This is a genomic window from Rhizobium sp. P38BS-XIX (genome assembly GCF_012641435.1).
Classification (GTDB): domain Bacteria; phylum Pseudomonadota; class Alphaproteobacteria; order Rhizobiales; family Rhizobiaceae; genus Rhizobium.
This window is the reverse complement of sequence record NZ_JABAIJ010000002.1, coordinates 344,423-459,273: the sequence shown is the minus strand read 5'-3', so window position 1 is coordinate 459,273 and position 114,851 is coordinate 344,423. Positions and strand designations below refer to the sequence as shown.

Sequence of the window (114,851 nt, the reverse complement as noted above, 5' to 3'; positions counted from 1 at the left end):
GATAGACCCCATGCACCGAATTAAGGTGACGGGCCCTGGCGGCGTTTTCCGTAATCCGAGGGGTGTCCGCATTCATGCACGTCAGCAAGAGGTCCGCGGGTGAAACGAGCGGCACTCGGTACCAGGTCTTGCGAACGCGGCATTTATAAGCGGTGTCGACACCCGTCCTGTGGCCGTCGGCAATATAGGCCGCAGCAGCTTTCGATGGCGGGTCTTTTGGATAGAACAGGTGGATCGCGTTCCCATCGTCACCGAGTTTTTTCAGCTGGGCCTTCGAAAGCGAAAGCCCCCTCAAGTGAGAACTTCCAGGTGGCGAAAGGCTGAGCAACTCATCCGGACGTAGTCCGAGCTCGGCGACGCGCTGGGGGGAAAGCGTGAAGTATTTATTGTTTCCGGTCACCATTCCGAGCGTCGTATCGCCCCAGGTTTCGAGGTTCGTATAGAGGCCAGCAGCCGAAACGGAGTGCAAGAGATGCACCGCGTCGACATCGACGAGACTGCCGGTCCACTTGCCCGCCGGATCGGCCGGCGTCCAGCTCAATCCTGGGCCTAGAGTGTCGAGTGTGGCAGCATTCTTCGTCTGGCGGATCGTTGCGAACTCCGCTGGCCCCTCAAGGTAGCCTTCAGCGAGGAGAAGCACGACATCCGCCTCCGCTTCCGGAAAGACTTGCTCATCGAACAGAACGAGCTGCACGTCGCGGAATTGACTGAATAGGAACTTGCGGACAGGAGCGGCATAGTTCACCGAGAGCAGTTCTGCTGGCAAGACAAAGGCCAGGCGGCCACCCTTCTTCAAAAACAATGCCGAGTGCACGGTAAATGCAGCCCAACTCGACGCAAGGCCTGTCAGCGAAATGCCGCCCCTGATGGCCGCCTCCCGGGCGCGGGCACGCGCTTCTCCGGAAAAGTCCTGGTACCGGATAAAAGGAGGATTTCCGATGACAGCTTCGAACGTTGGATCCGGCGTGACAGTAAAGAAGTCGGAAAGTTCGATATTTGCTTCGCCGCCAGCATCAGCGACCCGCTTTCGGGCAACCTCAGCACTGTGGGGGTGGATCTCGACGCCATGGACCTTCGGCCGCGATTTCCCGGGCGGAGCGAGTTCACGGAGGCGGCCGACCGCGGAAATCAGAAATGCAGCGTCTCCAGCGGCAGGCTCGAGCACGCGATCATCAGGCGCGCGAATGGCCCATTTGGAAATAAACCGGGTGATCGCCGCAGGTGTAAAAAACGCCCCTCTTTCCTTGCGAAGAATGGGAGTGTCGATAGGTTCGCGATGGGTAACGGATGTCACGGCTATCTCCCGAATCGTGCACGCATGGGTTCGCTGTCTTGCTGCTTACCTATCCTATAGAGATGAATTTCTGTCTACTCTTTGTTCTTATTTCCAGTTTGCTAAGCCAACGGAAAGTTTGAAGGAAGCTGCAGCTTTTCAAGCCCCTATGTCGTCCAATATGACGGAGCGACTTTCGGTCATTCGAAACGCAAGCCGTTGGAATCAGGCAGTGGCGCCTTTGTCGCTCGTCGGTTCACATCGGTTCAAGAGCCGCACCAGGCGCTGATGACGCCTCTCCATTCATTGGTGCCTCCAGCGGTCACGTTTAGCCTTCGATCGCGCGACGGTCCAGCCGCCACGTCAGCTCCCGAGCGATTCCCGCGGACGCGTCGTCGGGAATGGCGAAGACGCAACTGACGTTGATTTCGCAAAGCACGTAGGTATCGTTGCCGGCGGCGTCTCGCGGTCCGTAAAGGAAGTCGGCGTCCCAGACCACCGGCAGCGACTGCCGATCGATCCCGAGCACCGACATCATCTGTGGCGTCCACTCCTTCTCCATCTTATCTCTCAAGCGCTGGAACGGCGCCGCCGACGCAGGATGCATGATCCGAGGGCCGGGTTGCGGTGCTTCCGATCCTGCGTCAGGCATCGGCGTCACCAGTGCCTTGATCAACTGCTGTCCAAAACCCACCACCGAGTCGCCGCACATGTAGCAGCGGATCATGCCTTCCGGCAGCCGCTCCTGGAACGGCTGGTCGACGATGCTTTCGCCGTCAGCAAAATACGCCTCGCAGCGCGACATGAACGCTTCAAGGTCCACCGGAACACTGCCGGCCTTCGCCTCCAGCACGCGGATAAAGGACGCGTCGCTAAGCGTCTTGGCGTTGAGTTCCACCTTCCAGACGCCCTGGCCGCCATTGCCGCGACTGCGTTTCAGCACCCGCGGGCCGTCGGTCGCAAGTCTCGCCGGAAATGCCTGGCGGAATTCGGTAGCCGAGCGATAGATGAGCGTATCTACGCCCCAACCTAGGTGCCGTGTCTCGTATAGCACCTCCTTGACGCCCATCTTCAGGATGACGCCGGGATGGGTGCTGACGAAGACACCGGACTCCGCCATTGTCCTCAGCAGAGGATCGAGGATTTTTCTAGTCTTCCCGTCGTCCAGTGGGTTCACCCAGACGAGGACGGCGTCGACGGCGAGGAGCTGCTGTAGGACCTCGTCCGTAAACGCCTCGTCGAAAACGGCTGGCTCCGGTGCAAACCCGGCAGCCTCAAGTTCCTCGAAGATCTTGTGGTAGCGGCTGTTGGTCTTTGTCGCCGCAATCCGGGTCTCGCGGTCGCCGCGCCAGACGATCGCGACCTTCTTCACGTTTTCGGTCATGGATGGACTCCGAACGTCAGGCCGTAGGCAAGCCCCGCGAGGGCACAGGCTGCCAGTACCCTGAGCATGCCGATCTTGAACCGGAAGACGGCGATGACCGCGGCAAGCGTCAGCGCCAGCGCGGGCAGGTTGACCGAGCTCAGCACGGGAAGGTCCACCGACATCCCGAAGCCTTCGACCTTTCGAACCTCGGAGAACAGGACATGGAGAGCGAACCAGACGGCAAGATTGAGGATGATGCCGACAACGGCGGCTGTGATGGCCGACAGCGCGGACGACAGCGCCTTGTTGCGGCGGAGCGTCTCCATGAATGGCCCGCCGAGCAGGATCCATAGGAAGCAGGGAACGAAGGTGACCCAGGTCGTGAGGAGGCCGCCGAGCGTGCCGGCGAGCAGAGGCGACATCCCGCCCGGCGAGCGATAGGCACCCAAGAAACCGACGAACTGCGTAACCATGATCAGAGGGCCGGGCGTCGTCTCGGCTAGACCCAGGCCGTCCAGCATCTCGCCCGGTCTCAGCCAGCCATAGTGGTTGACCGCTTCCTGGGCGACGTAGGACAGGACCGCATAAGCGCCGCCGAAGGTCACCATCGCCATCTTCGAGAAGAAGACGGCGATGTCCGAGAAGACGTTGTGCTGCCCGACGAAGACGAACAGCAGCAGGATCGGCCCGAACCAGGCGATCGCGCCGACGACGGCGACCTTCAGGAGCCAGCGCGCGTTCGGACGAGTATGCTCGGGAATGCCCTCGCCGAGCAGGCTGTCGGCGTCGGCAAGGTACGTGCCGCCGGCATTCCCGTGACCGCCTCCAGGAGCGAAAGCCTTCCAACCGGCCTTGCCGCCGACGAAGCCGATCAGTCCCGCGGTAATCACGACCAGCGGGAAGGGGGCCTGGAAGAAGGCCAGCGCCACGAAGGCGGCTGCCGCCAGCCCGATCAGGACGTTGTTCTTCAGCGATCTGCTCCCGATGCGCAGGACCGCGCCGAGCACGATGGCGAGGACCGCAGCCTTCAGGCCAAAAAACAGCGCCTGCACCGCGCCGACGTTGCCGTAGAGCGCGTAGATCCAGCTCAGGCCCATGATCGCGATCGCACCCGGCAGGACGAACAGGGTGCCGGCGACGAGCGCGCCTTTCGTCTTGTGAAGCAGCCAGCCGATATAGACTGCGAGCTGCTGCGCTTCGGGTCCTGGAAGAAGCGTGCAGTAATTCAAGGCGTGGAGGAAACGATCGTCACCGATCCAACGCTTCTCCTCAACGATGATCCGGTGCATGACCGCGATCTGCCCTGCCGGGCCGCCGAAGCTCAGGGCGGCGACCCGTACCCAAACCTTGACGGCCTCGGAGAACGGCAGGCCGTGTTCGACTGCTTCGGGTGTCTTTGTTTCCTCGTTCATCACGGTCGCCATGTTATTGCCCCGCCCTGGCGTTCGGCCAGTTATGCGTTTCGGCGGTCGCATCCCGGCACCATCGGTAGAAGGCGTCGTAAAGGGTCATTCCCGCTTCCAGTTGTTCAAGATCGTCGTTGTACATGCGCGACAGGCCGAGAGAGGCCGCCAGCAGGCCCGGCACCTCCGGCGCAAGGTCCGGCTGGTCGGTGTCGGCGCCTCTTACGATCTTTGCGAGATGGAGGAGAGGGTCGGATTGCAGGCCGAATTCCTCGACCATGACGTCGAAGGTGCAGAGTTCGCCTCGGTGGGACCAGAACACGTCCTCGACGTCGAAGGGCGTCGCAGCGAAGCGGTCGCCGACCAGCGACACCTCGGAAGCCGGCACGAAGAGGAAGACGGCGGAAGGATCGACGAAACGGCGGATCAGCCACGGGCAGGCGATGCGGTCGATCTTTGGGCGCGAGCGCGTCACCCAGACTGTGCGGTCCTGCCCATCGCGCGATGGGATCTTGTCATCGGCGACAAGCATGCCGCTGGCTCTCCTCCAGGCCTCGAAGCCGCCTTCGAGAACCTCCGCCTGGGTCCCAGCGTGTCTCAGATGGGCGGCGACGCCGTGGCTGAGCTTCTTTCCCTGCTGGCAGACGATCACCGCCGGACCTGTGATCGAGGGCGCCCAAGCGGCGACGCTCCGGTAATCCTTCCGGATCGAGCCAGGAAGTAGTCTCGGGTCTGCGGCGAAATCCTCGTCGACACGCACGTCGATCAGAATGGGTGCGCCAGGCGTTCCGAGGATCCGGCTCAGCTTATCTGGGGTGATTTCAAGAAATGACGGCATAGCAGCGCGTCCTCCGTTGAAGCGGGTTAAAGGACGCGATTCTTCGGCCTTAGCCTCGTGGGGCGATCGCTGCCCCATGCCGCGAAATTCGCAAAGCAGGTCCGCCATGTCAAGCGGTCGCCCAGTTCGAAATCTCGACCACGGCGATGGCGACGAGCACCAGACCCGCCAGCGCGCTCGTTGAGCGCGACACCGTCGCCAGAGGGTGCGGTCTCGTCTTCATCAGCCGATTTATACGGTCGCGGAACGCCACGGTGAGCAGGGCGACGATCGACAATGTGAACGCGACGCCCATCATCATCGTGAGGGCGAACAGCAGCCCGGTTACTACGACCTCATGGATCATTGCGAAGGTCATGACGCACAGGGTAAGTGGACAAGGCACGAGACCGGCCGCGAACCCCCTCAGCAGTCGTTCGTCCCGCCATCGGCGCTCGCCACAAGACCCTCGAGAAGAGTAATCGTCCAAGGCATCATAGACTGGGACGAGCACTCGGCTTGACGTTAGTCGCCGAGGGCGGGAAACCGAGGCCTAACGCGCGTTGCTTGCCGAGATGGGTTATTCGGCTGGCCAGGGCTACCTGTTCGGGCGCTCCGTCGATGCAACAACCTTTGCGACCAGCTTGGATAACTGCACATGCTGATCAGGCAAGCTCAGGGCGAGGGCTTCGTAAGAGAAGGTTTTGCCAATAGGCTTGCGGGCGGGGCGACATTTCCCTCACCCGCTACGGTCGCCGAGATGTAGGCGAGAGCGTTTTTCATGCCGTTCAACGTGTACGGTTTCTCGATGGCGCCGAGAGCGCCCGCGAAGTCCTCGGGAATCTTCTTGATGTTCCCACTCACAAATACATAGGGAATGCCTTGCGATGCCAGATCGCGACCGACGTCGATACCGGTCGGACCGTCCTGAAGATGAATATCGACAAATGCAAAATCAGGGCGATGCGCTTCCGTTAGATTGCGGGCTTGCTCGCGGTTCATGGCGGTCCCCGTCACCCGGTGGCCGGCCATCTCGATCTCGCTTTCCAGCTCCATTGCAAGCAGCGTCTCGTCCTCGACAATCATAACGTTCAAGGCTCACTCTCCTGTGCGTCGACCAACAGCGTGACATCGACGCTTGTCCGATGTCCGTCGATGCGTTTTTCGATTTTCGCCTCGACCTGTCTGGCGGCGGTTTCGAGAAGGATACGGCCGATCTCTGCCGTATCCACATCGACCTCGACCGGGATCGAAGTGTCTTCCACCCTGATGAGGAAATGTCCGTTCAAACGCTTGACGACGACATGAATGTTGCCACCGCCGTCACTCAATCCCCGGCGAACGGCGTCCCCCACAAGCTCGTTGACGATCAACGCGAGAGGCGTCGCCTTTACGGCAGGCACATAGAGGGGATGCACATCGAGCGTCAGTCGAATATCTTCGCGCCCAACAGAGTCGACAAGGTCGGTGACAAGTTCCTTAGTGAAGTCCGCGACATCGAACCGTGAAACGTCTTCCAGCGTGAATAGCTTTCTCTGGACGGTGCTCAACGCCTCGACCCGGTTCAGCACGGACCTCAGAACCCGCTTTTGGCCTTCGTCCCGGGTGATACGGGTCTGGAGCTTTACGATCGAAGCCATGGTCAAGAGGTTGTTCTTGACGCGATGGTCGACCTCGTGGACGAGCAGCGACCTCGCTCTCAGCGCGGCCTCGAGTTTTGCGGTATGGGCGGCGACTTCCTCTTCGGCACGATGGCGTGCCGCTGCTAGATCGGCCTCGCGCGACTTGACGTTGGTGAAGTCGAGCTGCGAGGCAAAGAAGTAGACGATCTTGTCGCTATCGTCCCGGACCGGAGACAGAAACAGTGCATTCCAGAACGGCCGCTCCCTCTTCCAGACGATAACGGAGCCAACAATGAACAGCCGGTCGGCAACTCGGGACAGGATAATCGGTAGCGACTACTGCGAACTCTACCACATTCGCGCGTGCTGCCGAGGACTTAGAACTTGTAGCCAACCATGAGACCGGCGCGGGTCATGCCGCCATTCGGGCCGTCGCAAAGATTGGCATGCGAGGAGTGGGCAACCTGCGCCATCAGGCTCCAGTGGCTGTCGAAATTATAGCCGGCGCCGAGATATTCGTGGAAGAGCAGGTGACAGCCGAGCTTCGGACCATCGTTCTCATCCGTCAGGTTGCCGTTGTGAACAACGCCGCCAAAGCCGGCTTCGGTAAAGAAGCCGTTGGGATTCGTCAGCGTCCAGGTCAGGCCACCGTAAAGCTGCTGCGCTGCAGTATGGGTCGTGCCGATCGACGTGCCGATATGGATCCGGGGATGAAGGAGCTGGCTCTTCCAGTCGTCGGCCGGATTGTAGCCAAACGGATTGAACAGCAGCATTACGTCGGGCATGACGCCGTCTTCGCGATCGTGACCATCCTCGATCGAGCCGCTCAAACCGAAGCGCAATTCATCAAAGATCTTTGCAGCGGTAGGAAGCGCGGCGGCGGCGGGAGGGGCCGAAGCAGGCTGAAGATCAGCACCGGACGCTGGCTGGTAGGCAACAGCGACCGAACTCAAAAGCACAAAAGCGGACAATGCATTTCTCGAAAAATGTCTAACGAGATCGACGTGCAGGCTCATGCAAAGAATCCTCAAGGCACCCGCGACTCGCGGGCAAGCTTGCCAAGTCGTAGCACCGCGAGCGGGATGATAAAGAGAGTTCGTATTTCGACGGGGGTATTTGAAATTGCTGATGTAAAACCGCAACAGCAGCTGTTGCGCTAGCGGATTCAGCCGTAGCTATCGTAGCTTGCAGATCCGCCATTGAGTTATCGCTGACGGCGGCATGACCTAGCTGAGCCAACCGAGCGCCTTTGAAATCTCGACAAGGGCAAAAGCGAGCCCGAGAACCTAAACGATAGGGAGAGCGAGCATGAGAACTATATCAAGAATGGTTTTGATCATGCCTGCAGTTTTGTTTGCGGAAATCGATCGACGAAGCGACCCAGTCGCTAGACAATAGGGATCTGCGGCGCTTGGCTCTGATTACAACCATCTTGACTCGATCGCTGACGTTTTCATCGCGGCCCTCGTGCTGCCTGAAGTGCGTCTTTGCGCGCATTGGGTTTGCAGGAAGGCCAAGCAATGACCTACCAAAAAATTTTATTCCGGTATTGAAACTTAAAACCCCAGGAAATAGATTTCCGGCGGGCGCTCTATTGGCGCCGTCCTTGTTGATCACCAACGTTTTCAGTGAGGTAGCAATGAACCCCAAGATCTTCGACCGCCCCATTTTTCTGAAGGAAGGCAAAGCCCTTATTCGGGAAATAGCATCTTTGGCTGACGCCATTGATTTTCTTGAGGAGTGGCCTGAACGCGACCGGGACCTTGTGCATGAGGTAACCCTCAAGACCTGCTATATGGCTCATGATGGGCACAAGCCGCTTCATGCGGCACGTGACGCCATTCGGGCATTCGGCAATAAGAAGGGCATCTTGATCAAGCAGCCCGCGGTTCTGCCTTGGATGATTAAGACACCAAGCGGTGGAGGCCGTATTTCTGCATAGGAGAGCGGAAACAAATGAGGCGGCGCATCCGGACACGCGAACGACATAGGCGTCGATGGGATTAGGTAGCTTTACACTCATTGCGCCGTCTCTTTGTTTTACAACAGCCCGGTGCAACTACGCATGAACCCGCCTGCGCTGTGCCGCACTAACGCCAGGCATCCGGAACGTTCTAAGGCCAAGACGTGGGCCGTTCCTTCGCTTCTACAGCCGGTCGATGGTCGTCGCGCGCACGACGATCTCGTCCTGCGATAGCTGCTTTTCCAATCTCTTTCGATAGTCGGCCCACCACGGACGATCCAGCTCCTCTGTCATGACCTCGATGACCACGATGCGGTCGCGCTCGGTGTCGCTGCCATCACGCCACAGCCCTTCTGCCGGCGCATTGGCGTAAACCGTCACTCCTCCGAATAGATCCGTCAGCTCGCTGCGGATACAGTACTCGGAGACGAATGGTGCGTTACCCGTCAGCTATGATGACAGCAGCAGCCATTCGACGATCGCGCGCCTGGGAGCGGATTTCGTGCATCCGTTAAACGATCGCGTGCGGTTGCTCGCGAAAGCGGAAGCCGATTATCAGTTCGAAAACAAAGCCGGATCGACGAACGGAACAATCATTGGCATCGGCCGATTTGCACTGCCAGGCCAGGATCTTGACCAGTTTTGGTTCCGGGGGTGGCCTCGGCGCCGAATATGATATCGGCGGAGGCACCGGGTCGCTGATGGCGAACGCTACCACCCAGGGGCCGGAGCCTGACTTCCGGGTCCGCAGTGATTGGGGCGTTAAATTTTGAGATTATTGATCCCGCGAGCCCGGGTTCGATATGTGTTGCTGACCTCATTGATGACGGCTTGCTGCCGACCTTTAGGATCTCAGTGCCGGTCGCTACATCACCGGCGGTACGCGCGATCGAGCCACGCTCCAGGTCGCGACCAATAGGCTCGTCGGACTGCCCACGGGCAAATCGTCAATGCCGATTATAGTGAGATCATTGTTCGCATCGACAAATCAGGCGAACAACCCGTCGACTTCCGTCAAAACCACATCGGGCTGGCGTCGCTTACGGCGATTGCTGCTCTCCACGGGCTGTCGCAAGGCTATCGTCCCCGCTTCTATTAATTCCCGAAGTCCAATCCGTGGAACCAACGTTCGAGATCGGATGCGCTCGCTTTCAAGTCGGCGTGCCGCGGACTGCCGCTCGCGCCCACAGATTTACGCAAGGAGGAAGGAGGATAGCCGAACTCGCTTGAGAACGAGCGTCGAAAGTTTCGCTCATCTATCAAACCCCAGCTCCTGGCAATTTCGGCCAGTGATCGTGATGTCTGCCTGTCCGATAGAATTTCGCTGCGAACAGCACGTAGCCGCATTCGCTTGATGATGCCGGCGATATTCGCGTTATCGCCCATAACCCGGTATAGCTTCGAACGCGACATCGCGAACTCGCGACAAATGACGTCAGGGCCGAGATCCGGATCGGACAGCCGCTCCGCAATGAAGCGTCGGATTGATCGAACGACATCCTCAGTGGGCTCGACCTTCGAGACGGCGGGATTTACGCCGCCGAGGCTCGCAGCCAGAAGCGCGAGGCTCGCACGTGCTGCGCAATTGGTGTCTCGCGGAGAGATTGCTTCCGTCAGCCGATCGAGCGACCGTAGGTGCCCGCCTATCAGAATTGCCTGAACTAATTGAGGTTGAAATACGCGCGCGTCGAGCCTCGGCGACCACGACATGTATTTGTCCAGTATGGTGCGCGGAATAATCAACGCCAGCCATTCGGCTCCCTCTTGAAACACCATGTCCATGGGCGAAGCCAGTCGCGAGATCACAACAGCCCCTTCGTTTGCCACAACCCTGTGGCCTGCAATTTCTCCAGAGATGCGACCACTTACAGTTAAATTGACCATGACGTGATCCCGGCTGATGTTGCGCGCCATGTGCCGGTCGCGCAAGTAGCGAAACTCGCCAGATCGCACGCGCATAGTGCGCAATTCACCAAGAGCAAGCGAAGTGAAGTAGCCGGTGAACGATTCTGGATCCGGAATGGTTACGTTGTCGGCCGCGCCCATGACGTCTTGCCACAAGGCGAGCCGCTCAGCAGGGCTCGTGTTGTTCCGCTGAAGTTCAAGAGACATGTAGCGAGGCGTCGACGACATAAGTCCTATGCTCCCATGGCAGGGCAAATCATCCTATTTGTGCACGAAATCACGGTCAAGTTGCCCGGCCGTTCTGTTCGGGATTGACGAGGTACAGGTCGAGTGAAAACGTCGGGACAACGCGCCGACACGCTTCGAAAGTCTCCATGAAGTCGACCACATTCGCCACCTCGTCGAACATGCCAACCACCAGTAACGCGACTTATCTCGTGGCATTTCTCCTTTGTGTTTTCATCGTCGCCATCAGGAACGGCATCTTTTTCTGGGCACCGACTGCGGCGCGGCTCTGATCGAAACGACGATGGTCGAGCATCCTGAAATCACAATATCCATGCTGTCAGGCTACGAGACACATGATGGCTTGTCGGTCCGGGTAGAGATTTTCCAAGTCTCGGGCACCGACGGCTGGTGGTTGGAGGTCATCGACACCAACGGGCGTCTGACGTGCTGGGATGCACCGTTCGCCTCCGAAAAAGACGCCTATATCGAATTTTGTGCGACAGTTGTCGTGGAGGGTATGAAGGAGTTTACGAAATGACGGTGAATGGGGCACCCGACGTTCACCCGCAGCGCGCGGTCGGAGAACTCGACGACAGGTCGACGGCGCCTTCCAGCAGCGATGTCTTCCAGTTCCGGGTCGAAACCCGGCGAACCTGGTTTGGTCGATGGTTTTATATAATTCATCTCACGGAGCATCGGAGTCTCCCCAGTCGAAAGTTCAGGACGCAAGAGGAGGCGCTCCGTGAAGCCCGCGAGATGCTCTCCTATATGCGATAGCGGGCGCGCCCGCCGCACTGTCGATCCTGATGCATATCGCCTTGGGTCATCGACGCCTGAGCAATCAACAAACTCTTCCTCGAGAACGGCAAGCTGATCGCAGCCCATCCCGTCCTGGTGGGTCGCAAGCAGCGCCGGATCCATCCTGACCATTGACGAGCATTTGCCCCGCAACATTGGTCCAAAACCCCGACGACGCCATCGTCGTAAAACCCGCCGGCGATACCGTCCTGCAGCGCTTGCTCACCTTCTATGACGCCGTCGGCAAAGTACTGGCCGGGACAACCGCCCATGAGCATGGCCCTCGATGCCATTCCGTCCATGATCTGACGCGAACGGTTGGATCGACGTGACGTAGGTTCACATCCCGTCAAGAGTTTCCAGTGTCGTCTTCAACGAAGCTATTCCGTTCCTTCCGTCGAATTTGAAGGCTATAAATTGCATTGTTATGCTCTGCTCACAATGTTGATGGGAGGAGCCTTAAGCCACCCGTTCCATGGTGTCTGGGCAGGGATTGACGCGCCGCAAACGCGCGCTCAAATCTTCGACATGGCGTTCGATACTCTCTTCACTGGTGGCGACCGAGTAGACATAATGATCCGGTCGAACGATCGCCGCGCTTGTCTTGCGTTCGTCGAACCATCGGCGAAGAATGCCGCTTTCCTCGACGAAAGCCATAACGTCGTCGTTGGCCGGAAGATTCTCGGGTCGCAGATACAGAATGGTCATTCCGATCTGATGCGCCTTATCCGAAATATAAGGCGAAAGCTCACCGAAGGGCTGCGCGTCAATGATCAGTCGCCATCCACCGCCGCAAACCGTGTCAAGCAGGCCTTTTCCGCCTCGAGATGTCACGCTGGGCTGCGGAAACAGCTCGCCAGTACCGGCGCCGCCGGTCGAATCGATCAGGCCGTGACGGATTGGCGGAATGATCGACTGGCGAAAAAGTGTCCTTGGCAATCCATCGCTTTCCGCCAGGATGCGCTCGTCGCGGCGGATCGCGGCTTCCGGATCGCGTTCACACAGAACCGCGCCGATCTCCTTGATCTTCATGATCAGTTCGCGAACGTGGTCGCGGCGCTCGTCGCCGTAGGTGTCGAGAAGCTCCGACGGGGCGTTGTCTCTCAGAACTGCCTGAAGCTTCCAGCAGAGGTTGGCGACATCGCGCATCCCCTGACACATGCCCTGACCGAGGATTGGCGGCTGTTGGTGCGCGGCGTCGCCGGCGAGGAAAAAGCGCCCTTCTCGCCATTGCGGGGCGACAAGCGCGTGAAACCGATAGGCGGCGGAGCGCCAGATCGTCGCATCGTCCGGCGTGATCCAACGATCGAGGAATTTCCACACCCATTCCTGCTTTTCGACATCGCGCGGGTTTTCGTCCTCGCGCAACATGATCTCCCACCGCCGGTGGTTTTCAGGGCCGACGATGTAGGCGACCGGACGCTCGGGATTGCAGAAATGCGACGAGTTGACTGGAACACGATCGAGCTTGTCCGGATTGACGAGAACGTCGACCACCACCCACGGCTCATCGAAATTGAGGTCTTCCAATGTCAATCCGAGCCGCTCCCGCGTCCCGCTTGAGGCACCGTCGCAGGCGATGATATACTGTGCTGACACGTTCCGCTCTGTCCCGTCTGACTCCCGCAACGAAACGACGGCTTTGTCTGCAACGTTCGAAACAGCAGTGACGTCGGCTCCAAGCAGGACCGAAACGCTCGGCCATTGCGCCGCATGGGCTCGCAGCGCTTTTTCCACCGGCGGCTGGGTAAACACCATGGTCGGCGTATAGCCGAGCGGATAGGGTTCGCCGACCATGCCGACACGGCGCAAAAGCTGCCCGGATGCCCCGAAATGTTCCGAAAGATCGAAGGGGGCGACATGAGCCTCGATGCTCTCCCGGAGACCGATATTGTCGAACAGCCGCATGATTTCATGGTCGAGAGCAATCGCGCGTGGCTTATCGTAGACCTCAGTGGTGCGATCGACGCAGAGCGTTGTGATGCCGGCCTTGCCAAGGAGGTTGGCAGCCATTGCTCCCGATGGGCCGAAGCCAATGATGATGACCTGATAGTCGTTCATTCTAATCTCTTTAATTTTGGCTTTGAAGATCGATGGTGTAGGCGCCTTTGGTGCCGGCAGGCACTTCTGGAACGTTGATTGTCAGCAAGAGTGTTGGGCCTGCGCCGTCGTTGGAATTGCTATGGATCAGCCCAGCAGGAAAGGCGACGATATCGCCATCGCTCATCACGCCTGCATCAAAACCTAGTCGTACAGACAGCTGCCCGTGCAGGACGTAGTAGAACTGGTCGAACGGATGGACATGCAGTCCCATCCCGCTGCCGGGATGAACGAGCGAAACGAAAGCCTTGATGCTTTCGGAGCCCATCTTGCGGTCGACAAGTGTCTGCGTATCAAAGGCCCGGCCTTCGGCAGCATGAGCGGTGTGAGCCGAGAATGCGTTTTCATCGACGCGTCCCTTTAGGGCGGATAGTGCCTTGGCTGCACCGAGTGAGGGCAAGTCGCACGTGACCGGTACGTGGATGTCGAGCAGTTGCGCCGAGCTATCTGTTCCCATCATGACGATTGCGCGTGACCTCGGTACGAACAGGAAATCATTTGCTTCGAGCCGGACGACGTTGGCACCCTCCCTAAGCGCGACCGCCCCCGCAAGCACGTAGATCAGCCTTTCCTCGGTCGGAGAATGCAGATCGACAGGTGAAGCCGCGGCGGAGAGACGAACATGATCGATGCGGCATGGTCCGATCGCATTCAGCGAGCCGAAGACGGAGGTCCGGGCCCCTGGCGCATCTTCCGCACCAATGTCCGGTTTCAGTTTTTGAACATACCGCATCGCCATAGACCCCTTGTTAGATATGTGTGGCAGCGATTCCGCTGACGTTGGCTGCCTGTCTGCGGTTGAGCGTGCCGATAGTCAGAACGGCGAGCGTCAGGATGATCGCCGGTAGGATAGGCAGCATCAGGATGTCATGGGCCGCCCATCCGCCGGACACCATCAGCCATCCGATGAAAGACGGGGAGAACGAGGACCCAAGCCGACCCACCCCGCTTGCCCAGCCAAGGCCGGTCGAACGGCTTGCTGTCGGATAGGCATCCGTCGTCAGGGCGTTGATGACGCCGAGTCCACCCATGATCGTCCAGCCGGTGACGAAGGAGCTGAACAGCATAAGCAGCTGCATATCGCGCGAAGAGGCCAAAGCGATCATTCCCGGAATGATGACCAGGAAGTTGATGGCGGAGACCCGGTAACCCCCCCACCTTGCCGCCATCGGCCCGAGAACGACGGAGCCGACCATGCCGCCGAGGTTGAACACCGTCGACGCATAGGTCGCCATCGCCGGAGAGAAACCGAATTCCCGCGCCAGGGTCGGCAGCCACTGAAACAGCAGATACATGGTCGACAGGATCAGGATGTAGCTGACCCATAGGACAATAGTCGTGACCGCCATCCCGCCTGCGAACAGCTCGCGAAAAGTCCCAGCCGCCGGCCGTTCGCTGACCATCCAGCGGGCGTTCTGCGGGATGTCGGCTGAGGGCGATACCCGCTTGAGAAGGCGATAGACATCCGGATGGCTCGGGTTGCGGGCGATCAGGAAACGGATCGATTCCGGCAGAAGGACAATCGCGATCACCAGCGCGAGGATCGTCACGCCGCCTGCGACCATGAATAGCGACCTCCAGCCGAATGCCGGCTCGATGAAAGAGGCCAGAATACCGCCGAGCATCGCGCCTGCGGCGATGCCGCCGCTGACCACGAGAACGCCGGTTTGTCTTTGCTTGTTCGGCGAATATTCCGATACCAGCGCGCAGATGTTCGGCAGCAGCCCGCCGATGCCGATGCCTGCCAGAAAGCGAAACAGGATCAGCATATTCAAACCCTGCACATAATGGTTGGCGAGGGTGAAGATGCCGAAGAAGGCCGTGCAGGCGAGGGTCGCAGGGCGTCGCCCCCACTTGTCGCCGGCCGGTCCGAGTATCATCGCCCCAACGGTCAAGCCAACAAGCGTCGCCGTGAAGACGGAAGCGAGATCGGTCTTGGGAATTTGCAATTCCGCGGACAATGCCGGGGCGACGAGGCCCAGCGTGACATTGTCGATGCCGTCGAGCATCGCAAGCAGCACCGCCAGTGCAAAGACGGCAATGCGGTATCCTCCGACAGGCATCTGGCCGAGCACCTGCTCGACATCCACTCGGGTATTCATGTCCAATCCCTCCTCCACAGATGGAAACTTGGTTCAATCAGGCATTTTTGCTGGTCAAGGCAGACAGCCGCTCCCTCGGATGCGGGTGGATGCGATAGGCGTCCTTCGCAAAAGCATAGAGATCCTGCAGACGCTTCCAGCGAGCGGTGTGCGGCGGTGTCACGCCCCAATGATCCAGTCGGCCAGGTGGCCAGGCCCAGTATTCCGGACCGTGGTATTCGTAACTGTCGTCAATCTGATCGACGTCGGACGTGTACTCCAAAGGCCACTCCTCCGGCCCAGCGAAATAGGCGAAGGTGTTGTGCGCACAGCCGTGTCGGCCGGGGCCCCACTCGATTGGGTAGCCTGCATCGATCATTCGACCGGCGCCGCGCATCACAGCATCGAGATCCTTCATTTCGAAGGAAAGGTGGTTGAGGGTGCGCCATGGCGCCCCGCACACCACGATCGAACTGTGATCGGGGCTGTCGCAATTCAGGAATATCTGCCGTCTTGCCCGATCGCTGACGCGAAAGCCGAGAGCGTCGACGAGAAAGGAAACGAGGTTTTCAGGTTGCGGATCGTTGAAGTTGATATGGGCGATCTTGATTGGATGATCGCTTGAGCCGAAACCAGACTTGTGACGGATATCGTCCGTGACTACCGCGAAGGCCCGACCTTCGGGATCCTCGAAACCGAAGCCGTATCCGCCGCCGATGCGATCCAAAAGCCCGGGGGTTTCGACCGCAACGCCTGTGGCCGCGACACGGGCGTGCAATGCATCGACCACATCGCGGTTCGCGGCATCCATTACCGTGCGACGAACGGCGCCGGGACCCTTCGCGGGATGGATTGCCAGGATATGATGTGCATCGCACGTGCCGCGGAGATAAACGCTTCCATGGTCGCGGGCGACGATCTCCAGTTTCCAGACGTCGACATAAAAGCGGGCCGCACGCTCGGGATCTGCCATCTCTATCTCGACGCTCTGGACGCTCTTTACCGAAATTCTCACGACTTGCTCTCCCTCGGCATCACTTCGAGAAATCGTCATCCTGATAGGCGACGATGTTGAGGTAGTCCTCACGGGCTGGACCGAAGATATCGACGTTGATGGCCACGCCGTCCTCGGGAGACGGCGGATCGACATAGTGGATGTAATGGGGCGGGATGCGGATCACCGTTCCGGGTTTGCAGTCGAACGTCTGATCCTCGACATGCAACGTGACCCGGCCCTGGATCACCATGAAAATCTGGTCGAACGGATGGCTGTGCGGCGAACCCTTGCAGCCGGGCTGCAGGTAGTTGTAGGTCACCATGACGCCATCGCTTCGGAAGCCGCGCTGTATGATGCCGGGTTTGAGTTCACGTTCGGGGATGTCGTCCCAGCTGTAGGCTTTGATCGGTTTCTTCATGGCAATCTCCACTGCGTCAGGGCTCACATGCCGACGCGACGTCGACATGAAGTTTTAGAAAATCGGCAATCACGGCAGGCTCACGGGCGGCAAATCCGCTACGCGCAGCGACCGCGAATTCCGGGAAGTTTTTCCGGGCAAGCGCGATACGGCGCATCGCACCATCCACTCCGTCGGACAGGTGGATGAGACCGAGGCAGAGCCGGGTCTGGAACGACAGATCAAGGTCCCTGAGGGAGGAGAAGAAGCTCTCGTCGGGCACCACAAGCGGAACCGGAATGTGCAGGAGATCGATCCGCCGGACGCACCGCCCCTGCAGGTGATTTGACAACTCCACCATATCCGCAAAATGCTTCGGCTGGATCTTGAAGCCTGCGCCGTCCCGGCAATTCATATGTAAGGCTACCGGAATGGATTCGGGGACGGCACCAATTATAGTCGTAACGTGTTCCAAAAGAGCGTCCGCAAACGCGCTGTGTCCAGTGTCGCTTTCCGCGGCTTCGGCAAGGTCGGCAAAAGGCAGCTTTATCTGGACCGCAAGATCGGCAGAAGACGAGGGAAGATCGGTTACGACCCGCTTGACCTCGTCCATCAGCCATTCGGCGTAGGCTGAGTCCGCGTCCGGTTCCAGCCGATCTTCAGCTTCGGCGAAACGCGATATTTTAAACGGAGCCAGGATGCTGAGAGAGGCGCGGATGCCGGTCGGCAGTGCGACTGCCTTCTTCAGCGCCTCGAGGGCATCGAGCGAGCCACGGGCTCGGCGCGAAAGCCGCGCTATTCCGTCGGCTCCGGCCAGCCATGCCCTGATATCGTCGCCGTCCACGATGCGGGTGTCGGGATAGTAGAGAAGCCGGGCGCCAAGCTCTGCATGGCATAGCTGGTAGATCTCACGCTCACCGAGAAGCGGAAAATCGCCGACAAGATGGATACGGGTAGCTAGGGGTAACCTGTCGAGTGCCATGGTTCCTCCCGGCCCTTCAGATTTTCCGTGATAGTGCGGGAGGATGCCTATTATGTAAAATATGAAATTATGCGATTTATATAGTTTTCAGCTATAGAAACTTTGCCGCCGGTCACTTCAGGTCTGTGCCGATAAGCCTGGCGATCTCGATAAAGCGATTTGCCAACGGACTGGGATCACGGGACTTCAGGCGATGAATCCCGAAAACGCGCGGTGTCATGTGTTCAGTCAGCGGAACAGTCACGAGAGATCCTTCGGCTAGCTCTGCTCTGACAATCTGATCGGACAGAATGGTGACGCCACCGGTCTGCTTGACGATTTCTTTCAGAACGCCAAACGGTGCGGCCTCGATGAGATTTCGCGGGACGGGAATGCCGGCGACCGTGAATCCGGAATCGATCAGCGTGCGAATAATGCTTCCGCGTGGCGGCAATACCCACAGTGCATCCTGCAAATCCCGCAGCGACAGCGTCTTCTCCAAAGCAAAAGGGTGGCCGCTTCGTACGACGGCGGAGGTTTGCGCCGAAAATAGCGGTTCGCTGGCGATGAGGCCAATCCCGTTCGTTTCGAGGACTTCGGCCCGCATGGAAGAAATCACCACGTCGATCTCGTTGTTCAGAAGACCCTTGATCAGGTCCTCGTCATACGCTTCCACGACGTCGCATCGGATCGGCATGAAATCCACCACGATCTTCGACAGGATCTCGGGAATGATGCTCGCCGTTGCCAGAGGCGTTCCACCGACGACCATCGGACCGCTAACGCCGAGCGACGATAGGCGGACCTCTTCAAGGGCATTTTCCAACGCGTTGTCCAGACCCTCGGCATGCCGAACCAAGATCTGCCCCGCCTTGGTCAAGACGGCGCCGTGCCGTCCCCGATCCATCAGCTTTTCGCCGACAACATCCTCCATCCGCGAAATGCTGACGGAAAGGGAAGGTTGTGCGATATTCAGGGCCTTTGCGGCAGCCAACAGCGATCCCCTCTCCGCAATGACCTGAAGATATTTCAAATGGCGTGGGTTAAGGCCTGTCATAGTCGGACGTCCTGAAAGAATTCGAAAATTTTTGACCAGGCCAATCAATCAGTTAGAAACTATCGTGGATTCAACCAACTGCGACAGGCCTGCCCTATCAGATTGATTGATCCGGTCAGGCTGGCAACGTTGTATCGCCGGCATCAGTCGCTTCCAGGTCGGCCCTGACGAATTCGGCAGTCTGTTCATAATGCCGCTGCAGGAGGCGCATGGCCTCTTCGCCGTCATGATCCAGGACCGCTTTCACGATGTCCGCATGTTCCTGGCTTACCCTGCGCACCCTGAATGCCTTGCGACTGGAGAGCGCACGATAGCGGCCGAGCCGGTCCGCAAGCTGCTCGCAGAAGCCGATCAGCGGACGCGACTGGCAGCCGCTGATGAGAACGGCGTGGAAAGCCTTGTGCAGGCGCTCCCATTCCGGGTTGCTTTGGAATCGCTCGGCATTGAGTGAGCGGGGCGCCCGATCAAGCCGGTGATGGGCCACGATAAGGGCTTCCTCCCAGGCCGGGTCGGCATTAGCCATCGACTCGCGCAAAGCTATGCCTTCTACCCAGCACCGAGTTTTTGTCAGTTCCCCCAATTCCTCGAGACTGATCGGTTTTACGAAGAAGCCACGCTGCTCCCTGCCGATGACCAGGTCTTCGGTGGCGAGGCGGTTGAGCGCTTCCCGTAAGGGTGTCTGCCCGGCTTCGTAATGTTCCATCAGAAAACGAAGCTGCAACTTGCGGCCAGGTTCAAGGTTCGCCAACAAGATATCGCCCTTCAAGCGCTCGTAGATGGTCGTGGCAAGCGTAGCGGGGCTATCAAGCCCCTTGTTCGGCGCATCGACGTTCATGTGGCTCCTACAGATCAAGATTGGTTTTTATATACACGAGCATATCGAAATCTCAAAATTTATAAATTATGCCTTTACGGGTTGAAGTTTGTATATTATTCGAAAGGACAACACAGGAGGAAAGCGTGGGCGAGGAAAGGGCAAAACGCTTGAGGAGCGGTTGTGACTGCGGCGGCGTCGACGTTCATTGCCATGTTGTTCCTGCCCGTTTTCCGCTGCCGCGTGGCGGCTCCACTGTACGCGGTTGGCCGTCCATGGTTGCCTCTGACGATTGTCATGCGGCTGTGGTCATCGATGGGAAGCCCTATCGCCAGGTGAGTGACGCCTGCTGGGTAGCTGAGCGGCGGCTCGAGGACATGGATCGCGCCGGCATAGAGCTTCAGGCCCTTTCGCCCATGCCCGAGCTTTTCGGGTACTGGATTGACACGGGTGCGGCCAACGATCTCGTGCGTCATGTCAACGACGCGATTGCTGCGCTTGTTGCGGAAGGTCAGGGGCGTTTCGTCGGGTTGGGCGGTCTGCCGATGCAGGATATCGATCTTGCCTTGACCGAGCTGCATCGCATCGTGGGTGAACTCGGCTTCCGCGGCATCGAGGTTGGCAGTAATATCAACGGTGTCGCGATCGGCGACCCGCGCTTCCACCCGCTCTTTGCGGAAGTAGAAAAGCTCGGTGCGGCGGTCTTCGTCCACGCCGTGCGGCCGGCCGGCATGGATCGGCTCGTCGGGCCGGCGCCGCTTCAGCAGGTACTTGGGTATCCGACGGATGTCGGTCTGGCGGCGGCTTCGGTGATCACCGGCGGGCTGCTTCAGAAATTCTCGAAGCTCCGGATCGCCTTCAGCCATGGCGGAGGAACTTTCGCTTCGCTGTTACCGCGCCTGGAACAGGGTTATGCTGCGTTTCCGGCGGTCAAGGAGATCATGCCGGAAGCGCCCTCGGGACAGGCACGGCGCTTTTACGTGGACTCGCTCGTCTTCGATGCGGACACATTGCGGCGTCTGGTGTCCGTCTTCGGCGAACAGCGGGTGCTGCTCGGCACCGACTACCCCTTCAATTTTCGCGAAGAGGAGCCTGTTGCACGCATCAACGAGGCTTTCGACGATGTCGAACTGCGCAAACGCCTGACATTCGCGAATGCGCGGGCTTTCCTCGCGCTGGATGAGGTTTAATCAGATGGCCGATTTTCCTATTTCCGCCCTGCGGAGCGTCGAGCTGGGTACGCCCGATCTTTCAGCTTCCATCGACTTCTACACCCGCGTTTGGGGGTTGGAAGTCGTTGCTGAAGCCGGGGACAAGGTTTTCCTGGCGGCGACCGGCGACGATTTTCATGTGTTGGAGCTGAAGCGAAGCGATCGCCCCGAACTGCGCAAGATCACTTTCCGCGTGCGATCAGCAGACGACCTGAATTCGCTCTTCAGCAAGACCGTCGCAGCTGGTTGTGTCGTCCTGCGAGAGCCGGGCGAGGCCGATGCGCCGTCCGGCGGCGAACGCTTTGTCATCCGGGAGCCGCAGGGTTCCGTGCTGGAATTCGTACATGGCGACCGCCGCAGGCAAGGCGCGATCGTTGCCAATCGGCCGTACCGCCTTGCGCATGTGAACATCAACACTGCTGAGATCGAGGCGCTGTGTGCCTTTTATCGCGATGTCCTCGGTTTCCGTTTGACGGATCGCTCAAAGCTTATGGCGTTTCTGTGCTGCAACGTCGATCACCATGCGGTGGTGCTGGCGGAGGCATCCGCAAACGGCCTGAACCATGTCGCCTTCTTGATGCCGAATCTGGAGTCGGTCATGCGCGGTTCCGGACAGGTCATCGATCAGGGTTTCCCGATCGGCTGGGGCGTTGGCCGCCACGGACCTGGCGACAATGTCTTCGCCTATTTCGTCGATCCGACCGGCGTGGTCATCGAATACACCGCCGAGGTCCTGCAGGTGGACGACAGCTATCGGGTACGAGGCCCGGAGGAATGGGTATGGCCCCCGGGACGAACCGACCATTGGGGCATCGCACCGCCAAAAAGTGATGCCTGCAAGAAAGCTCAGATTTCCATCGGATTTTTCGGCGACTGACACCGCCGTTTCAATATGCGGAGGCTTTTCGTGACAAACGAGAACGATATTCCGAACCGCTATGACGTGCTGGTGGTGGGTTTCGGCCCAGCCGGCGCAGTTGCCGCCGGCATGCTCGGTGCGCGCGGACATTCCACACTGGTCGTTGATCGGCTGACCGGCATCTATGACAAGCCCCGCGCCATCGCCATCGATCACGAGATTCTGCGCCACTTCGACAATATGGGCATAGCCGACGAGGTTCTGCCTTACATCGCCCCGTTCACGGCCTCCCAGCACTTCGGTGCCCAAGGGCAGCTCATCCGCCGCATCGACATGGTGCCGGAACCCTATCCGCTAGGTTACACGCCGAGCATGGTGTTTACCCAGCCGCCGGTCGAGGCTGTGATGCGGAAGCATGCCGAAAGCTTTGACAGCGTAACGGTCGAGCTTGGCATGGAAATGACCAGCCTCGATCCGCAGGCGAACGAGGTCGCCGTAACCCTGAAGGACGCATCCGGCAAGACCCGCAGGGTTGCCGCAAAATACGTGATCGGCTGCGACGGCGCCTGGAGCCAGGTGCGCGAACAGTCCGGTATGAAACTGGTGGATCTGGTCTTCGACGAACCCTGGCTGGTTGTGGACGTGCAGGTGCATGAAGATGCACTCGGCAAGCTGCCGCATACATCGGCGCAGTTCTGCAATCCGGCGCGGCCTACGAGCTACATCATGGGCCCTAAGAACCACCGCCGCTGGGAGATCATGCTTTTGCCGGGCGAAGACCCGCGCGAAATGGAAAGACAGGAAAACGTCTGGCGGCTGCTGTCACCCTGGCTGACGTCTGAAGAAGGCGATCTCTGGCGCGCCGCTGCCTATCGTTTTCATGCGCTGGTCGCCGACACATGGCGCAATGGTCGTGTGTTGATTGCCGGTGACGCCGCACACCAGCAGCCACCGTTCATCGGACAGGGCATGTGCCAGGGGCTTCGCGACGTCTCCAACCTCGTCTGGAGACTTGATCGCATACTGAAGGGGCAATCATCAGAAGCGCTGCTCGACACATATACGGTTGAACGCAAGCGGCATGTGCAGACACTGACCGGCAAGATCAAGGCGATCGGCCAAACGATCTGCGAACGCGATCCGGAAGCCGCTGCCGCACGCGATGCCAAGATCCTCGCCGATGGTGGCGGCAAGCCGCTCACCGTGACCCGCCAGGAAATCGTCCCGCCCATCGAGGATGGATTGATCGCAAAAGAGGACACCCCGGCACGGGGGCTGCTCTTCCCGCAGCCGGCGATCGTTGAAGGCGATTCTCCGCGCCTTTTGGATAAGTTCACCGGATCGGAGTGGCGGCTGGTTCTCGACGGTCGCCGGATCGGTACGGGGGAGGGCGAAGCCTTGGCCAATACGATCGATGGCATCGTGGTCAGGGCCGTTTCCCCTCAAGAAGATAACGCTGGCGATCCGAGCACGCTTCGCGAAAGGGACGGTGTGCTTTCCGCATGGTTCGACCGGCACGGCGTCATCGCCGCTCTCGTCCGTCCGGACCATTACGTTTTCGGCGCGGCGAGATCGCTCGCCGATCTCACTGAACAGCTTTCGGATCTGCATCGGCGTCTTGCATGAGGCCCGGCGCGTTCCGCAGATGACGTCCTGATACGGTTTTTGGGAGGAAAACATGACCGATCCAGCAATCCAGAAAAGCAGTCCGTGGCGTCCGTTTGCGGTGCTCATCCTGCTCTTCCTGTTTCAAACGCTGAACTTCTTCGACAAGCTCGTCTTCGGCCTGTCGGCGGTCCCGATGATGAAGGAACTGCAGATCACGCCGCAGCAGTTCGGTCTGATCGGCAGCAGCTTTTTTCTGCTGTTTTCGATTTCAGGCGTTCTTGTTGGCCTTTTCGTGATCGGTCGCGTCCCCGTCAAATGGATCCTTGTCATCCTCGCCGCAATCTGGTCACTGACCCAGATCCCGATCTATTTCACCAGTTCCGTGACGGTTCTGGTGACCTGCCGTATTCTTCTCGGTCTTGGTGAGGGGCCGGGCCTGCCGACCGCACTTCATGCCGCGCATAACTGGTTCAGCCCGGAGAAGCGAAGCGTTCCAAGCGCGGTCGTCCTGCAAGGCATCAGCGTCGGCCTGCTCGCCGGCGGTCCGATCCTCACCTACATCATCGTCCAGCATGGTTGGCGTACGGGCTTCCTGTTCTGCGGCGTCATCGGTATCTGCTGGCTTTTCACCTGGTTGTTCATCGGCGGCGAAGGCCCTTACGCGGCGAGCAACGAAAAGACCGCTGCAAGCCCGCCTTCCGAAGCACCAATCCCCGCCCGCAAGCTCTGGCTCGATCCGACGGTTCTCGGTGTCATCATCATGTCGACCATGTCTTACTGGATCGTCGGCATGTCCGCGACCTGGCTGCCGCCGTTCCTACAGCAGGGGCTGGGCTATAGCCAGGTGCAGACCGGCAGCGTGATCTCCGCGGTGTACATCTTCCAGTCGCCACTTCTGCTCGTCGGTTCCTGGATCGCACAGCGTATGCTTCAGCGCGGCGTCAGCAAGCGTACGACACTCGGCAGCGCCTCAGGATACGCCCTGCTCGTCAGCGGTCTCGCCCTGATTGGCTCCGTCCATGCCAGCGGCGCGTTGCAGCTTGTGCTGATTGCGATCGCCTTCGCAGCGCCAAGTCTGACCACGATCTATGGTCCGATCACGCTTGGTGCGGTCGCTCCGGCCGTTCAACGCGGCAAGCTCATCGTGGTCATCTATTCCGCCAATGCCATCTCGGCCCTCGCATCAAATGCGATCACCGGCATGATCGTCCAGCGGGCCGGCCCCGAGCATCTGTCCGAAGGCTATGCGAACGCGATGATGTTCACCGCAGCAATCCTCATCATCGGTGCGATTTCCGCCTTCGCGCTGATCTTCCCGGACCGCACCATTCAGCGTTTTGGCGAGCGCGGCCGTATTTCCGATCAGATGCAGCGGGCCTGATGGCCCGCCACTTCCACACACTCAAGGAGAAGACCAATATGAAATTGTCCACCGTCAGAATAGCCGGCCGCACGACCTGGGGCGTTGTCGATCAGGATAGCTTCCGTGACGTCGGCACCGTGCTTGCCGATCGTTACGCCGATCTCAAAGCAGCCATCGCGGCCGGCCTGGCGGGCGTGGCGGAGGCAGTTGCCTCTGCCACTGCGACACCGCTTGCGGATATCGAGTGGCTACCCGTGGTGCCGAACCCGGACAAGATCCTTTGCGTCGGGTTGAACTACGAAATGCACCGCCAGGAAACCGGCCGTTCCGAAGTCGAGAACCCGACCATTTTCGCGCGTTACGCCAATAGCCAGATCGGTCATCTGGCGCCGATCGTGCGCCCGAAAATATCGACGGATCTCGATTATGAAGGCGAGCTAGCGGTCATCATTGGCAAATCAGGCCGTTACATCACCCGCGACGAGGCCATGGGATACGTTGCCGGCTATGCCTGCTACAACGACGGCAGCGTGCGTGATTTCCAGCGTCATACGCATCAGTTCACGCCGGGTAAAAATTTCCCCGATACAGGCGCTTTCGGCCCCTGGATGATGACGCCGGATGAACTCGGCCCGCTACCGGATCTGCGGATACAGACCCGCCTTAACGGCCAGGTGGTCCAGGATGCGACCTTCGGCCAGATGATCTTCGATATCGCCCGGCAGATCGAATATTGCTCCAGCTTCACGCGGCTGGAACCGGGCGACGTCATCGTCAGCGGCACACCGGGCGGGGTTGGCGCCAAGCGGCAGCCGCCGCTGTGGATGAAGCCGGGAGACGTCGTGGAGGTGGAGATCGACAGGCTCGGCATTCTCAGCAACCCGATCGTTGATGAATTAGGTTAGTATATGCTTACAGTTTGCGGTTGCGAACCGATGGAGGTCGACAGGCCCACAGGGGCCGGCAAAGTACATGAGGCGGCGCGATTTGCGCCCTTCAATTTGCCGGGATCGATTGAAATTCTTTCGGAAGGGAGGCCATGAAACAGTTCATCGCCGTATATGCGGTCGCATCGCTGCTCGCTTCGACAGCCTTGTCACAGGAGCAGCCCGCGCTTTCGGCTCGCGTCGCCACGACGCTGACCATTGACGGGCTTTCCTTCAAGGATCTCAATCGCAATGGCAAACTCGATCCTTATGAGGACTGGCGCCTCCCGGCTGCCGGGCGGGCCGCCGATCTCGTCAAGCAGATGACGCTGGAGGAGAAGGCCGGCCTGATGATGCATGGCACGGCTCCCTCTGTCGGTCCCGGTTCCGGCATGGGTGTCGGGACCGAATATGATCTTGCACGTGCCAAGGAGATGATCGACGGGCGCAAGGTCGTGACCTTCATAACGCGATTGGCGGGTGATCCCGCTCGCTTGGCCGAGGAGAACAACAAGCTTCAGGAGATCGCCGAGGCCGGACGGCTCGGTATTCCGGCGACGATCAGCACCGATCCGCGCAATCATTTCCAGTTCGTACTCGGCGCGAGTGTTTCGGCTGGGGGCTTCTCGAAATGGCCGGAGACCCTCGGGTTCGCGGCGATCGGCGACGCTGCGCTCATGCGGCGGTTTGGCGATATTGCCCGTCAGGAGTATCGCGCCGTCGGCATCCAGGAGGCATTGTCTCCCCAGGTCGATCTTGCCAGCGATCCTCGCTGGCCGCGCATCAACGGCACTTTCGGGGAGGATGCGCGCCTTTCGAAATCCATGGCGGAAGCCTATGTCGCCGGGTTCCAGAACGGTGAGAATGGTGTCAACAAAGACAGCGTCGTCGCCGTTGCCAAGCATTGGGTCGGCTATGGCGCGGCAAAGGACGGGTACGACAGCCACAACGCCTATGGCCGCCATGCGACCTTTCCCGGCAACAATTTTGCCGAGCATCTTATCCCTTTCGAGGGCGCCTTCAACGCAAAGGTCGGGGGCGTGATGCCGACATATTCGATCCTGGACGGCGTGACCCTTGACGGCAAGCCGCTGGAGCCGGTGGGCGCAGGATACAGCAAGCAGCTTCTGACCGACCTGCTGCGTGGCCAGTACGGTTTCGATGGTGTCGTTCTCAGCGATTGGCTTATCACCAACGACTGCAAGGGAACTTGCCTGGATGGCGAGAAGCCGGGTGTAAAGCCGACTTTGGACGAGGAAACCTTCGGCATGCCTTGGGGTGTGGAGGATTTGAGCCGCGTCGACCGGTTCGCAAAGGCGGTCAATGCCGGCGTCGATCAGTTTGGTGGCGTCACTTCGTCCGATCTTCTGGTTCAGGCCGTGAAGGAAGGAAAGATCAAAGAACAGCGCATTGATCAATCTGCAACCCGGATATTGATCCAGAAGTTCGAACAAGGCCTGTTCGAAAATCCCTATGTCGATCCCGAAAAGGCGCGCTCAATCGTCGGCAATCCGGCATTTGCGGCAGAGGCGAACGCCGCGCAGGCCAGGGCAATGGTGCTGCTTGACAATAAAGCCAAGCTTTTGCCGGTCCAGAGCGGCAAGAAAGTGTTCCTTTACGGCGTCGATCCAAAAGCGGCGGCCGCCCGAGGCTTTACAGTCGTTGCCACAGCCCGTGAAGCCGATTTCGCGCTGGTGCGACTGAATGCACCCTATCAGCAGCCGCACATGAATTATTTCTTCGGTTCCCGTCAGCAGGAGGGCGATCTTGATTTCAAGGATGGCAATGCTGATTTCGAGGCGTTCAAGCAGACGGCGAAGCAGGTTCCGACGATTGTCTCTGTCTATCTGGCGCGTCCAGCGATCCTCTCCGGAATACGCGAGCCTGCCGCTGCGATCCTCGCTAATTTCGGCGCAAGCGACGCGGCGTTATTCGATGCGATCGAGGGCAAACAGAAAGCGGAAGGTAGGCTGCCTTTCGAACTCCCTTCATCGATGGACGATGCGCGTGCGCAGAAATTGGACGTGCCCCACGACACGGTCAACCCACTGTATCCCATAGGCTTCAGTATGCAGTACTGAACCTGCGAAACGACCAACCTGGTCTTCTAAGGGTGAGCGGAAGCTCGAGTGCCTACGCCGAAACGACGAAGCTGGAGTAAACCTGCCAGTCCGCACCCGTCCTCAAATCGGTCATTCCGTCAGATAAAGTAGATGCTCACTGCCGAGGAATTTCAATCGGATAGCGTTTGCAATATAAGGTCGTTGGTTCCAACCCGTTCAAGGCGAAATACGCGCCAAGGATCGCGCTACGTAGATTCAGCATGTCGATCATTATCTCCAGTGAAGCAGCATCATTTCGACCGCTTGCGACGCGAGGCGGTTATTAACAGCTCGCATCCATCTTCCAGGCCTGCGCCAATGCCTGCGAGTTGATATATTCCGGATGCTCGTCAATTGGCCGTCCCTATCCGTGATGGCGAAGATCCAGTTGTCCTCGAACATCTTGTTAGCCACTTTGAATTTTCCCGTGACTTAGCCGACGACCAGTATTCGGTCACCTTGTGTGACGTATTAGTGGGGTGCTGTGGACGTCCCCATCGCCCTATATGCCGCTCGAGCAATACCGCCGATCCCCTGGTGCCCGAGGTGGATGCCGACCAACAGCCAGTAATCAGCGGGAGGATCCAGCCGATGTCGTTGGCGCCGAGCGCCAACAGGCCTCTCGCTGTCACCGCGAACGATCACGGTCAAAAGGTCTAGATATTGTTGTCGGTCTTCATAGGAGGTTCTCAATTCTGCACGTGATCGGATCATGTCGATCCGATCACACGTTTCGGCGGTGGGGACGCAACTCCGGGCGGCCGAGCTCTATCTTGTAACCTCGAACTACTGGCGCGGCGGTAGTGGCGGAGTGTTGGCCGAGATTGCGCCCTTGTTACGTGCGTCAGCCGCCGCTTCCATCAAAAGCTTCTTGAATTTACGAAGCGGAACCCGATCGGCACGAAGCATAAGCCGGATGAGTGGGTCGTGCAGGACTTCGGATATTGTTAGTTCGTTGCTAGGCATGAGAACTCCCACCATCACCCAACCTTATCAATCGAACCGAACCGTTCGGTGCGATTGATAGAATTGCGTGGTTCGCGCGCATAGGGGATCCGACCGGGATATCGTTCTGGCCAAGCGTGATCCCATAAAAAAATCGAAGAGCACACACGATCTGGTTTAACGATGCCCACGATGTCCCCGTTGACACGAGGTGAACCTGGAAGGTGTGGATCTCGGCAGGACCAAACCGATCGGCCGAAATAGCGGCTGAACTTCCGTACCGCATTAATATAGGATCGTTGGGTCGCCGGGGAGAGATTGCGGATCGTCATATCCTCAATCATCTGGCGGCGAAGAGGGCTCATCTCAGCCATCGGGGCCTCCTGTCTGAAGGGTGGGTTGCAACACAACCATCCTCTCAGCCAGGACGCTCTCCTCAAAGGCCGCCGCAAATCGCCGCGATCAGCGGCTTAGTTCAATCCCTCCTGCCACCGGATTTGCTCCAGTTACCGGGAGGCCGATTGAGGTCGCGTGGGGAAAGAGAGGCTATGTGAGACGCCCCTTCGATGCGGAAGTTGGGCGATGAGCCGTGGTGGCGGCCACAGAACAAAAAACAATATTCCCGTTTCGGTAGTCCTCTGTTAGCGTCGGCCAAAATCGGGGGATTGCCATGAATGATACCGACGGCTCCGCTCCGGCCTCAGAGCCAGCGCGCAACCAAACTACGGCCAAGATGATACCTACTGACGTCAAGCGGAAGGGCCATTTGCTGATCGCCTTTGACGCGGCCCATGAGGATCAATTTGCGGCCCTGATCGATAAACTCGGTGGCAGCCCGCGCCCGTTGGTCTCACGCGACGGAAAGGCGCGAAAATTCATTCTTTCGAATATACGCTATTCGCAATTGGACGAAATTCAAGGCGATTTCTTTTATAAATGGCTTCGTCACAGACCCGAGCCCGAGACCGTTCGCAAGCCCTGTTCCGGAGATTGCTCAGCTAGCGGCAAATGCTTACGCCCGGGGTGCATCTGCCTGAACGGCCGATGCACATGAGGATTTTCCTACAGGCAGTGGCGGGAAGCCTGTTTTTTGTCGTGCTCAGTGCGTGCGGGTATTTTGCCTATTCTCTCTGGCCTAAACTGGGCGCAACGGGACCGGGGGGCAGTCCGGGCCTTGAAGCATACGCGCCCGTCATTCAGGCAGTCCTGACGCCCCTTACATCGCTGATCACCTTGCTGTTTTCATACCTCGTCATCGACAGACAATTTCGCCTCAATTCAGAGATCGAGAAGGTAAAACTAGATCTTGGCGAGCGCTTCAAGCGCGAGTCGGATGCTTATCTTCAGCTTTGGAAAGCCGTTGCTTCTGCTTACCGGACGATTGCAGCGCTGGAGACACGGAAACTAAACGCGGCCGAGAACGACCGGTTAGCGTCTCTGCTGTCGGAGGCAGAGCCATACAGTTTCGTCTTGTCTCATGACGACGAAGCGCGCTTCTACGAATATTTTCAAAAAATCGATAATCTGCGCGCGAGTGCGGTCAAAGCCCCTGGCAACAAAGAGCGTCAAGAGCTCTGGGTGACAAATGCCAAGGACATAGGCACGCACCACGGAGAGATTAGGGAACGTTATAAATCCGCCTACCTCGGGCTGAAAAAACTCCACGATGATTACCCTCACCAGCGAAGACTGGAAAAGCGTCGGACGTCGTCGCGCTGCCGGAGCTGGTTGAGCTCGTCATGGCAAAGCCGCTGTTATCGGCCGGGATGGTGTCAAGTCCCTCGAGGAGAGGCCGCAGGCGGGCGGCGCATCGTGTTGGAACTCGGCCTGCGCGAGATGAAGGGGAGGGGGAGGTTTCGGGCTCGGGGAATTCTATATCGCTTGGCACGGCGCCCCGATGCAGGCCATAACTGCGAACGGCGCCAACTTCAATTGGAGTTTGGCTTTCCTGGAAGACCTTTGCCGACTGCTCAAGCTGTAACTGGCGGACATCGCGCTGGAGGGCTTCAAGCTGTCGTTCGAGCTCCTCGCGTTCTGGTAACTTCGATTTGGTGTTGCGGCGTTTCATGGATGAAGTAGCCTCATGACCGAGCAGCTGATCTTTCCAGTTGTACAACGTCGGCCTGCATACGCCCAGTCGGTCCGCTACTCGTTGGGCTCATTCCTCTTCACTGCAAAGCTCAATGACACCGACTTGTTTCAAATTCTCAGGATAGGCCGGACGCCACGATCGACCGACTATGGATGTCTTCGTTTCTGGAAACGCTTCTCGAACCCATGCCGTCAAGGTTTGTCGACCGGGATAACCCAAGGCTCGCATCGTTGCAGAGATACAGCGATCGTGAGTGCGGTAGTGCTTCTACTCATCAGAATATTTTGGTGTTCGAACCGGATAGCGAACGCACAGATCACGACGCTGCTCGTACTCGCGGTACCACCTGTTTAGAGCATTCTTGGTGGGATAACCCAACTGGCGAATGGTCGCCTTAACCCGCTTGCCAAGCCTGATGCAAAGCTCAATGGCTCGAAGTCTGTCGCAATAGGAATACATGAACTACCTCCTGGTGGTCCAAGTTTTCGTCCGCACTCCCAAGGGGTGAATGTTCGATGCTGTTTGACAGTCGCGGCAGATCGATGTCATCCTCGTGACCGAGCTTTCTCGATGGGGGTCGCTTAACGATCGACCTCCTCAACACGCTGCGCGAACTGGAAAGCTGGAGAGTCTCCGTCACCGCCATGAACGGGATGGCATTCGATTTGTCGTCTCCACATGGCCGCATGCTGGCGACATTTCTGTCCGGCATCGCTGAATTCGAACGCGATCTCATCAGCGAACGGGTTAAATCCGGTCTGGCAGCGGCGAAGGCGCGAGGCAAAAAGCTAGGTCGTCGGACCGGCGAGCGGCCGAAATCAGACCGGTTCGCACCAAAAGTCATCGCGTTGATCGCGGAAGGCCGAAGCTACCGCTGGATCGCTCGCGATCTGGGAATCAGCAAGAATACCGTCACCAACATCGTGCAGCTACAACGGACTGAAGAATCTAGACTTTGCAGTCAAGCATCCATTGAACCCCGTACCGATCGGTGAGCTTGCCATAGTAGCTCCCCCAAGGCTGCATCGCGAGGGGCGTCGTTACCTTTCCGCCGACAGCGAGTTTTGTAAATAATCTGTCGGTGCTGTCACGATTGCCCATGATGAGAATGTGGGACGAACCTCGCATCGGCTCAGCATCGTGATTATCCGAGGCGAAGAACAGAATTCCCGGCCCCTCGAAGCGGGCATGCATTACCTTGCCCTGCATCGCTTCGCTGGCGATTGGAATGCCGTGATCTCCATGCCGCATGAGCGTTGTTACCTGACCAAGGCCGCATTCCGTGTAGAATGTAAGCGCAGCCTCGCACTGCGTAGTGAAGAAGAGATAGTTGGCTAGCTGCATTTCATAGGCTCCTGTCGATTGCCGGGCCGACTAACCCGGCAATCCTGGATATTTGTCCGATGGGGTTAGGCGGCGGAGGCGGTAATGGCTTCTACGAGATCGGCATTATCGTAGCTGCGCCCTGCGATCCCCCAGGCTCCCTCGGGCGCGTAGACGATGTTCGACCAGATGTATTCGCGCCTGAGCTGACCTCCTGCGGCTCGCTCGACCACATCTGTTGCCCTCTCGATAAACACTCTCTTCGCCTCCGATGTCGCCAGCGCGATCTCGGGGAGTTTCAGCTCAACGAAAGCCGCCTCAACTGGCTTGCCGGCAGCAAGAATGTGTTCTTTGGGAAGCACGTTGATCGAGCCGACGACATTGGCGGTCATGAACGCGTTTCCGCTGAGGCCGGCGATTTCAATGACGGCTTCAGTCAGCCCTGCGAAGGCCTCGGCCTGCGCGGCAGGCGATAGTAGACCCTCTGGTATGGTCAGCGTGATGGGCATGGTTCTCTCCTTGTTTAACGTGTGTCCAGACGTGATATATACTGGGTACTCTCTATCGATACACACTGATCGCTCTCTATGCAATGATAAAGAGTGACCTCTCTTAAAGGAATCCATATGCGCTACAGCGTCGAGCATAAGAACCAGACACGGTCGAAGGTCATCTCAGCAGCCGGACAGGTGTTCCGCAAGGAAGGCTACGGCGGCGCAGGCATTGACGCGCTAACAAAGGCAGCGGGCGTAACAAACGGCGCATTCTATGGGCACTTTAGATCCAAGAGCGAAGCATTCCGTACCGCCGTCGTTGCAGGACTGGAAGAATTGCGGCAGGGGATCGCGACGCTTAGGACCGAACAACCGCAGGGCTGGCTAGAGACGTTCGTAGGCTACTATCTGGGCTATAAGCGAACATGCGATCTCAGCGAAAGCTGTGCGCTGCCGAGCCTGTCCGCAGATGTAATGCGCACCGATAACGAAACCAGACGTGTCTACACAGAAGAACTGGAGCATCTTATCGCGGAAATCGCTGCCGGTCTGCCAGAAGGCCCTTTGTCGCGTTCGGCGGGAACCCCGCGAGAAGATCAGGCAATCCTATTGCTCACCCAGCTTACCGGCGGCCTCACGCTTGCTCGGGCCGTATCGGACCCGGTCCTATCCGAGAAGATAGCCAAGCTTGTAGCGTTGGAAGCGATACGTTCCGTCTATTGATCTAGCGTCATATTGGGGCCAACGCTGACCGAAGCTTAGGATGTCATTTCGCCCCCAGCCGGAACCGACCCCAACCAGTCAGAATCATGCTGAGATGAATATGGTCTTCTGCTTGACGGAATAATAGTCGATGTGACCGAAGGCCCAATACCCCGATCGAGACGAGAAAGACCCAGACAATAGCGCGCCCTAACATGTGGAGTTTTGATGAACACTTCAAACCAAAGGATAAGCGACGCAAGTCAGACTCTTGAAATCATCGCCTTCCGACCACACGATTAGGAATTTTGCGCGCGCACGACGTCCATCCGCGAGATCCGCGGATGGGGTCCCGCTACACCAATCCCGCATGCACCCTCCTATTGCCGAACCTTCATCAAGGTTAAGCTATGCGCCTGAGCGAATGGATTGGACATATCGATCGCTAAACTCGCTCAAGGTGCCCCCTAAGGGTTTCGACGAAGCGCTCCGCGCTCTCTTTATGGGGAACCCCGGGCTGTATTACAAAATATGGGTTCGGTGCGACCACCTCAATGTTGAGCAACTTCACTAACGTGCCGCGGCGGAGATCGTCTGCGCAAAGTATTGATGTTCCCACTGCAACGCCACATCCGTCTCTTGCGGCTTGCAGGGATGCGGCGGCGTTCGGAAAGTAGACCTGTTGTGCGAATTGCACTGTCTGTGCAGAAGCCATGCTAAGCAGGCGCATCCAGTCCGCGCCCTGATCGGCATGCAACGCGATACAACGCCCCAGATCCATCGGAGTGCTAATATCCCACTCGTACCGCAATTCCGGGCGGCATACCGGAAAATACATTTCATCCCGGAGAATAGCCACTCGCGCACCGGGTACTGGGCGCTCACCATAGGAAACTATTACATCCATGCTGTCATCGGCCATGCCGATCGGAAAAATTCGCACTGTCATAAGTGGGTATTGTTGACAGAAAGACTTTATCACCGTCGAGAGGCGTGAACCAGCTAGGGCTGGAGCGCACGCTATTCGCAGTTCGCCGTCCATTCCGGAATCCGACGACAACGATTGACAGGCTCGTTCCATCTCATGGAAGACTTGGCTCAGTCTATTATACAAAGACGACCCGGCAGATGTCAGAGTGAGCGTCCGCTTGCTACGGATAACAAGCTTTTCACCCAATTCCTGTTCTAGCTGTCTAATTTGATACCGGATTGCGCCATCGGTCACATTGAGATGGGCGGCAGCCCCTGCGACTCCGCCTCTCCGGGCCAGCTCGTGAAAGGTCTTCAGACCAGTTAAGTTCAACATTTGGCCTCCTGAATGCGAATTATTTGCACGAAAAAGAGCAATTTTATTCGCTTGCGTCAAATTACTTCGCGGCTAATCTTCTTGTTAGAACACGGTCGCCTTCACGCCCAAGCGCGGGAATGGAATACGTGCGGATTGTGGAGCAGGGCGCTTGCTCAGCCTATCAGCCGCAAAATTCCCAACCTGAGTGTGATTTTCAGCCGCGATATCCCGGTGGGACGAGCAGCAGCGCTCTGCCCGAAGATCGTCATTTTACCGCCTGCGTGGCGCGGAGGATTGATACTATGGTGAAAATGGCAATTGAGGTCGGAGGCACGTTCACAGATCTCATCTGGATCGAGGACGATATCGTTCGCAGCCATAAGGTCCCTTCCACGCCACATGACGCATCGATTGGCGTATTAGACGGTCTCAACACAGCTCTTGACGGAAGTCTGTCGGGACTGGAGCAGCTCTTTCACGGTTCGACCGTCGCAACGAATGCAGTCATCGAGAGAAAGGGCTGCAAGACAGCATTGCTGACGACCGCTGGCTTCAAGGACATTCTGCTTCTGCAGCGGCAGTTGCGTTCGAATGTCTACGCCATCGAATGTCATAAGCCCGAGCCGCTGGTTCCGCTAAATCTAAGCATTGAGGCCAACGAACGCGTAGACGCGCTCGGCCGGACCATTACGCCGCTGGACGAGAACGCCCTTATCGCGACGCTGGATCTCTTGCTCGAAAAGGAAAGGCCGGAGGCATTGGCCGTCTGCCTGCTCCACGCCTATCGCAGCCCAAAACACGAGCAGCGCATTCGTGAAATTATCGCTAAACGGATGCCGGACCTGCCTGTCGTACTTTCCTCGGATGTTTTGCCGACATTCCGCGAATACGAACGCGCTTCGACCACTGCAATGGCCGCCTATCTGGTCCCGCTTGTCGGACGTTATCTCGAACGGCTCGAGCAACACCTCGAATCGGGAGCGCCCGGCAGCAATCTCTTCGTCATGCAGTCTTCGGGCGGGGTACTCCCAAGCACCGGCTCGCATGCGCGTGGCGTGGAGATGCTCAACTCCGGTCCCGCAGCTGGCGTCATCGGCGCTGTGCGGATGGCCGAGGCGGTCGGTGACAAGGATGTCATCACGCTCGACGTCGGCGGCACAAGCGCCGACATCTGCCTCATTGCAGGCGGCGCACCCGGTATTACCTCCGAGACAGAAGTGGACGGCTTGCCCGTCGGTCTTCCGAGCATCGATATCGCCAACATCGGTGCGGGCGGCGGCAGCCTTGGCTGGATCGACGCCGGCGGCATGTTGCAGGTCGGGCCGCGTTCGGCGGGCGCCCGCCCGGGGCCGGCCTGCTACGGCCATGGCGGCGAGGTTCCCGCGCTGACTGACGCCCTGGTGGAATTGGGCTGGATTCGTCCCGAACGATTTCTCGGCGGCCGTATGACGCTTTATCCCGAGCGCGCCACAGCGGCGCTGCAGACGCTTGGCGCCGAAAGGGGCGAATCGGCTTCGGCCATGGCTCAGGCGATGATCGACATAAGCGTCGCCCATGTCAGCCAGGGCGTTCGACTGGTGTCGGTGCAACGCGGCCACGACCCGAAGGGCTATGCGATCTACGCCTACGGCGGCATGGGACCGATGATCGGGGCGCTCGCCGCCACCGAACTCAAGGTTAACCGTGTCGTAGTGCCGCCCTATCCGGGACTGTTCTCGGCGCTCGGGCTCCTCGTGGCGGACCTCAAGCGAATTTACCGCGAAACGAACCTGATGCGCGTCACCGACAGCGTCGCAGACGACGTTAGCGCTGCCTTCGCGCGCATCCGGCAGCAGGCCGAGACAGAGTTTGCAGCATTCGGTCGCAAGCCTGAAGAGATCCTCTTCGAACACGAACTCGAAATGCGGTTTGTCGGTCAGGGTTATGAATTGCTCTCGAATGTCGAGCTCGACCGGCTTCAGCGCGAAGGCAAGGCTTACGTTCTTGCGCTTTTCAAGGCGACCCACGAAACCCGCTATGGCGCCGTGGCATCCATGGGCGAAGTCGAACTTGTGACGTTCAGATTGACGGCCTCGGTGGCCACGGACAGCGACGTCATGACGTCGCTCACCCGCCCTGCCGCCGTGACCACGGATCCGCAGCCGACGGTCAGCGGGGAAATCAGTTTCGCCGGTTCGGCAGTGGCCTGCCAGTATTTTTGGCGCGCCGATCTTGTGCAGGGGACCACTATCACAGGGGCAGCAGTTATCGAGGAGCCGACTGCTACAACGCTGGTTCCGCCGGGTTGGACCGCCACGGTCGACCATACCGGTGCCCTCATCCTGACAAGCGAGGCATAAGCAATGTCCGAGAAACTCAACGCCGCAACCTTCAACATCATCAGCAACGGGCTGCACGGAATTGCTCAGGAAATGGGCGAAAAGCTCGTGCGTTCCGCCTATTCGACGATCATCCGCGAGGCACGGGACTGCTCGACGTCATTCCTTGACCGCGATGGCAGGATCATCGCCCAGGCGCAGTTTTGCCCGATCCACATGAACTCCTTCGGCAAGGTCTTCGAGGCCTTTGCCAACAAGTTCGATCTGTCGACCATCCAGCCGGATGAGGGCTTGATGACCAACGACCCCTATAGCGGTGCGCAGCATCTCAACGACATCATTCTGTTCACCCCCGTCTTCTACCGTGACAAGCTGGTCGCCTTCAGCGCGTCTTTGGGACACCATATCGATACCGGCGGTGGTGCCGCCGGCCCGAATGCGGGCGCGAGCGACGTCTATTCTGAAGGGCTTCGCATCCCGCTGACCCGTTTCAATGTTCACAGGGATCTCGGAGACGGTCTGCTAGAGCAGTTCATCCGTATCAATGTGCGCCCGCCGAATGAGGTGATGGGCGACATCTATGCGCAGTTCGCCGCCAACCGCACCGGCGAAGGGCGCTTTATCGAAATGCTCGAACGGTTCGGCGAAGAAACGGTTCTTGCCGGCGCGTCAGAGTTGCAGGACTACTCGGAGCGTCTGGCGCGAGAAGCCATAAGAGCGATCCCCGACGGCATCTACGAAGCTGAGGATTTCGTCGATGACAACGGATTCACCCAGGATCCCCTACGCGTCGCCGTCAAGATCAAGGTCGATGGCGACTCCCTTGAACTCGATTTTACGGGAAGCGCCGCACAGACCAAGGGGATAATCAACTCGCCGCTTGCCGCGACGATTTCGGCGGCCTATGGCGCAATCGGGATTTTGCTCGGCGGCGGGCGCATTCCTGTCAACGATGGCCTCTACAGGCCCATCCGCGCAATTCACGTGCCCTATGGAAGCTTCCTCAATCCAAGCGAGCCGCGTGCCGTGCGGGCCCGCAACAATGCCTGCCATCGCGTTTACAACGTCATCATGCTGGCCATGTCCGAGGTTGTGCCGAACCAGGTTCTGGCTTCCGGCCACGATACCACCAACGCAATTGGTATGGGTCACATGTCGCCTGACGGCTATCGTGTCTACATGGAGGTCGTGGGCGGCGGTTGGGGAGCCTCCGCAGGTGCCGATGGTGCCGACGTGGTGGATGGCTATGTTGGTAATTGTTCGAATGTGCCGGTGGAATCGTTGGAAACGGATTATCCGTTTATGCGCATTGAGGAATATTCGCTTCGGCGGGGCTCGGCAGGCGCTGGCGAGCGTCGCGGCGGCCTCGGCGCCCGGCGCGTCTACCGGATTCTCGCTGACGATGTCATGTTCAACTCCTATTCAGACCGTTTTAAGGTTGCGCCCTGGGGCCTGTTTGGCGGCCAGAGTGGCGACTACTCACGTTTCACGGTCGAACGGGACGGAGAGTTCCTCAAGCTTCCTTCCAAGGGAAATACCGAACTGCTCAAGGGAGACCGTCTAATCATCGAGACGGCGGGTGGTGGCGGCTATGGCGATCCCAGGAAGAGAAACCGGGCTTTGCTTGAACGGGAAATTGCTCAAGGTTTGCTGACCGCGGAAGAGGGAGCAGAGAACTACGGACTTTCATGACATCAACTTTGGGCCTGGGACGCTAGAATCCCAGGCTGTAAAAAAGGGGAACATAAGCATGACAAGAATGAGTGCAGCTTTTCGGCTTGCCGCTGCGGCAGGCCTTCTCGCGGTGATCATATCAGAACCCGCCGTTGCAAAGATGGAAAAGGATATCATCCGTATCGGCATCCTCAACGATATGAGCGGCCCCTATGCTGACTTGGGAGGCCCAGGTTCAGTCGTCGCCGCCAATCTGGCGGTGCAGGACATGGCTGATGCATTTAAAGGCGTTAAGCTGGAAATCATCTCCGGCGACCACCAGAACAAGGCCGATATCGGATCCGCGCTGGCGCGTCGTTGGTTCGATCAGGACGGCGTGGACGTCATCGCTGATGTTCCTGTATCCTCCGTCGCGCTGGCGGTGCAGGAAATTGGGCGGCAGGCGAAGCGGATCACACTGATGCAAGGGTCGACTTCCGATCTCTCAGGCAAGGCGTGCTCTCCTTATAGCACCGCTTGGCAGGATGACACCTATGCATACTCGAAGGCGACTTCGCAGGCGGTGGTTCTCGACGGAGGTAAGAGTTGGTTCTTCATCGCAGCCGACTACGCTTTCGGACAGGCGTTGGAGCGCGATGCGGGAGGCTTTATCAAGGCAGCGGGCGGCGAGATCGTCGGCTCCGTGCGTCATCCGATCAACGCCGGCGATATGAGTTCTTATCTGCTGCAGGCGCAGAGCTCCGGCGCGCAGGTTGTTGGCTTGCTCAACGGTGGCACCGATCTTATCAACTCGATCAAGCAAGCAAACGAATTCGGTATTTCGGCCAGCGGCCAGCGTGTTGTCGCCTTTCTGGTGTATCTTACCGATATCCATGCGCTCGGCCTTGAGGCAACAAAGGGGTTGCTACTTTCGGAAGGCTTCTATTGGGATCAGAACGATGCTGCGCGGACATGGTCAAAGCGCTATTTCGAAAAGATGAATCGTATGCCGACCAAGGAGCAGGCTTCGGTCTACACATCAATCGTCCACTATCTTAAGGCCGTGAAGGCTGCGGACACTCTTGACGCTGATGTCGTCGCTGAAAAGATGCGTGACATTCCTGTGGATTATTTCGGCAATACCGGCACGGTCCGCATCGACGGACGTGTGGTCTATCCCCTGACCCTTTATCAGGTGAAGGAGCCCAGCGAAAGTAAGCAGGCTTGGGATTACTACAAGCCAGTGCGCGAAATTGCGGCGAAAGATGCCTTCCGTCCGATGAGTGAAGGCGGCTGCCCTCTCGTGAAGTGAAGCCGAGCCCAAATTCACATGGAGCGCGCAAATGCGTCTCCAACGTGAACCTGGGTAAAAGGAAGGTTCGCCGCATGGCTCCGACACGCGATCAATCAACGCAACGCATCATCCTCCAATGCCGTGGCTTGACGCGAGAGTTCGCAGGCTTCGTAGCCGTCGCCGGCGTGGATCTCGACATTGCTGAAGGCACCATTCACGCACTGATCGGCCCTAATGGCGCTGGCAAGACAACCTGCTTCAATCTTCTGACCAGGTTTCTTGCGACGAGTAGTGGCTCAATTAAATACAAGGGCCGCGATATCACCTCAGCAAAACCATCTGACGTAGCGCGTTCTGGCATGGTCCGTTCATTCCAAATATCTGCAGTCTTCGGACAAATGACCGTTCTGGAAAACGTCCGTATTGCCCTTCAACGAAAGCGCGGCGACAATTTCGATTTCTGGCGGTCCGCGAATGTGTTGCGCCAGTACGACGACCAGGCCCGACATCTTATCGAGACGGTGGGCCTTACCGCTTTTGTTAGTGACCGCGCGTCCATCCTTCCATACGGCCGCAGGCGCGCGCTGGAACTGGCGACTACGCTCGCGCTTGATCCTGAAATGCTTCTGCTTGACGAACCCATGGCCGGCATGGGGCATGAGGACATCGCAATGACGGCCGAACTTATACGCCAGGTTGCTGCCAATCGCACAATTCTGATGGTTGAGCATAATCTACCCGTTGTCGCTACCCTCAGCGATCGGATTACGGTGCTGGCGCGCGGCAAAGTGATCGCTGAGGGCAACTACGAGAGCATTTCACAAGATCCTGCGGTTATGCAGGCCTATATCGGGACAGGTCATGGATAGTCTATTGATGAAATCCCCTTCTGAGGGGGTGGCGCCACTGTCCGTTCGAAGACTGAATGCCTGGTATGGGGACAGTCATGTTCTGCATGGTATGGACTTCGAAATATTGCCCGGCGAAGTGATTACACTTCTTGGGCGCAATGGTGCCGGAAAGACAACAACCCTCCGGGCCATCATGGGTCTTATACCAAGACGCCGAGGTGTGGTTTCTATCTATGGCGAGGAAACGGTTGGGTTTCCGCCGCGTCGAATAGCTCGACTAGGAGTCGGTTACTGCCCGGAGGAGCGCGGTATCTATTCGAGCCTCACAGTCAATGAGAACCTGATGCTGCCACCCATAGTGCGCCCTGGTGGTCTGCCGCTGGAAAAAATCTTCGACCTTTTCCCGAATCTGCAAGAGCGGCTGGCGAGCACTGGGACGAAACTCTCTGGCGGTGAACAGCAAATGCTGGCGATTGCGCGCATTCTGCGCACGGGCGCCAAACTGCTGCTGCTCGATGAGCCAACCGAGGGATTGGCACCCGTCATTATTGAGCAGATCGGGCGTACCGTCGAGGTGCTCAAGTCGGAGGGCTTCACGATTGTCCTAGTCGAACAGAATCTGGGGTTCGCTGCGTCGATCGGCGACCGGCACCACGTTGTTGAGCAGGGGAAGATTGTGGACGTTGTCGATCGCGACGATCTACGAGCCAACCATTCGAAACTAAAGACCTATCTGGGAGTGTGATAGTGACGATGTTTGGATTACCGCTACAGGCGCTGGTGGGACAGCTTTTGCTTGGGCTGATCAACGGTGCGTTCTACGCCATATTGAGTCTCGGGCTTGCTATCATCTTTGGGTTGCTCAACGTCGTCAACTTCGCACACGGTGCCTTTTATATGATGGGAGCTTTCTGTGCGTGGATGCTTCTTAATTATCTCGGTATCGGCTTCTGGGCGGCTCTGCTTCTGGCCCCGGTGAGTGTCGGTGCTATTGGCATCGTCCTCGAACGACTGTTCATCTCTCGTCTTTATCGCCAGGACCCCCTATACGGTATGCTCCTGACCTTTGGCATGGCTCTCATCGTACAGGGTCTTTTTCGGAACCAGTACGGCGTTTCGGGCCTGCCATATCACATTCCGCCCGCTTTATCGGGTGGGCATAATCTCGGCTTCATGTTCCTGCCCAACTATCGCGCCTTTGTCATCGTATTTTCTGCAATTGTCTGTCTGTTGACTTGGTTCTTCATCGAAAAGACCCGGCTCGGCTCCTATCTGCGCGCAGCAACCGAAGACGCATCACTAACCGAGGCGTTCGGTATCAACGTCCCTCTCCTGGTCACTCTCACTTATGGTTTCGGTGTGGGATTGGCAGCGCTGGCGGGCGTGCTTGCAGCGCCGATCACGTCCGTTAATCCGAACATGGGTGCCGATGTCATCATTGTTGTGTTCGCGGTCGTTGTCATCGGCGGCATGGGCTCGATCATGGGTTCGGTCGTTACTGGGTTTGGTTTGGGACTTGTCGAGGGTCTGACGAAGGTGATTTATCCATCGGCGGCATCAACTGTCATCTTTCTCGTCATGGTTTTGGTTCTGCTCGCCCGTCCGGCTAGCATGTCGGGAAAGGGCGTTTGATGGCCGACGTCAACCCGATTTCTATCCATAAGATGGCGGCGCCTTACGCGCAGAAGCATATTTACGGCTGGATAGCGTTTGCTATCTCGCTTTGCATCGCGCCTTTCTTTTTCTACCCGATCCTTCTCATGAAGATCCTATGTTTTGCGCTGTTCGCAAGCGCGTTTAATCTCATGCTTGGCTTTGGCGGGCTTCTATCCTTCGGTCATGCTGCATTCTTCGGTTCGGCCAGCTATGTTTCGGCGTACCTCGCTAAGGAATGGGGCCTGGATCCAGCGCTTTCCGTTCTTGCCGGCACTGCGATCGCCACGATTCTCGGAGCGGCCATCGGCTCGATCGCGATTCGCCGCGAGGGCATCTATTTCGCTATGATCACATTGGCGTTAGCTCAACTCGTTTTCTTTGCCGCGTTGCAGCTGAAGTTCACCGGTGGCGAAGACGGAATCCAATCTGTGCCGCGTGGTATGCTGTTCGGGTTTATCGATCTTTCTGATAATGGGCAGATGTACGCGTTCGTCGCCGTTGTTTGCTTTGCTGCTCTGTTGTTCGTCCAGCGCATCGCTGCCTCGCCGTTCGGACAAGTACTCCAAGCCATTCGTGACAACGAAACGAGAGCGACCTCGCTAGGTTACCGCGTAGATCGCTACAAACTCCTTATCTTTATACTGTCGGCTACTTTGTCAGGATTGGCGGGGGCTATGAAGTCGCTAGTGTTCCAACTGGCCTCATTAACTGATGTACACTGGTCTACTTCAGGGGAGGTCATTCTCATGGTCATACTGGGCGGTATCGGCACGTCTTCAGGGCCAGTCGTCGGCGCGGCTCTTATCGTCTGGATGCAGGAATATCTGGCCTCCTTTGGGGCCTGGGTGATGGTGCTGCAGGGGATGATCTTCGTTGCCTGCGTCTTGGCTTTCCGCCGCGGAATTATAGGCACTCTGAGGGACACAAGTTCTTTCATGAGCCGCTGTTTGAAGATGTAAGTTCGCTGCACCGTACCGCCCCACTGGCAACCGCGCGACGCCCGAAGGAAGGAGGATTTGATGCTTGAGACAAGACTTTATATTGACGGCATTTTCGTTGGTCCGGAGCGGGGAGGGTTTTTTCCCGCCGTCAATCCTGCGACTGAGGAGCCGTTCGCACAGGTTGCCGCAGGGCAGGCGTGCGACATCCACAGAGCCGTGCGGGCTGCACGGCGTGCATTTGATAGTGGCGAGTGGTCCGGCCTTCCAGCACAGGAGCGAGCTGCCAAGCTTCGACGCATAGCAGATGGTATCCGCCACCGCTTGCGAGACATTGCATTTATTGAGGTTCGCGACAACGGCAAGCCCTTGCTGGAGGCCGAATGGGACGTTGCGGATGCCGCCTTCTGCTTCGAATACTATGCCGATCTTGCCGAACAGCATGCGGGGCGTTCAACAGAGGTGGTCGATGTGGGGGACAACCGGTTCCAGGCGAAAATCTGTCGAGAGCCGCTGGGGGTGGTGGGCGCAATCACACCTTGGAACTTCCCGATTCTGATGGCGGCCTGGAAGGTCGCACCAGCGCTCGCCGCCGGTTGCACCATTGTACTAAAGCCATCCGAACTGTGTTCGGTCTCTTGCGGTGCGCTAGCCAAAATCATACATGAGGCAGGTCTACCACCAGGCGTGTTCAACCTTGTCACGGGCACGGGACCAGAGGCGGGCGAGGCACTTGCCAATCATCCTCTAATTGACAAAGTGGCGTTTACAGGCTCGGTTGCGACCGGCCGTAAAGTGATGCAGGCTGCTAGCGCCGGTATCCGAACGGTGTCGCTAGAACTGGGCGGAAAGTCGCCGTTCATAATCTTTGATGACTGCGAGCTCGCAAAGGCCGTTGAATGGATCCTGTTCGGGATCTTTTGGAATAAGGGCGAGGTTTGCTCTGCAACGTCGCGCGTACTGGTTCACCGCGGCATTTTCAATCAGCTTCTTGAATGTTTGCGGACGGCCACGGAGGCGATTGAGATCGGTTCGGGAGAGACTCCCGGCGTCAAGCTCGGACCGCTGGTCTCGAAGGATCAATACGAGAAAGTGCGCGCCGCTGTGGAGGCCGCCAAACGTTCTGGCGCACGGCTCGTTACTGGCGGCGAACCCCCCAAGGGCTTAAATCGAGGTTACTTTCTCAGTCCGACAATCTTCGCAGAGGTACCGACCGGTTCTTCAATCTGGCGAGAGGAGATTTTCGGGCCAGTTGTGTGCATTAACCCGTTCGACACAGAAGAAGAGGCGCTCGAGCTAGCAAACGACAGCAATTACGGTCTCGCCGCAGCGGTCATGTCCGACGACCTCGACCGCTGTGAACGAGTTGCGGCGAAGCTCCGCGCTGGCGTTGTCTGGATAAATTGCTCGCAGCCCACGTTCACCCAGTTGCCCTGGGGCGGTTACAAAATGTCAGGGATAGGACGCGAACTCGGGCGCGCTGGCTTTGATGCCTATTTCGAAATCAAACAGGTTACTCGGTTTGACCATTACGAGCATTGGGATTGGTATTCCCAAGCAGCGAAAATGGCGACGGAAGCGTGAAATGATTGCTTCTTCCGATAGTCTGTCTCTGGCCGATCGTCGGCCTTATTGGAACGATACGGTCGGACCACAGACAGAATGCCCTCCTCTTAGACGTGATGTCAGTTGCGATATCGCAATTGTCGGGGGCGGATTCACAGGCCTTTGGACAGCGCTCGAAGCAAGCCGGCGGCAGCCGGATGCGCGGATCCTGCTTGTGGACGCGGGGCGCTGCGGCAACGCAGCGTCGGGCCGCAACGGCGGGTTCTGCGCGCCGTCCATTTCTCACGGCGTCGGTAACGCGCTGAAGCGTTGGCCTGCGGAAGCCGAGGATCTGATCCGCCTTGGGCGCGCCAATCTGGATGCCTTTGAAGCCGATCTCGCTGAATTCGGAATGGACGTTGAGTTTGAGCGCAAAGGTAAGCTTACCGTCGCGGAAAAGCCCTGGCAGGTAGAAGGACTCAGAAGGCAGGCGGAGAATTATCGTCGCTTCGGTATCGACTGTTCACTTTTGACTGAGGGGGCCCTGCAGAAACGCTTTAGCTCGCCGGTTTATTTGGCTGGGCTCTTTGAGCCAAACTACGCCCTGCTTAATCCTGCAAAGACAGTGGCCGAACTTCGACGAGTCGCCCTATCCAAGATGATCGACATCTATGAAAACACAGCTGTCACCGAGATGCGGGCCAATCCGCGCGGTATCGAATTGATTACGCTGAGTGGTCTCATTCGCACGCGTAAGGTGGTGCTTGCCACAAATGCCGCGCCGCCGCTGCTCAGGCGTCTTCGCTACGCGACCATCCCGATTTTCGACTATACTATTGTTACCCGCCCGCTGGATCCGGCGGAAATCGCGTCTATTGGCTGGAGCGAGCGGCACGGCGTCGCTGACTGCGGCAATCGGTTCCACTATGTTCGGAAGACCGCAGACAATCGCATCCTCTGGGGCGGCTATGATGCGATCTACCACTTCGGTTCGCGTAGAGACGAAGCCTTTCTCAGGGAAAGTGACAGCTTCACCCGCCTTGCAGCCAATTTTGTCCGGGCGCTACCGTCACTCGCGAACGTGCCCATAACCCACGCTTGGGGAGGTATCATCGACACGTCGGCACGTACGACTTTCTTCGCGGGAACAGCGCAAGCCGACCGCGTGGCCTACGCAATGGGCTTTACCGGGCAGGGCGTTTCCGCCAGCCGTTTCGCGGCGCTGACAATGCTCGATCTTCTGGAAGGTCGTGACACCGAGCGGACGAGAATGGCGATGCTACGCCGTCGGCCATTCCCTTTTCCTCCAGAACCTTTCCGCTGGCTCGGCGTCCGTTTAGCCCAGCATGGTTTGGCGCAGGAGGACGAAACTGGTCACCGCTCCGCGTTTAACAAGGCTCTCGACGCCTTAGGAGTCGGCTTCGATTCATAAAAGGTTATCATATGGCTTCCTCTCCCCAGCACGTTGTGTCCTTTACCGATAAAGTGATTGAACCCGCGGAAATAGTCACCTCTGATCCGGCTGTGGTCGACCGGCCGTACCATGCGCGGAGTTGGCGGTATTTCGCGCGCCCGGAACTCGGTGCGGCTGCAGGTATCTGGGAGGCTGAGCCGCATCTTGAGCGCGTTGCTTGCGACTATGATGAATTTTGTCACCTCCTCGAAGGAACTGTTCGGCTGACGGATTCGCAATCTGTCTCCCGAACGTTCGGCCCGGGCGACAGCTTTGTCGTATCTGCCGGATTCCAAGGGACGTGGGAAAATCTCACGCATGTGCGCAAGATATTCTTTATCTTGCGGTAGAGTACCATTTAGAGATGTCGTCGAGGAACCAGCTGACCTATCCATAATGTGGAGACGAGCATCTTCAGAGTAACTCTCCCCCGTCAGTTGAACTCTAAAAGACCGCTAACCACTCTAACGTTTTGGACCTGAAAATCAGCACCTACTGTTGATGGCGTTGAGTCAGATTTCCAGTTATAGAACACCTTATACGTCACCTTCAGACGTTTATGCTATTCGGCCTAGGCGTCTGCGGATCAAATCTCGTCAAGAGCAGGAACGAGATCTGTCGGATTGGAAGTCAGAACTTCTCCGCTAGCACTCACACGACTTCTGCTTCCGCCTCCGTCAACTGAGATAGATAGTTCTGCACGATCGCCGCGTGTTTCGGCCGAACCGATGTAAGCAAGCGGCTCCCCTCTTGCTGCAGAACCACTTCTGCCTCCCTGCCATTCCGCCGCCGAACGATCAAACCACGCTTTTGCATCCGGGTGAGCTGGTGCGACAGCCGGCTCTTATCCCACCCGAGAGAGTTCATCAGCTCGCTTTGGGGCAGAACCTCGCCTTGCTCGTCCAGCTCTTCAATACGAGACAGGATCGAAAAGTCAGCGCCGCTCACACCGGGACCTATCTCGCCTCTCATCACGCTGGCTGTTGTAGTTGAGATTTTCTTCAACGCCTGCCATAGCGAAAGCTCGTTCTCATCGAGATGAGACCGCGGCTCATCTCGTCAATTCTCACTTATATCCTGGGACATTTGCTCTATCTGCGCTCTGCCTGAATAGATCTTGGTAGGGCTTCTCTGCCGCGACGAACGTTTCGACCTCAGTGACCCCGAAACCTATCCTCTGCCGTCCGGCACCCAGTCCAATGAAGATTGTATCACAAAAGGCGTCAAGAGGAGCACCGTGCGGTTCAGCGCCACCGAGATGTGTCTGCACGGCCGGCGGGATGATTTCCACGACCAGGCAGGAGGTCTTGGCCAGCGCCTCTCGAAGAACCATCGTGTAGCTAGGGATGGCAGCCTTACACGCGCTGTAGGTCGGAGCGAAGGCCTGGGGAACGAACGCGCCTCCCGAACTAACATTCGCGATCAACGACGGCCTGTCGTGCGAAAGGAGCCGCGGCAACGACCACGATCCTGCGTCTTGTAGGCGCGGTCATTTTTCGCGTCCATAACGTGTCCATGACAAGGGAGTTCGTGGCCGCCGCCAATGCCGTAATCAACCAGAAGACAAGGGTCAGGGTAATGAACGCTTATGTCGGTTTCCTTGGCCTCATGCCTGCGCCCTCTGAGAGCCGCGCTCGTCTTCCAAACGGCGATGCCAATCAATGAAGGTTTCCCGCAGCCATATGTGTGCCGCATCAGAAGTGCTATGGTGATGCCACTGCATTCCGATGGCCACTTGAGGCATCGAGAATGGCAGCTCAAGGATCCTGAGTGGCAAGACCGTGGCATACTTTTCCGCAAGACGCCGCTGCAGCATTGCAATTCGCTGTGTGCCAACAATGAAATCCGGTATCTGATCGAACGCGCTGACCGTGATTTCGCAACGACGTCGGACCCCTGCGTTGGAAACGAAACTTTCGTCAATGGGCGTCGCTCGATAGATGCCTAACCTGACTGTAACATGACCGAGGGTTTCGAAATTCTCCAGTGTGAGCGTCTCCCCGATCGCGTCGTTTTCGGACCAAGCTACTACGACAAAGTCTTCGGTTGCCAGTCCAACGATCGGGAGATCCGGGAGCAGGAGATCCTTGAGTGTGAACAGGATGTCTATTTCTCCTGCGGTAAATTTAGCGATCGTGTTCGACCCAGTAACAGGCCATAAGTCAAGCTGCACATTGGGCGCCAGATTTTGCAAAGCTCTGGCGAATTCTACCAAGTATACGCGGACCATATAATCGGACGCTGCGACCGCGAACGATCTCCTCGATGTTCTGGGATCGAACGGTTGTCGGAATATCACGGAGCCCTGAATGTCCGTGAGAATTCGCCGAATTGGCGCAGCGAGATCTTGCGCAAAAGCCGTTGGCCGAGTCACACGCCCCACCGTGACAAAGAGTTCGTCGCCGAAGTATTCCCGTAAGCGACCGAGGGCGGCACTCATCGCCGATTGCGAAAGATTTATTCGCTGCGCTGCCCGCGATACTGACTGCTCGGTGAGAAGCGCATCTAATGCCACCAGCAGGTTGAGATCCAGATTGTTGAAACGCATTAGATCGCCTCGGAATTGCGAACTCGCATCCAAATTATGGATGTGAGAGATGAATTCAATTCGTTTGATCGATACTTAACGCTCTGACTAAAGTCCATAGGAAGAAAGCTTGGAGGCGCGTAGATTGCGCTGGGAGGACCAATGCAGACGAAATTCGGTTTGATGACGATCGAAACGCAACAGGGAATAGAGACAGCGATTTGGGTCGACGGGCAGGTTGTTCCATTTTCTACATTTCGAGCCCTTGAGGCCTACAAAAGTCTCGATGATGTCCTGTCGGCGTGGGATGCGGCGATGGAGCCTTTGCAACGTGCCGCAGGAGAGGTTGCCGAAGGGAGGTGTGCGCATCAGGTCTTGGATCCAGACGCAATAGCGATTAGGGCGCCACATACCCCAAAACAGGTATTCTGCACGGGTGCCAACTACCGCCAGCACGTTGTTGACATTGTGACGCACCGTTTCGCTGACCGCTATTCGAAGGAGGGTCTAAGCGATGACGAGATTCGTGCCAAGATACAAGACATGATGGACGAACGAGCGCGTAGTGGCACGCCTTATATTTTCACGCGCATCCAATCGTCGTATGCCGGCCCCTTCGATGACATCACGCTTCCACCCTTCGCCGAACAGCCTGACTGGGAAGCCGAGCTGGCGCTTGTGTTCAAGCGCGGCGGGCAAAATATCGACCGCCGGAATGCCATGGATCATGTGGCTGGATACCTTGTTGTCAACGATATAACAAGCCGCGATCAGATTTTCACTGCAGACCCGAAGGACCTAGGAGCCGACTGGCTCCACGCAAAGAATAGTCCCGGATTTTTTCCTATGGGCCCCATGATCGTTCCGGCACAATTCGTCGAGGATCCACACAATCTCAAGATTGAGCTCAAGCTCAACGGGAAGATTATGCAAGATGCGCGGACCGACGACATGATTTTCGATATTCCTCACCAGATCGAGGTACTGTCGAAATACGCACGCATCATGGCCGGCGACCTCCTGGCGACTGGGTCGCCTTCCGGAAACGGAACCAGCCACAATCGCTACTTACGGCCCGGCGACGTCATGGAGGTGACGATTGAGGGGCTTGGGACGCAGCGATCCTGCTGTGTCTAACGGTAAGGCAGCACCGGGAACGGGCAAGTGACCCCACCCGGCGACGTCGTGGAGGTGACTGTCGAAGGAGCGGGAGCACAGCGAACTCGCTGTGCCGCGGCGGTTAAAAAATCAGGAGGGAGGAAGGCAATATGCCTATTCGGAAAGCTCTTATCATCGGAGGCGGCATCGGCGGACTTTGTGCGGCAATTGCCCTTCGCCAAAAGGGCGTCGAGACCCATTTAATTGAAAAGCAAGAAACTCCAAAGGGTCAGGGGATCGGTATTATCCATCAGACCAATGCCGTGTTGGCGGAAGCGGCGCTGGGGGTAGCCGATGAGGTGTTAAGACAGGGGTGGGGATTTGCGGGTGGCCGTGTCCATAACCAAGCCGGGCAGCTTCTGTACGAAATCCCTGCGCCAGCCGGGTTACCTGAAGGTCTTCCCGCGGATATGGGGATTACCCGATCAAGGCTGACGGCTATCCTTTTGAGCCGGACCAAAACGCTTGGAACGAAGATAACGACCGGGACAACGGCCCAGGTCATAGATAACACCTCAGACAGCGCAACAGTGCGCTTTTCGAATGGAGACTCCGACAGCTACGACTTGGTTGTGGGCGCTGACGGAATCTATTCGGATTTGCGGCAACGTCTTTGGGGCGAGCAGTATCGTGCAATTTTTTCCGGACAGGGCGGATGGAGGCTTAACATCCCGCGCCCAGAAGAGCTTGAACATGTATGGCTTTACCTTCGTTCCGATGGCCCGAACTGCGGTCTTATGCCGTTGGCCAACGACCTAGCCTACATGTGGTGCACGTCGAATGAGCAAAGCGCCGGTTGGAAAGATAACGCAGATCTACCGAACGAGATGAACAACCTCGTCAAGGATGTTGGCGGTCTCTACGGAGAACTACGTGAACGGCATTTAATTGGTGGGGCCGACATCATCTACCGGCCGTTCGAATACGTCGATCTGCCGAAGCCGTGGCACAAAGGTTCGGTCGTGCTCATTGGCGATGCAGCTCATGCGTCCACTGCACACCTGGCGCAAGGGGCCGCCATGGCAATGGAAGACGCCGTAGTCCTCGGCGAAGAAGTAGCCGCCGGTGGAGCTGCGCCTGACGTTCTGCAACGGTGGGAAAACCGGCGCTATAAGAAATGCGTGTGGGTTGCCGAAACTTCTCTGAAGCTTTGTCTCAACGAGCAGGGACGCTTGAACGAACCTGGATTCGACGCGCTTACACAGATGATCGAAGGGCGCAAGCGCGCAATGGCGCCGACTTAGGAAGTAGAGCGGGACGGATCAAACGACCATGGGTGAACCGGAACTGTCGCGGCTCGACCGCGATGAAATTCTTGCGTCTCTAAGGCGCATGCGATTGCTGCAGAGCGCCACGCCGCAGATCGTGCCCCTGACAGGCGGGGTATCATCACTTATTGTCCGCGTGGATGATGCTGGACACAGATTTTGCGCCAAGTCAGCGCTACCGAAACTGAATGTTTCGGCCGATTGGCGTGTTCCGGTCCGGCGGAACCGGGCAGAGGTCGACTGGATGCGGACCGCGGCAGAGCTGGTTCCTGGAGCTGTCCCAACAATCCTGGGACAGGATGTCGAAGGTAACATGTTCGCCATGGCCTGGCTTGATCCAGATCGCTATCCGGTATGGAAACACAAGCTTCTCGCAGGAGAGATCTCCATTGAGACGGCCCGGCAGATCGGGGCGGCTATTGGCCATATTCATAGTGTAACGTCAGAAAAGCCGGAACTAGCCGCTCAGTTTGACAATGGCGAAGACTTCGAGGCCCTGCGCCTCGATCCATACCTGCGGGAAACTGCAAAGAGGCATGATGATCTGGGTAAGCAACTCTCCGCAATCGCTCACCGGACAGCAAGAACGCGACTTGCACTGATCCATGGAGACGTGAGCCCCAAGAATATCCTAGTTGGGCCCGACGGTCCGGTGTTGCTCGACGCCGAGTGTGCGACATGGGGTGATCCAGCGTTTGACCTGTCATTTTGCCTCAACCATCTGTTGCTTAAGTCAGTGCATATGCCCGCACGCGCAATGGTACTGCTGGAGAGTCTTGCAGCGCTGCTCGAGGAATACCTTTCTCGTGTGACATGGGAACCGGTAGCAGAGTTCGAGGCCAGGGCTGCAGCACTCCTGGCGGCGCTAGCCCTGGCACGTATCGATGGAAAATCGCCAGTTGAATATCTGCGATCAAACGAGCAGGAAATGGTCCGTGATACATCCCGCGCGCTGATATCCCGGCCGCCAACTAGGCTTATTGACGTAGTGACACCGTTCAAGGAGATCCTTGCGTGAGGAAGATTGAAGACGTTCGAGCCCGCCGTATCTGGGACAGCCGTGGTCGACCCACTATAGAGGTAGACGTGGTTATTCAAGGCGGTCTGCAAGGTCGCGGTGTGGCTCCTGCAGGGGCATCTCGCGGCGAGGCAGAGGCGATAGACCTTCGCGACGGGGGCAGTCGTTTCGCCGGGTACGACGTGCAGAACGCGCTGGCGGCAGTGCGAGGCGAAATCGCTGAAGCAATCATCGGTCTTGACGCGATCGATCAACGTTCCATCGATGAGACGCTTATCGCAGTCGATGGAACGGCAAACAAGTCTCGCCTAGGAGGCAACGCAATTGTCGCAACCTCAATGGCTGTACTACGCGCCGCTGCAGCCGCTGCGGGGGAGCCGCTCTGGCGGTATCTCGCCGATGGAAAGCCCGTTCGCCTGCCGCTCCCCGAGATCCAGATCTTCGGCGGCGGCGTTCACGCAGCCCGTCGAGTAGATATTCAAGATTTCCTCGTAATGCCAGTTGGCGCTGAGACCTTTACGAAAGCGCTCGAAATGGTCGCAGATGTCTATGCCGCCGCCGGCGAGTTGATGGCTCGGAAGGGACCACTCACAGGCGTGGCCGATGAAGGTGGATATTGGCCCAACTTCGACAGTAATGAAGAGGCGCTTACCACACTAACCCGCGCCATCGAGACGGCCGGTTATGGCAACGGCGAGGTGATGATATCCTTGGATATAGCTGCCTCGCAGTTCTATGAGCACGGGCATTACAAGCTCGGTCTTGAAGATCGCAGCTTCGACACTGGCGAATGGATCGAGGTTCTTGCCAACTGGATCGGGACCTTTCCCATCCTGTCGATAGAGGATCCGGTGAATGAGCGCGACCGTGATGGAATGATAGCTATCACCCAACGTTTTGGGAACAAGCTCCAAATTATCGGGGACGACTACCTCGTAACATCCGCCGGGCGCGTACGGGTAGCACAGGCAGAAGGGGCCGGAAACGCAGTCCTTCTAAAACCCAATCAGGTCGGAACGATCACTGAGACTCTAGACACGCTGGTGGCCGCTCGGGCCGCCGGTTGGGGAACTGTGGTCTCAGCCCGGTCGGGCGAAACTGAGGATGACATCATATCAGACCTATCAGTGGGCTGGAATGCTGGGCAGCTCAAGGTCGGTTCAATCACCCGCTCAGAGCGGACAGCAAAGTGGAACCAGGTCCTGCGCATTGAGGAGATGCTCGGTGGTAAGGCCGAGTACGCCGGACGCAGTGCTCTGCCGAAAGGACTGCGATGAAAAAGGCAATCCTGCACTATCGCGCGGGCCCAGTGCTACGCCGAAGTCTTGCCGACCATCCGCCTGAAGGATGGAAAGTTGTGGTGATTGAGGAAGATGACGACGCAACATTCGAAAGTCAAATCGCTGACGCCGACGTCCTGCTTCACGTGTTGCGGCCGGTTTCACGTAAGGATATGGAGCGCGCGCCGAAGCTCAAACTGATCCAAAAGATCGGCGTCGGCGTTGATACGATCGATCTTGATGCAGCCGCGGAACTGGGCATAGGCGTGTCAAACATGCCAGGAACGAACTCGAATGCCGTTGCCGAACTTGCGATAGGCTTGATGCTCGCGGTCCTAAGGCAGATAAGTATTCTCGACGGTGCAACCCGCGCCGGCAACGGCTGGGCGCTGCCACCCGAACGTCTCGAGCGTTCAGGTGAGATCGGGGGCAGGACTGTGGGCTTCCTCGGCTTTGGCGAAGTTCCGCGCCGCATCGCGCCTGCGCTTTCTGCTCTTGGGGCGAAACTCATTTATCATGATCGGTCTGAACATAAGGGATTCGGCGCTGAACCCTGTAGCCTCGAAGAGGTAATTGTCAAAGCCGACATCCTCTCGCTGCACTTGCCGCTCACAGACCTGACCCGGCACATAATCGATGCCGAAACTATCGCGAGGATGAGGGACGGCGCGATCCTCATCAATACCGCGCGTGGCGGTCTGGTAGATGAGCAAGCACTCGCGGAGGCTCTTACGAAGGGCAAACTCCTTGGGGCGGGCCTTGATGTTTTCAACGAAGAACCCGTGCGTGTGGGGCATCCCCTGCTTTCCCTGCCGAATGTAGTGGCGACACCGCACGTGGCCTGGCTCACCCCGGAGACGATCATGCGCAGCCTGAACGTGGCGTTCGAGAATGCACGCCGTGCCATCGCAGGCGAAAGCCTGCTTAACGAAATCCGGCCCGGACGCCGATAACTATTCAAAACTAAAGAGGACTACGGAGAGCACGTCATGACACAGAAACTTTTGTCCAAACTCACCCATCTCGTCGTCACGACGCCAAAACTTGAGGAGTCGCTGCGTTGTTATCGCGACGTTATCGGCCTTGAGGTTTCAGGAGAGCAGAATGGCTCCTTCTTCCTTCGTGGCTGGGGCGAGCACTACAAATATTCCATCGAACTCAAGGAAGGGTCGGTCGGCTCGGTTGAAACCATAGGCTGGCGGACCGAAGGGCAACATGAACTCGAGATGGCTGTGAGGCGTCTCGAGGCCTCGGGCAATGGCATAGGATGGGTGGAGCCAAACTTCGGTCGTGGACGGGCCTACCGTTACATGGACCCCTCAGGCCATCAGCACGAAGTATTCTGGGAAATCGAACGCTACAAGGCCACCGGCGATGTCGCTCCGCTCTTCCCTAACCGGGCACAAAAATTCCGGCCGCGGGGCTGTGCGGTGCGCGAAATCGATCACGTTACAATGAATAGCCAGGACATTCTGCGAGATATTAAGTGGTTTCAAGAGACGCTGGGCCACAAGTACATGGAGTATATCACGGCACCCCGCGGCGTCGTCTTCGCAATGACGACCACCGGCGAACGAGGGCACGATATGGCGTTGGTGCCCGAACTTCCAGGTCTCAAGGGCCGCGTAAACCACATTGCTTTCTGGTTAGACCAACGCGTTGAATTGCACCGCGCCGCCGATGTGCTTCTTGACGAGGGCATTGAGATTGAATTCGGCCCAGGCCGCCATGGTCTCGGCGAACAGGAATACCTATACTTCCGTGAGCCGTCAGGCTTGCGGATCGAATTCAACGCCGGCGGATATCGGAACGTAATCCCCGATTGGGAGCCGGTTGGCTGGACCGTCAACCAGGGCGCCAACGTTTGGTATAAGAACCAAGCAATGCCCGAAAGCATGTTCGAAAGCTTTCCGAGCGAGGGCGAATTGGAAGCCTCCGAAGACGCTCAGCACCACTTCCGTGAGACAACTTTTTTCCAATGAGCATATCCGGTTGAAGCGGGAGAAGTTCGAGTTCAATCGCAAGAGGCTTCCACTCCGACTGCGGAGTGGAAGTCAATCCTGCTGCGTCGGTCACCTTAATGACGTCGCCGACTAGTTGATGCGTCTCAACGCCCATGTCGGTGAGGGGAAGTAGGGCTTATCGACGAACCTGATCCTGCTTTGCTCTCGTTGTGGGTGAAAGCGATCGTGGCGGGACAGACTATCGCCGGAGCTGCATCAGAGGATGAATTCACCTCGGAGAAAAGTACCCATACGTATCTTCAATGAAATTCTGTTCGGGCGGCGAAAGCAACAGGTGGAATGGTTTCGAGTTGGTGAACCCGCTAACTTCGGCGGGTCTGCCTTTGACATGAGCCATCGTTACATTGCGACTTTTGCATTTCGTCTAGTTCACGGAGCACTTGGACTCTGAGTCGTCGAAGGTTAATTTCCAACTGGATTGTTTTCAAGACAAAGGAGATAGGCGTGCAACTTGATCTGAGCGGTAAGAGGGTTCTGGTCACCGGCGGTTCAAAGGGTATCGGATTTGCCTGCGCAGCATCCTTGTTGTCCGAGGGCGCGGAAGTGGCCATCTGCTCGCGCTCGCAGGCTAATATCGACAGGGCTTTGAAGGCACTACCCGGTGCCATCGGTCTTGCGGCCGACCTTACCTCGGAGGAGGAGGCGCTGGCACTGATTGATAAAGCTGAAGCTGCGGTCGGGCCGATCGATGTCCTCGTCAACTGTGCAGGTGCTGCACGGCGCACCCCGCCGCAGGACCTGAGCCCCTCCCATTGGCGCGCAGCGATGGATGCCAAATATTTCTCGTATCTTAACGTCATCGACCCCTTGATTAAACGAATGGCTGAGCGCCGGTCTGGCGTGATCGTCAATGTCATCGGAAGCGGCGGTAAGGTTGCCTCACCAGTGCATCTGCCTGGAGGCGCTGCCAATGCGGCACTGATGTTGGCAACGGTTGGGTTGGCAAGCGCCTATGCTGCAAGCGGTGTGCGCATCGTCGGCATCAACCCTGGAGGTACGGAGACGGAGCGGGTGAGCGAGGGTTTGAAAGCTGAAGCGTCTCTACGTGGTGTAAGCGAACAAACGGCCTTGGAGAGGCTGGTCCAACAAATCCCGATCGGTCGGATGGCAACACCGGAAGAAATCGCCAACGTCGTAACTTTTCTCAGTTCTTCGAAAGCAAGCTATGTAACCGGAGTCATCATCGGTATGGACGGAGCATCGCACCCGATAGTAATTTGAGTAGCCTTGGGTGCGATAGTCATTGGGGCTACTCAAACTCTTCATAGTACTTTGGACCAAGGTGAGCGGAATAGAGGGAGACGCGACGGGGGTCAGTTTTGGTCACCGCTATAGTCGATCATATCCCAAGCTCAGCGCTATGACGGCCACGTGCTGGAAGAACAGGTCTATCAATACTTCACATCGGACTAAGTTGCCTCTGCGGTAGGTTTTACACTGGCACGCAACGTAGACTCGATGGCCGTCGGCTCGATCAAGCCTTAACCCCGGCTCAGCCAGATTCGCATTCCGAAGCGGGAGTTGTCCACCATTCCCGCTTTTCGTTTGCGCGCAGGATACCGGTCTTATTTGCGTCTGACAGCCATTCGAGTACTCGCCTGCCCTTTACCACGAAATCCGGCGCAATATCGGCAAGCGGCATCAGGACAAAAGCCCGTTCTGTCATTCTAGGATGGGGGATTTCGACGCGCTCTGTCAGGACATGCGCGTCACCATAGGTCAGCACATCGATATCGATGGTCCGTGGTCCCCAGCGCTCAACGCGCACACGCTTCATTCCCCTTTCGATATCCAGGCATAGATCGAGCAACGCCTCGGAAGACAGCGCGATTTCTATCAGGGCACAGCAGTTAAAGAAATCGGCCTGATCCGTCTTGCCCCAGGGCGGCGTCCGATAAAGCTCGGACACCGCCACGAGGCGGCAATCGGAACGGTCGCTCAAAGCAGCCAAGGCCCTTGCCATTGCAGTCTTCGGCTCACCGATATTGCCGCCAAGACCGAGCGCCGCGGTGGTCCACGTCTTAGGCATGTTGCCCGACACAGACCTGAGCGTAATCGAGAATGCCGGGAACGGGCGCCGAAGGCTTGCGCACAGTGATCTTCACCTGGACGATCTGCGGGTAACGCTTTCGAAGTGCCGTGGCGATATCGTTGGCCAGCGCCTCGATCAGATACCGCCGTTGACCGAGGACAATCTTTTCGATGACGGCGAATGCCACGCCATAATCCACGGTGTTCTCAATCTCGTCCGTTTCGAGAGCGTTTCCGGCTTCGACATCCATTGCGGCATCGACAAAGAAGCGCTGCCCAAGAACCTCTTCCTGCTCCAGGACGCCATGGCGGGCGAAAAATGAACAGTTTTTCAGAAGGATCGTATAACTGCTCAAGCGCGTGTCTCCTGTCGCGGCAATGGAATCTTATTGATTTACGGCTGTGGCACGAGGGTTACGGTGCAACTCCATCAATTGTAGCGACATCTTTTCGGCAGATGCTAGATAGTCCTTCTCAACTTGCCTCTGCAGGAATCCCGTATGATCAAAGATAAAATCGCGCAGCCAGGCCATGGGGGCCGACGCATGGTGGAATCGCTTGCCGAGTTCGCGGGCAAACTCGACGTGGTGATTGACGTAATCGACGCGCTCAGCTTCGTAGCGACGGAACGCTTCAGTCACTCCTGCCAAGTCCGTAAGGTCTCGACCGCCCAAGGACCGTGCAAGAAAGTAGCCATCTTCGATCGCCATTCCCATTCCATAAGCGGCATATGGCGAAACCGGATGCACCGCGTCGCCCACACAAGCGACCCGACCTTTTGTCCAGGTCTTCAACGTCGGTCGATTATAGATCTCCCAGCGAAATAACTGTGTCTCGAAATCAGTGTGATCTGGAAAACGCGACATCGGGCTGGGGAAGTCGGCGAGCAAATGACGGATGTGGCCCTCTACGTCGACTGGAACAGCACTCCCTTCGGCCGAACGTTCCACGATCCACCACTCAAACCCAGGTTTACCATCATGCAGCATCGGGAAATAGCTTGCCTGCACGTTGCGCGAGTGGTGGATGATGGCAAGTTCTTTTTCGATACCGCCGGGGTCGTCGCACCAGCCGAGCCACGCGCGCAGACCGACGTGGAAAATTCCGGGATCGCCAAAGGTCTGCCGAGATACAACGGAGCGGATACCGTCCGCTCCGATCAAAATATCGGCTGTAACCTTCGCGCCGTTTTCGAATGAGATTTGGATCTCGCCGTTCTGCTCCTCGTATTTGTCGAGCTTGTGATCAGAGATGAGAACACCGTCGGGAAGCGCATTTAACATTTTCCCAAAGGCATTGGACCGAAGCACGCCGTAGTGCCAGCCCTTAATGCCCATGGCCTTCTCAACATTCTCGTTGAACGGTAGACGAACTCTTACCTTCCCACGATTGTTGCGGAACTGCGTTTTGGTGAACGAGCCAAAATTGGTTATGTCGATGTCATATTGGCGCAAGATGGCTAGGACCGGAACGCTTAGCAGGACGCCGCCTCCAAGGGGCTTTGGATCCGCATTCCGCTCATAAAGACGTACGTCGTAACCCTGCTGCAGCATAGCAAGGGCAGCTGAAGCCCCTCCGGGACCTGCCCCAATGATTGCCGCGCGTTTTCCAGGTCTCCAACCTTTGGTCATCATTTTCCTCCATTGACCGATAAAAGAAAGGAGAAGGCGCCTCTAGAAGGCGGCTTTCCTTGGTTAGTTCTGGCTTGATCGGTGCAGATCCCCATCGGTGAAGACGACCATCGCCAGTGCCGCCAGGCGGCGTAACAATATATTTTCTGGTCCTTCAGACCGCTCAATCTTCGATAATGGCCACTGGACGGCACCAGCCTGCCGACGCATCCTTGATGTTGACGGGAAAGCAGGCCACCTGGAATCCGTGGTCGGGAAGCGTGTCGAGATTGCCAAGCTTTTCGATGTGGCAATAGATCGTTTCGGCGCCGGCCTTATGGCCCTCCCAGAACAAGGAGTAGTCGCCTGTCTGCCGAATGCGCTCGATCTGCGACGCGATCGGTGCATCCCAGCTCCAGGCATCCGTGCCCACGACGCGTATCCCGCGGCGCGTTAGCCACAGTGTAGCATCCCGCCCCATGCCGCATCCGGCTGATACATAGTCGTCCTCTCCGTAGCGCGATCCAGCACGCGTATTTACGAGAACGATATCCCCAGGCTGCAGCTCGTGCCCAATTCGTTGCAGCTCCGCTTCAACCTCATCGGGAGTAATCACGTGATTGTCTGGCTTTTGGCGAAAATCGAGCCGTACACCTCGTCCCATGCACCATTCCAGCGGCACCTGATCGATGCGCATTGCAGGTTCGCCGCCGTTCATGGTTGGGTGGTAGTGCCACGGCGCATCCATATGAGTGCCGGCGTGTGTGGTCATCTCCACATACTCAACCGCACCACCCTTTCCTTCGAGCTGCTTTTCGGTCGGTATACCGAAAAATTTCTCGAAAAACTGGGCACCCTCCTCGTGGTCTGAGTATTTGATCTTGGGCTCAAGTCCAGGCGGGTCAGAGGCGATTCCGGACATCAATGGTACGGAGAGATCAATGATTCGTCTTGTCATGGGGTAGGTCTCACTTCAATGGCAGACTTTTGCGGATGGATGGCAAAAAGCTCGATTGCCGCACCGCCCATCACGCGTGCGCGGTGCTCTACAGGGATTGATGCTGCGAACTTGGCGGGATGGTAGTCGCCCATGTCGAAAGGGTAGTCGCTACCCCACATTAGCTTCGGACCATTTTGCCGTGCGAGCAGCCCGGCCAGTTGAACGGAATCGAAGACGACAGTGTCGACCCAGATACGTTCGAGGTAGCGGGAGGGTGGTTGCTGGCATACCCTTGCCTCTGGCCGCACATTCCAGGCGTGGTCGGAGCGACCAATATATGTTGGAAGATAGCCGCCGCCATGAGCGGCTGCCAGCTTGAGAGCTGGGAAGCGATCAAGCACTCCACCCATGATGACGTGGCTAAGCCCGACCGTGGTCTCCGCCGGCTGGCCTAGTGTATTGAAGAGATAGAACCGGTCGAGCCGCTTGCCAAGCGAGGTCCCAAGGGGATGGATGAATACGGGGGTATCGGTCTCCTCGGCGGCAGCCCAAAACGGATCAAGCGCTGGATCTGATAGTTCTCGGTCGCCTACGGATGCCGATATCTCAACTCCCCGAAGGCCCAACTTGAGTGCTTTCTTGAGCTGCTCAGCCGCTAGCTCGGGGTGTTGAAGGGCCACCGCGCCTAACGCAACGAGACGACCGTGAGCGCGAGCGGCTAGAGCCGCACCTGCTTCGTTGATCGAGGAAACCAGCTCATCCGCCAATTGTTTGTCTGCCCAGTAGGCATAGAGATGGGGCGAAGGCGCAACGACTTGCACATCAACGCCCATCCAGTCGAGGTCCTGTAACCGGGTTTCGAGCGAAGCCATCCTCGCGATGGCCGTTGGCAGGACAACTTCGGCGTTGTACCGTGTCGAAGCGTCACCTGATCCGGCATTCATTGCGGCAAGCTCGGCTTCCCGCTGCGGTCGCCCGTCAAGCAGGCGTTCAGCAGCAATACACCCAAAGTGTCCGTGGACGTCCACGACAATGGCGGCGTCAGGCCTCTTCTGGGGGCCTGTCGGTAACGGTAGGAAAAACTCAGGCTTCATTGGTATCCTCCATATACGCATGAACGGCACCCGAAGACGTGCCCGACCGCCGCTGTGCGTCTCATCAATTGAATCGGATTGGTCCGCGACTACCAGCTTGTCCAGATCAATCGAACTCGTAATCTATACTTTCTCGAGCGATGGATCCCGGCGCGAGGCAGTGTTCGTGCGACCAAAGCCGGTGACGAACGGCGCATGTGTTCGAGATATTCGGAACACTTCGGAGCTTGGCTAAGAGGCTCGCCGCGTGGTCTAAGGCAACACTTGATCATCTCGGGAACCGGCGACGGCGATGGCCGCGCAAAAATCCGCTCAGATTGGATTGACCGTGTCAATCGGCATGCATCCGATCTTCTTCCGCATCGTTCCTCCCGGCGCGCGGTCACGCGCCATTATCCTCCTGATTGTCAAAGTTAGCTGGGTTACAACATATCGATCAAACGAATTGAATTCATTCCTCGCATCCATATTTTGGATGGAGTTTATTCGACGCGATTTCTTGACAGCTTAACGCTGCGGTCAAAATTTTGTGCTGGCAACAAAGCTGCCTCGCACGGTCATTGCGGGCGCTGCGGTGTACAAGTTTCTCATCGCTAAGCACACGCCCACTCTTTGTCCCAGTCGGACCTTTAAGCTTTGACCACCTGCTGGTCGATCGGACCGAAAAGCGGAGACCCATCTGGCAGGGTGGCTTCCATGCGAACGCGGTCCCCGAACTTCATAAAGTCAGTGGATGCGGCCCCATGGTCTATGGTCTCGATTGCACGGCGTTCAGCAATGCAAGAGGAGCCGACTTCACGGAAATTCGCATTCGATACCGTGCCAGAACCTAGAACCGTCCCCGTAGCGAGATCGCGCGAGTATGCCGCGTGAGCAATAAGACCGTCGAAGCCGACACTCATTGGATAGCCATTTGCTGCACCGAACCGTTTCCCATTCCAGTCCACCACGAGCGACAGATCAACACGACAATCTCGCCAATATTGGCCGAGTTCATCAGGTGTTACGGCGACCGGCGCCATTGAACAGGCGGGCTTCGCGTTAATCCAGCCGAAACCGGTTTTCATTTCCACTGCACCTAAGGCACGCAAGCTCCAATCGTTAATCTGCACCACCAACCGAATGCGCGCCCGTGCCTCAATCGCATCGGCTCCCATTGGAACGGCCCCAAGAATCACACCGAACTCTGCTTCGAAATCTATCCCATCTTGCTCCGAAGGTAGCTTCACGTTGGCAAAAGGCGCGTGAAATCGGTCGCTCATTCCCTGATACATTAGCGGTCTACCACGGGTGTCGATCGGAGCGAGATTGAAAGCGGTCTGCATTAGTTCGCCGTGACTGTTGTAGGCTGACGCATCCAACCATTGCCAAGCGCGGGGCAGAGGCGCGCGCGCTCTTAAAGGATCAAATTGCGACCCTTTGCCAGCGTTGAGCGCATCGTACTCTGCGCGCAACGCGGGTTCCAACGTATCCCAATCCTCAAGCGCGCTCTGAAGCGTCAGTGCAGTACTTGACGGAGCACAAAGAAGATTGTCGCGGCTGACCAAATGCAGTCGCCCGTCCAAGGTGCCATCATCTATCGTTGCGAATCTCATTTGAAATTCCTCTACTCTATTAGAATGACATGGTCAGAGCGGCAACGAAGCTCTGACTCCAGCGGTTTCCGTTAAGGCCCTGGTGCCGTGAATACCCCACATCAATGCGACGACCATTCTTCATCTGCATTGAAGCACCTGCGGAAAAGATAGCGTACGTAGATTCGTCTATGTAGGCGTCCAGGCTGTTAACGAATTCGTGCTCAACGCCAATGCCTAAGTTTGGCGACCAGTCTCCCGGAGGGACCTCCTTTTCAAAGGAAAGGTTTGCCCATGCCGTTCCATATTTTTCTTTGGGGCCTAGCACGCCGGAAGATCTGACCCCGAAATTATCAACCGTACTCTCGAGATTTGCCTGGTTGTACAGCATACCAAGCGAGGGGTGGATGACCCAATCTTCTGGTATGACGGCAGCATCCTCAGTTCGGAATTGCCCAGTTAGCTCACCTTGGAGATAGAGTCGATCGTCTCCTTGAATGTGCACGCTTCGGAGGCCCGGCGCTATGTCCACTTTCGTTTCACTCTCACCAAGACTATATTGCACACGACCATAGATGCCCCAATTTTCGCTGAACTTTTCTGCGGCATCTAAACGCAAGCCGTATCCGTTACGTGCTGTCGTAGCATCACCGAAATCCACATACGCTCTTTCGACGAAAGCACCGGCTGCAAACATCGTGTTGACATCGGGATAAGTCATATACTGAACGAGAAAATCGGGTACCCGAGCGTCCCCAGAGACTTTGGTGGGTTCGGCAACGCCAACGCTGCCAGAGAAGCTGTAGCGAACATATGAGCGGCCGTCTGGCAATGCTTGAAGAGCAGTAATTGGCAAAACAAACGAGGTCGTTTCGTCCTTATATCCTGTCAAACCGCCACCTGATAACGCAACGCCCACCGTTGCGCGAGACAGCCCATTTCGCTCCGACGCGACACCATACCATTCATTTGAAAAAAACGGCTTCAGAAGTCCCGCTTTTCCAAGTTCAATTTGGGCGAGGATACCTTCTGGCAATTGATAGCCGCCAGCGTTTGACCTGTCCTCCGCATGTGCGCTCACGCCATAAAATAAAAGAACCGAGATAAAAATTTCTCGGACGGTGACCTCGGGCTTCATGTCCTCTCCTCCCTAGAACTGACCGATCCCTCATCGGCCGACCTGCTTCTGCGGCATATTCTCCCCGAAAGCTCGAGCAGCAGGACGAGGTGAGGGTAGGGGCTTTGGAGACGTTGTAAAAACGCAAGCTTTCGATCTCTGGTATTGATGTTGTGAATGGCGAAGGTCTCAATACTCGATAAGGCATTTTACGGCGGGGGCTAAATCCGCCTAACGCCTAGGCAAAGCGCAAGGCCGCGTCGAAGAGCTATGTCAGCCTTTATTGGAGGACTGACAATTAGACTATTTGTTCGAGGAGACGCTCTAGCACTACTTTGGCGGTTTCGGGCAAGCGTGATTTGAGATGATTTGCCCTCGGTCTTTGTGCCGGGATATGATGAATTGGGACACGGAGCTTCGGCTTTTTGAAGCCGTTTCTGGGTAAGCTGGGACACAAAACGACAACAAGTGTCTTCAGTTTATGTGTCGGGGTTTAACGGATCCCCCCGACCGCAAAAGTGTCGAGCTGATTGCGGAATGGGTCGCGCCAGGCAACTACGATCGCCTCCACCATTCGATTTCCGATCGACTTAGGGATGCTGTCCCTCTTGAGACGGAGCTTGCGCTGCAAGGCGACAAGATTGTTGGCGCATCTGATGCGTTTTTAGTGATCGATGATACCGGCCCGTCGAAGAAGGGCGATCCTGGCAAGGGCTGCACCGACATGCTCTGATGACGAGGATTGCTTACGTTCTCCTCCAGCACCTGAGATCACCGCAAAGCGGGAAAAAAGCGGCGACAAGTGCGCCGTGGGCCGCCTGAGCCAAGCTTACCAGTCATCCGTCGAGCAGTGATCAATGTGCTTGCTCTACCAACAGCACGGATCCACTCCGCACTGCCAACAGTACTCTCAGCCCGAAAACTTAATTCTGCCAAACTAGTACTAGCTGGTATGAGTTGCGGCAACGGCGCGAAGTTCAACCGTTTAATCATCCCGGCTGCCGTCGGCAAAACTTTCGGAAATGTGTTGCACAGGGATGACTTGCGAACATGCGCATCGGGCGGCGGCCCCCCGGGAACAGCGGATTGACGCGGAGCAATCCTGATGGCGATTGTCCATACTCGCCGATGAGCATTTTCCGCATTCCATTTCTACTAGAATGGTCTTCTGCTCCGGCCAGGCTAGGACTAAATGTTCAACCAGCTGCTAGATTGCAACCGCGCATCTGCAAGTGAGTTCGCGAAACCAGCTGTGGGCCGCATCCACGTTGTATCGCCGGTTCCAGATCAGGCTCACCTGGACTTCTGGCATCTGGAAACCAAGCGATGCGACGGAGTAAAGATCACGGTCCGGAAGGTCTTCCACCATCGCATCGGGAATGACGACCACGAGATCTGTGCCGAGGACCGCGCGCGCGGCTCCGAGGAACTGCGGTAATCGCAGCACCACATTAGAGCCATGTCCGGCGGTCGACAGAACAGAGTTGATCACGGTTCCGCTGTCGCGACGCTCCAGGATGATCTTGGGTATCCTCAGGAATGCCTCAAACGACAACGGCCCGTTATTTATCGCTGCGTTGGCGGCGTCGCCAATGCAGACCTCCTTCATTTGTACGAGCGGCTTCGATCCGAACTCCTCCTGTTGAGGAGCGAAGACGCCGATCGCGAAATCGACCTGTCCGCGCTGGAGAGCCTCGACGGCCTCGTTGGACCAGGCTTCCACAACCGAGATCGTAACATGGGGCGCTTGCCGACGGAGCTCGGGTAAAATTCGTGGAAGGAAATGGGCTGCACTCACATCAGCCTGTGCTATCACGAAGTGTCGTGTCGAGGTCAGCGGATCGAACTGCTGGTCGTTGAGAGCGGCACGCAGCTGTTCGAGCGCAGCCTCAACCAGTGGCCGTATCTCCTTCGCCCGCGCCGTCGGGATCATACCTTGCTGGGTCCTTACTAACAGCGGATCTCCGAAGATCTCGCGAAGCCTTCCAAGAGCACTGCTGACCGCCGGCTGAGACCGCCCTACGCGAGCAGCCGCGCGCGACACATGCTGTTCCTGAAGAAGAGCGTCGAGGACGGTCATCAGATTCAGATCAATGCTGGCCAAATTCACCCCTACACTCCATCCATTATTCACGCAGTCAATGGCCATATTCTAACTTGTAATTTGCGTGGATAATAGTTGCTCTCAATAATATCGCGCAGAACATCTGCCGCGGCTGGACCTAATCAGACCAAATCATTCCGCACGAAGTGGTCGATCCGGGCGCTGGTTCAGATGGAGGAAAATAGGTTGGAGCGGCGCACCCCGGGGTCGCCACCCATCTTACCCAAATACAAACCTGCTATGGGAGAAGCAGAATGACAAAGAAGAGCCTTCAACGCCAAATCGATGCTGCTGGGACGCCACTTGAATACCTCCGCAGTAATAAGGCACACCGGCACAGTAATCGCGATTGGGATCCAAAGCTGATCGTTCCCCAGGTCCCCTACGAATTCACCGATTGGGAGCGTGAACAGCGCGCTTGGCGAGACGGCGTTGCTCTCCTCGACCAGTCGCACCATATGCAGGCCGTCATTATAAGTGGCCCGGATGCCAAACGTTTTCTCAGCCACATGGCTTGCAATAATCTCGCGAACGCCAATCCCAGCCGGGCCTTTCAGATCATCTGCGTAGCACCAAACGGCTATATGGTCGGGGACGGCATCCTGTTACAGCTCGAAGAAAACAAATTCTCTGCTATCGGCCCCTTCATTCTCAACTGGCTTGCCTACCATGCCGAAATCCTTGACTTCGACGTAACGGCCTCGATTGACCCGCGATCGCCTGTCTACGCGAACGGATATGCCAACACTCGACCCGACTGCCGATATCAGATCCAGGGCCCCAAGGCCTGGGCGCTTATCGAAAAGCTCAATGGCGGCAAGGTCGAGGACGTTTCGTTCTTCAATGTCACCGAAATCAACGTTGCTGGTTACCGGATGCGCGGTCTTCGCCATGGCATGGCTGGCACGCCCGGTCTCGAGATTTGGGGTCCCTGGGAAGCTCGCGACAAGATCCGCGGGACGATCCTTGAGGCAGGCGAGGAGTTTGGCATTCTTGAGGTCGGTGCGGCGGCCTATCTCAGCTCGGCGATCGAATCCGGCTGGCTTCAGTCGGTGCTGCCAGCAATCTACACCGATAACGATCTTCGCGCCTATCGGGAGTGGGTCCCCGGCGATCACCTTGAGGGGCTGACCCGCGTTACAGGCTCGCAGAAGCGAGCCACGCTCGAGGAATATTACCGCACCCCGCAAGATATTGGTTATGGGCGATTCGTCCACATGGATCACGAATTTGTGGGTCGTGACGCGCTACGCGCGCTGATCGATCGACCCAAGCTGCAGAAGGTCACGCTCGCTTGGGATCAAGACGACGCCGCCAATCTTTTCAAAGAGATGCTTATGCCGGAAGGGAAAGACGTGAGGTTCCTTCACCTCCCCGTCATGTGCGACAAGATCGACATTCAGTATTTTTCGGTTACGTCCGGCGGTAAGGAAGTCGGCACAGCCCATTACACATCCTATCTTGCTACTGAGCGCGCGCTTCTCACACTGTCTCTAGTCGATGAATCTCTCAAGATCGGTGACGAGGTCACGCTGCACTGGGGCGAAGCGGGCGGGGGATTTGGAAACCACATGACCCCATCGACAGACATAGTGCCCATTCGCGCGATTGTGAGTCCCGCGCCCTATTCGCGTGTCGCCCGAGAGGACTACCGCAAGAACTGAAGTATCAAGCGGCGGCTTCAGCCGCCGAGCCATACCATCAACGATCCACCGAATCGCCCCCCGCTCATTGCCGGCTAGGGCGGACGGTGGCTGACGAGAACGATCGAATGAGACCATCTCCCATCCCAGCCGGAAGTTTCGCCGGCTCCGACCGTAAATTAGTTGATGCCTTCTCCCTCGAGATCACCACGAAGGACACTGAAGCGCTGAGGAAGGCGCAGCGTGCTCTGCCCCTTGGAACAACGGTGTCAGTCACGGCGCTGCCCGGCGAGGCATTGGACGTCCGACTGTCGGCGATCAGGGCGACGCGCGACCTTGGCTTCGAACCGATGCCGCACTTTGCCGCACGCAGCGTGAGTTCGAGAGAGGAACTGGAACATAACATTCGGCAGTCCCGGGTCGTGGGGCAAGTCGATCGTTGCTTCGTGATCGCGGGCGACAATGGCAAGCCAACAGGACCATTCTCGGACAGCCTTGGTCTTATCGAGACCGGCGTGTTCGAAAGCAATGGTGTGCGCATTCTAGGCATTGGCGGCCACCCTGACGGGCATCCGCACATGTCGGAGGAAGAGTGTTGGAAGGTGCTATCCGCGAAGTGCTCGGCGATTGAGGGGCGAGGCATGAGTCCTCTCATCGTTACGCAATTCGCCTTTGACGCGGATCGAGTACTCAGTTGGCTTGCTGCCCTGCGCGGAAGAGGCATTGGCGCTCCTGTGGAAATTGGCGTACCGGGTCCCACCAGCGTCAGTACATTGGTCCGCTATGCGGCTCGGTGCGGCGTGGGCGCTTCTGCCTCTGTGCTCGCGAAATATGGAATCTCAATCGGACATTTGCTAGGCTCGGCTGGTCCGGATCGGTTTGTCAACAAGCTCTCCGTTGGCCTTGTTGGCAAGCATGGCGCCGTCAAACTCCACTTCTACCCATTTGGTGGCATCTCAAAAACCGTTGAGTGGATCGAAGGCTACGTCAACCGTCAGTGAGTGCACCGGTTAAGTTGACTAAGCTCAGCCGAACTAAGACTTGCAGTATTTGTCGACCTTCGGGTCATGCTCGCCCAGTTGCCGACCATCCTATGCAGGGTTAACAGTGTGCCGAAGCGTTCGTGCAGCCCACTCCGGATGACCATTCGAGGCTGAAGTGCAATATGTTTAATGACAAATCTCTGCTTTAGTCATTGCGTTGACGTTCGTCGTGCACGCAAGCTCGCCAAATCGCGCATGCATCGTTGCTGCTTTGGCCTCGGATGTAGGTTAGGGCTCCGGCTATCCGGGTATCGAAAATCTGTTCTTCTATAAGGAGAATAGCCGCATGTTCTGCGGCGATCTCATGTGTCCGTATCCGAACTCCTACCAATTTTAGAATAAGAGCCTGCGCCGAGATCCATGCCTTCTGCTATTCGCAGCATCTCGACGACCACGGGGTCCCTTTCCATCAATCGACTGATAATCTGAAACGCAATGGGATCGACTTTGACGTCCTCAAGGACCGGCACCAGTTGCCCTCCTCGGACATGATCTCGCACCATCGCTTCTGGCACAAGCGCCAATCCCCCTCCCATCACGACAATGTCGATCATCGTCCGCAGGTTGTTACACAAGCTTATAGATTGATCGGACAGCCCACTTTCTGAGAGGCCTTGCCGCATCGCGCCATAGAGCGGGGAGTGACCGGGAAGCGACCAAAGCGGAAGATTTTCATGCACTGCGCCCGGCTGCAGCTTAGATGCTATTTGAGGTGAGGCCACCCATAGCATCTTGGCGACGCCAATCGGGGTTGATTTCAAGACAGGGTGAGCGATCGATCCGGCCGCGAGCGCAAAGTCGAATTTCCCGGTGAGGACACCATGGATGAGTTGGGCGGTGAGTTCGACATCAATCTCGAAAATTAATCTGGGAAAGCTGATGCGTTGCTCAGCCACGAAAGGCGGAAGGCACGTCGCCGCAGCGATCTCTCCGACACCGATTCGGACGACACCGCTCAACTGCTCGAATTCGGCTGTTCGCAGCAGTATTCCGCGTAATTTCTCCCAGACCGGGAGATACTCCTGCACAAGCTTTCTACCTTCCGGCGTCAGGATCATGTTTCGCCCACTCCTCTGGAAGAGCGTCATTCCCAGGCGGTCCTGAAGCTCTGTGACTCGGGCAGAAACAGCAGGTTGGGTCGTATTGAGGCGTTCAGCCGCCGCCGCAAAAGTTCCAAGCTGTGAAATGCAGATCAGCGTATCTAAATGATAAAGAGAGATGCGATCAATAGACATTGCTTATCAATATCGGAAAAAACAATTCATTGGAAGTAATCAATAAAATCGTGTTCCGTCGTCCCACTGGGCGAGGGAGGAAATCTTGACACGAAAAGTCTATGCGGACGCACAGGCGGCGCTCGAAGGACTGCTTTTTGACGGAATGCAAATCTGCGCCGGTGGTTTTGGCCTTTGCGGAATACCTGAGCGGCTGATCGATGCATTACGAGATTCTGGCGTGAAGAACCTGACGATCGCGTCGAACAATGCCGGTATTGACAATGAAGGACTCGGAAAGCTGTTGAGGGCGCGCCAAGTGCGCAAGATGATCTCAAGCTATGTCGGCGAAAACAAAGAGTTCGAGCGGCAGTATCTGGCGGGTGAGCTTGAAGTTGAATTTTGTCCCCAGGGTACACTTGCCGAGCGATGCCGGGCAGGCGGCGCGGGAATTCCCGGATTCTATACCAAGACCGGCGTCGGGACCGTGATCGCGGAGGGCAAAGAGACTAAGATGTTCGACGGGCAGGAATATCTGCTCGAACGCGGCATTTTTGCCGATCTTGCCATCATCAAGGGTTGGAAGGCCGACGAAGCCGGGAACCTGATATTTCGAAAGACTGCGCGCAATTTCAATCAGCCGATGGCCGCTGCGGCGAAAATCTGTGTTGCCGAAGTGGAGGAAATCGTACCGACCGGGTCACTCGACCCGGACTCGATCCATTTGCCGGGCATCTATGTCAAGCGGCTGATCATGGGCGGCCCTTACGACAAGAAGATCGAAGCGCGGACCGTGCGAAAGAGGGAGATCGCTTGATGGCCTGGACACGCGACCAGATGGCGGCGCGCGCCGCGAAATTTCTGCGGGATGGATTTTACGTGAACCTGGGCATCGGTATACCAACGCTTGTCGCCAATCATATCCCAACCGGGATCGAAGTGACCCTTCAGTCGGAAAACGGCATGCTCGGCATCGGACCTTTTCCTTTCGAGGGCGAAGAGGATGCGGATCTGGTCAACGCAGGCAAGCAGACGATCAGCGAGTTGCCGCAGAGCAGTTACTTCTCGAGCTCTGACAGTTTTGCGATGATCCGGGGCGGTCACATTGACCTGACTGTGCTCGGCGCCATGGAGGTTAGCGAGAGTGGCGATATCGCCAATTGGATGATCCCGGGCAAGATGATCAAGGGGATGGGCGGGGCGATGGACCTTGTCGCGGGAGTCAAAAAGGTCATCGTTCTGATGGAACATGTTTCCAAGGACGGTTCGCCCAAATTCATTCCGACTTGCACTCTGCCGCTGACTGGTCTCGGCGTCGTCGACACGATAATCACTGATCTTGCGGTCTTCGAGCGCTCTGCACCAAACGCACCATTCTCGATAGTAGAAAGAGCTGCGGGGGTAGGTGACGAAGAGCTTCGTTCGAAAACGACGGCCCATTATCTTTCGTAGGATTGGCTGGGCAACGAGAGCGCCATTAAGGGAGAAGTGCTATGAATACGCCATCCATCGTGATCGCATCGGCCGGACGCACCGCCGTCGGCTCGTTCAACGGCGCTTTCAGCGATACGCCAGCACATGATCTCGGCGCCGCGGCGATCAAGGGAGCCTTGTCGCGCGCCGGCGTCGATGCCGCCGAAGTGGACGAGGTGATCCTCGGACAGGTCCTGCCGGCCGGCGAAGGCCAGAACCCGGCGCGCCAGGCGGCGATGAAGGCCGGCGTGCCGAAGGAGGCCACCGGCTGGGGCGTCAACCAGCTCTGCGGATCGGGTCTACGTGCCGTCGCGCTCGGCATGCAGCAGATCGCGCTGGGTGACGCCAAGGTCATCGTGGCAGGCGGTCAGGAGTCAATGTCCATGGCGCCGCATTGCGCACATCTGCGCGGTGGGGTGAAGATGGGCGATTTCAAGATGATCGACACGATGATCAAGGATGGCCTTACGGACGCCTTCTACGGCTACCACATGGGTATCACGGCGGAAAACATCGCCCGCCAGTGGCAGCTTTCCCGCGACGAGCAGGACCAGTTCGCCGTTGCGTCGCAGAACAAGGCGGAGGCCGCGCAGACGGCTGGTCGCTTCAAGGACGAGATCATCCCCTTCCTGATCCAGACGCGGAAGGGCGACGTGACCGTCGAGAACGACGAATACATCCGCGCCGGTGCGACGATCGACGCAATGACCAAGCTGCGTCCCGCCTTCGGCAAGGAAGGCACCGTGACTGCCGGCAATGCTTCGGGCCTGAATGACGGCGCCGCCGCTGCTGTGCTGATGACGGAAGCAGAAGCTTCCCGCCGCGGTATCACGCCGCTGGTGCGTATCGTCTCCTGGGCAACCGCCGGCGTCGATCCGTCGATCATGGGTACGGGCCCGATCCCGGCTTCTCGCAAGGCGCTTGAAAAGGCAGGCTGGAAAATTGGCGATCTCAATCTCGTCGAAGCCAACGAGGCTTTTGCCGCGCAGTCCTGCGCCGTCGTCAAGGACCTCGGCCTCGATCCTTCGATCGTCAACGTCAACGGCGGTGCGATCGCCATCGGTCACCCGATCGGTGCGTCGGGCGCCCGCATCCTCAACACGCTGGTGTTCGAGATGAAGCGCCGCGGCGCCAAGAAGGGTCTTGCGACCCTTTGCATCGGTGGCGGCATGGGCGTCGCGATGTGCCTGGAGGCGTTGTAAAGGGAAGGATAGAGTTGAAATGACGGAACTTGTCACCTGAGGCGATTGGAGAAGTCGCGACAAGCTTTCTGCTGTTATCGCGGACGTCAACCGCTACTGGATCGCTACAAGCCGGACTGTTCTGGGGACAGCCATTGCCCATACCGGCTCTTTAATTCGGCGGCTTCCACCATAGTGGTCGGAAACAAGTCAAAGCCGCCATCATAAGGCGAGAACACCTTGCCAGTTTCTCGGTTGCACCAAAGTGTCGGGCCAGTGGTGTCGTCAGAGATGTCTGTAAAGAGTTCATCGAATACTTCAGCATTCCAGACAACGACAGACGTTGATGCCAGCCAATAATAATCGTCCTCATCCTCAAGATACCGGAGCCGGGGATTGAGTTCGGCTTGAAGGGGATTGAAGCGGCGTCCTGAATCCCCTTCGATCCGACACTGAACCAGCCAGCAATCTGCCCCTTTTCCGAGAATTTCGTTTCCAAGCAGGCCAAGGGTAATCCCGTTGTTGTGGGCAAGGACGAGCATCCACGTGCGACCTCGATAGAAGCACTCGCCAAGCTCGGAAGTAAGGCGGAACGGTCACTGCGTGGAACGCATCGGGCGTGAACGACGGTGCTGCTGCACCGCTTATCGCCTCTGAGGCGTCGTCGATGAAATAGGGCCTGCGGCGATCGCCCGCATCCTCGGGCGGCGCTGCAGCCGGCGTTCCGCCACGCATCATGGGCATAGGGCCGGTCCCGGCATGCTTCCAGGGGCCCATCCAACTTCCATAGGTATACGGTTTGAGCCATATTCCACTAATTTAATCGTTTTTTCTCCACGCAGCCTAGACAACGTATACGTTTCTGTGTAGCAGTAGTCTCGCCATCGGGGAGGATAGAATGGCTTCGGAGAATGACAATTCGCAGTCGCAAACGCTCAAAGCGGTATTAGGCCTTCGCGGGCTTATCGTTGACGGCGAAGTGCTTGCTGGGGAAAGAATAACCGAGCCGTTTATATCGGAGCGGTTTGGCGTGTCGCGAACACCTGCGAGATCGGCGCTCAATCAAATGGCGGATGAAGGTTTGCTGGAGCGAACTGCTTCCAACCGCTTCACCGTCAAGACTTATACGGAAGCCGATATTTATCAGGCGATCGAAATCCGTGGCACGCTTGAGGGTCTCGCCGCCCGCTTCGCGGCAGAGGGCAATGCGACATCTGGCGTTATCTCCGAAATGTATTCCTGCGTGATCCAGCTCGATGAAGTCGTCGATAATCTCAGCGACACTATCGACCAGGACGACTATGTCCGTCTCAACGACCGATTTCATGAACTTCTTGTTGAAGCTTCGGGCAGTCAGATGGTCGAGCGCTCCCTTGAAAAGATCAAATCACTTCCGTTTGCCTCGGCAAACGCTTTTGTCAAATCGCTCAGCCTCGACAAGCCATCGGTGCAGCGTGTGCTGCTGATGGCACAAGAGCAGCATCGAGCAATCGTCGAATGCATCAAACTTGGCAAAGGTGCCCGAGCCCAAGCGCTCGCGCTGGAGCATTCGTTCTGCGCGGCGCGGTACCTCCAGATACTAAAGGCATTCAAACAGAAAATTCCGTGGGCAAGCGACGAGCCTGAAGTCGGCGAGAACTTCCGACCAACAGGAGCTGTCCACCATCTCAAGGGAGGAAAAAAATGAACATGCACGATCTTCGTCGGACACCGCCGGGATACTTTACGTCCCGCTGGGGGCAGCCGGAATACACGGATTGGCAGGATGAGAGTCTGTCTTGGAAAGAAACTTGCTATATCGGCGATTGGTCCTTCCTGTGGGAGCGGCGCTTCAAGGGGCCGGACGTTCTGAAGTTGCTCTCCGACGTGTCCGTCAACAGTTTCGAAAAGTTCGCCGTGAACCAGTCGAAGCACGTCATTCATACGACAGAGGCCGGAAAGATCATTGCGGAAGGTATCGCAACCCGGCTGAGTGACGATGAAGTGATGCTTTTCGGCCGAGGCACCTTCTGGGTGGACTACAAGCTTCGGCACGGGAATTACAAGGTCATTTCGAAGCCTGACGACTGGTTCAATTTTCAGGTTTCCGGCCCGACTGCGATCCACGTGGTGGAGAAGGCGTGCGGTCAAAGTCTTCGCGACGTCAAGTTCATGCACAATGGACGCGTCCAAATCGCTGGCTGTGATGTTCTCGCTCTGCGACAGGGAATGGCCGGCGAGATCGGCTACGAGCTCCAGGGCGACATCGCAAAAAGCCAGGAAGTCTATCAGGCCATCATGGAAGCGGGAAAAGAGTTCGGCATACGCCAGCTCGGAGGACGTACGGCGTTCATCAACCACCTTGAGGCCTGCTTTCCGACGATCGTCACCGACTACCTGCCGGCGATCTTTGGCGAGGACATGAAGGATTATTTAACGGAGTTCAAATCCGCGATGCCGGCCTTCGCTTCCACCTTCAACGTGGCTGGAAGCTTTGAAGGTGGCGACATTTCAGACTGGTACCGCAATCCTGTTGAACTTGGTTGGGGGAAGCGGGTGGTGCTGGATCACGACTTTATCGGTCGCGAGGCGCTAGAGAAGGAGGTAGTGGCCCCGAAACGCACCATTCGGACCCTTGTCTGGAACGCCGAGGATGTCGCCGATGTCTATGCCTCTCTCTTCAGGGGAGGGCCGTCATACGACTTCATGGAGATGCCACGAGATCAGCGTGGCTTTATGTATGCAGATAAGGTGTTGAAGGACGGACAAATCGTCGGGGTGACGACGTCTCGCGGTTACAGCTATTCTTTCCGGAAGATGCTCTCACTATGCACTATCGATGTTCAGCACGCCGAACCGGGTACTGAAGTCACTGTTGTTTGGGGGAACCCGGGACATCCGCAGAAGCAAATTCGCGCAATTGTAGCGCCTGCGCCATACAAGCAAGACAACCGTCGCGCAGACGTCGCAGTAGTCTAGCGCTCTTGCAGCCACTGAATTGATCTCCCGTCCGACGTTCGCATGAAGGTCGGATAGGAGACTGCGGCCTCTAAATAATTGTCAGGTTTCCTCGGGCAGTCGTTGGATGCGCCTGCGATTGAATGGCGCTGCTCGTGATCTCCATCAGACGCTCGGTCACGTTTGGCCCCATGCATGTAGGCAATTTTTTTAAGCGCCTCGTCGTGTTTCAGCGCAACCCGATGAAGTTCCTTTCCGGAATCATCGTTCTGGACCGTGGCCGCATAGCCGGTGGCGCAAGCAGAGAACTCTAGCGCACGAAGCCATGCCTATTGAATGTTCAGGGCACGGCGTGCGGCTCGATGTGACAATCTAATCGAAGACTATTGGGATAAAGTGATGAAAAACCTCGTTCTTACAGTATCATGCCCGACAACTCGCGGGATCGTGGCGGCCATATCCGGCCTCCTAGCTGACAAGGGCTGCAATATCGTCGACTCCTCGCAGTTCGACGATTTGGAGACTGGCCAATTCTTCATGCGTATCGGCTTTGTGTCTGAGGAAGGCGCGACAAGGGAAACGCTGATCGAAGCGTTTCGGCCGGTCGCAGAGAAGTTCGATATGGTATGGCAAATCTTCGCCGCGGACGAGCGGGTCAAGGTTATGCTCATGGTTTCCCGTTTTGGGCACTGCCTGAACGATCTCCTCTACCGTTGGAAGATCGGGGTACTCCCTATCGATGTCGTCGGTGTCATTTCCAATCACTTTGACTACCAGAAGCTCGTGGTGAACCATGACATTCCCTTCCATCACATTCCCGTAACGAAGGCCAATAAGACGGAAGCGGAAGCCCGGATCATGAGCCTCGTGGAGCAGACCGGAGCGGAGTTGATTGTCCTCGCCCGCTACATGCAAATCTTGTCGGATGAAATGTGTCAGAAGATGTCCGGTCGGATTATCAATATCCATCACTCCTTCCTGCCGAGCTTCAAGGGAGCCAATCCTTATAAGCAAGCCTATGAACGCGGCGTCAAATTGATCGGTGCGACAGCCCATTACGTCACTGCTGACCTGGATGAAGGGCCTATCATCGAGCAGGACACGGTGCGCGTCACTCATGCGCAGTCCGCTCAGGACTATGTTTCGCTAGGCCGCGATGTCGAGGCGCTGGTTCTGGCGCGCGCCATTCATGCGCACATTCATCACCGCACCTTTATCAATGGCAACCGGACCGTCGTGTTCCCGCCAAGCGCCGGCTCTTATGCGTCCGAAAGGATGGGCTGAACGATGGCCAGAACTATCGATGGAAAGCAAGTTGCAAACGCCATAATTGCAACGGTGACTGAAGGCGCGTCGACGCTGGAGTTCCAAAGCGGAGTTAAGCCCTGCCTTGCGGTCGTCATAGTCGGGGACGATCCGGCGAGCCATGCATATGTCAACGCCAAAAGCCGCATGGCAAAACAATGCGGGTTCCACTCGATACAGCGTAGCTTGCCTGCGGATATCAAACAGGAGACGCTCGAGGAACTCGTTGCGGGGCTGAACCTCGATCCAAACGTACATGGCATTCTGGTGCAACTACCCTTACCAAAACACTTATCGCCGGAACCTGTGATCGCAGCCATTTCGCCGGATAAGGATGTTGACGGCCTCAATGTGATCAATGCCGGCAAGGTTGCTGTGGGAGACCTGCAAAGCGGTCTCCTGCCGTGCACACCGGCCGGCGCCATGCTGCTGGTGGAAGAGGTCCATGGCCGTGATCTGTCAGGCCTTAATGCAGTTGTGATCGGTCGGTCCAACCTATTCGGAAAGCCTATGGCGCTCATGTTGCTGGCTGCCAATGCCACTGTGACAATGGCGCATTCAAGAACACGAGACCTGCCGGCGATATGCCGTACGGCAGATATTCTGGTTGCCGCGGTCGGTCGGGCGCATATGGTTCGCGGTGATTGGATAAAGCCAGGCGCGACCGTTATCGATGTCGGGATTAATCGGATTCCAGCACCTGAAAATGGTGAAGGGAAAACCCGACTGGTGGGGGATGTGATGCTTGCCGATGCGGCATGCATCGCCGGTGCTGTGACGCCAGTGCCGGGTGGGGTTGGGCCGATGACGATCGCCATGTTGATGAGCAACACGCTGAAGGCGGCTCAGCGCGCGGTTGATTGAGGGAACCTGAAATTCTGAGGTTCGGGAGGGATGGGACTGCGAACGCAATGCTTATTCGGATTGCGCTCAATCATTCATGGACACGTCGCGTGGCACGCAAGATGCGTCGTTCAACATCTCACGTCAATCACGGTTCCATAAACTAGATTATCTGATTTTCCATCTAAGATTGCATACTCGGCCAAATACTTTTGTTGAGGAATAGTTCGTGACCTGTCCCGTCTGACAATTTACGGAGTAAAATATGCAACATTGGCTGGACAAGCTAATTGACCTTGCCGCGTTTCGGGGCGACGAAGATGTTCTCAAGGATGCTCTGACCCATCTTGCCGACCAAGCGGGATTTTTCGGCTACGCCTATCTATTCATTCGACCGGGTCACACCATCGCCTCATCGAATTATCCTGCCGAATGGCGGTCGATCTATTTCAAACGAAAATTTGAGGCCATCGACCCGATCGTAAACCGCGCAAAGTCGCTGAAGCGGGTGTTTCGGTGGAGCGGAGAAGTAGAAAGGCGGCACCGTTCCAAGGAAGAGCGGGCGTTCTTTGACTGGGCAGCGGATTTCGGGATCCGCTCTGGGATCACCATACCCATTAAAGCTGCCAATGGATCGACTTCCATGTTCACGCTTGCCTCCGATAAATCCGCAATTGACCTCCAACGCGATATCGATCCTGTTGCGGCGGCCGCCGCCGTCGGCCAACTTCACACCCGTATGTCATTCCTGCCTCTAACACCTAGTGACCAGCACCCGGCCTGGCTTGACCCGAAGGAGGCCGCGTATCTCAACTGGATCGCGGTCGGTAAAACGATGGACGAAGCCGCCGATCTGGAGGGCGTCAAATACAATTCCGTCAAAAGCAAGCTCGAAGAAGCCAGGAAGCGGTTTCAGATTCACACCATGCCGCACCTAGTTGCGCTGGCCATCCGGGCAGGGCTCATCTGATCGACAGCATCAATTGACGGATACGTTGGGGATAAAACCCAGAATCCTGACCAATGTATTGAGGGCTTTCATCTGCGCGTGCATCGCGATCATAGCTTCCACGTATTTGAGATGCTGCTCTCCGCCAATCGCCTGTCCCGTTTTATGGTCTGCCGGCAATGCTTGGAACAGCTGATCGGCTTTCTCCACGAGTTGTCGGTGGAGACGTATGGCGTTGACCGTCAAAATCTCGATATCTGCGGTATTCAGACCCCGTGTAAGCCCGATCACCGGACGCAGTTCACTCGTATCCGACACCGTCGCGTCACTCAAATTCATTATCGATCCTCCCAAGTTTAGTCCGCGGTTCGCCCCAAACCGCTAGTCCTCGATCCCGGTCGGGTCGAATTGCACCCGGCGTGTCCTGCGGCCATTAGCTCCAGCGCATGGACACACATCGAATCAAACGACGTGACACTTCTCGCAGATCTCCTAACCTATCCACCCTACCCTTTTTGTGGATTAGTGAACCTCAAACTGCTCCCAAGGTCGTTCGCACCAATCTGACGAGTTAGCTCGCGCTGCTTCGCGCGATCCGGATCGACCCTTTAGCGTCACGCGTTTTCGCGCCGCGTTCTGCTGTAAGAGTGCAGAGCATGAAGGCGGTCTCGTAGGATTTTTCGAACGCCGGAATCGGCAGGAATTCGAAGCGCGAATGGAAATTATAAGCACCGGTGAAAAAATTCGGGGTAGGCAGACCGCGCGCAGATAGGGCCGCCCCGTCGGTTCCGCCACGCATCGGCGTGAGTTTTTTCTCTATCCCGAGCCTGTCCAACGCGCTGAACAAGAGTTCGGCTGAGCGGTCATCGCCCTTAAGGCAGTCCCCGATATTGCGATAGGTGTCGGCTACACTGTAATGTACCGATGCGGACGGATATTGCGACCCGATCCGTTCCGCGACATCGCCGATGCGCTGTTTTCGTTGTTCGAACATGGCGTTATCGAAGTCGCGGATCATGACCTTGAGCCGCGCCTCGGTGTCGTTCGCAACAAGATCCTTGAACCAGAAATACCCCTCTCGCTTCTCTGTGCATTCAGGTGTTTCGTTGCGGTCGAAATGGGAAACGAAGTCGAGCGCCATCAGCAGCGGATTGATGAGCACGCCCTTCGCGGACATTGGATGCGCGCTGACGCCGGTAAAGACGATCTCGCCGGCGGCGGCGTTAAAATTTTCGACGACGACCTCACCGAGCTCGCAGCAATCGATGGTATAGGCAAAGTCGCATGGGAAGCGGCTCAGATCGAGAGCCTTGGCGCCGCGCAGTCCGATCTCCTCATCCGGAACGAAGGCGACGAAGACATCGCCATGGGTGTCGGATGAATCAAGCCGTCCCATAAGCGTCATGATGACCGCGATCGCCGCCTTGTTATCCGCCCCGAGTACGCTCGTGCCATCGCTGAGAATAATGTCCTCTCCCTGCCAGGGAAGAATTTCCGGATGGTCTGCGACCCGAAGCCAGATATCCTCCTCGGGGTTGAGGCACAAATCCTGTCCCTCAAAACGTTTGATCTGCGGCCGGATGACCGGCGATAGGCCGACATCGACCGTATCAAGATGGGCGATGAACCCGATGCGTGGCCCGCCTCGCCTGTTGCCGCGCTTCATGCCGGTCACGATGGCATGTTCGTCGACGATGACATCATCAACGCCAAGGTCGCGCAGTTCTTGCGCCAGCAGCCTCGCGAGCTCAAGCTGACCCGGAGAAGAGGGCGGATGCGACGACGCGGCGTCACTCTGGCTCTCTATAGCGGCGTAGCGGAAAAACCGGGCGACAAGCTCATCGCGCGGGGGCATCGCTCCTTGTTCAATCGAATCCATTCCATTCCCTCACTCGCGACGGATAATGATGCGCTACGAGGCTGCTCCAAGAACAGCCGACGATCGGCTTCCGTCCTCTCGCCTCCCAAATCATACAGCCTCTATGCATGGGGCCAGGTCACGTTTCAGCTGACGTCTGGACGCGAAGAACGCCGACCCCTTGCTCCAGTTCGATTTGCGCGCCCAGTTCTGCCGACTGTTCCTTGAAGCGCTGGAGGATTCTTATTGCACTGCTCCCGGTCGTAAGGTGGGGAACCATCCGGCTTTCGAGCAATCCGTCCTTCAACCCGTCCTCACCGCCGATTACGACAGGATAGAATCTGATGTCGCTCAGATCATTGTCTCGCCCGTAAGAACATAGGCCGACAACACTTTCCCACACTTCCGGCGCCTGCCATGTCGATTTTTCCGACCTGACATGAAAGATGAAATTTCCCAGGCTGTAAAAGATCGGGCGGCGACGATAGATCTCCACGGGCTGAAGCACCGGTGCGCCGTGACTGACGAACATTGCGGCGCCCGCGTCGATGCACCGCTTGGCAACCCCGCTGACCCACTCTGGCACCCGGTACCAGTCGGATGCCCAGTGGTGATGATGCAGATAAGCTATGACGAGGCGCCCCTCACCGGCAGCGGAAGCGATCGCCGCCAGGTTCCGTGCAATGTCGTTTTCATCGACTTTGACGCTCCTTCCGTAGCTGTCGGATCGTTTGAAGATTGCGCGCGCGATCCCGATCTCTTCTTGCGGATCAACAAGCGGCGGATCGTCCGGCTGGCTGTCATTGGTGAGGTCGATCGCAGTGTAGCCGACACTTTCCCGAATGGAGCGGAGCTGGCCGAACGCCGTCTCATCGACTTCGATGACCTGCGACAGACGCAGCCGGTTCACGCCTGGCCGCGGCGGCCGACCTATGTCAGCATTCGCTGCATACATAAAATCGGGACCCGGTCCGCCGTCCATCGCTACGATGGCGATACGCCGCCCGGCAATTGTCCCGATGCCGGCCCGCGAAGCCTCAAATTGGTCTCGGCCGAGACCGGCGTGGAGAAAGCCTCGCTTCTCAACCTCGTTCAGGGTCGACAGCACGCCGGGCGGGCCAAGATCGAAGGCATGGTTGTTCGACAGCGAAAGTGCCCCAAATCCGCTGGCGTGAAGTGCATCCAGAACGACGGGCTCACTGGAGCCAAAGAACGATCCCTTGAGCGGCCATCCGCCATGGCTTCCAAGGATGGTGCCCTCAAAGTTGGTGAATGAAAGGTCCGCTTCCTGTAGAATCGCTTGCACTTCGTGGAAGGCGGGCGCGCGAATGGCGCGGATGTCGTATTTTATAAGGGATTGGCCCGTGACGGCCAACGTGAACCTGTCATTCATTAATCACCTTTTGGCTGCGAAGCGCCATCAACGTTTGGAAAGCGGGAGTTCAAACCTGGCCGCAACAGCTCGGCGAGCTCAACAGGTGAACCGGCTGGGCCGTGCTTCGACGAGGGCGCGCGTGTAACGATTTTGGGATTGCGAGAAGATGAAATCGGAAGGCCCGAAGTCCTCGACCCGGCCGTCCCTGAAGATATAGACAGAGCTGCAGAGCTGCTGCACGACGGCGAGATCGTGGGAGATGAAGATCATCGTCATTTCCCGCTCCTCGATGCTCTCCTTGAGAAGCCTGATGATGTCCGCCTGTACGGACACGTCGAGCGCCGAGGTTGGTTCATCCGCAATGATGATCTCAGGCCTCGCCAATAGTGCCCGAGCGATGCAGACGCGCTGCTTTTGACCACCCGACAACTGGTGCGGATAGCGGCTGAGAAGGTTTCGGGGGAGACCCAGCCGATCCATCATCGCTGCCGTCTCCCCCAGCTCATCATTGGGTTGCATACCTGCGCCAAACCGGATGCTTTCACGCAAGGTCTCTCCTATGGTCATCCTGGGATTTAGCGAGACCGCGGGATCCTGGAAGATCATCTGCACGCGACCGAGGAGACCGTTGCGGCGACTGCTTTTGGAAATATCGAACTCAGTTGCGCCAATCGTTACTCTGCCGGCTGAGGCCGTGTCCAATCCGGCCACGATACGGCCGATCGTTGTCTTTCCGCTTCCGCTTTCGCCAACAATCCCGACGATCGCACCGCGTGGCAGCTCGATGCTCACATCCTGCAGTGTGAACTTCGCGTTGGCCCGGCTAAAGCAGCGCGACAAGCCCGGCGAAAAGCTCTTCGAAACGCCGGCTGCGGTAAGTAGGATCGTGCGGTCCGGCTCCTCCTGCGTCGCGATGCTCCGATCGCCCTTTGCGTCTTCCTCAGCTGCAGTTGTAGAAGTCCGCAGGCGTGGAACTGCCGCAAGCAGGCCGCGCGTGTAGTCGTTCCTGGGCCTATCGAGAACGGTCGCGGTGCGATCCTGCTCCACCACCTGGCCTTTTCTCATGACGAGAACCCGGTCGGTGATTTCAGAAACCACCCCCATGTCGTGAGTGACGAGGATGATGGAGACGCCCGTCTCGTCGACAAGGGCTCGAAAAAATTTTAGAATCTGCTTCTGGACCGTAGCATCCAGTGCCGAAGTCGGCTCGTCGGCGATGATGATGTCGGGAGATCCGGCAAGCGCGATGGCAATGACCACCCGTTGTCTTTGTCCGCCGGAAAATTGATGAGGATAATTGCCGTATCGCAGCTCCGGCTCCGGAATGCCGACGCGGGTCAGGAGTTCGACTGCACGCGCGCGAGCCTCGCGTCTCGAGACGGAGCTATCGACTGCCAGAATTGTTTCCTCGACCTGAGCGCCAACACTCATCAGTGGATCGAGGGAAGCTGTATGATCCTGAAAAATGGCGGATATCCTCCGCCCTCGGATGGCGCCCTCCGCTTCTTCCATAGCGCCGATCGGCCTGCCGTCGAATTCAATCGTCCCCGCCACCCGCTGAAATTCAGGGGCAAGCAAGCCGAGGACGGCATTGCCCAATGTCGACTTTCCGGCACCCGATTCACCTATGATGCCCAGGATCTCGCCGCGCCCGAGCTCGAAACTCACATCCTGCAGGATCGTGACCGGCCCGGATGCGGAGAGATGGCGAAGGCCGAGGTTCTTGACCCGAAGCAGACGCGTTTTTTCATTTTCATAAGTCATTCCGGACGGCTCCTTGGGTCGAGACGTCGGCGAACGTCCTCGCCGACGAGATTGATGCTTGCGATCAGGCCAAAGAGGGCGAGACCAGGAAAAAGGCTGATCCAGTATTGACCCGTCAGAAGGTACTGGAACCCGTTTGCGACCGTGGAGCCGAGCGATGGCTTGTCGATCGGAACACCGAGGCCAAGAAAGGACAGGGTTGCTTCGAGCGCGATAGCGTGGCCGATCTCGATCGGTATCAGGGTCACCGCCGGCGCGATGCTGTTTGGAAGAAGGTGGCGGAAGATGATCCGAGATGTCGGCAGTCTCATGAGCCGCGCGGCATCCATGTAGGGCTTGCTTGTCTCAGTGAGCGCCAAGCTCCGCGCCAACCTGGCATAACCAGCCCACTGAGCGATGATCAGCGCCAGTATGATCCGGTCGATTCCTGGTCCCAGCGTGACGATCGCGATCAGGGCGACGAGGATCGTCGGCAGGCTGAGTTGAAGGTCGACGAGCCGCATGATCACGATGTCGGCCCATCTGCCGAAATAGGCTGCGCTGACGCCGGCCGTCAGCCCGATCAGGGCGGCAATCGCGGCACTCGTGACCGAGACAACCAAGCTGATGCGCAGGCCATAGAGGATGCAGCTGACGACATCCCTGCCGAGCCCGTCCGTTCCGAGCAAGTAGAGATAGCCGCCGCTTCCCCACGTGCCAGGAGGAGAAGATGCCTCCCACCCATAGATTTGTAGGGGGTCGTAGGGATTTTGCGGAGCAACCACCGGTGCGATGAGAGCAAACAGGACGAAGGTGGCGAGCAGAATGCCAGACACGGTCGGCGTTGGCCATGGAGGGCGCCCGCTCAAGGCACGGAGAATAAGAGCTTTCATGACGATTCCCTTATGAAGGCAGACGCACGCGCGGGTCGAGCACGGCGTGGAAGACATCGACAAAGGCGTTCAGAGCGACGAAGACGACCGAGATGAAGGTCAGTGTCGCCATCACCACCGGCCGGTCGAGAAGCTGGATGGAATCGATCAGCAGCTTGCCGACACCTGGCCATGAGAAAATCGATTCCACGACCACCGCAAAGGCGAGCATGCCGCCGAATTGCAGGCCGATGATCGTGATGATCGGCATGCTGATGTTGGGCAGCGTGTGACGAAGCAAGATCCGCCGCGGAGAAAGCCCTTTCGCACAGCAGAACCGTGTGAAGTCCAGGCTCTCGACCTCGATCGTGCCCGACCGCGCCAGACGCGCGATCAAAGCGATGTTCGGGATCGCAAGAGCGAGCGCCGGAAGGGCCATATGCCACAGCCCTTCCCACGTCAGGACGCTCCAATCCTGCCCCATGAACTTCGCTGTCGCACCCCTGCCCCCGGATGGAAACCAGCCTGTCAGAATGGCGCCCGTGAGGATGAGCATCATGCTCAACCAGAATGAGGGAACGCTGAGCGCAAACACACTCGATTTGAGGATGGAGCGATCGAGGAGCGTGCCCTTCCTCCGGCCGACGAGGAGCCCCACTCCCGTGCCGGCCGGAGCCGCGATGAGCATCGCGACGCAGGCGAGCTCGAGCGTCGCGGGAAGCTTGCTCATGACCAGCTGGAGGGCCGGCAGATGATAGATGTACGACGTCCCGAAGTTTCCGCGGATGACGCTATCGATGAAAAGAACGTATTGGCGCCAGATCGGTTGATCCAATCCCAGCGCCGCCGTCGCGCGCTGAATATCCTCAGGCGTGGCGGTTTCGATGTTGACGATGTTGAAGACGGGATTGCCGATGCTGTGAACGCCGATGAAGCCGATCAACGACATGGCAATGAGGAGAAGGAAAGCTTGGCTCAGTCTTCCCAATGCGGCTGAAATCAATGCCATGATCGCTTACTCCGTCACTGGAAGGGCCTGCATCGCGGTCGTCCAGCCACGGGGATGCATCACGTATGAGCCTACCCTCGGGCCGAAGCCGACGATATGATGGAAGTGGTAGAGCGGAATGATCGGCTGGTCGGCCATCACGAAGTCCGTCGCGTCGGCAAGCGCCTTGTTCCGCTCCGGCCCGTCCTGAATGCTTTCGGCTTTTGCAAGCATCGCGTCGAAAGCCTGGTTCCGGTAATGCCCAAAATTCAAGGCTCCGGTTCCGCGTGCGGAATTTGGCGAGGCCAGGAGAGCGTGGAGAATGACATCGACCGCCTCACCCGATGTCCCGCCGTACCAGACGGCAAAGTCACCGCTGGCACGCTTCGTGTTGAAGACCGAGAACGGAAAGGCTGCAGGTTGGACGGCGACACCTATGCGAGCCCAGCTTTGTGCAATTGCCTGAAGGCTCTCGCTGTCGCCGGGATAACGGCCGGCGGGTCCTGCGAGGACAAGATTAAAGCCGTTTGGATAACCGGCCTCGGCGAGCAGCGCTTTGGCTTTGTTGTAATTGGGGACCTCAGGCTGCAGATTGGCCGAGGTACCGGGTAAGCCATTTGGGAAAATCTGCGCCGCGGCCGTTCCGTAACCGGAGAGAATCTTGTCGACGAGAATTCCGCGATCCGTTGCCATCGCAAGCGCGCGCCGCACCGAAGGGTTTTTGAAAGGATTGGGAATCTGTTTGCCGGATTTGTCCGTCACATCGGGAAGCGTTTCCCGCTCGACGTCGAATTGCAGGAAATTGATGCGCGCAGCACTGATGTCCTCAATCCGGACTCCGCGCTTTTTCAGGGACGCAACGTCACGGGCCGGAATAGAGTCTGCAAGGTCGACATCCCCGGCGGCCAATGCCGCCACACGCGCTGCGGGGTTCTCGATGATCCGAAAGGTCACCGTCGACCAGGCGGGCCTGCGGCCCCAATAGTCATCATTCCTCGTGAGCTTCAGCATCTCGCCGGAACTCCAACTCTCGAACTTGTAAGGGCCTGTGCCGTCGGGAGGGCTGCCAGCATTGAGCTCCTCCGTTGTCTGGAACCCCTCCCCTTTTGGCCGATGCATCACGAAGATCGAGGAGAACGCCAGCGGCAGGTTGGGCACGTTGCCATCCGTATCGATGACAACCGTCAGAGGATCGGCCGCCGAGATCGCCTTGATGCCGGTTAGGTAGGAGCGAAAGCCGCCATTTGGCGTGTTCAGGAAATTTCGAATGCGCTCGATCGTGTAGACCACATCGTCCGCGGTGAAGGGAGAGCCGTCGTGAAAACGAACGTTCTCCCGCAGCTTGAATTCCCATTGCGTATCTGATGTTGCCCGCCAGGAGACGGCAAGACCGGGCTTCAGACCGAGACGCTCATCCTGGTAGACGAGCCGCTCATAGATGTGCGACAGCAGTGAGGTATTTTCATTCAAGTTTGCGTAATGCGGATCGAGCGTCATCAGCTTGTACGAGGTCGCAATCCGCAGCTCCTGAGCCTGTGCCGGCCCGGCCAGTACGGTCCAGATCGCGAGCAGGATCAGCGACGCGGACAGGATGAGCCGACGCAATGGATTTCCGAGTGTCATCATGAAGTTCCCTTTTTGATTTTTGACGCGACCGGCGCCGCCGCGGTGGAAGCGGTCCCACCACGCATGTCTATTGAGATGATTTCCTAAAGGATCGGGCTTGTACCGTTCTCCCGATAACCAGCCTCGCGGCAATCGCTCCGAACACCGAATCCTGAGGCCTTCCCGCCCAAGCCAAGCAAGGAGAACAGACAATCCAAGAAGCCGAACAAAGCCGGTGGAATCTTAGAGTGGTATCGAAACAGCGAACGTGAACAGCGCTGCACGCGCTGCGCTAAACACCGTGAATCGCACCCTGCATCGCCGCCGTGACCTGACGACGGAAGCTACCGCGAGACGATACTTCGGCGTCGATCTCAAGCAGATCGGCGATGACGGAACGGAGCTGTGGCCAGGGGTATTCATCGCTTGAAGCGGATGGTTGCCATTTGGCGAGCATGGCATCGAGCTTGACGCTCACGCCGACGATCGATTCCGCTGGCGTATACCATAGCCTTTCGGCCAGCTCGTCCTCCATAACGGCCGCACGCTCCTCTTCCTGGATCGCCTCGCTATATCCGATCTCACCGTCGGCGACCTTCCAGGCCTCGGGCGCCTCGGATGGCGTGCCAACCATCGCGAGCAGTCTCTTTTCGAGCCCTTGCTGCCGCGGACATGATTCGATCAATTGGTGCCGAGCCGCACACCATTGTTGCCAAATGACAAAGGCGAGATCGTCATTCTGGATGTCCAAAGGCCCCGTAAGCCGGCCTGCAAGCTCAGGATGTGTGGGAAAAGACGCCGCCACGAAGGAATGGAGGTCTCCTTGTGTGACCGTAGACAAAGTTCTGCTATTGTCGGAATCAGCCATGATCCGAGCTCCTGACAGCTTGGTTGTGGTCAGGCTGCATTCGGTGTTCGAGCACCGAGTGCAGCTGCTAGTAGCACCTACGTAACATACGAGATTCGATTGATCAATTCGAAATCACATGAGTTCAACAAAATCACAGGTACGCAACTGCGCGCGGCGCGAGCAATGATTCATTGGAGTGCAAAGGACCTTGCGCAAGCGGCGGGAATTGGTGTCGCGACAGTCAGCCGCGCAGAGGTCGAAGACGGAGTGCCCTCGGTGACGAGCGCAAATCTAAAGGCCATGCAACTGGCCTTAGAAGCTGCCGGAATAGAGTTTATCCCCGAAAACGGTGGCGGGGTCGGTGTTCGTCTCAAGAAGAAGCCGGGCGTAGACCGTTAAAAACACAATCGCCCGGAACACGCGGCTCCAGCCGTTCAATTGCCGGAGTGGTTCTATTACCTGTTTAGGAAAGACAATGGTCCTGCCAAGGAGCGTTGAAGAAGAGTTAGATGAACGTCACGCCGTGGCCCGCGCGGCATATCTGAACCGGGACATAGCCGCATACGGCGCGCTGTTCTCACCGGATCTAGCTTATCATCAGGTCGATGGCACGGTGATCGGCCGCCGGCAGCTCCTAAGCGATGTCGCCCTGCAGTTCCGCCGACGCCATAAGCGACATGGCATTTCAGTCGCCAGGATCTGCAAATAGAGGCCGACGAGATCATCGAAACCCTCGTGCAGTTGGGCACCATCGAAGATGGACACTCAACCGACGCGCGGCCTATGCGTGGACTAAGGCGAGGGGAGCCTGGACAATCAGCCGCGTGCAAGTCTTCTCCGAGGAGCTCAGACACGCCGGATGGCGCTTTGGATTTGGGCGCAGATAGACGCGATATCCGATCTTCAACGTTAAATGGGTTTGCTGACGATAGTCTACCATGGAGATTTCATCCAGCTGCGGCAAAGCTCGCCGCCTTGCTGCAGCGAGCTAGCATCGCAGCTGTAGTTTTGATTTTTGGGCGGGCCCGTTGGATCCAGTGCGCGGCAAGACGAAAGCTGGCTATCTGGAGGCCGCAATGGATACGGGCCCGGTTTTTTCCTCGCTCACTTTCCCGCTTTTTCATGGACCGCGATGTGGAAGTACCGCAACGGACGTGCTATATATCTGACTATCTGACTAGGTATGAACCCATGGGCAAGCATGTGCAAGTAGCGAAAACAAAGACGTCTGGCAGCCGGACATCGGGCGGACGATGGAAACTTGAAGACGCGAAGGCGCGGTTCAGCGAGGTGGTGCGGCATGCGCGCGAAGACGGACCGCAGCGCGTGACTGTGCGCGGTCATGATGCGGTCGTCGTGATGAGCGTGGAAGAGTTTGAGCGGCTCGTTCCGGAAAAGCCGCGCGCACCGTTCGTCGAATTTATGGAGGGTTTGCATCTCGACGGGCTTGATCTGACACGAGAGGACGATCACGGTCGTGACGTCGAGCTTTGAGGGGCTGGCTGCTCGACACGAATGTGGTGGCCGCGCTGATCAATCCGCGGGGTGCCCCGTCGGTAAAAGCCTGGGCGGCTCGACAGAGCGAAGAGACGTTTCACATCAGCGTTCTGACGCTCGCTGAATATGACAAGGGAATTTACAACCTTCCTGACGACCACGCCGATCGGCCGCGCTACATCGCGTCACGCGATGCGCTGGCTGACCGCTTCGGCTCGCGTGTTCTGTCTCTGGACGACGATATCGTTCGTCGTTGGGGCCGGACTTCCGGCGAAGTAAAGCGCGCGGGCGGCCATCCGCCCCCTGTGATCGATACGATGCTCGGTGCAACTGCAATCGAGTACGATCTTTATCTGGTTACGCGCAACGTGAAGGACGCTAAGCCGTCGGGTGCGGTGGTGTTCGATCCATGGAACGACGATGCCGGCATGTTTCCTTTGAGCCCCGGCGCGAGCAGACGAAGATAGCGATATGATAAGAGGCCGATCCTTTGAGGGACAGCCCAACCAAAGATCGAGCGGCCCGCAAGTCGCGGTTCAGCATGAACTCACAGGCCCTATAGTTGTGTGATGTCCTGCGGAGAATACAAAAGAATCCGGTAGCATTGGAAAGAAAATGAGCATTTCGAGGACTTACAAATTAACGCTTTGCCGCTGTTATATTTAACATTTCGCCGTCACTCCAATTAACGTTTGGCCAGAGTGTCAGCAAGAGCCCGGAGCGGGGAGGCGCCATATCTCCTCATCCATCCAGTCGCCGCACCATAATGATATCGTCAATTTCCTTGACACCATCGAGCACTCCGCCAGGTATCCGGCCGACCTCGACAAATCCATGGTGCTGGTAGAAGCGCAGTGCGGCGGAATTCTCGGCGTTGACAGTAAGCTCCATTTGGAGAACCCCAAGCTGCGTCGCATGATCCATAGTCACTCTCAAAAGCTTTGAAGCGAGTCCCGTCCCACGTTCGCTCTTTCGCACATAGACGCTGATAAGCGTGGCGCGATGGGCCATTTTGCGCGGGCGAAAGCGCACGAGCCCCATGATACCGACTGGCTCGTCATTGCTGAACGCGACAATAACAGGATCATCCAACCTTCGGCGCCATTCTTCATTGGGAAGAAATTGCCAATCCTCAAATCGGCTCGCGAAGGAAGCCGGTTCGTAGCGAAGGGCCTCCAGCCGAATGCTTCGGAAAACATCGATTTCGTCAGAGGCGATTTGCCTGATTGTCACTCGCTGCACTGCCATGACCGACTCCAGAACAACGGACACCTCCAGCCGAAGAGAGTTGCGGAGACCAACGAGCTATTCGCCGCGATCCGAGGAATCTCTGTGCAGCCTTCCAATCCACGGCTCCATCAGCTGAACTATGCCCATTGCCACTCTGCGGAAGCAGGTTGAATTCGTCCGGCCCTGATATGCGCCGACAGTTCTGCCCAAATCGGATCATTAGTGAAACTGGCAAGATCGCCGGCGGTATCCTCCAGAGACCGGGCGCCATATCTGTTCGCTATCTCTAGCGCAGATCCGTTTTCCTCAATCTCCAAGAACGGTGAGCCGTTCGCTAGGCGCAGGACCCGGTGCCCCCACATTCCGGGCCGCTCGTCGGTACGAAGCGCGTCAAGAAGTTCCCGATCGCTTGACGGATCGAGGGCAGCAGCAACAAGGTACCGCATGAGGGGATAATAGACGGCCTGCCGGCATCCACCGAGAACACGAACGCCAGGCAGGATCGACGTCACGAGAAACGTCACAAGCAAATTCGGCACCAATTTGCGCTGGCGCAGCGATACCGCGATGCTTTCCGGATCAAACCGCACGTCGCGAACTGAAGGCGACCCGCCTGAAAGGACGCCCTCCTGCAAACGCAGGGGAAATAGCCTACCATCCTCCAGGCCCCAGAAAAAATCGGTCGTTCGGCGTACCCATCCTGCCCACGGTCCGCTATTCAGCCGATCCAGCGCCAGCAGCATGCTTTGCGCGAACACGCCGTCGCCGGCAAAACGGGACGACAGCCAGGATGCGGGGTCTTCGAAATGTTCCGCCACAAGATCGGCAACATCGATATCGTCGAATTGCAGCAGCCGAAGAGATGGCGGAAACGATCTTCGCCACAAAGACTGATTGGCCGCTTTGATCGCATCGGCGGCCGACGGAAAGTCCGTGTCCGGCAAAATGGCCTTGAGCCAGACAGCAGCGGGATTGGCCAACCCACTGCCACCTGGACCCGCCAGCCTAAAGCGATAAGGCCCGTTGAAGCCACAAATGCTGTATGGATCCATCCGGCATCGAGACAGGCCGAAAACGTTCAGCACCTCGCCCCCAAGAGAAAGCCACCCTGGACCTTTTTTCGACTTTTCGATGAACTTGACGGTCGAAGAACTGTAGCAGATGTGCCATCGGCGATCATGTGCGGTCAGGCCGAGCGCGCTAAACAGGTGTGTGTAGAAAGCATCGGGCTCGATCAGCAAGTGGCAGTGAGGGCCGGTTTGCATGACCGGTGAGGCCGCAATTTGCCGGCTTGCATGTTCTGCATCATCCTGATCGGCACCTGACCTCAAGGCGATGCGCTTGAGAAAGACTTGAAACCGAACCATCGCGTCGTCGCGGACGGCGCATCGACCGCGGGCGCTCGCCTTATAGACGGTAAATGCGTAGTCCGCGAGCGGACGTGCCCAGGACGAGGCGAGGTCGGGCATAAGACAAGACAAGGTCCGCCTTACCTGCTCCGCCGCAACTTGATCGTAAGCGCCACCCGGCTCATTACTCATCGTCGCCACTTCCGCATGAGGGGTACTGCTCACACTTCCCCGCCGATTGGCTGCGGCGACCGCCAAGCCCAGCCTGCTTGCATGGGATTTTTCTCATGGTTCACGAGGATGTGCGGCAGTTGTTCGTAGCAAAATTCCGACGGGATCGCCGGCCTCACCATCGACGTGACAAGATCATGTAACGAATTCAGGGAATTGGATGAAACGATCGTGTAGAAATTTCCGCTATTCCAAGTCACGACGGAATACCGGAAGTACGATTGGAGAGCCGATCGTGATGTCTCCAGATCAACCTGGAAGTCGATCATCGTATCCAGAACATCACGTCTCTTCTCCAAAATCTGTCTTCCGGAAAAGAACCGCGATTTGAACATCTCGTCCTTCTGGCGCTCTCGTTCAAAATAGGCGTCGCCGTTTCGATCTCTAAGCTTTTGCACCTGAACCAACACGCCATTGGGACGGAGCCGAGGGGCTATGAACCCGATTTGCTTGTCTCGGTCCCGGCCATACATCTGGAACGTCGTATCTTCGAGCAGGACGTCATATCCGTCACGGAAAGGCTGCAGCGTTTCCTCCCTCTCATACCGTTCATCGTCCAGTTCGAAGAATGGACCATGATAGAAGTACGCGTCCTCACTGCCCCTTCTGGCGAAAAAGCAGATCCGGTTGCCGTCTGTCGGGCTGCAGTTGAGGGTTTTCACGCGCCCATCGCCGAGCTTCGCCAGGGCTCTTGCAAGTGTGCCGGCACCGGCTCCCAGAGTGTAGACCGTCGCAGGACGGCCGAGGCGGGCCCATGTTTTCTCCGCGAAGGTGAGGATCGCGGCACCCAAACGGCACTCCTCCTCCAGTCGATAGGGGATGCTCGCAAAATAGTGACTGTCGAAATGCCCCCACAAGCGCCGGTGCGTATCACAGAATGTCATACAATCGAGATCGAAGGATAGAAGATCCATTTCAGGCTCCGGCCTACCTAGATCGGGCGCGCCTCCCACTCCGCTTGCGGTTTGTTCAAAGAATGTTGCGAACGAATTGAGACGGGGAGCCTTCCGCCAGGCATCCATTGTCTTGCTGTCCACCATGATGCGATCCTCGTTTGAACCCGAATGATGGGTGCCGACCTGATCCAAGTTCGAAACAGGCGCCACCGGTCCGCCGATCGCCCACTGTCGAGCATCCATGTGAGCTACCGGCGATTGTGTAGAATTGATTGCTCACAAGCGTGGAGGCAATCTACCGGTATTGGGAGATTGACCCTCAATTCTGGTCTGCTCAAACGATGATCGAAGCGTCGGGGGGAGGCCGTCTCGCGCAGGCTCAGGGCTGGATTATTTCAAGGAAGCTTGCCTTTGCGATGGCCTGATAGAGCGTCCTGGCATCGAGTTTCCGTTTGGCCAGCTTTAGGTAGAGACGCACGGCATTCTCCGAAATCTGCAGTCTGGCGGCGATGCGCTTCGAAACGAGGCCCCGCGCCAGAAGCTGCAGGCATTCCTGTTCCCGCCGCGACAGTTTTCGGTAGCCGCCACTTTTGCGAAGGCCTGACACGGACAACGCCGTCTCGTGTAAATAATGGGAAAGAACCTGAAGGTCGTGCTTGCTCGACATACGTAATTTTCGCCACTCTCGCGTCGGCAAGCCCGACGTTACCGAGAAGAGGCTACGTTCGCCACTCGATCCTCTAATCGGCATCGTTAGGCCGTGCCGGCCGATGCCAAACGAATCGGCCTCCTTAAAAAAGCGGCGTGTCTCCGGAGATCTTCGATCAAGATTCGACCAATCGACGGGCAAGAAGCCTGATTGGCCGAGGTCAATGACAGGGTCGATCTCGAAATAGTTCTTTCGAAGATAAAGTGAGACCCATTCGTCTGGATAGGTCGTGCAATAGAAGGGATAGACGTCTGGTCGCTCCGCGAGACGGACCACCAAAAAGACCAGATGAGCAAATTGGTAGTGGTCACGAATGTGAGCTATGGCATCATTTAAATCCGCTCCGCTTCCCACACGTCGCAACATCGCCAACGACCATGACAATGGCTGCAGTTGTCGATTTTCCATATCTTTCCTTCGAGAGATCTATCTGTTTTACGGCTTTGCGCACGACCGACAAACCGGCGCACGCCATTGCGCGCGCCAATCACGTTAGGACGATCACGGTTTTCTTTGTGACGTGCCGGAAACTCCGCTGGATCCCCCAATTTCGGAGAGATCGATGCGTGTCCCCGCTCTATTGGGATCGCTTGCATCATTGGATTTCGCAGCCTCCACGCTCTCTTGCTGGTTTGGCTGCGCACGAGCAGCCGTGGCCGCCTCGATGTCAGGTTCATCTTGCTTCGGCTCCGCGACTTTTATCTCGCCAGGATCCTCCGCGCGAAACACGGCCACTCCTTCGAAAAATCCCGTCTGCCAGGCAATGACCGCATCATCCATAATTTGTGGCATGACTTCGTTCGCAGTGGGATTGCCATACCATTTCATTACGATGCGCAAGACTTTGGCAAACAGGGCCGTTCCCATCCGGATATTCTGGCAGGCCTCGACCATATCCGGCTTCAACTGACCTGCCTCGATGATGCCGAGACCTGCGGGATACTGGGTGATACCTACGCGAACGGTATTGCGACCGAGATTGTCGCGTATCAGCGCCAGAGCCTCCGCCTGCGTTGTCGGCTTCGGCACGAGTACCACGCGGTTGCCGGAGCGCACGGTAATGGCCAACGGATCATTCGACCCGGCCTTCGCGATGAACTCTTCGACGATAGCAGCCTTCAGAGAAGGATCGGCGCACTGACGGATAAGGACGGCATCGAGCATTTTGGATACTCCTATGTGTTGAATGACATGACGACGGGCAGGCCGAAGAGCCTTGCCCAGGCTGAGACACTTGCTTTCTGGATGGCGACGATCGAGGTATTTTGCGTCCACCATCCATTGCCGACGGCAACGATCACTTCAGGCGAATGCAGCAACGATTGCAGGACCGGCCAGACGATGAGCTGCTCGTAGCAGATCGACGGCGCGATCCTTATCCCGTTAACCTCAGCCACCGGATTGCCGAAGAACTTGGCCCGCGCCCCGCCGCCCTTCCCGGTCCATCGCAACCAGGGCTGCCACATCGAACCTGGGACCGGCATGCGCTCGCGATAAAGAACCTCTGTCGCGTCGGCCGAAAGTGCAACCATGACATTGTCATAGCCCCTTGAGTCGATGACTGCGGCGCCTGCGATGACGGTGAGGTTTGAGCCACGGAGGCCTTCCCGCCAGACCCGCGCCACGGTCGGTGTCCAGAAGCCGAGCGCACTTTCGGGCAATACCGCCACACGAACATCTTCGCGCGCTTCGGCCGCCTTGCGCACCGTATCAATCAGATCACGTTGATAGGCCAGCGAGCCATCGCGCCCAAGGTTTCCCCCTTGCTTCAGATCGACGGCCATCCAGCCGGGTGCTAGTTTCGGAGACGTCCAGTTCGTGGCGGACCAGACATAAAGTCCTACGAGGATTGCGGCCGCGATTTGCCGTTTTCGACCTGTCATGACGACCAACAGGATCACGGTCGCGCTCAGTCCACCCCATCCCCAGCCGGGAAACAAAACTCCGGCAGCTGTCAGGGGATGCGCCCACCCAGTAATACCGAAGGGTGGCAGCGCCATAAGCACGATCACGATAAGGTAGCGTAGCGCCCTCGTCGCATCCTTTCTCCCGCAAGCTTGTTCGCCATAAGGTTTCGTCCAAAACACTGCATGGACGATGACGAAGGATGCGGAAGCCATCAGCCAAAGCAGCAGCCCGGGCCAGATATCAGTGGCATAGAAGTTTGCCACACCTTGGGGCAACCCGCGGGAGGCCGCCAGGAAGTAGCCAGCCGCAACAAGTGCCGCAATCGGGCGTGATGGGGCGATTGCCCAGAACAAAGGAAAGAACACGGCGACCGGAAGGAGAAGCACCTCCCCGCTCCAGGCGATCCAGCCACAGAGGATCGATGCGGCGATCAGAAGTATTGATCTCCAGCGACCAGTCAGGTGACCGTCACCGCGATCACGGGGCGAAGGTGAAGATCGGCCGCGCCAGGCCGAGAAGACCGGAATCCGGAACTGAGCCAAAATATCGACTATCATAGGAACTCGCAAAAGGTGAATGGAGAAACAGATGATGTGGCGGTACGACCCCGCCGGGATCAGGCAGGAGCACCCTGCCCTCGCCGTCCCTTCTCGACACCGACGATGCGGGAACCGTACGACCATCGATGAGCACGTGATCGGTGATGTTGACATGCTGTCCAGGAAGTGCGGCGACAGTCTTGATCAGCGGTGCGAACCCACCTGGGCACAGCCCTCGACGCATGTATCCGCGCCGCCGCGCCTCTTCGAAAACGGCTGTGGTGGGCGGGCATAAAAACACAAGATCGCCGATAGCGACCGGACGCTGAAGCTTCTCGATACGCCAGAGGCCGAGCGGCTCGCTTGGAGTCAGGTTCAGCCGGTAGCCGCACGTGAACCCAGTCACCGCCAGTGCGGACATGAAGACGACAGCGCCGGTCAAAAACAGGAGAACCGATCGCCGCGTCATTGTTTTTGCACCGGCGCCTGGCGCTGGGTAAGACGCTGTTCTTCGGCTTGACTAAGCGATTGGACGGTACGCTCATGGGCGGAGAGCTGCTGCGCTGCCCGCATCACCGGCCAGGCTTGTTTGAGCTCCACCTTCTGTTCCGGCTTCATGCCCTTGGAAAGCTCTTCGTACAATTTTCCGGAGGGCTCACGGGCAGCCTTGCTCAACAACGTCCGCTCGCCGAAGCGTTCGGTCACCGCCTTGTTGAAGCCTTCGATTTCGAGCTTCGTCTCGCGATTGCCAAGCGCATAAACCATCGCCGCCGGCAGGTCGTTTCGGTCAATTGCGTCACGCACCCGATCCAGCACAAGCCGCGCTGCCGACGAGAGCGCCGGAATATCGATAGAAACCCGCTGACGTGAGGCCCGCTCGTCCGTTTGCAGCCTTTGAGAGACCGTTTCGCGCATGCGCAGATATTGCTCAAGATCCCGCTTCAGGGCTGGGACATTCAACTCAGCGAGACGGCGCGCCTCGCGCTCCGACTTGTTGGCGAGTATGCCTGTGTTGCCCTTTAGCGGGCCGATCGATGTCGGTTCCCCCTCGAGTTTCTGCAGGATTTGTTTCGCAATGTCCCTGTCTGCCAAAATCGCATCGAAGTTCATCGCGCGGAAGGCGGTCTCCGGATTGGTGAAGACGTTAGCAAAACGTGCCGAGATCTCCTCCCATTGCCGTTTCAGGACGGGATCGCTGACAAGCTTGTCACCGACCGTATCAGCAACAGAGCCTGAGAATGTCTTGATGCCTGCGACCATCGGCGCGGCCTCCTTCATCGTTTGAGTGTCGGGGATTTGGGTGAAGCCGAGGCGCGCGGCAAAGACAGAAAGGCGCTGGCCTAGCTCAGTAAGCTTGGCCTTTTGGCGCAACGTCCAGTGGAGCCGGTCGCGTACAAGCGTACGAGCGACCTGAACAATAGACAGGCCACGCGCCTCGGCAAACCGCAACGCCTCGCGATAGAGCTGGCCGCGTTCGTAATCGAGCGTCGTCTCCTTGGCATTCTTTCGGGAAAGAATCGTCGCCAGACCTCCGTTGAAGGAGAAGGATCTCGTCCCGTAATAGAGCTGCAGGTCCTCACGATGGCGCGTCATCGCCACGTAGCTCAGATGCCGATCCATCGACAGGGAAGCGAGCAGTTTGACCCTATCGACGGTGGCCCCCTGGGACTTGTGAATCGTCGTGGCATAGCCGTGATCAAGGTTGTTGTAGAGCCGCTGCTCGACGATCACCAGGTGGCGCTGATCGCCGTCGCCCACCGTTGCGACGATGCGGTTTGCTGCTGCCTCTACGACATGTCCGATCATGCCATTCTTGACGCCGAGCGATCCCTCATTCTTCAGGAAGACGATCTGGTCGCCGGCGTCGAACTGCCTGGCACCGTCGGCCGTCTTGAAGAGGTGGCCTTCGCCGACGATCCCGCGTTCAACGAGTCTGTCTCGAGCCATGACATTGAGCATGTGCACGTCGCGGCGAAGATGAGCGAGGATCAAGGTCGTCTTCGTCTGATCGTAATCCCGGTCCCAGTCCGCAATCAGATGTTCGACAGCCTGAGCTTTCAGCTTCGAGCCGAGTACCCTGCCCTCGCTCTGATAGGCAACGAGCGCCTTCTCGACATTGCCGCGTGCGAGATCGAGCGACGCCTTGCGCATCCAATCCTCGCGCTGGCGATAGATGGTTTCGAGTTTGGCGTAACCGATGCGATCGACGATGGCGCGGAAAGCAGCGCCCGCCTCGATGGGCTGAAGCTGTTCGGGATCGCCGACAAGCACGATCTTCGCACCTGCTCTCACCACCGCATCGAGGAAACCAGCCATCTGTTTCGAAGCAAGCATGCCGGCCTCGTCCATGACGAAGATCGTCTTATCGTCCAGACCATCACGACCGCGGTTCCAACGCAGCTCCCATGACGCCAGCGTCCGGCTCTGGATGCCGGCTTCCCTCTCCAGGCCCTCGGCCGCCTTGCCCGAAAGTGCACCGCCGACGACACGATATCCCGCCAATTGCCAGGCTTCACGGGCCGCCTTCATCATCGTAGTCTTACCGGCGCCGGCGCGCCCGACGACCGCGGCGATACGGGCCGGTCCGGCAATACGCTCGATCGCCGCTTTCTGCTCGTCGGAGAGCTGCTCGTGCCGCCTGAACGTGGCACCGAGAGCGGATTGGGAAACACCCCTTCCCTCTCGATTCGATAGCCACATGGCCTGCCGGGCCATCATCGCTTCCAGCCGGATCATCGCCCGCGTCGAATAACGCGGCGGTACCTTTTCTCCTGTCTCAAAATCAATCGTATCGCGCTGCAGCCGCAGCACCTCCGGGTCCAGGATGATTTTCAGCATCAGCTGCTGAAAAATGCCGGCATCGTCGACATAGCGATGCAGGACCTTGGCGATATCGTGTTCGTTGAAGACGCTCTTTTCCCGCGTGATCAGGTCGAGCACGATGGCGGGATTGCGCAGGATCCGGCGGGTGTTTTCCGAGCGCCGCTGCTCGTTCAACTCGATCCGTTCCAATTGCGGGCGGACACCTTGTTGCTCCGCCTTGCGCTCGATCGCCTTTGCCCCGACGCCAAGATGGATGGTGGGTTGGAGATCGATACCCTGCTTCTCATAGGACCGTCCATCAATGCGCAAATCGACACCGCCGAGCGCCAGATGATGGTTCAGCCGCTCGAACCAGCCATCGCGCAATACGTTGAAGTCATCTGGCGACCCGGCCCAGAGTTCGTAAAGGATCTTGCCGGATTTCGTTCGCACCGGCTGACCGTCGTCGCCAATCACCGCAACTTTTTTCGACCCGAACCCGTCGTTGGAGAGCGGCCGCAATGTCGTCATCAGGTGGATATGCGGATTGCCGGGGTTGTCGTGGTAAACCCAGTCGGCGACCATGCCCTTCGCCAGGATATGCCTTTCGACAAAGTCCCGAACCAGAGCGATGTTCTGCTCCGCTGGCAGCTCAAACGGCAGTGCAATGGTGAGGTCGCGGGCAAGCTGCGCGTCGGCACGTTTCTCGAACGCTTCGACCTTGTTCCAGAAGGCCTCGACAGCACCGGAAACAGATCGATCGGCAATTAGGCTGTGCACCCAATTTGGGGCATCGGCAGGGAATGAAAACTCCTCGTGCAAAAGACCTTGCTTGCGCGTGTAGTCGATGGTGCGGGCCTCGCGCTCGTATTCCATTTTCGCGCAGTGCCGATAGGCCGCAGACAGCACGACGCTGCGGCCGCACCCGCGGCTGACAATGCTGGCTGAGAAATGGGCAATGGCCACGGCGCGAATGACTCCCGTTTAGAACCAAGTTCGTCGGAAGAGGCAAACCCGCTGTGGCCCCGCCAGGGCGGTCGGCAAGCACGTCGCATCGCGACGTATAATTGCGCCCTTGGAGCCGCTCCTTCGGAACGGCGGGATCATTCACAAAAGCATCGCCCCTGGCGATCTGCAGATCTGCAGATGTCTTTTTCAGCGCATCCGGAACAACCTGGGCGTCGCAAGTGCAACGCCCAGACGCCCAAAGGAGCAACCGGAATGAAGAAGCCGTCGTCGCGGATCAGAGACGAAATCGCAAGATTGCAGGATCAGCTGAAGCAGGCCGAGACCCGTGAAGCGGAACGCCTCGGCCGGATCGCGCTGAAGGCCGGCATTGGCGAGATCGAGATCGACGAAATCGAGCTTCACGCAGCGTTCGAGGAGATCGCCATGCGGTTTCGCGGAGGCAAAGGTGCTGCGACCGGAAGGAAGGACGCTCCAGACAGCCGAGCCGCAAGCCGGACGTCCGCGACACAGTCGCCTGGCGCAGATGCGAGCGGGACTGGTGAGGCTTGAGCGGATGGCCAAGGCGATGACATCACATGCGCGCAAAAAGGACACGCGCGAGAAAATCGAACTCGGCGGCCTGATCGTCAAGGCAGGGCTGCGCTACGAGAAGCGTTCTCTGCTGCTCGGGTTGCTGATCGACGCCAGCAGGCGGATCAAGGGCGACGAGACGGAGAAAACCCGATTGGTCGCAATCGGAGCGGAGGCCTTCGGCAATGACGGCGAATAGGCTGCTTCTGGCGATCTTACCCACGGCAATCATGATCGCAGCCATGATCCTGACGTCAGGCATGGAGCAGCGCTTGGCAGCGCTCGGAACATCGGCGCAGGTGAAGCTGATGCTGGGCCGCGTCGGCATCGCCCTGCCCTATATCGTTGCCGCCGCGATCGGTGTTGTATTGCTCTACGCCGCCAATGGTTCGAAGAATATCAAGGTTGCCGGTTCGAGCGTGATGGTCGGAGGTGCTTTGGTCGCCGCGACAGCCATTTTACGCGAAACCATCCGCCTTGCTGGCATCGCGAGCAATGTGCCAGCGCGACAGTCGGTTCTCGTCTATGCCGATCCGGCAACGATGACCGGCGCAGGCATTGCCGTCCTCGGAAGCGTCTTCGCTTTGCGGGTTTTGATCAAGGGGAATGCTGCCTTCGCGATGGCACCACCGAAGCGGATTGGTGGTCGGCGCGCGATCCATGGCGAGGCCGACTGGATGAAGATGCAGGAGGCTGCAAAGCTTTTTCCCGAGCAGGGCGGCATCGTCATCGGCGAGCGATACCGCGTCGATCGCGATAGTGTTGCCACCATGCAGTTTCGCGCTGACGAACCGCAAAGCTGGGGTGCCGGAGGCAGGTCATCGCTGCTTTGCTTCGACGGTTCTTTCGGCTCTTCGCATGGCATCGTCTTCGCCGGCTCCGGTGGCCTCAAGACGACCGCCGTGACGATCCCGACGGCGCTCAAATGGGGCGGCGGGCTGGTTGTGCTGGATCCGTCGAGAGAGGTGGCGCCGATGGTGAGCGAGCACCGACGCCAGGCTGGCCGGACAGTAATTGTGCTCGATCCGACAGCGCCTGATGTCGGCTTCAATGCGCTCGACTGGATCGGCCGTCACGGCAATAGCAAGGAAGAGGATATTGTGGCGGTCGCCACATGGATCATGACCGACAATGCGCGCACCGCCTCCGCCCGCGACGACTTCTTCAGGGCCTCGGCGATGCAGCTCCTGACGGCTTTGATCGCTGACGTCTGCCTGTCTGGTCATACAGGCGAAAAGGAACAGACGTTGCGCCGGGTCCGCGCCAATCTGTCCGAGCCCGAACCCAAACTTAGGGCGCGCCTGACGAAGATCTATGAGGAATCAAGGTCCGAGTTCGTAAAGGAAAACGTCGCCGTCTTCGTCAACATGACGTCGGAGACGTTTTCCGGTGTCTATGCCAACGCGGTCAAGGAAACCCACTGGCTCTCCTATCCTAACTATTCCAGTCTGGTCTCCGGCGACAGTTTTTCGACCGACGATCTTGCTAACGGCGAGACCGACATCTTCATAGCGCTCGACCTGAAGGTATTGGAAGCGCATCCAGGTTTCGCGCGCGTCGTCATCGGTTCGCTATTGAACGCGATCTATAACCGCAACGGCGCCGTTAGGGATCGGACCCTTTTCCTGCTCGACGAAGTGGCACGGCTCGGCTATCTGCGCATCCTCGAAACTGCCCGGGACGCCGGCCGCAAATACGGCATCACGCTGACGATGATCTTCCAGTCGCTCGGCCAGATGCGCGAGGCCTATGGCGGCCGTGACGCGACGAGCAAATGGTTCGAATCCGCATCGTGGATTTCTTTTTCGGTGATCAATGATCCGGATACAGCCGACTACATCTCGAAGAGATGTGGCGATACGACGGTCGAGGTCGATCACACCAATCGCTCGTCCGGAATCAGGGGATCGTCGAGGTCGCGATCGAAGCAGCTCAACCGCCGGCCGTTGATCCTCCCGCATGAAGTTCTGCGGATGCGCGCCGACGAACAGATCGTCTTCACCGCGGGCAACGCACCGCTTCGATGCGGGCGCGCCATCTGGTTCCGCCGTAACGACATGAAGGGCTGTGTCGGTGCAAACCGATTTCACAAAAGCTCTGCCGGCACGCACGAAGCGGTCCTGCGATAGATCGAGGACGCAGCGATGAGATATTGGGAAGCATCCGAAGCGCAGGTAACGGCGGCCGAGGCGATCGAGGAATGTCGCAAGCACGCGATCACGGCTGTGGTACGCGAAGCCGACGGCGCGTTGATCGACAAGGATAGTGGAGAAGTCATTGGTCTGCCCGACGACTGCGGAGAGTTCTACGGCGGTGATATCCTCGGCTTCCTCGGATACTGATCGGCGTCTGTTTGCACCGATGGCCCCTGGCGTGTGCAGGAAGATTGTGACCCACATGAGCGAAGACTGAGGTCATCGACCGCCGCCGAATAGAGCTGAACGCCGCAGGCGGATTGTCCAAGGTGGTGCCGAAACTTCACAGAAATGAATCGGTCGAGCGCAATCGATTCATATCTCTCGTTGGACGAGAATTGACTGTCCAGCGATTATGCTACCATGCTCATTCAACCCTATCAGCTCTACGTCGAACGAACAGACAAAGCCCGGAACATGGCTCGCTTCTACGCCATGACGATCGACCTTGATCTGTTCGGCGAGGTCTGTCTGACACGCCGGTGGGGCCGGATCGGAGCGTACGGCCAGATGAAAGTTCAGCATTTCGCCGGAGAACAAGATGCGGTCGCAGCCTTCCTTGGTCTTCTCCGACAGAAGCGAAGCCGCGGATATCGGCTCCCAGCTTCAGCGGCCCGCTACTGACGATCGGTGGTCCGTAGCGAGCCCCCGCATCGATCTCCTAAGAGCACACCGAACGCCGATCTTCCTCTTACACAATTTGCCGAACCAGCAGCAGATTGGTCGGTGGCCGACCCGCTGCATGGGCCGTTACGCTCGGGCGCCCTTCCAGTTTTCCAAATTTAGAAAACAGTTGATTATTTTTTGCCATTTTATTTAGCAAGGCAGGGCCTAATTCAGGTGTTGTGACGTCACTACCCAGGAAGCAAACATGCCATGGCTGAAAATCGGCAAGAGATCGTCGCCAAGGCCTTTCTGGATACACTTGCACGAAACGATGTCGAAGTTCAGCACCGAGAACGTGACTGGGTGGCTCATGTCTGGAAACGAATTTTCCTTGCACGCTAATGAGAAGATCTCAAGCGGTACAGGATTCACGGGCCCGCTGCACATCAACGAGCTTTCGGCGCGCTCGACAGAAGCAACGCGGCCTGATTTCTGCGGGGCGCTCAGAGAGCCCTGCACCTCACAATTCGCAACCGACGCGGACGGACACTTAGCGCCGAACGTAGCAACGCGTCTCATGGAGAGTAAAATGAAGTACAAACCTCTCGGCAATACCGGTCTGCTCGTTTCTCAGCTTTGCTTGGGGACCATGACCTTCAGCGACGGCAAAGGCATCTACGAACATATCGGCGATGTCGGCCAGAGCGGCGCCGATGAACTGGTCAAAGCCAGCATCGACGCTGGGATCAATTTCTTCGATACCGCCGATGTCTATTCTGCCGGTGCCAGCGAGCGCACGCTCGGCCAATCCTTCAAAAATCTCGGCGTCTCAAGAAACGAGATCGTGCTGGCCACGAAGGTCTATAGCCGGATGGGGCGAGGGCGAAACGATGTCGGCGCGTCGCGTGGACACATTATGGATGCCGTTGAAGCTAGCCTCAAGCGACTCCAGACCGATCACATCGATCTCTACCAGGTCCATGCTACCGATATCCTGACGCCGGTCGAGGAAACGCTGAGGGCGCTGGATGATCTGGTACGACAAGGCAAGGTTCGCTATGTCGGCGTGTCCAACTGGCAAGCCTGGCGCATTGCAACAGCGCTCGGCGTCTCCGCCCGGCTCAACTTGGAGCGCTTCACGACGCTCCAGGCCTATTACTCGGTCGCCGGACGCGACCTGGAGCGCGAATTGCGGCCGCTTCTCGAGGCTGAAAAGATGGGCCTTCTCGTCTGGAGCCCACTTGCCGGCGGCCTTCTGTCGGGCAAGTTCAGCCGGGAAAACCAGTCGCCTGAGGGTTCACGCCGCTCCTCTTTCGATTTCCCTGTTGTCGACAAGGAGCGTGCTTGGAACGTGATCGACGTGCTAAAGCCAATTGCAGAAGCCCACGGCTGCAGCCCAGCCCGCATCGCGCTCGCATGGCTCCTGTCCAAGCCGGTCGTCACATCCATCATCGTCGGTGCGAAGCGGCTGAGCCAGCTGGAGGACAATATCGCCGCAGTGGATATTGCCCTTACTGAGGACGAAATCGCCAGGCTCGACGCCGTTAGCGAGCTGCCGCCGGAATATCCGGGCTGGATGCTCGCCACGCAGGGCGCCGACCGCATGGGCGACGTCGATCTTTGGGCCAGCAAAACATCTCACACGTCTTAATCGACAGGCGGGAGGACGCAAATAACGACAACCAAGCCAACAGCATAAGGATTATGACAGCCCGATTGAAAAAGAAGGGCGCCGTCGTCGCCGGCGCCTCAAAGGGCCAGGGCGCATCGGTTGCGAAAGGTTTTAAAGCCGACCACGCCTTGGTAGTGGTCAATACGCCGCCAGCAAGAAAGCTGCCGACCATCTGCTGACGGATATCGACGCAAACGGCGGCAAGGCTATTGCCGTTGAGGCAGACAGGAGCGATCCGGCACAGGTGGAAGGGTTCTTTCCCGAAGCGAACCGCGATTGCGGCTCCATCGATGTGCTTGTCAACAACTGCGCCGTTTACGACTTCTGGAAAATCAAAAAGTTCTGTCGAGCAAAACCGGCGCAAGATGGTGCTGAACGTCTTCGGCTAGCCCGCGCCCCGCAACGTCCGCGTCAATGCGATCGCGCCGGGTTATTCTACACCGATGGGTCCAGGCCGTCGGCTTCGTCAAGTCCGATTTCGGCTAGGCGGTGGCGGAGAAGACAACGCTCCGGCGCCTGGGCACGGCCGACGGGAGCCCGTCGGCATTCGTTCTCGCCTCCGACGAATCGAGCTGGACGACCGGCGGATCTTCCTGAATTCGAAACTTAAAGCCCGAGGTCGAGCGACGCTTCGAATATGGCAGTACGGCCGCCGTGACAGGCGATTTGAGCCACCGCATCGTCGTGTCGCGCAAGACCTTCGCGAGCGACATCGCGGCGATCTGCTCTGTCGGCGAAGGGAAGGTCAGCGCCTACTCGCGCATCGAGGGCTCCTGCAGGCTCTGGTCAGGGTTCCAGCCTGATTGACGAAGTCGATTCGAGTGCGCCTCCGTTGTGGCCGGCCTTCAGCCGGATGAGGTGCTGCTGGAAAGATCGAGATTGATGCGCATAACCTGATCTGCCAGAAAACCCCCGACAGCTCTCACGCGGGCCGAGGCCACAAGATCGGCATGGGTGACCAGCCAGACCTTGTTGCTGAACATCTGATCGGATGGAATGACGGGAACAAGATCGTTTCCGACGGCCAGAAAATCGGGGATGACGGCTAGGCCGAGACCGGCCCGCACGGCAACAATCTGGGAAGGCAGACTGCTGGTGACCAGGGCAATCCTGCATCCGGGATGCTCCCGTTTCAACCAGGTCGCCGCCGGCATAAAGGCGTGGCTTTCGTCCCAAGTGATGAAATGCCGGCCTCCCAGCGGTTCTCCCTCGATATAAGGGTGGCGGTCGAGATAGTCCCGGCTGCCATAAACCGAATAGGTCATATGGCCGACACCCCTGACCGTCAGATTGCCCCGCGTCGGTCGAACGACACGCAGCGCTATATCCGCCTCGCGCCGACTAAGTTCGGCGGCAGCTGTGCCGGTGATGATTTCGAGACAGATGCCGGGATAGCGCTCGCGGAACGCCGGGAGCGCCGGGATGATGAGATCGGTCGCTAGATTTTCCGATGTCGCAAGCCGCACGACGCCACTTGGATTCTTGTCGAGGCCGGCCGCGCCGCGCTCCAGCGCCAGGATGCTTTCCTCGACGCGCTCGGCTTGGCGAAGCACCTCCCTCCCCTCATCCGTCAGAAAATAGCCGGTCTGGTGGCGTTGGAAGAGCGCTACGCCGAGATTTTTCTCAAGCTCCAAGATGCGTCGGCTAACCGTGGATTGACTGACCTTGAGTTCCGACGCGGTTTGGGTCAGGCTCGCCGTGCGCGAGACGGTGAGAAAATAACGTAGGTCGTTCCAATCCATGCGCAGCCTTTCATGTCGTCGCGGTTGTCCAGGATCACATGTCGTCGACAAGTCGTAACGCACAAATAGCGCGGAAATTGCCGTTTCGACCAGCCCGCAGACAGCTGCAATTCGTGGGCGGATGGCGATGAATCGCCAAGCCGCTACGACTGCCCGATGATGCCTCTCGAGGTGGCGCGCCCACCTCTGTTTCGGTGATCTGGCAAATCCGAAAGGCTCCGATAGCGAATGACGACAATCTCGTGTCAGCGTTCCGGTTCGAACGGCACCTGCGTCAGAAGCTAGCGTCCGGCATAAACATGCTCATAGGCGATATCCAGGCAGGTTGCGATCTGCCTCGAGACGCCGGCGTGACCCGCACGGGACCAGTCGCGAAGGGCACGAGGCCAAGGAGGCGAATAGCGTCGTACGCCGCAGTCGCAGGAATACGAGATGACGAACTCACGCGATATCGGCGGCTTGGTTTTTTCGATCGTGCGAACGTCGGCGCCGTTCACGATCAGCGCGGCTGCGCGGCTCAACTAACTTGGCTGGAAGGTTAGTCCTCACAAGCCTGATAAAATGACACGGGTTGAATCGCGCACCGTGTTAAGCAACCGCAACGGATCAAACGATCACGAATGAGTTTGCGTTATCCTGTTGCTCACGAAGGCCTTTATAGGACGCATGTCTGAGATTGCCGTCATGCGTCCAGGCTCTGTAGTCGATCTCGACAATAAGCGTCGGCTGAACCCATGTGACGCCCAGATCCCTTGCTGCGATAGCTGGCTTTGTTGTTTTCGGCTTATTGAGATCACGCCGAAGGCGCGCCGCTTCCCGCTCGCTGAAACCGGTGCCGACGCTGCCTACATAGATCAGGTCATCGCCTTTATAGGCGGCCAGGAGCAGCCGGCCGAGTCCGCCGCGCGCGGCTGACGACGGCTCGTAGCCGATGATCATGAAGCTGTCGCTCTTTATGCACTTGACCTTGACCCAATCACCGCTGCGCCCGGAATGATAGGCCGCATCCGCCTTCTTGGCGATGAGACCCTCGAGCCCGTGCTCGCGAGCCGCCTGAAACAGATCGTCACCATCGCCGTCGATGGTGTCAGACAGACGGATCGCGCCCTCACCCTGTGGTTCCACGATCGTTTCCAGCAGCCGCCGGCGATCGACGAAGTCCATCTGCCGCAGGTCATGCCCATCGAAGTAGAGGAGATCAAAGGCAAAGAACATGGCCTCAGGAGCATCGCGCGTGCCGCCTCGGCCGCCAAGAGCCTGCTGCAGCGCGCCGAAGTCAGATCGGCCCTCCTCGTCGAGGACAACGGCCTCGCCATCAAGGATCATGGTGCCGCCAAGCGCCTTTGCGGCCGCTGCGATAGAAGGGAAGCGATGTGTCCAGTCATGCCCGCCGCGCGTGATCAAGCGCACACGGTGCGGCTCGATGTGGATCGCGAGCCGATATCCGTCCCACTTGATCTCGTATGTCCAGTTGTCGCCTTTGGGAACCTTGGGCGCCAACAGCGCAAGACAGGGTTCAATGCGCTCAGGCATGCGATCGAATGGCAATCGCGCCTGGTTTGGATCGCGCGCTTTTCTCGGCCGGCTGCGGAGCGGTGCGTCGGGATCAGCGAGCAGGGGCTTGGATGACTTACGCGGAACCTTTGTCATCGCCGCAGTTCAACAGAGAAGTCAAAGAGCCGAGCCCGCCTTTTCCCCTGAGAACTTAACGACATTTTGCACCAGATATTTCCGGAACCTTCAAGGATCGCGTGTGTTTTTTTGGTCCTGGAGGATAGTACAATGACTTGGGCTTGGTGGACTAAACCTGTAACCGTGGAGGCGACGCGACCTGGAAGGCGCGTGATGATCATAAGTCTTGCGCGGGCAGAAGAATATATGTCTTACGAGTGGCCCAAGGCAAAAAACGGCGCTGCCTTCGAGGCCGCCGAACTTGCTTTACAGGATGCGCGTTCAGGAAAACTCAATCCCGAACAGGCGAGGGATGCATTCGTGGCAGCTCTCGAAGAAGCAGGTATTCAGATGTTTTAATTCGGCGATCCCGGAGCTTAAGGGAACCGCTCGGCAAAATATCGCTTGAGACTGGCCCTATTCAAGGAAAGAGCATAACGAGAACGAACGAGGCTTGTTGGGTCCAGGTTTTCAGAAATTCCCAGTTGCAATATCCGCATAAGCCGGCGAAACGGAGACGTGTGCCATGAGCGTCGAGCTAGTCACCGTGGATCAACCAGAGCCTGATCCCGTCGGTGCCGCGCTTGCTTTGCATCACGGCGATGCTCGCGCAGCGATAGCTGCCGCGCGTGCGACGCTGCAATTTGTGCATGGGCATTTAACTGTGACTGGATCAGCAATGAGCCAAGGTTTCACCCGAACTTTTAAACCTGGATACGCCGGACCAGACCAAAGATTGTTCATACGAAGCTAGCGCAGTTCAAGGGCGAGACAATCCCGGTGATTTGTGAAAGCTGCGAGTTGCTGAAGTTCCTTGATGAATACTCTCTGTTGGCCGAGGCGCAAAGCGCCATAAGCGGAAAAAATAAGGCAATTGAGCATAACCGCATTCCCTCCAAATCGGCAATGAACGATTGGCTTCGCATGGCCGCTTGACTTAGCGCCGCCATCTGGCACCGTAAAAGCTGTTTGTCGTATCGGAGGATCCATGACCCCGGAACGCTTTTCCGAATGCCTTCTCCATATCCGCTGGACGCCGATCAATCTGGCGAGCGCTCTGCAATGCGACCTGTCTTGGGTGGAAGCGCTCGAGGCAGGGAATATCAACGTTCCGCCTGGATTGGCGGAGTGGCTGGAAACTCTCGCCCGATGCCATGAGGTAGCCGGTGTTCCAACCATGTATCGGGGTCGCGGGCACAATTTAAGCTGACAGAGACAAAACCGGGCGAAGCTGGGTTGTAAAACCACGGTTGCTAACCTCAAATGGAGGACCTGCGATGAATGATGATTTTCGCTTAAAGCTCATCAAAATCAGAGAAGAGAAGATCGCTCATCTCGACGAACTGCTTGAAATGAAGATCCGAGCCACGAGCAAGAAAGAGGTCAAAGGATCTATCGATATTGACGGCATGATCATTCACGAACAAATCGCGATCGCCAGCTTGAGCGATGCGATTGCCCGTCTTACTTAGAAGCCAAATGACAGATAACAAAAGGGATGGAAATCGGATCCCGCGTCTGTCTGGTGCCTATGTCGACATGCGCAGTTTTTGCAAGCCTGATGCCTGGCGTGTCACCAGCGCCGCTCGCGAGCGGCGCTGTCTCGATGTCAATGATCATGAGGTGGATGCTGTTTTCGGTCCGGAAGGCTGTCGCTGAAGGATATTTACATCACGAAGATTTCTTCGTCCCGTGACACTGCGGGTTAAGCAGGAGCCGCCTGATCCGCCGTACACCGAATCCATAAAGTGCTGTACCAGATGGTCCGGCGAGAATTCCGAAAAGCGAAGGTGATAGTAACGGGAATTTTTCTCGGTCACTGGAGCTTTTCGAATACTTGTAGCGTTTATGCCCGCAAACGAGCGCTTACGGAGGTTGGAAAGGTGTTGGCTGTGAATGAGGATTTCCCTCACATCGAACCGGAATGGAAAAGTGCTGTCGCCGTTATTGCTGTGGCACTAACCGCGCTATCTCTTATCGCGGCCTCGTTCTGGTTGTTCTAGCGAGCCGGTATTGTCAACAGCATCGCCGACTGCGATTTCAGCCACACCTATGAGATCGACGGCTCCGATGAGTGCAATTCGCTAGCTTTTCTCGCCAACACACCGTCGCACATTGCGCGCATCGAAGATTTCGATCTTCGCGATAGTTGTACCTAGGCATTCGTCGCGTTGACTATGCAGAGCTAGTCCAACGAAGACAGCATTGGCAATTGGTGAGATCTTGCGGCAATAACGTTCGAACTTGGGTGTCTGCGCCTTGGGCTTGCGGCTGTTGTCGATAGGCTCGATGCCATCAAGGAGATCAAGATGAGTAGCCAACTGCAAGCAGAGCCACTTGAGGGACTGCTAGAACGTCGATCTGCTATTGGCGGAGCGTGATTGATCGAGACGATAGTGTATCCCCGCGACAGCTGCCTGAATATTCGCGACAATGAACCTCTTGGCACGCCGATCGGCGGCAAATCGGCGCTGCTGCATTACTTTCGATGGATCTAATAGCTGATTTCCCATAAGGTCTCGCGAAAGCCGGAGATCAAAATGGACGACTTAAGAGAAGATTTAAAAGACCAACGCGCTGCACTCGAATTTTTTATCGAGCAGGCGAAGCGCCACCTGTCCGAATTGGAATCCGGTTTGGTGAAAATCACCCCAGGTGGTGGACATAAATTCCCCGATGAAGTTCGCCAGATTATCCAGCTCACCCAGCTCTACGTCGATCATTTCGCATCGGAAATTGATACCCTTAATGAGACCATCGTTTTGATCGGCCATCAACTCGAGCACATCGATAGCGATAACGATGGCATCTATCGCTCGTTTAGAAAAACCGAAGCCTTTCGGCGGCTCCGGCGCATGTACAGCGCAACGTCGCAACCGCGCTCTCATTTGACCATTGTCAAAGACACAAGCGGCTATGATACAAACGACACAGACTGAGGTCGACCTTCTTCATCGAGGAGATGCGCTCGTCCTTCATTGGCGCCAACTTCAGCGACTAGGTTGCCGCGCCAGATGGGCGCGAAAATTCATAAGCCGCCTTTAGCTTGGAGCGCTGGATGCTGGACATATCACGGCTGAACTCGTTTAAGGCCAACAATAACCCAATTTTGGTCAGTTGTTCGGAACGAACGATGCCGCAGTGAAACAATGCAATCAACTGCGCCGCAAAACCTTCTTTGCTATATTCGTTCTCATCGAACCAGGTTTGGCTTACGGCCGTATTGAAGACCTTTCGCACCTTATCTAAATCGGTAGGTAGCATTGCGCCCTTGGAAAGTCGCTGTAAACGCTCCATTGGATTTTTTTCCGATCCTAGTTGCTAGCACGATGAATGGGGCGGTCCCCATCGATCCGCAAAGCCTTAAGAAGCGCAGCCTTTTCCACTCGACCACCAACATCGCCAGTGGTGATTGGCCTGAATACGGTTTGAGTCTTCTCTTTGATAGGGCAACCGAACCGCTTTGAATATCGTGCCATATTCACAGCCCCATACGGAACGCGTGGAGACTTGTGCTAACAACTGCACTCGTAACAGCTGCGAGGACGGAAGTTTCGATGAGGAACCGAGTAAAACGCAAGGGACTATACTTAAGAACAGCATTTTTCATTTTTGAGTCCTTGTTATAATTATTTTCCAATAAGGACGTAGACTACCACATTTTTTTAGAAAAACTTCATAAATTTTCACGAATATTGATTTAGCGCTGAATCATAAAAAAATCTCTCGGCGAATGTCAGGGTTACGGACAATCTTGGCAAGGATGGAACGGCGCCTGCCGGTGGTGCTGCGGTATTTTGCGAGCTGGTACATCACGGGTTTTGTGACGATTGCGTTTCACTGCGGGTATGAAGAGCAAACCGGAAAGGACGAATGTCCCGGAGGAGCGGAGCGAAAGGCATGAGGGCAACTGTATGATGCGCAAGGAGCGATAGGGGAGAAACCTTCTGGCGTCATCAGGTTGGGGACGCGCCATTGCTTATGTCTATGAAATAAATTCGACCGAAGTCCTTCGACAGTTCGTGACCGTCCCAACGGGTTTGGGCCGCTATTCACAATGGGCAACCGCGTCGATGGAATTCATCCATCTCGGCGACCGCCAGCGCCAATTCTGCCTGCGCCAGATCGAGTTGGCTTCCATCTGGCGGCGTCCAAAAGTTCGATAGCGTTATACATCTCGGCACGAAGCTCGTCTATTTCGCACTCGAGTACGCAGGCCATCATCAGCTCTTTTATGTGAAAGACGATCAGTGCCGCCGTGCAGGAAATAATCACGTCAAGGATCGCAAAGCGACCAGCAGCGCCGGGGCGCCGCTTTTGTGTTGACGGCTTGGCTGCCCACTCGCAATTGAGGTACCTCGTTCTTGACGGCGGCAGGCCTGTCGGCATCATCGGCGGTACTGCGCGAGTTTTCTATTTCCCTATGGCACCAAAGAGCTGGACCTGGTTCGATGCCTGATCCGCCTCTGATTACCCGGTGGGGGCGATGGCTCCGCCAATGGAGGCCCTTATTAACGCCGAATACATGCGAAAATTCCGATTTCCGCATTGACTTTAAGTAACGACGAATCAAAAGCTTGCTAGCCTGACAGAGGAGAGACGCTAAATGGCCGACGAAACCACGATTGAGACAACTGCGACGACCGAAGCGCCGGCCGCAGCACCCGCTGTAAAGAAGACCCGCAAGCCGCGGACGCCGAAAACTGCCGCTGAAGCGACCACCGTCGATGCTGCCGTTGCGCCTGTCGAAAAGCCGGCCAAGAAGACGCGTGCCAAGCGCGGATCCAAAGTGGTTCCGGTGAAGGCTGAAAAGCCCGCTGCCGCACCGAGGGCGCCAGCGACTCGCGCGCCCCGTGCTGCTCCTGCTGCTTCCTCTCCGGTCGCGACCTCTGTTGACGTCCTCGACGATATCGCCGATCTCATCAAGCTCGAGGAAGAGAATAAGCAGCTTCGCAAGGAGCTCTCGGAAAAGCTGCGCGCAGAGAATGCGGATCTACGCAAGCGCCTTGGGAAGGACTGAATTCCCGTTTTCCGCGGCGCCACGCATTGCTATGCGATGGCGCCGTCAATGTTTCCTATGATTGCGCGTGGATCAATGCGATCTTGGTGGCAATGAATGACTGCGGCGAGGTCGCCGCCGCCATGCTTGAGGATGACTATGATGAGAACACCATGGAGATTTGTGGCTGACCTGGTGTCGCGTAAACCGAAATCAGATAGCCATGACGACAATCCCACAGCCGCGCCGACCATTGCTCTCGAAGACAAGTCTGCACCCCAAGAAGAACAACCTTCCCACGACACGACGGCAGTCGACCGCTCAATTGAGTCCGGTTCCGAGGCGCAAGTCGAGACAAACCTGCTCGAACCAGACGCTGTTGCGCCTGCCAGCGAGACAGAGGCAGAAGTTGCGGAAGCCCCTGCAGCCGCGGGCAGTATAGAAAAATCCGCCGCCCCTACCACCTCGCAACAGTCTGAGGAAGGCGCATCCGCGCGAATGCAGAGCGAAGCTGCCGAAACACTGGTGAAGCGAGCCCCGGCACGTCGGAAAAACGTTAATCCAATCGCGGAGCCTGTGGCTCCCGCCATCCAAACCGGCGAATTCGTCCCTGCCCTCGCCACCGCCCAGAAATCCTTCGCGGATGAAATGGCCGATCTGGAAGAGGAGGTCGTTGCGCTCAGGCGCCAGCTTGCGAAGAAGCTCAATGAGCAAAACGCGCAATTGCGAAAGATGCTCGCCAGGTTCGACGGGCGCTAATTGCACGCCGCCGTTCCGACAGGGGAAAGGCTCCGCCGGTGGCGGAGCCTCATAATCCTTATCAGTCCCGGTTCGGGCGGGACCAGATGAGCTGGAGGCCATCCTCGCCTTCGACCTCAGCGAGCGTTGCGTAGATCGGAGCCGGGAAGCTCGGATCGTCCAGCTTGACCGAGAGGTAGTCACGGCCCTGCTCGGATGTCTTCTGCCAGGCGGCACCCAGTTCTACGCTACCCGCGTAGACGCGGAACTGTGGGCCTTTGTCTGAGGGATTGTCCACCCGGGCGATGCGAGCCTTGACGTTGAGGGCGAGAGTGCGAATGGAGCCGGTGAAGCCGTTTTCGGTGGAGGTGAAGGTACCGATGGTTGCCATTGTCGTATTCCTTTTCTGATGTTCGGGCCGCGCCCATCGCGGCCTCGATGGCTGTCGAACAGACCGGTGACGATCGGACCGCACCCAGCAGGGCCGCAATGAAATGGAGG

The 114,851-nt window shown here is 57.5% G+C and carries 111 protein-coding genes and 7 pseudogenes (1 of these 118 cut by a window edge); 61 read left to right on the top strand and 57 right to left on the bottom strand.

From position 1 onward, the window contains the following. From HGP17_RS11310 to HGP17_RS11275, 8 genes and pseudogenes are all read right to left on the bottom strand, one after another. Positions 1–1,294 carry the 5' portion of an N-6 DNA methylase gene (locus HGP17_RS11310; protein ID WP_168808883.1) on the bottom strand. It extends 371 nt beyond the left edge of the window, so 1,294 of the gene's 1,665 nt are visible here — the first part of the coding sequence; its start codon is at positions 1,292–1,294; its stop codon lies off the left edge, out of view. A 307-nt stretch (positions 1,295–1,601) separates the two neighbouring features. Continuing rightward, positions 1,602–2,657 (bottom strand): Cj0069 family protein, encoded by a 1,056-nt coding sequence (locus HGP17_RS11305; RefSeq protein ID WP_168808882.1) that lies wholly within the window; start codon positions 2,655–2,657, stop codon positions 1,602–1,604. Continuing rightward, a complete protein-coding gene (chrA, locus tag HGP17_RS11300) occupies positions 2,654–4,051 on the bottom strand; it encodes a chromate efflux transporter (protein ID WP_246704021.1) in 1,398 nt (465 codons plus the stop codon). The genes HGP17_RS11305 and chrA overlap by 4 nt, the downstream gene beginning before the upstream one ends. Before the next feature lie 13 nt (positions 4,052–4,064). Beyond that, a complete protein-coding gene (locus tag HGP17_RS11295) occupies positions 4,065–4,880 on the bottom strand; it encodes a sulfurtransferase/chromate resistance protein (protein ID WP_168808879.1) in 816 nt (271 codons plus the stop codon). Between the two features lie 109 nt (positions 4,881–4,989). Continuing rightward, positions 4,990–5,292 (bottom strand): annotated as a pseudogene (locus HGP17_RS11290) (ABC transporter permease); the annotation flags it as partial. A gap of 242 nt (positions 5,293–5,534) precedes the next feature. Next, positions 5,535–5,954, bottom strand: a complete 420-nt coding sequence (locus HGP17_RS11285) for a response regulator (RefSeq protein ID WP_168808875.1) — start codon at positions 5,952–5,954, stop codon at positions 5,535–5,537. Continuing rightward, positions 5,951–6,763: pseudogene (locus HGP17_RS11280) on the bottom strand (sensor histidine kinase); the annotation flags it as partial. The gene HGP17_RS11285 and the pseudogene HGP17_RS11280, both read right to left, overlap by 4 nt. 95 nt (positions 6,764–6,858) lie before the next feature. Next, entirely contained in the window at positions 6,859–7,497 is a 639-nt protein-coding gene (locus tag HGP17_RS11275) for an acyloxyacyl hydrolase (protein ID WP_168808862.1), read from the bottom strand. Between the two features lie 623 nt (positions 7,498–8,120). On the opposite strand from HGP17_RS11275, the gene HGP17_RS11270 reads away from it, so the two are divergent. Then, positions 8,121–8,423 (top strand): DUF982 domain-containing protein, encoded by a 303-nt coding sequence (locus HGP17_RS11270; protein ID WP_168808860.1) that lies wholly within the window; start codon positions 8,121–8,123, stop codon positions 8,421–8,423. A gap of 204 nt (positions 8,424–8,627) precedes the next feature. Here HGP17_RS11270 and HGP17_RS11265 read toward each other — a convergent pair whose 3' ends face one another. Then, positions 8,628–8,825: a hypothetical protein gene (locus HGP17_RS11265; protein WP_168808858.1), complete on the bottom strand. Its 198-nt coding sequence runs from the start codon at positions 8,823–8,825 to the stop codon at positions 8,628–8,630. A 714-nt stretch (positions 8,826–9,539) separates the two neighbouring features. Next, entirely contained in the window at positions 9,540–10,577 is a 1,038-nt protein-coding gene (locus HGP17_RS11255; RefSeq protein WP_168808856.1) for a helix-turn-helix domain-containing protein, read from the bottom strand. Positions 10,578–10,723: 146 nt separating this feature from the next. Between HGP17_RS11255 and HGP17_RS11250 the strand changes: the two genes are divergently transcribed. Both HGP17_RS11250 and HGP17_RS11245 read left to right on the top strand, forming a co-directional pair. Beyond that, complete coding sequence (locus HGP17_RS11250) at positions 10,724–10,867, top strand: hypothetical protein (RefSeq protein WP_168808854.1); 144 nt, start codon at positions 10,724–10,726, stop codon at positions 10,865–10,867. Positions 10,868–10,878: 11 nt separating this feature from the next. Continuing rightward, the gene (locus HGP17_RS11245; protein ID WP_168808852.1) at positions 10,879–11,115 is read left to right on the top strand and encodes a hypothetical protein; all 237 of its coding nucleotides are present in this window, start codon (positions 10,879–10,881) and stop codon (positions 11,113–11,115) included. A 719-nt stretch (positions 11,116–11,834) separates the two neighbouring features. Here HGP17_RS11245 and HGP17_RS11240 read toward each other — a convergent pair. The 8 genes from HGP17_RS11240 to HGP17_RS11205 form a co-directional block, all read right to left on the bottom strand. After that, positions 11,835–13,436 (bottom strand): bifunctional 3-(3-hydroxy-phenyl)propionate/3-hydroxycinnamic acid hydroxylase, encoded by a 1,602-nt coding sequence (locus HGP17_RS11240; protein WP_168808850.1) that lies wholly within the window; start codon positions 13,434–13,436, stop codon positions 11,835–11,837. A 10-nt stretch (positions 13,437–13,446) separates the two neighbouring features. Next, positions 13,447–14,208 (bottom strand): cupin domain-containing protein, encoded by a 762-nt coding sequence (locus HGP17_RS11235; RefSeq protein ID WP_168808848.1) that lies wholly within the window; start codon positions 14,206–14,208, stop codon positions 13,447–13,449. A gap of 16 nt (positions 14,209–14,224) precedes the next feature. After that, positions 14,225–15,577 (bottom strand): MFS transporter, encoded by a 1,353-nt coding sequence (locus HGP17_RS11230; protein ID WP_168808846.1) that lies wholly within the window; start codon positions 15,575–15,577, stop codon positions 14,225–14,227. Between the two features lie 37 nt (positions 15,578–15,614). Further along, complete coding sequence (locus HGP17_RS11225) at positions 15,615–16,571, bottom strand: VOC family protein (protein WP_168808844.1); 957 nt, start codon at positions 16,569–16,571, stop codon at positions 15,615–15,617. 19 nt (positions 16,572–16,590) lie between these two features. Continuing rightward, complete coding sequence (locus HGP17_RS11220) at positions 16,591–16,971, bottom strand: cupin domain-containing protein (protein WP_168808842.1); 381 nt, start codon at positions 16,969–16,971, stop codon at positions 16,591–16,593. Positions 16,972–16,987: 16 nt separating this feature from the next. Further along, complete coding sequence (locus HGP17_RS11215; protein ID WP_168808840.1) at positions 16,988–17,932, bottom strand: hypothetical protein; 945 nt, start codon at positions 17,930–17,932, stop codon at positions 16,988–16,990. 112 nt (positions 17,933–18,044) lie between these two features. Then, positions 18,045–18,968: a LysR family transcriptional regulator gene (locus HGP17_RS11210; RefSeq protein WP_168808838.1), complete on the bottom strand. Its 924-nt coding sequence runs from the start codon at positions 18,966–18,968 to the stop codon at positions 18,045–18,047. Positions 18,969–19,083: 115 nt separating this feature from the next. Beyond that, on the bottom strand, positions 19,084–19,803 hold the full coding sequence (locus HGP17_RS11205; protein WP_168808836.1) for a GntR family transcriptional regulator: 720 nt from the start codon (positions 19,801–19,803) through the stop codon (positions 19,084–19,086). 125 nt (positions 19,804–19,928) lie between these two features. Here HGP17_RS11205 and HGP17_RS11200 point away from each other — a divergent pair, with 125 nt between their 5' ends. From HGP17_RS11200 to HGP17_RS11175, 6 genes are all read left to right on the top strand, one after another. Continuing rightward, positions 19,929–20,972: an amidohydrolase family protein gene (locus tag HGP17_RS11200; protein WP_348648916.1), complete on the top strand. Its 1,044-nt coding sequence runs from the start codon at positions 19,929–19,931 to the stop codon at positions 20,970–20,972. Between the two features lie 4 nt (positions 20,973–20,976). Continuing rightward, entirely contained in the window at positions 20,977–21,870 is an 894-nt protein-coding gene (locus HGP17_RS11195; RefSeq protein ID WP_168808832.1) for a VOC family protein, read from the top strand. A 30-nt stretch (positions 21,871–21,900) separates the two neighbouring features. Further along, the gene (locus HGP17_RS11190; RefSeq protein WP_348648915.1) at positions 21,901–23,478 is read left to right on the top strand and encodes a bifunctional 3-(3-hydroxy-phenyl)propionate/3-hydroxycinnamic acid hydroxylase; all 1,578 of its coding nucleotides are present in this window, start codon (positions 21,901–21,903) and stop codon (positions 23,476–23,478) included. 52 nt (positions 23,479–23,530) lie between these two features. Continuing rightward, positions 23,531–24,841 carry an MFS transporter gene (locus HGP17_RS11185; protein WP_168808829.1) on the top strand — a complete coding sequence of 437 codons (1,311 nt, stop codon included), beginning with the start codon at positions 23,531–23,533 and terminating at the stop codon, positions 24,839–24,841. A gap of 38 nt (positions 24,842–24,879) precedes the next feature. Beyond that, positions 24,880–25,728, top strand: coding sequence for a fumarylacetoacetate hydrolase family protein (locus HGP17_RS11180; protein ID WP_168808827.1), 849 nt, complete (start codon positions 24,880–24,882; stop codon positions 25,726–25,728). Between the two features lie 134 nt (positions 25,729–25,862). Then, positions 25,863–27,830 carry a glycoside hydrolase family 3 N-terminal domain-containing protein gene (locus tag HGP17_RS11175; RefSeq protein ID WP_168808825.1) on the top strand — a complete coding sequence of 656 codons (1,968 nt, stop codon included), beginning with the start codon at positions 25,863–25,865 and terminating at the stop codon, positions 27,828–27,830. An 807-nt stretch (positions 27,831–28,637) separates the two neighbouring features. On the opposite strand, the gene HGP17_RS34010 is transcribed toward HGP17_RS11175, so the two are convergent. Together HGP17_RS34010 and HGP17_RS33590 are read right to left on the bottom strand one after the other, a co-directional pair. Next, positions 28,638–28,817, bottom strand: a complete 180-nt coding sequence (locus HGP17_RS34010; RefSeq protein WP_348648914.1) for a hypothetical protein — start codon at positions 28,815–28,817, stop codon at positions 28,638–28,640. A 65-nt stretch (positions 28,818–28,882) separates the two neighbouring features. Beyond that, positions 28,883–29,170, bottom strand: a pseudogene (locus tag HGP17_RS33590) (phage integrase N-terminal SAM-like domain-containing protein); the annotation flags it as partial. A gap of 296 nt (positions 29,171–29,466) precedes the next feature. Here HGP17_RS33590 and HGP17_RS11165 point away from each other — a divergent pair. Beyond that, a complete protein-coding gene (locus tag HGP17_RS11165) occupies positions 29,467–29,850 on the top strand; it encodes a hypothetical protein (protein WP_168808823.1) in 384 nt (127 codons plus the stop codon). Positions 29,851–30,476: 626 nt separating this feature from the next. Continuing rightward, a pseudogene (locus HGP17_RS11160) lies at positions 30,477–30,671 on the top strand (helix-turn-helix domain-containing protein); the annotation flags it as partial. A 94-nt stretch (positions 30,672–30,765) separates the two neighbouring features. Here the strand turns inward: HGP17_RS11160 and HGP17_RS11155 are convergent. Further along, a pseudogene (locus HGP17_RS11155) lies at positions 30,766–31,347 on the bottom strand (IS3 family transposase); the annotation flags it as partial. Between the two features lie 128 nt (positions 31,348–31,475). Between HGP17_RS11155 and HGP17_RS11150 the strand changes: the two are divergent. Further along, a complete protein-coding gene (locus HGP17_RS11150) occupies positions 31,476–31,883 on the top strand; it encodes a recombinase family protein (RefSeq protein WP_348648925.1) in 408 nt (135 codons plus the stop codon). Here HGP17_RS11150 and HGP17_RS11145 read toward each other — a convergent pair. Next, complete coding sequence (locus tag HGP17_RS11145) at positions 31,837–32,232, bottom strand: VOC family protein (protein ID WP_168808821.1); 396 nt, start codon at positions 32,230–32,232, stop codon at positions 31,837–31,839. The two genes, HGP17_RS11150 and HGP17_RS11145, sit on opposite strands and share 47 nt — an antisense overlap. A gap of 65 nt (positions 32,233–32,297) precedes the next feature. Beyond that, on the bottom strand, positions 32,298–32,720 hold the full coding sequence (locus HGP17_RS11140; protein WP_168808819.1) for a Tautomerase enzyme: 423 nt from the start codon (positions 32,718–32,720) through the stop codon (positions 32,298–32,300). 117 nt (positions 32,721–32,837) lie between these two features. Between HGP17_RS11140 and HGP17_RS11135 the strand changes: the two genes are divergently transcribed. Next, positions 32,838–33,428 carry a TetR/AcrR family transcriptional regulator gene (locus HGP17_RS11135; protein ID WP_168808817.1) on the top strand — a complete coding sequence of 197 codons (591 nt, stop codon included), beginning with the start codon at positions 32,838–32,840 and terminating at the stop codon, positions 33,426–33,428. A 207-nt stretch (positions 33,429–33,635) separates the two neighbouring features. Continuing rightward, a pseudogene (locus tag HGP17_RS11130) lies at positions 33,636–33,788 on the top strand (chemotaxis protein CheW); the annotation flags it as partial. A gap of 64 nt (positions 33,789–33,852) precedes the next feature. On the opposite strand, the gene HGP17_RS11125 reads toward HGP17_RS11130, so the two are convergent. Continuing rightward, positions 33,853–34,713: a LysR substrate-binding domain-containing protein gene (locus HGP17_RS11125; protein WP_168808815.1), complete on the bottom strand. Its 861-nt coding sequence runs from the start codon at positions 34,711–34,713 to the stop codon at positions 33,853–33,855. 284 nt (positions 34,714–34,997) lie between these two features. Between HGP17_RS11125 and HGP17_RS11120 the strand changes: the two genes are divergently transcribed. From HGP17_RS11120 to HGP17_RS11075, 10 genes are all read left to right on the top strand, one after another. Next, complete coding sequence (locus tag HGP17_RS11120; protein ID WP_168808813.1) at positions 34,998–37,034, top strand: hydantoinase/oxoprolinase family protein; 2,037 nt, start codon at positions 34,998–35,000, stop codon at positions 37,032–37,034. Between the two features lie 3 nt (positions 37,035–37,037). Then, on the top strand, positions 37,038–38,705 hold the full coding sequence (locus tag HGP17_RS11115; RefSeq protein WP_168808811.1) for a hydantoinase B/oxoprolinase family protein: 1,668 nt from the start codon (positions 37,038–37,040) through the stop codon (positions 38,703–38,705). Positions 38,706–38,847: 142 nt separating this feature from the next. Further along, positions 38,848–39,978 (top strand): ABC transporter substrate-binding protein, encoded by a 1,131-nt coding sequence (locus tag HGP17_RS11110; RefSeq protein ID WP_246704020.1) that lies wholly within the window; start codon positions 38,848–38,850, stop codon positions 39,976–39,978. A 74-nt stretch (positions 39,979–40,052) separates the two neighbouring features. Next, positions 40,053–40,829, top strand: a complete 777-nt coding sequence (locus tag HGP17_RS11105; RefSeq protein ID WP_168808809.1) for an ABC transporter ATP-binding protein — start codon at positions 40,053–40,055, stop codon at positions 40,827–40,829. Further along, complete coding sequence (locus HGP17_RS11100; RefSeq protein WP_205925922.1) at positions 40,822–41,556, top strand: ABC transporter ATP-binding protein; 735 nt, start codon at positions 40,822–40,824, stop codon at positions 41,554–41,556. The genes HGP17_RS11105 and HGP17_RS11100 overlap by 8 nt, the downstream gene beginning before the upstream one ends. Continuing rightward, a complete protein-coding gene (locus HGP17_RS11095) occupies positions 41,556–42,443 on the top strand; it encodes a branched-chain amino acid ABC transporter permease (protein WP_168809138.1) in 888 nt (295 codons plus the stop codon). Before HGP17_RS11100 ends, HGP17_RS11095 begins: the two co-directional genes overlap by 1 nt. A gap of 32 nt (positions 42,444–42,475) precedes the next feature. Continuing rightward, positions 42,476–43,426, top strand: a complete 951-nt coding sequence (locus tag HGP17_RS11090) for a branched-chain amino acid ABC transporter permease (protein WP_246704060.1) — start codon at positions 42,476–42,478, stop codon at positions 43,424–43,426. Positions 43,427–43,486: 60 nt separating this feature from the next. Next, a complete protein-coding gene (locus HGP17_RS11085; RefSeq protein WP_168808805.1) occupies positions 43,487–44,989 on the top strand; it encodes an aldehyde dehydrogenase family protein in 1,503 nt (500 codons plus the stop codon). Position 44,990: 1 nt separating this feature from the next. Continuing rightward, positions 44,991–46,382, top strand: coding sequence for an FAD-dependent oxidoreductase (locus tag HGP17_RS11080; RefSeq protein ID WP_168808803.1), 1,392 nt, complete (start codon positions 44,991–44,993; stop codon positions 46,380–46,382). Between the two features lie 11 nt (positions 46,383–46,393). After that, a complete protein-coding gene (locus tag HGP17_RS11075) occupies positions 46,394–46,753 on the top strand; it encodes a cupin domain-containing protein (protein ID WP_168808802.1) in 360 nt (119 codons plus the stop codon). A gap of 301 nt (positions 46,754–47,054) precedes the next feature. Here HGP17_RS11075 and HGP17_RS11070 read toward each other — a convergent pair whose 3' ends face one another. From HGP17_RS11070 to HGP17_RS11060, 3 genes are all read right to left on the bottom strand, one after another. After that, complete coding sequence (locus HGP17_RS11070; RefSeq protein ID WP_168808800.1) at positions 47,055–47,351, bottom strand: MarR family transcriptional regulator; 297 nt, start codon at positions 47,349–47,351, stop codon at positions 47,055–47,057. Positions 47,352–47,469: 118 nt separating this feature from the next. Then, a complete protein-coding gene (locus HGP17_RS11065; protein ID WP_168808799.1) occupies positions 47,470–47,862 on the bottom strand; it encodes an SDR family NAD(P)-dependent oxidoreductase in 393 nt (130 codons plus the stop codon). Between the two features lie 147 nt (positions 47,863–48,009). Further along, positions 48,010–48,951: a LysR family transcriptional regulator gene (locus HGP17_RS11060; RefSeq protein WP_168808798.1), complete on the bottom strand. Its 942-nt coding sequence runs from the start codon at positions 48,949–48,951 to the stop codon at positions 48,010–48,012. A gap of 141 nt (positions 48,952–49,092) precedes the next feature. On the opposite strand from HGP17_RS11060, the gene HGP17_RS11055 reads away from it, so the two are divergent. The 7 genes from HGP17_RS11055 (at position 49,093) to HGP17_RS11025 (ending at position 56,899) form a co-directional block, all read left to right on the top strand. Beyond that, entirely contained in the window at positions 49,093–50,067 is a 975-nt protein-coding gene (locus tag HGP17_RS11055) for a fumarylacetoacetate hydrolase family protein (RefSeq protein WP_168808797.1), read from the top strand. Positions 50,068–50,198: 131 nt separating this feature from the next. Next, on the top strand, positions 50,199–51,332 hold the full coding sequence (locus HGP17_RS11050) for an FAD-dependent monooxygenase (protein WP_168808796.1): 1,134 nt from the start codon (positions 50,199–50,201) through the stop codon (positions 51,330–51,332). Between the two features lie 28 nt (positions 51,333–51,360). Continuing rightward, complete coding sequence (locus tag HGP17_RS11045; protein ID WP_168808795.1) at positions 51,361–52,374, top strand: aminoglycoside phosphotransferase family protein; 1,014 nt, start codon at positions 51,361–51,363, stop codon at positions 52,372–52,374. Then, entirely contained in the window at positions 52,371–53,651 is a 1,281-nt protein-coding gene (eno, locus tag HGP17_RS11040) for a phosphopyruvate hydratase (protein ID WP_168808794.1), read from the top strand. The genes HGP17_RS11045 and eno overlap by 4 nt, the downstream gene beginning before the upstream one ends. Beyond that, a complete protein-coding gene (locus HGP17_RS11035) occupies positions 53,648–54,607 on the top strand; it encodes a 2-hydroxyacid dehydrogenase (protein ID WP_168808793.1) in 960 nt (319 codons plus the stop codon). Before eno ends, HGP17_RS11035 begins: the two co-directional genes overlap by 4 nt. 36 nt (positions 54,608–54,643) lie before the next feature. Continuing rightward, entirely contained in the window at positions 54,644–55,636 is a 993-nt protein-coding gene (locus HGP17_RS11030) for a VOC family protein (RefSeq protein ID WP_168808792.1), read from the top strand. Between the two features lie 486 nt (positions 55,637–56,122). Next, positions 56,123–56,899, top strand: coding sequence for an SDR family oxidoreductase (locus HGP17_RS11025; protein ID WP_168808790.1), 777 nt, complete (start codon positions 56,123–56,125; stop codon positions 56,897–56,899). Between the two features lie 271 nt (positions 56,900–57,170). On the opposite strand, the gene folK is transcribed toward HGP17_RS11025, so the two are convergent. The 8 genes from folK to HGP17_RS10980 form a co-directional block, all read right to left on the bottom strand. Continuing rightward, on the bottom strand, positions 57,171–57,707 hold the full coding sequence (gene folK / locus HGP17_RS11020) for a 2-amino-4-hydroxy-6-hydroxymethyldihydropteridine diphosphokinase (protein WP_168808787.1): 537 nt from the start codon (positions 57,705–57,707) through the stop codon (positions 57,171–57,173). After that, a complete protein-coding gene (folB, locus tag HGP17_RS11015) occupies positions 57,700–58,065 on the bottom strand; it encodes a dihydroneopterin aldolase (RefSeq protein ID WP_168808785.1) in 366 nt (121 codons plus the stop codon). Before folB ends, folK begins: the two co-directional genes overlap by 8 nt. A gap of 30 nt (positions 58,066–58,095) precedes the next feature. Further along, positions 58,096–59,343 carry an NAD(P)/FAD-dependent oxidoreductase gene (locus tag HGP17_RS11010; RefSeq protein ID WP_168808783.1) on the bottom strand — a complete coding sequence of 416 codons (1,248 nt, stop codon included), beginning with the start codon at positions 59,341–59,343 and terminating at the stop codon, positions 58,096–58,098. Between the two features lie 160 nt (positions 59,344–59,503). Beyond that, on the bottom strand, positions 59,504–60,277 hold the full coding sequence (locus tag HGP17_RS11005; RefSeq protein WP_168808780.1) for a cyclase family protein: 774 nt from the start codon (positions 60,275–60,277) through the stop codon (positions 59,504–59,506). After that, positions 60,274–61,353 carry an amidohydrolase family protein gene (locus HGP17_RS11000; RefSeq protein ID WP_168808779.1) on the bottom strand — a complete coding sequence of 360 codons (1,080 nt, stop codon included), beginning with the start codon at positions 61,351–61,353 and terminating at the stop codon, positions 60,274–60,276. The genes HGP17_RS11005 and HGP17_RS11000 overlap by 4 nt, the downstream gene beginning before the upstream one ends. A gap of 629 nt (positions 61,354–61,982) precedes the next feature. Next, positions 61,983–62,948, bottom strand: a complete 966-nt coding sequence (locus HGP17_RS10995; RefSeq protein WP_168808777.1) for a fumarylacetoacetate hydrolase family protein — start codon at positions 62,946–62,948, stop codon at positions 61,983–61,985. A gap of 19 nt (positions 62,949–62,967) precedes the next feature. Further along, positions 62,968–64,065, bottom strand: a complete 1,098-nt coding sequence (locus tag HGP17_RS10990) for a hypothetical protein (RefSeq protein WP_168808774.1) — start codon at positions 64,063–64,065, stop codon at positions 62,968–62,970. 1,186 nt (positions 64,066–65,251) lie between these two features. Continuing rightward, complete coding sequence (locus HGP17_RS10980) at positions 65,252–66,148, bottom strand: LysR family transcriptional regulator (RefSeq protein ID WP_205925921.1); 897 nt, start codon at positions 66,146–66,148, stop codon at positions 65,252–65,254. A gap of 254 nt (positions 66,149–66,402) precedes the next feature. Here HGP17_RS10980 and HGP17_RS10975 point away from each other — a divergent pair, with 254 nt between their 5' ends. Together HGP17_RS10975 and HGP17_RS10970 are read left to right on the top strand one after the other, a co-directional pair. Continuing rightward, on the top strand, positions 66,403–67,812 hold the full coding sequence (locus HGP17_RS10975) for an aminomethyl transferase family protein (protein WP_168808768.1): 1,410 nt from the start codon (positions 66,403–66,405) through the stop codon (positions 67,810–67,812). Between the two features lie 107 nt (positions 67,813–67,919). After that, positions 67,920–68,792, top strand: coding sequence for a methylenetetrahydrofolate reductase (locus HGP17_RS10970; RefSeq protein WP_168808766.1), 873 nt, complete (start codon positions 67,920–67,922; stop codon positions 68,790–68,792). A 344-nt stretch (positions 68,793–69,136) separates the two neighbouring features. On the opposite strand, the gene HGP17_RS10965 is transcribed toward HGP17_RS10970, so the two are convergent. Next, positions 69,137–70,069: a LysR family transcriptional regulator gene (locus HGP17_RS10965; protein ID WP_168808764.1), complete on the bottom strand. Its 933-nt coding sequence runs from the start codon at positions 70,067–70,069 to the stop codon at positions 69,137–69,139. Positions 70,070–70,154: 85 nt separating this feature from the next. On the opposite strand from HGP17_RS10965, the gene HGP17_RS10960 reads away from it, so the two are divergent. The 3 genes from HGP17_RS10960 to HGP17_RS10950 are packed head-to-tail and all read left to right on the top strand — an operon-like array spanning position 70,155 to position 72,723. Further along, positions 70,155–70,865 (top strand): CoA transferase subunit A, encoded by a 711-nt coding sequence (locus HGP17_RS10960; protein ID WP_168808762.1) that lies wholly within the window; start codon positions 70,155–70,157, stop codon positions 70,863–70,865. Next, positions 70,865–71,500 carry a 3-oxoacid CoA-transferase subunit B gene (locus HGP17_RS10955; RefSeq protein ID WP_168808760.1) on the top strand — a complete coding sequence of 212 codons (636 nt, stop codon included), beginning with the start codon at positions 70,865–70,867 and terminating at the stop codon, positions 71,498–71,500. Before HGP17_RS10960 ends, HGP17_RS10955 begins: the two co-directional genes overlap by 1 nt. A 41-nt stretch (positions 71,501–71,541) precedes the next feature. Continuing rightward, positions 71,542–72,723: an acetyl-CoA C-acetyltransferase gene (locus tag HGP17_RS10950; protein WP_168808758.1), complete on the top strand. Its 1,182-nt coding sequence runs from the start codon at positions 71,542–71,544 to the stop codon at positions 72,721–72,723. A 104-nt stretch (positions 72,724–72,827) separates the two neighbouring features. On the opposite strand, the gene HGP17_RS10945 is transcribed toward HGP17_RS10950, so the two are convergent. Next, complete coding sequence (locus HGP17_RS10945) at positions 72,828–73,244, bottom strand: hypothetical protein (protein ID WP_168808756.1); 417 nt, start codon at positions 73,242–73,244, stop codon at positions 72,828–72,830. Here HGP17_RS10945 and HGP17_RS10940 point away from each other — a divergent pair. The 6 genes and pseudogenes from HGP17_RS10940 to traR form a co-directional block, all read left to right on the top strand. Continuing rightward, positions 73,203–73,462, top strand: a pseudogene (locus tag HGP17_RS10940) (3-oxoadipyl-CoA thiolase); the annotation flags it as partial. The gene HGP17_RS10945 and the pseudogene HGP17_RS10940 overlap by 42 nt on opposite strands. 138 nt (positions 73,463–73,600) lie before the next feature. Further along, positions 73,601–74,389, top strand: coding sequence for a GntR family transcriptional regulator (locus tag HGP17_RS10935; RefSeq protein ID WP_168808754.1), 789 nt, complete (start codon positions 73,601–73,603; stop codon positions 74,387–74,389). Next, a complete protein-coding gene (locus HGP17_RS10930; RefSeq protein WP_168808752.1) occupies positions 74,386–75,660 on the top strand; it encodes an aminomethyl transferase family protein in 1,275 nt (424 codons plus the stop codon). The genes HGP17_RS10935 and HGP17_RS10930 overlap by 4 nt, the downstream gene beginning before the upstream one ends. 378 nt (positions 75,661–76,038) lie before the next feature. Next, complete coding sequence (purU, locus tag HGP17_RS10925) at positions 76,039–76,923, top strand: formyltetrahydrofolate deformylase (RefSeq protein WP_168809136.1); 885 nt, start codon at positions 76,039–76,041, stop codon at positions 76,921–76,923. A 3-nt stretch (positions 76,924–76,926) separates the two neighbouring features. Further along, positions 76,927–77,808, top strand: a complete 882-nt coding sequence (gene folD / locus HGP17_RS10920) for a bifunctional methylenetetrahydrofolate dehydrogenase/methenyltetrahydrofolate cyclohydrolase FolD (protein WP_168808750.1) — start codon at positions 76,927–76,929, stop codon at positions 77,806–77,808. A gap of 244 nt (positions 77,809–78,052) precedes the next feature. Next, entirely contained in the window at positions 78,053–78,757 is a 705-nt protein-coding gene (gene traR / locus HGP17_RS10915; protein WP_168808748.1) for a transcriptional regulator TraR, read from the top strand. Positions 78,758–78,766: 9 nt separating this feature from the next. Here the strand turns inward: traR and HGP17_RS10910 are convergent, their stop codons facing one another. From HGP17_RS10910 to HGP17_RS34005, 8 genes are all read right to left on the bottom strand, one after another. After that, entirely contained in the window at positions 78,767–79,075 is a 309-nt protein-coding gene (locus HGP17_RS10910; protein WP_168808746.1) for a transcriptional repressor TraM, read from the bottom strand. A 232-nt stretch (positions 79,076–79,307) separates the two neighbouring features. Next, a complete protein-coding gene (gene pepT / locus HGP17_RS10905) occupies positions 79,308–80,591 on the bottom strand; it encodes a peptidase T (RefSeq protein ID WP_168809134.1) in 1,284 nt (427 codons plus the stop codon). A 142-nt stretch (positions 80,592–80,733) separates the two neighbouring features. Then, the gene (locus HGP17_RS10900; RefSeq protein ID WP_168808744.1) at positions 80,734–81,987 is read right to left on the bottom strand and encodes a CapA family protein; all 1,254 of its coding nucleotides are present in this window, start codon (positions 81,985–81,987) and stop codon (positions 80,734–80,736) included. Positions 81,988–82,065: 78 nt separating this feature from the next. Continuing rightward, on the bottom strand, positions 82,066–83,733 hold the full coding sequence (locus HGP17_RS10895; protein WP_168808742.1) for an ABC transporter ATP-binding protein: 1,668 nt from the start codon (positions 83,731–83,733) through the stop codon (positions 82,066–82,068). Beyond that, the gene (locus HGP17_RS10890) at positions 83,730–84,605 is read right to left on the bottom strand and encodes an ABC transporter permease (RefSeq protein ID WP_168808740.1); all 876 of its coding nucleotides are present in this window, start codon (positions 84,603–84,605) and stop codon (positions 83,730–83,732) included. Before HGP17_RS10890 ends, HGP17_RS10895 begins: the two co-directional genes overlap by 4 nt. Positions 84,606–84,615: 10 nt before the next feature. After that, positions 84,616–85,593 (bottom strand): ABC transporter permease, encoded by a 978-nt coding sequence (locus HGP17_RS10885; protein ID WP_168808738.1) that lies wholly within the window; start codon positions 85,591–85,593, stop codon positions 84,616–84,618. A 6-nt stretch (positions 85,594–85,599) separates the two neighbouring features. Beyond that, positions 85,600–87,195: an ABC transporter substrate-binding protein gene (locus tag HGP17_RS10880; protein ID WP_168809132.1), complete on the bottom strand. Its 1,596-nt coding sequence runs from the start codon at positions 87,193–87,195 to the stop codon at positions 85,600–85,602. A gap of 274 nt (positions 87,196–87,469) precedes the next feature. Further along, a complete protein-coding gene (locus tag HGP17_RS34005) occupies positions 87,470–87,811 on the bottom strand; it encodes a hypothetical protein (RefSeq protein ID WP_348648913.1) in 342 nt (113 codons plus the stop codon). A gap of 333 nt (positions 87,812–88,144) precedes the next feature. On the opposite strand from HGP17_RS34005, the gene HGP17_RS10870 reads away from it, so the two are divergent. The 4 genes from HGP17_RS10870 (at position 88,145) to HGP17_RS10855 (ending at position 89,991) form a co-directional block, all read left to right on the top strand. Beyond that, positions 88,145–88,426 (top strand): helix-turn-helix domain-containing protein, encoded by a 282-nt coding sequence (locus tag HGP17_RS10870; protein ID WP_246704018.1) that lies wholly within the window; start codon positions 88,145–88,147, stop codon positions 88,424–88,426. A gap of 76 nt (positions 88,427–88,502) precedes the next feature. Then, positions 88,503–88,736, top strand: a complete 234-nt coding sequence (locus tag HGP17_RS10865) for a hypothetical protein (protein ID WP_168808734.1) — start codon at positions 88,503–88,505, stop codon at positions 88,734–88,736. 482 nt (positions 88,737–89,218) lie between these two features. Continuing rightward, positions 89,219–89,521, top strand: coding sequence for a type II toxin-antitoxin system Phd/YefM family antitoxin (locus HGP17_RS10860; protein ID WP_168808732.1), 303 nt, complete (start codon positions 89,219–89,221; stop codon positions 89,519–89,521). Beyond that, a complete protein-coding gene (locus HGP17_RS10855) occupies positions 89,518–89,991 on the top strand; it encodes a type II toxin-antitoxin system VapC family toxin (protein ID WP_168808730.1) in 474 nt (157 codons plus the stop codon). The genes HGP17_RS10860 and HGP17_RS10855 overlap by 4 nt, the downstream gene beginning before the upstream one ends. 274 nt (positions 89,992–90,265) lie before the next feature. On the opposite strand, the gene HGP17_RS10850 is transcribed toward HGP17_RS10855, so the two are convergent. The 8 genes from HGP17_RS10850 to traA form a co-directional block, all read right to left on the bottom strand. After that, complete coding sequence (locus HGP17_RS10850; RefSeq protein WP_168808728.1) at positions 90,266–90,772, bottom strand: GNAT family N-acetyltransferase; 507 nt, start codon at positions 90,770–90,772, stop codon at positions 90,266–90,268. A gap of 119 nt (positions 90,773–90,891) precedes the next feature. After that, the gene (locus tag HGP17_RS10845) at positions 90,892–92,361 is read right to left on the bottom strand and encodes a hypothetical protein (RefSeq protein ID WP_348648912.1); all 1,470 of its coding nucleotides are present in this window, start codon (positions 92,359–92,361) and stop codon (positions 90,892–90,894) included. Further along, positions 92,325–93,374: a class I SAM-dependent methyltransferase gene (locus HGP17_RS10840; RefSeq protein ID WP_168809126.1), complete on the bottom strand. Its 1,050-nt coding sequence runs from the start codon at positions 93,372–93,374 to the stop codon at positions 92,325–92,327. Before HGP17_RS10840 ends, HGP17_RS10845 begins: the two co-directional genes overlap by 37 nt. A gap of 235 nt (positions 93,375–93,609) precedes the next feature. Further along, on the bottom strand, positions 93,610–94,347 hold the full coding sequence (locus HGP17_RS10835; protein WP_168808726.1) for a LuxR family transcriptional regulator: 738 nt from the start codon (positions 94,345–94,347) through the stop codon (positions 93,610–93,612). A 93-nt stretch (positions 94,348–94,440) separates the two neighbouring features. Next, the gene (locus HGP17_RS10830; protein ID WP_168808724.1) at positions 94,441–95,103 is read right to left on the bottom strand and encodes a TraH family protein; all 663 of its coding nucleotides are present in this window, start codon (positions 95,101–95,103) and stop codon (positions 94,441–94,443) included. 11 nt (positions 95,104–95,114) lie between these two features. Further along, on the bottom strand, positions 95,115–96,404 hold the full coding sequence (locus tag HGP17_RS10825) for a conjugal transfer protein TraB (protein WP_168808722.1): 1,290 nt from the start codon (positions 96,402–96,404) through the stop codon (positions 95,115–95,117). Next, a complete protein-coding gene (gene traF / locus HGP17_RS10820; protein ID WP_168808720.1) occupies positions 96,325–96,855 on the bottom strand; it encodes a conjugative transfer signal peptidase TraF in 531 nt (176 codons plus the stop codon). The genes HGP17_RS10825 and traF overlap by 80 nt, the downstream gene beginning before the upstream one ends. Beyond that, the gene (traA, locus tag HGP17_RS10815) at positions 96,852–100,154 is read right to left on the bottom strand and encodes a Ti-type conjugative transfer relaxase TraA (RefSeq protein ID WP_168808718.1); all 3,303 of its coding nucleotides are present in this window, start codon (positions 100,152–100,154) and stop codon (positions 96,852–96,854) included. Before traA ends, traF begins: the two co-directional genes overlap by 4 nt. Positions 100,155–100,409: 255 nt before the next feature. Between traA and traC the strand changes: the two genes are divergently transcribed. The 9 genes from traC to HGP17_RS10775 all read left to right on the top strand — a co-directional run bounded on the left by traC (position 100,410) and on the right by HGP17_RS10775 (position 106,007). Next, positions 100,410–100,706, top strand: a complete 297-nt coding sequence (gene traC / locus HGP17_RS10810) for a conjugal transfer protein TraC (RefSeq protein WP_168808716.1) — start codon at positions 100,410–100,412, stop codon at positions 100,704–100,706. Between the two features lie 4 nt (positions 100,707–100,710). Continuing rightward, complete coding sequence (locus HGP17_RS10805) at positions 100,711–100,926, top strand: type IV conjugative transfer system coupling protein TraD (protein WP_168808714.1); 216 nt, start codon at positions 100,711–100,713, stop codon at positions 100,924–100,926. Then, on the top strand, positions 100,913–102,856 hold the full coding sequence (gene traG / locus HGP17_RS10800) for a Ti-type conjugative transfer system protein TraG (protein ID WP_168808712.1): 1,944 nt from the start codon (positions 100,913–100,915) through the stop codon (positions 102,854–102,856). The genes HGP17_RS10805 and traG overlap by 14 nt, the downstream gene beginning before the upstream one ends. Positions 102,857–102,871: 15 nt before the next feature. Further along, positions 102,872–103,069 (top strand): hypothetical protein, encoded by a 198-nt coding sequence (locus tag HGP17_RS10795; RefSeq protein ID WP_168808710.1) that lies wholly within the window; start codon positions 102,872–102,874, stop codon positions 103,067–103,069. A 216-nt stretch (positions 103,070–103,285) separates the two neighbouring features. After that, positions 103,286–103,546 (top strand): WGR domain-containing protein, encoded by a 261-nt coding sequence (locus HGP17_RS10790; RefSeq protein WP_168808708.1) that lies wholly within the window; start codon positions 103,286–103,288, stop codon positions 103,544–103,546. Positions 103,547–104,117: 571 nt separating this feature from the next. Then, a complete protein-coding gene (locus tag HGP17_RS10785) occupies positions 104,118–105,179 on the top strand; it encodes an aldo/keto reductase (RefSeq protein WP_168808706.1) in 1,062 nt (353 codons plus the stop codon). A 65-nt stretch (positions 105,180–105,244) separates the two neighbouring features. Further along, the gene (locus HGP17_RS33915; protein ID WP_281412754.1) at positions 105,245–105,379 is read left to right on the top strand and encodes a hypothetical protein; all 135 of its coding nucleotides are present in this window, start codon (positions 105,245–105,247) and stop codon (positions 105,377–105,379) included. Beyond that, positions 105,373–105,810, top strand: coding sequence for a hypothetical protein (locus tag HGP17_RS10780; RefSeq protein WP_348648924.1), 438 nt, complete (start codon positions 105,373–105,375; stop codon positions 105,808–105,810). The genes HGP17_RS33915 and HGP17_RS10780 overlap by 7 nt, the downstream gene beginning before the upstream one ends. Positions 105,811–105,854: 44 nt before the next feature. Next, positions 105,855–106,007, top strand: a complete 153-nt coding sequence (locus HGP17_RS10775) for a hypothetical protein (protein ID WP_168808704.1) — start codon at positions 105,855–105,857, stop codon at positions 106,005–106,007. 38 nt (positions 106,008–106,045) lie between these two features. On the opposite strand, the gene HGP17_RS10770 is transcribed toward HGP17_RS10775, so the two are convergent. Both HGP17_RS10770 and ligD read right to left on the bottom strand, forming a co-directional pair. Continuing rightward, positions 106,046–106,942, bottom strand: coding sequence for a LysR family transcriptional regulator (locus HGP17_RS10770; RefSeq protein WP_168808702.1), 897 nt, complete (start codon positions 106,940–106,942; stop codon positions 106,046–106,048). Positions 106,943–107,548: 606 nt separating this feature from the next. Then, positions 107,549–108,592 carry a non-homologous end-joining DNA ligase gene (ligD, locus tag HGP17_RS10765; protein ID WP_168808700.1) on the bottom strand — a complete coding sequence of 348 codons (1,044 nt, stop codon included), beginning with the start codon at positions 108,590–108,592 and terminating at the stop codon, positions 107,549–107,551. 132 nt (positions 108,593–108,724) lie between these two features. On the opposite strand from ligD, the gene HGP17_RS10760 reads away from it, so the two are divergent. The 4 genes from HGP17_RS10760 to HGP17_RS10745 all read left to right on the top strand — a co-directional run bounded on the left by HGP17_RS10760 (position 108,725) and on the right by HGP17_RS10745 (position 111,552). Continuing rightward, on the top strand, positions 108,725–108,973 hold the full coding sequence (locus HGP17_RS10760; RefSeq protein ID WP_168808698.1) for a DUF982 domain-containing protein: 249 nt from the start codon (positions 108,725–108,727) through the stop codon (positions 108,971–108,973). A gap of 628 nt (positions 108,974–109,601) precedes the next feature. Beyond that, complete coding sequence (locus tag HGP17_RS10755) at positions 109,602–109,823, top strand: hypothetical protein (RefSeq protein ID WP_168808696.1); 222 nt, start codon at positions 109,602–109,604, stop codon at positions 109,821–109,823. Between the two features lie 67 nt (positions 109,824–109,890). Beyond that, positions 109,891–110,085 (top strand): hypothetical protein, encoded by a 195-nt coding sequence (locus HGP17_RS10750; protein ID WP_168808694.1) that lies wholly within the window; start codon positions 109,891–109,893, stop codon positions 110,083–110,085. Between the two features lie 1,068 nt (positions 110,086–111,153). Continuing rightward, positions 111,154–111,552, top strand: a complete 399-nt coding sequence (locus HGP17_RS10745) for a hypothetical protein (protein WP_168808692.1) — start codon at positions 111,154–111,156, stop codon at positions 111,550–111,552. A 58-nt stretch (positions 111,553–111,610) separates the two neighbouring features. Here HGP17_RS10745 and HGP17_RS10740 read toward each other — a convergent pair whose 3' ends face one another. Further along, a complete protein-coding gene (locus tag HGP17_RS10740; RefSeq protein ID WP_168808690.1) occupies positions 111,611–111,910 on the bottom strand; it encodes a hypothetical protein in 300 nt (99 codons plus the stop codon). A 1,309-nt stretch (positions 111,911–113,219) separates the two neighbouring features. Between HGP17_RS10740 and HGP17_RS10735 the strand changes: the two genes are divergently transcribed. Together HGP17_RS10735 and HGP17_RS10730 are read left to right on the top strand one after the other, a co-directional pair. Further along, the gene (locus HGP17_RS10735) at positions 113,220–113,633 is read left to right on the top strand and encodes a SyrB-like regulator (RefSeq protein ID WP_168808688.1); all 414 of its coding nucleotides are present in this window, start codon (positions 113,220–113,222) and stop codon (positions 113,631–113,633) included. Positions 113,634–113,795: 162 nt separating this feature from the next. Then, positions 113,796–114,371 (top strand): hypothetical protein, encoded by a 576-nt coding sequence (locus HGP17_RS10730; protein WP_205925920.1) that lies wholly within the window; start codon positions 113,796–113,798, stop codon positions 114,369–114,371. 61 nt (positions 114,372–114,432) lie between these two features. Here the strand turns inward: HGP17_RS10730 and HGP17_RS10725 are convergent, their stop codons facing one another. Continuing rightward, positions 114,433–114,741 carry a DUF736 domain-containing protein gene (locus HGP17_RS10725; protein ID WP_168808684.1) on the bottom strand — a complete coding sequence of 103 codons (309 nt, stop codon included), beginning with the start codon at positions 114,739–114,741 and terminating at the stop codon, positions 114,433–114,435. Between the last annotated feature and the right edge of the window lie 110 nt (positions 114,742–114,851).

Excerpts from the sequence above, each read along its gene's own strand:
- HGP17_RS11305 (WP_168808882.1), bottom strand. The coding sequence starts at position 2,657 with ATGACCGAAAACGTGAAGAAGGTCGCGATCGTCTGGCGCGGCGACCGC.
- chrA (WP_246704021.1), bottom strand. The coding sequence starts at position 4,051 with ATGAACGAGGAAACAAAGACACCCGAAGCAGTCGAACACGGCCTGCCG.
- HGP17_RS11295 (WP_168808879.1), bottom strand. The coding sequence starts at position 4,880 with ATGCCGTCATTTCTTGAAATCACCCCAGATAAGCTGAGCCGGATCCTC.
- HGP17_RS11275 (WP_168808862.1), bottom strand. The coding sequence starts at position 7,497 with ATGAGCCTGCACGTCGATCTCGTTAGACATTTTTCGAGAAATGCATTG.
- HGP17_RS11270 (WP_168808860.1), top strand. The coding sequence starts at position 8,121 with ATGAACCCCAAGATCTTCGACCGCCCCATTTTTCTGAAGGAAGGCAAA.
- HGP17_RS11255 (WP_168808856.1), bottom strand. The coding sequence starts at position 10,577 with ATGTCGTCGACGCCTCGCTACATGTCTCTTGAACTTCAGCGGAACAAC.
- HGP17_RS11250 (WP_168808854.1), top strand. The coding sequence starts at position 10,724 with ATGAAGTCGACCACATTCGCCACCTCGTCGAACATGCCAACCACCAGT.
- HGP17_RS11245 (WP_168808852.1), top strand. The coding sequence starts at position 10,879 with ATGGTCGAGCATCCTGAAATCACAATATCCATGCTGTCAGGCTACGAG.
- HGP17_RS11240 (WP_168808850.1), bottom strand. The coding sequence starts at position 13,436 with ATGAACGACTATCAGGTCATCATCATTGGCTTCGGCCCATCGGGAGCA.
- HGP17_RS11235 (WP_168808848.1), bottom strand. The coding sequence starts at position 14,208 with ATGCGGTATGTTCAAAAACTGAAACCGGACATTGGTGCGGAAGATGCG.
- HGP17_RS11230 (WP_168808846.1), bottom strand. The coding sequence starts at position 15,577 with ATGAATACCCGAGTGGATGTCGAGCAGGTGCTCGGCCAGATGCCTGTC.
- HGP17_RS11220 (WP_168808842.1), bottom strand. The coding sequence starts at position 16,971 with ATGAAGAAACCGATCAAAGCCTACAGCTGGGACGACATCCCCGAACGT.
- HGP17_RS11215 (WP_168808840.1), bottom strand. The coding sequence starts at position 17,932 with ATGGCACTCGACAGGTTACCCCTAGCTACCCGTATCCATCTTGTCGGC.
- HGP17_RS11210 (WP_168808838.1), bottom strand. The coding sequence starts at position 18,968 with ATGACAGGCCTTAACCCACGCCATTTGAAATATCTTCAGGTCATTGCG.
- HGP17_RS11205 (WP_168808836.1), bottom strand. The coding sequence starts at position 19,803 with ATGAACGTCGATGCGCCGAACAAGGGGCTTGATAGCCCCGCTACGCTT.
- HGP17_RS11195 (WP_168808832.1), top strand. The coding sequence starts at position 20,977 with ATGGCCGATTTTCCTATTTCCGCCCTGCGGAGCGTCGAGCTGGGTACG.
- HGP17_RS11185 (WP_168808829.1), top strand. The coding sequence starts at position 23,531 with ATGACCGATCCAGCAATCCAGAAAAGCAGTCCGTGGCGTCCGTTTGCG.
- HGP17_RS11180 (WP_168808827.1), top strand. The coding sequence starts at position 24,880 with ATGAAATTGTCCACCGTCAGAATAGCCGGCCGCACGACCTGGGGCGTT.
- HGP17_RS11175 (WP_168808825.1), top strand. The coding sequence starts at position 25,863 with ATGAAACAGTTCATCGCCGTATATGCGGTCGCATCGCTGCTCGCTTCG.
- HGP17_RS34010 (WP_348648914.1), bottom strand. The coding sequence starts at position 28,817 with ATGCCTAGCAACGAACTAACAATATCCGAAGTCCTGCACGACCCACTC.
- HGP17_RS11165 (WP_168808823.1), top strand. The coding sequence starts at position 29,467 with ATGAATGATACCGACGGCTCCGCTCCGGCCTCAGAGCCAGCGCGCAAC.
- HGP17_RS11145 (WP_168808821.1), bottom strand. The coding sequence starts at position 32,232 with ATGCAGCTAGCCAACTATCTCTTCTTCACTACGCAGTGCGAGGCTGCG.
- HGP17_RS11140 (WP_168808819.1), bottom strand. The coding sequence starts at position 32,720 with ATGCCCATCACGCTGACCATACCAGAGGGTCTACTATCGCCTGCCGCG.
- HGP17_RS11135 (WP_168808817.1), top strand. The coding sequence starts at position 32,838 with ATGCGCTACAGCGTCGAGCATAAGAACCAGACACGGTCGAAGGTCATC.
- HGP17_RS11125 (WP_168808815.1), bottom strand. The coding sequence starts at position 34,713 with ATGTTGAACTTAACTGGTCTGAAGACCTTTCACGAGCTGGCCCGGAGA.
- HGP17_RS11120 (WP_168808813.1), top strand. The coding sequence starts at position 34,998 with ATGGTGAAAATGGCAATTGAGGTCGGAGGCACGTTCACAGATCTCATC.
- HGP17_RS11115 (WP_168808811.1), top strand. The coding sequence starts at position 37,038 with ATGTCCGAGAAACTCAACGCCGCAACCTTCAACATCATCAGCAACGGG.
- HGP17_RS11110 (WP_246704020.1), top strand. The coding sequence starts at position 38,848 with ATGGAAAAGGATATCATCCGTATCGGCATCCTCAACGATATGAGCGGC.
- HGP17_RS11105 (WP_168808809.1), top strand. The coding sequence starts at position 40,053 with ATGGCTCCGACACGCGATCAATCAACGCAACGCATCATCCTCCAATGC.
- HGP17_RS11100 (WP_205925922.1), top strand. The coding sequence starts at position 40,822 with ATGGATAGTCTATTGATGAAATCCCCTTCTGAGGGGGTGGCGCCACTG.
- HGP17_RS11090 (WP_246704060.1), top strand. The coding sequence starts at position 42,476 with ATGGCGGCGCCTTACGCGCAGAAGCATATTTACGGCTGGATAGCGTTT.
- HGP17_RS11085 (WP_168808805.1), top strand. The coding sequence starts at position 43,487 with ATGCTTGAGACAAGACTTTATATTGACGGCATTTTCGTTGGTCCGGAG.
- HGP17_RS11080 (WP_168808803.1), top strand. The coding sequence starts at position 44,991 with ATGATTGCTTCTTCCGATAGTCTGTCTCTGGCCGATCGTCGGCCTTAT.
- HGP17_RS11075 (WP_168808802.1), top strand. The coding sequence starts at position 46,394 with ATGGCTTCCTCTCCCCAGCACGTTGTGTCCTTTACCGATAAAGTGATT.
- HGP17_RS11060 (WP_168808798.1), bottom strand. The coding sequence starts at position 48,951 with ATGCGTTTCAACAATCTGGATCTCAACCTGCTGGTGGCATTAGATGCG.
- HGP17_RS11055 (WP_168808797.1), top strand. The coding sequence starts at position 49,093 with ATGCAGACGAAATTCGGTTTGATGACGATCGAAACGCAACAGGGAATA.
- HGP17_RS11050 (WP_168808796.1), top strand. The coding sequence starts at position 50,199 with ATGCCTATTCGGAAAGCTCTTATCATCGGAGGCGGCATCGGCGGACTT.
- HGP17_RS11045 (WP_168808795.1), top strand. The coding sequence starts at position 51,361 with ATGGGTGAACCGGAACTGTCGCGGCTCGACCGCGATGAAATTCTTGCG.
- HGP17_RS11035 (WP_168808793.1), top strand. The coding sequence starts at position 53,648 with ATGAAAAAGGCAATCCTGCACTATCGCGCGGGCCCAGTGCTACGCCGA.
- HGP17_RS11030 (WP_168808792.1), top strand. The coding sequence starts at position 54,644 with ATGACACAGAAACTTTTGTCCAAACTCACCCATCTCGTCGTCACGACG.
- folK (WP_168808787.1), bottom strand. The coding sequence starts at position 57,707 with ATGCCTAAGACGTGGACCACCGCGGCGCTCGGTCTTGGCGGCAATATC.
- HGP17_RS11010 (WP_168808783.1), bottom strand. The coding sequence starts at position 59,343 with ATGATGACCAAAGGTTGGAGACCTGGAAAACGCGCGGCAATCATTGGG.
- HGP17_RS11005 (WP_168808780.1), bottom strand. The coding sequence starts at position 60,277 with ATGACAAGACGAATCATTGATCTCTCCGTACCATTGATGTCCGGAATC.
- HGP17_RS11000 (WP_168808779.1), bottom strand. The coding sequence starts at position 61,353 with ATGAAGCCTGAGTTTTTCCTACCGTTACCGACAGGCCCCCAGAAGAGG.
- HGP17_RS10995 (WP_168808777.1), bottom strand. The coding sequence starts at position 62,948 with ATGAGATTCGCAACGATAGATGATGGCACCTTGGACGGGCGACTGCAT.
- HGP17_RS10990 (WP_168808774.1), bottom strand. The coding sequence starts at position 64,065 with ATGAAGCCCGAGGTCACCGTCCGAGAAATTTTTATCTCGGTTCTTTTA.
- HGP17_RS10975 (WP_168808768.1), top strand. The coding sequence starts at position 66,403 with ATGACAAAGAAGAGCCTTCAACGCCAAATCGATGCTGCTGGGACGCCA.
- HGP17_RS10970 (WP_168808766.1), top strand. The coding sequence starts at position 67,920 with ATGAGACCATCTCCCATCCCAGCCGGAAGTTTCGCCGGCTCCGACCGT.
- HGP17_RS10965 (WP_168808764.1), bottom strand. The coding sequence starts at position 70,069 with ATGTCTATTGATCGCATCTCTCTTTATCATTTAGATACGCTGATCTGC.
- HGP17_RS10955 (WP_168808760.1), top strand. The coding sequence starts at position 70,865 with ATGGCCTGGACACGCGACCAGATGGCGGCGCGCGCCGCGAAATTTCTG.
- HGP17_RS10950 (WP_168808758.1), top strand. The coding sequence starts at position 71,542 with ATGAATACGCCATCCATCGTGATCGCATCGGCCGGACGCACCGCCGTC.
- HGP17_RS10945 (WP_168808756.1), bottom strand. The coding sequence starts at position 73,244 with ATGCTCGTCCTTGCCCACAACAACGGGATTACCCTTGGCCTGCTTGGA.
- HGP17_RS10935 (WP_168808754.1), top strand. The coding sequence starts at position 73,601 with ATGGCTTCGGAGAATGACAATTCGCAGTCGCAAACGCTCAAAGCGGTA.
- HGP17_RS10930 (WP_168808752.1), top strand. The coding sequence starts at position 74,386 with ATGAACATGCACGATCTTCGTCGGACACCGCCGGGATACTTTACGTCC.
- purU (WP_168809136.1), top strand. The coding sequence starts at position 76,039 with ATGAAAAACCTCGTTCTTACAGTATCATGCCCGACAACTCGCGGGATC.
- folD (WP_168808750.1), top strand. The coding sequence starts at position 76,927 with ATGGCCAGAACTATCGATGGAAAGCAAGTTGCAAACGCCATAATTGCA.
- traR (WP_168808748.1), top strand. The coding sequence starts at position 78,053 with ATGCAACATTGGCTGGACAAGCTAATTGACCTTGCCGCGTTTCGGGGC.
- HGP17_RS10910 (WP_168808746.1), bottom strand. The coding sequence starts at position 79,075 with ATGAATTTGAGTGACGCGACGGTGTCGGATACGAGTGAACTGCGTCCG.
- pepT (WP_168809134.1), bottom strand. The coding sequence starts at position 80,591 with ATGCCCCCGCGCGATGAGCTTGTCGCCCGGTTTTTCCGCTACGCCGCT.
- HGP17_RS10900 (WP_168808744.1), bottom strand. The coding sequence starts at position 81,987 with ATGAATGACAGGTTCACGTTGGCCGTCACGGGCCAATCCCTTATAAAA.
- HGP17_RS10895 (WP_168808742.1), bottom strand. The coding sequence starts at position 83,733 with ATGACTTATGAAAATGAAAAAACGCGTCTGCTTCGGGTCAAGAACCTC.
- HGP17_RS10890 (WP_168808740.1), bottom strand. The coding sequence starts at position 84,605 with ATGAAAGCTCTTATTCTCCGTGCCTTGAGCGGGCGCCCTCCATGGCCA.
- HGP17_RS10885 (WP_168808738.1), bottom strand. The coding sequence starts at position 85,593 with ATGGCATTGATTTCAGCCGCATTGGGAAGACTGAGCCAAGCTTTCCTT.
- HGP17_RS10880 (WP_168809132.1), bottom strand. The coding sequence starts at position 87,195 with ATGACACTCGGAAATCCATTGCGTCGGCTCATCCTGTCCGCGTCGCTG.
- HGP17_RS34005 (WP_348648913.1), bottom strand. The coding sequence starts at position 87,811 with ATGGTTGGCACGCCATCCGAGGCGCCCGAGGCCTGGAAGGTCGCCGAC.
- HGP17_RS10865 (WP_168808734.1), top strand. The coding sequence starts at position 88,503 with ATGGTCCTGCCAAGGAGCGTTGAAGAAGAGTTAGATGAACGTCACGCC.
- HGP17_RS10860 (WP_168808732.1), top strand. The coding sequence starts at position 89,219 with ATGGGCAAGCATGTGCAAGTAGCGAAAACAAAGACGTCTGGCAGCCGG.
- HGP17_RS10850 (WP_168808728.1), bottom strand. The coding sequence starts at position 90,772 with ATGGCAGTGCAGCGAGTGACAATCAGGCAAATCGCCTCTGACGAAATC.
- HGP17_RS10840 (WP_168809126.1), bottom strand. The coding sequence starts at position 93,374 with ATGGTGGACAGCAAGACAATGGATGCCTGGCGGAAGGCTCCCCGTCTC.
- HGP17_RS10835 (WP_168808726.1), bottom strand. The coding sequence starts at position 94,347 with ATGGAAAATCGACAACTGCAGCCATTGTCATGGTCGTTGGCGATGTTG.
- HGP17_RS10830 (WP_168808724.1), bottom strand. The coding sequence starts at position 95,103 with ATGCTCGATGCCGTCCTTATCCGTCAGTGCGCCGATCCTTCTCTGAAG.
- HGP17_RS10825 (WP_168808722.1), bottom strand. The coding sequence starts at position 96,404 with ATGATAGTCGATATTTTGGCTCAGTTCCGGATTCCGGTCTTCTCGGCC.
- traF (WP_168808720.1), bottom strand. The coding sequence starts at position 96,855 with ATGACGCGGCGATCGGTTCTCCTGTTTTTGACCGGCGCTGTCGTCTTC.
- traC (WP_168808716.1), top strand. The coding sequence starts at position 100,410 with ATGAAGAAGCCGTCGTCGCGGATCAGAGACGAAATCGCAAGATTGCAG.
- HGP17_RS10805 (WP_168808714.1), top strand. The coding sequence starts at position 100,711 with ATGGCCAAGGCGATGACATCACATGCGCGCAAAAAGGACACGCGCGAG.
- traG (WP_168808712.1), top strand. The coding sequence starts at position 100,913 with ATGACGGCGAATAGGCTGCTTCTGGCGATCTTACCCACGGCAATCATG.
- HGP17_RS10795 (WP_168808710.1), top strand. The coding sequence starts at position 102,872 with ATGAGATATTGGGAAGCATCCGAAGCGCAGGTAACGGCGGCCGAGGCG.
- HGP17_RS10790 (WP_168808708.1), top strand. The coding sequence starts at position 103,286 with ATGCTCATTCAACCCTATCAGCTCTACGTCGAACGAACAGACAAAGCC.
- HGP17_RS10785 (WP_168808706.1), top strand. The coding sequence starts at position 104,118 with ATGAAGTACAAACCTCTCGGCAATACCGGTCTGCTCGTTTCTCAGCTT.
- HGP17_RS10770 (WP_168808702.1), bottom strand. The coding sequence starts at position 106,942 with ATGGATTGGAACGACCTACGTTATTTTCTCACCGTCTCGCGCACGGCG.
- ligD (WP_168808700.1), bottom strand. The coding sequence starts at position 108,592 with ATGACAAAGGTTCCGCGTAAGTCATCCAAGCCCCTGCTCGCTGATCCC.
- HGP17_RS10760 (WP_168808698.1), top strand. The coding sequence starts at position 108,725 with ATGACTTGGGCTTGGTGGACTAAACCTGTAACCGTGGAGGCGACGCGA.
- HGP17_RS10755 (WP_168808696.1), top strand. The coding sequence starts at position 109,602 with ATGACCCCGGAACGCTTTTCCGAATGCCTTCTCCATATCCGCTGGACG.
- HGP17_RS10750 (WP_168808694.1), top strand. The coding sequence starts at position 109,891 with ATGAATGATGATTTTCGCTTAAAGCTCATCAAAATCAGAGAAGAGAAG.
- HGP17_RS10745 (WP_168808692.1), top strand. The coding sequence starts at position 111,154 with ATGGACGACTTAAGAGAAGATTTAAAAGACCAACGCGCTGCACTCGAA.
- HGP17_RS10740 (WP_168808690.1), bottom strand. The coding sequence starts at position 111,910 with ATGGAGCGTTTACAGCGACTTTCCAAGGGCGCAATGCTACCTACCGAT.
- HGP17_RS10735 (WP_168808688.1), top strand. The coding sequence starts at position 113,220 with ATGGCCGACGAAACCACGATTGAGACAACTGCGACGACCGAAGCGCCG.
- HGP17_RS10725 (WP_168808684.1), bottom strand. The coding sequence starts at position 114,741 with ATGGCAACCATCGGTACCTTCACCTCCACCGAAAACGGCTTCACCGGC.